General features: G+C 49.7%; 86 protein-coding genes and 1 pseudogene (1 of these 87 running past the window's edge). 41 read left to right on the top strand and 46 right to left on the bottom strand.

Translation table 11 applies throughout. The features are described 5' to 3' along the window. Positions 1-69: 69 nt before the first annotated feature. From B5M13_RS23450 to B5M13_RS23440, 3 genes and pseudogenes are all read right to left on the bottom strand, one after another. Positions 70-1,416 (bottom strand): amidohydrolase family protein, encoded by a 1,347-nt coding sequence (locus B5M13_RS23450; protein WP_080057977.1) that lies wholly within the window; start codon positions 1,414-1,416, stop codon positions 70-72. Between the two features lie 42 nt (positions 1,417-1,458). After that, a complete protein-coding gene (locus B5M13_RS23445) occupies positions 1,459-2,880 on the bottom strand; it encodes a carboxylesterase family protein (protein ID WP_080057976.1) in 1,422 nt (473 codons plus the stop codon). A gap of 97 nt (positions 2,881-2,977) precedes the next feature. Then, positions 2,978-3,394: pseudogene (locus tag B5M13_RS23440) on the bottom strand (apiosidase-like domain-containing protein); the annotation flags it as partial. Between the two features lie 138 nt (positions 3,395-3,532). On the opposite strand from B5M13_RS23440, the gene B5M13_RS23435 reads away from it, so the two are divergent. The 5 genes from B5M13_RS23435 to gnd all read left to right on the top strand — a co-directional run bounded on the left by B5M13_RS23435 (position 3,533) and on the right by gnd (position 8,359). Next, positions 3,533-5,062, top strand: coding sequence for a hypothetical protein (locus B5M13_RS23435; RefSeq protein ID WP_245859453.1), 1,530 nt, complete (start codon positions 3,533-3,535; stop codon positions 5,060-5,062). Between the two features lie 267 nt (positions 5,063-5,329). Next, the gene (locus B5M13_RS23430; RefSeq protein ID WP_080057973.1) at positions 5,330-5,590 is read left to right on the top strand and encodes a hypothetical protein; all 261 of its coding nucleotides are present in this window, start codon (positions 5,330-5,332) and stop codon (positions 5,588-5,590) included. A gap of 208 nt (positions 5,591-5,798) precedes the next feature. After that, positions 5,799-6,278, top strand: coding sequence for a glutathione peroxidase (locus B5M13_RS23425; RefSeq protein ID WP_080057972.1), 480 nt, complete (start codon positions 5,799-5,801; stop codon positions 6,276-6,278). Then, on the top strand, positions 6,279-6,710 hold the full coding sequence (locus B5M13_RS23420; protein WP_080057971.1) for a MarR family winged helix-turn-helix transcriptional regulator: 432 nt from the start codon (positions 6,279-6,281) through the stop codon (positions 6,708-6,710). It abuts the gene before it with no gap. A 194-nt stretch (positions 6,711-6,904) separates the two neighbouring features. After that, entirely contained in the window at positions 6,905-8,359 is a 1,455-nt protein-coding gene (gene gnd / locus B5M13_RS23415) for a decarboxylating NADP(+)-dependent phosphogluconate dehydrogenase (protein WP_080057970.1), read from the top strand. 95 nt (positions 8,360-8,454) lie between these two features. Here the strand turns inward: gnd and B5M13_RS23410 are convergent, their stop codons facing one another. From B5M13_RS23410 to B5M13_RS23400, 3 genes are read right to left on the bottom strand one after another with little or no spacing between them, the layout of a single operon-like run. Then, on the bottom strand, positions 8,455-9,333 hold the full coding sequence (locus B5M13_RS23410; RefSeq protein ID WP_080057969.1) for a DUF6671 family protein: 879 nt from the start codon (positions 9,331-9,333) through the stop codon (positions 8,455-8,457). Continuing rightward, positions 9,315-11,549, bottom strand: coding sequence for a DUF2309 domain-containing protein (locus B5M13_RS23405; protein ID WP_080057968.1), 2,235 nt, complete (start codon positions 11,547-11,549; stop codon positions 9,315-9,317). The genes B5M13_RS23410 and B5M13_RS23405 overlap by 19 nt, the downstream gene beginning before the upstream one ends. Before the next feature lie 8 nt (positions 11,550-11,557). After that, a complete protein-coding gene (locus tag B5M13_RS23400; RefSeq protein ID WP_080057967.1) occupies positions 11,558-12,901 on the bottom strand; it encodes a proton-conducting transporter transmembrane domain-containing protein in 1,344 nt (447 codons plus the stop codon). Positions 12,902-13,005: 104 nt separating this feature from the next. Here B5M13_RS23400 and B5M13_RS23395 point away from each other — a divergent pair, with 104 nt between their 5' ends. Beyond that, positions 13,006-13,848 (top strand): LysR substrate-binding domain-containing protein, encoded by an 843-nt coding sequence (locus tag B5M13_RS23395; protein WP_080057966.1) that lies wholly within the window; start codon positions 13,006-13,008, stop codon positions 13,846-13,848. 248 nt (positions 13,849-14,096) lie between these two features. Here the strand turns inward: B5M13_RS23395 and B5M13_RS23390 are convergent, their stop codons facing one another. From B5M13_RS23390 to B5M13_RS23380, 3 genes are all read right to left on the bottom strand, one after another. Continuing rightward, positions 14,097-15,356, bottom strand: a complete 1,260-nt coding sequence (locus tag B5M13_RS23390; protein ID WP_080057965.1) for an FG-GAP repeat domain-containing protein — start codon at positions 15,354-15,356, stop codon at positions 14,097-14,099. A 59-nt stretch (positions 15,357-15,415) separates the two neighbouring features. Further along, positions 15,416-18,289, bottom strand: a complete 2,874-nt coding sequence (locus B5M13_RS23385) for a PVC-type heme-binding CxxCH protein (protein WP_155297318.1) — start codon at positions 18,287-18,289, stop codon at positions 15,416-15,418. A gap of 77 nt (positions 18,290-18,366) precedes the next feature. Next, on the bottom strand, positions 18,367-19,050 hold the full coding sequence (locus B5M13_RS23380; RefSeq protein ID WP_080057964.1) for a 3-keto-disaccharide hydrolase: 684 nt from the start codon (positions 19,048-19,050) through the stop codon (positions 18,367-18,369). 178 nt (positions 19,051-19,228) lie between these two features. On the opposite strand from B5M13_RS23380, the gene B5M13_RS23375 reads away from it, so the two are divergent. From B5M13_RS23375 to B5M13_RS23340, 8 genes are all read left to right on the top strand, one after another. Further along, positions 19,229-19,729, top strand: a complete 501-nt coding sequence (locus B5M13_RS23375) for an EVE domain-containing protein (protein ID WP_245859452.1) — start codon at positions 19,229-19,231, stop codon at positions 19,727-19,729. Then, entirely contained in the window at positions 19,722-20,588 is an 867-nt protein-coding gene (locus B5M13_RS23370) for an alpha/beta fold hydrolase (RefSeq protein ID WP_080057963.1), read from the top strand. Before B5M13_RS23375 ends, B5M13_RS23370 begins: the two co-directional genes overlap by 8 nt. A 158-nt stretch (positions 20,589-20,746) precedes the next feature. Further along, a complete protein-coding gene (locus tag B5M13_RS23365) occupies positions 20,747-21,445 on the top strand; it encodes an RNA polymerase sigma-70 factor (protein WP_080057962.1) in 699 nt (232 codons plus the stop codon). Next, entirely contained in the window at positions 21,442-22,446 is a 1,005-nt protein-coding gene (locus B5M13_RS23360; protein WP_080057961.1) for a FecR family protein, read from the top strand. The genes B5M13_RS23365 and B5M13_RS23360 overlap by 4 nt, the downstream gene beginning before the upstream one ends. A 36-nt stretch (positions 22,447-22,482) precedes the next feature. Next, complete coding sequence (locus B5M13_RS23355; protein ID WP_218919461.1) at positions 22,483-25,974, top strand: SusC/RagA family TonB-linked outer membrane protein; 3,492 nt, start codon at positions 22,483-22,485, stop codon at positions 25,972-25,974. Between the two features lie 39 nt (positions 25,975-26,013). Next, positions 26,014-27,477 carry a RagB/SusD family nutrient uptake outer membrane protein gene (locus B5M13_RS23350; RefSeq protein WP_080057960.1) on the top strand — a complete coding sequence of 488 codons (1,464 nt, stop codon included), beginning with the start codon at positions 26,014-26,016 and terminating at the stop codon, positions 27,475-27,477. Positions 27,478-27,533: 56 nt separating this feature from the next. Next, positions 27,534-28,604 (top strand): cellulase family glycosylhydrolase, encoded by a 1,071-nt coding sequence (locus tag B5M13_RS23345; RefSeq protein WP_245859451.1) that lies wholly within the window; start codon positions 27,534-27,536, stop codon positions 28,602-28,604. Positions 28,605-28,622: 18 nt separating this feature from the next. Then, positions 28,623-30,341: an arylsulfatase gene (locus tag B5M13_RS23340; protein ID WP_245859450.1), complete on the top strand. Its 1,719-nt coding sequence runs from the start codon at positions 28,623-28,625 to the stop codon at positions 30,339-30,341. A gap of 154 nt (positions 30,342-30,495) precedes the next feature. Here the strand turns inward: B5M13_RS23340 and B5M13_RS23335 are convergent, their stop codons facing one another. After that, on the bottom strand, positions 30,496-31,296 hold the full coding sequence (locus B5M13_RS23335; protein ID WP_080057959.1) for a ferritin-like domain-containing protein: 801 nt from the start codon (positions 31,294-31,296) through the stop codon (positions 30,496-30,498). 14 nt (positions 31,297-31,310) lie between these two features. Further along, complete coding sequence (locus tag B5M13_RS23330) at positions 31,311-32,027, bottom strand: ferritin-like domain-containing protein (protein WP_317046941.1); 717 nt, start codon at positions 32,025-32,027, stop codon at positions 31,311-31,313. Between the two features lie 317 nt (positions 32,028-32,344). Between B5M13_RS23330 and B5M13_RS23325 the strand changes: the two genes are divergently transcribed. Both B5M13_RS23325 and B5M13_RS23315 read left to right on the top strand, forming a co-directional pair. Next, a complete protein-coding gene (locus B5M13_RS23325; RefSeq protein ID WP_080057957.1) occupies positions 32,345-32,803 on the top strand; it encodes a response regulator in 459 nt (152 codons plus the stop codon). Positions 32,804-33,427: 624 nt separating this feature from the next. Next, positions 33,428-34,945: an amidase gene (locus B5M13_RS23315; protein WP_080057955.1), complete on the top strand. Its 1,518-nt coding sequence runs from the start codon at positions 33,428-33,430 to the stop codon at positions 34,943-34,945. A gap of 70 nt (positions 34,946-35,015) precedes the next feature. Here the strand turns inward: B5M13_RS23315 and B5M13_RS23310 are convergent, their stop codons facing one another. The 3 genes from B5M13_RS23310 to B5M13_RS23300 all read right to left on the bottom strand — a co-directional run bounded on the left by B5M13_RS23310 (position 35,016) and on the right by B5M13_RS23300 (position 40,049). Continuing rightward, positions 35,016-36,257, bottom strand: coding sequence for an MFS transporter (locus B5M13_RS23310; protein WP_080057954.1), 1,242 nt, complete (start codon positions 36,255-36,257; stop codon positions 35,016-35,018). A 128-nt stretch (positions 36,258-36,385) separates the two neighbouring features. Then, positions 36,386-39,151 carry an outer membrane beta-barrel protein gene (locus tag B5M13_RS23305; protein ID WP_080057953.1) on the bottom strand — a complete coding sequence of 922 codons (2,766 nt, stop codon included), beginning with the start codon at positions 39,149-39,151 and terminating at the stop codon, positions 36,386-36,388. 100 nt (positions 39,152-39,251) lie between these two features. Beyond that, complete coding sequence (locus B5M13_RS23300; RefSeq protein ID WP_080057952.1) at positions 39,252-40,049, bottom strand: hypothetical protein; 798 nt, start codon at positions 40,047-40,049, stop codon at positions 39,252-39,254. 118 nt (positions 40,050-40,167) lie between these two features. On the opposite strand from B5M13_RS23300, the gene B5M13_RS23295 reads away from it, so the two are divergent. Then, positions 40,168-41,637, top strand: a complete 1,470-nt coding sequence (locus tag B5M13_RS23295) for a sensor histidine kinase (protein ID WP_080057951.1) — start codon at positions 40,168-40,170, stop codon at positions 41,635-41,637. A gap of 12 nt (positions 41,638-41,649) precedes the next feature. Further along, positions 41,650-42,333 carry a response regulator transcription factor gene (locus tag B5M13_RS23290; RefSeq protein ID WP_080057950.1) on the top strand — a complete coding sequence of 228 codons (684 nt, stop codon included), beginning with the start codon at positions 41,650-41,652 and terminating at the stop codon, positions 42,331-42,333. A gap of 49 nt (positions 42,334-42,382) precedes the next feature. On the opposite strand, the gene B5M13_RS23285 is transcribed toward B5M13_RS23290, so the two are convergent. The 6 genes from B5M13_RS23285 to B5M13_RS23255 all read right to left on the bottom strand — a co-directional run bounded on the left by B5M13_RS23285 (position 42,383) and on the right by B5M13_RS23255 (position 48,403). Beyond that, positions 42,383-42,844 (bottom strand): hypothetical protein, encoded by a 462-nt coding sequence (locus tag B5M13_RS23285; RefSeq protein ID WP_080057949.1) that lies wholly within the window; start codon positions 42,842-42,844, stop codon positions 42,383-42,385. 150 nt (positions 42,845-42,994) lie between these two features. Next, positions 42,995-43,558, bottom strand: coding sequence for a Crp/Fnr family transcriptional regulator (locus B5M13_RS23280; protein WP_080057948.1), 564 nt, complete (start codon positions 43,556-43,558; stop codon positions 42,995-42,997). Positions 43,559-44,306: 748 nt separating this feature from the next. After that, a complete protein-coding gene (locus B5M13_RS23270; protein ID WP_080057947.1) occupies positions 44,307-46,004 on the bottom strand; it encodes a sodium:solute symporter family transporter in 1,698 nt (565 codons plus the stop codon). Between the two features lie 186 nt (positions 46,005-46,190). Further along, positions 46,191-47,156: a YihY/virulence factor BrkB family protein gene (locus B5M13_RS23265; protein WP_080057946.1), complete on the bottom strand. Its 966-nt coding sequence runs from the start codon at positions 47,154-47,156 to the stop codon at positions 46,191-46,193. Between the two features lie 193 nt (positions 47,157-47,349). Next, on the bottom strand, positions 47,350-47,850 hold the full coding sequence (locus B5M13_RS23260; RefSeq protein WP_080057945.1) for a hypothetical protein: 501 nt from the start codon (positions 47,848-47,850) through the stop codon (positions 47,350-47,352). Position 47,851: 1 nt separating this feature from the next. Then, the gene (locus B5M13_RS23255) at positions 47,852-48,403 is read right to left on the bottom strand and encodes a DUF4468 domain-containing protein (protein WP_080060050.1); all 552 of its coding nucleotides are present in this window, start codon (positions 48,401-48,403) and stop codon (positions 47,852-47,854) included. 280 nt (positions 48,404-48,683) lie between these two features. On the opposite strand from B5M13_RS23255, the gene B5M13_RS23250 reads away from it, so the two are divergent. Continuing rightward, the gene (locus B5M13_RS23250) at positions 48,684-49,340 is read left to right on the top strand and encodes a hypothetical protein (protein ID WP_080057944.1); all 657 of its coding nucleotides are present in this window, start codon (positions 48,684-48,686) and stop codon (positions 49,338-49,340) included. A gap of 161 nt (positions 49,341-49,501) precedes the next feature. Then, on the top strand, positions 49,502-50,392 hold the full coding sequence (locus B5M13_RS23245; RefSeq protein ID WP_080057943.1) for an alpha/beta hydrolase: 891 nt from the start codon (positions 49,502-49,504) through the stop codon (positions 50,390-50,392). Between the two features lie 50 nt (positions 50,393-50,442). On the opposite strand, the gene B5M13_RS23240 is transcribed toward B5M13_RS23245, so the two are convergent. The 5 genes from B5M13_RS23240 to B5M13_RS23220 all read right to left on the bottom strand — a co-directional run bounded on the left by B5M13_RS23240 (position 50,443) and on the right by B5M13_RS23220 (position 59,125). Beyond that, positions 50,443-52,029, bottom strand: a complete 1,587-nt coding sequence (locus tag B5M13_RS23240) for an FAD-dependent oxidoreductase (protein ID WP_080057942.1) — start codon at positions 52,027-52,029, stop codon at positions 50,443-50,445. Between the two features lie 146 nt (positions 52,030-52,175). After that, positions 52,176-53,609: a RagB/SusD family nutrient uptake outer membrane protein gene (locus tag B5M13_RS23235; protein ID WP_170061179.1), complete on the bottom strand. Its 1,434-nt coding sequence runs from the start codon at positions 53,607-53,609 to the stop codon at positions 52,176-52,178. A gap of 47 nt (positions 53,610-53,656) precedes the next feature. Then, positions 53,657-57,052, bottom strand: coding sequence for a TonB-dependent receptor (locus B5M13_RS23230; protein WP_080057940.1), 3,396 nt, complete (start codon positions 57,050-57,052; stop codon positions 53,657-53,659). A gap of 219 nt (positions 57,053-57,271) precedes the next feature. Continuing rightward, positions 57,272-58,402 (bottom strand): FecR family protein, encoded by a 1,131-nt coding sequence (locus B5M13_RS23225; RefSeq protein ID WP_080057939.1) that lies wholly within the window; start codon positions 58,400-58,402, stop codon positions 57,272-57,274. A 117-nt stretch (positions 58,403-58,519) separates the two neighbouring features. After that, positions 58,520-59,125 carry an RNA polymerase sigma factor gene (locus B5M13_RS23220; RefSeq protein WP_170061178.1) on the bottom strand — a complete coding sequence of 202 codons (606 nt, stop codon included), beginning with the start codon at positions 59,123-59,125 and terminating at the stop codon, positions 58,520-58,522. A gap of 198 nt (positions 59,126-59,323) precedes the next feature. Here B5M13_RS23220 and B5M13_RS23215 point away from each other — a divergent pair, with 198 nt between their 5' ends. From B5M13_RS23215 to B5M13_RS23205, 3 genes are all read left to right on the top strand, one after another. After that, positions 59,324-59,899: a cupin domain-containing protein gene (locus B5M13_RS23215; protein WP_080057937.1), complete on the top strand. Its 576-nt coding sequence runs from the start codon at positions 59,324-59,326 to the stop codon at positions 59,897-59,899. A gap of 110 nt (positions 59,900-60,009) precedes the next feature. Then, complete coding sequence (locus tag B5M13_RS23210) at positions 60,010-61,035, top strand: sensor histidine kinase (protein ID WP_080057936.1); 1,026 nt, start codon at positions 60,010-60,012, stop codon at positions 61,033-61,035. 118 nt (positions 61,036-61,153) lie between these two features. Further along, positions 61,154-61,930 (top strand): LytR/AlgR family response regulator transcription factor, encoded by a 777-nt coding sequence (locus B5M13_RS23205; protein ID WP_080057935.1) that lies wholly within the window; start codon positions 61,154-61,156, stop codon positions 61,928-61,930. Positions 61,931-61,939: 9 nt separating this feature from the next. On the opposite strand, the gene B5M13_RS23200 is transcribed toward B5M13_RS23205, so the two are convergent. Continuing rightward, positions 61,940-62,299: a T9SS type A sorting domain-containing protein gene (locus B5M13_RS23200; protein ID WP_080057934.1), complete on the bottom strand. Its 360-nt coding sequence runs from the start codon at positions 62,297-62,299 to the stop codon at positions 61,940-61,942. 383 nt (positions 62,300-62,682) lie between these two features. Here B5M13_RS23200 and B5M13_RS23195 point away from each other — a divergent pair, with 383 nt between their 5' ends. Further along, the gene (locus B5M13_RS23195) at positions 62,683-63,606 is read left to right on the top strand and encodes an NADH dehydrogenase (RefSeq protein ID WP_080057933.1); all 924 of its coding nucleotides are present in this window, start codon (positions 62,683-62,685) and stop codon (positions 63,604-63,606) included. 170 nt (positions 63,607-63,776) lie between these two features. Here B5M13_RS23195 and B5M13_RS23190 read toward each other — a convergent pair whose 3' ends face one another. Beyond that, positions 63,777-64,952, bottom strand: a complete 1,176-nt coding sequence (locus tag B5M13_RS23190) for a glycoside hydrolase family 43 protein (protein WP_245859449.1) — start codon at positions 64,950-64,952, stop codon at positions 63,777-63,779. A gap of 116 nt (positions 64,953-65,068) precedes the next feature. Further along, the gene (locus B5M13_RS23185) at positions 65,069-65,557 is read right to left on the bottom strand and encodes an FKBP-type peptidyl-prolyl cis-trans isomerase (RefSeq protein ID WP_080057932.1); all 489 of its coding nucleotides are present in this window, start codon (positions 65,555-65,557) and stop codon (positions 65,069-65,071) included. Between the two features lie 614 nt (positions 65,558-66,171). On the opposite strand from B5M13_RS23185, the gene B5M13_RS23175 reads away from it, so the two are divergent. Then, positions 66,172-67,905 (top strand): FAD/NAD(P)-binding protein, encoded by a 1,734-nt coding sequence (locus B5M13_RS23175; RefSeq protein WP_080057930.1) that lies wholly within the window; start codon positions 66,172-66,174, stop codon positions 67,903-67,905. Between the two features lie 43 nt (positions 67,906-67,948). Next, positions 67,949-68,683, top strand: a complete 735-nt coding sequence (locus tag B5M13_RS23170; protein WP_080057929.1) for a DUF3891 family protein — start codon at positions 67,949-67,951, stop codon at positions 68,681-68,683. Between the two features lie 51 nt (positions 68,684-68,734). Here B5M13_RS23170 and B5M13_RS23165 read toward each other — a convergent pair whose 3' ends face one another. Next, complete coding sequence (locus tag B5M13_RS23165) at positions 68,735-69,442, bottom strand: hypothetical protein (RefSeq protein WP_080057928.1); 708 nt, start codon at positions 69,440-69,442, stop codon at positions 68,735-68,737. 59 nt (positions 69,443-69,501) lie between these two features. Next, the gene (locus B5M13_RS23160; RefSeq protein WP_080057927.1) at positions 69,502-73,053 is read right to left on the bottom strand and encodes a carboxypeptidase-like regulatory domain-containing protein; all 3,552 of its coding nucleotides are present in this window, start codon (positions 73,051-73,053) and stop codon (positions 69,502-69,504) included. 242 nt (positions 73,054-73,295) lie between these two features. On the opposite strand from B5M13_RS23160, the gene B5M13_RS23155 reads away from it, so the two are divergent. Continuing rightward, the gene (locus B5M13_RS23155; RefSeq protein ID WP_080057926.1) at positions 73,296-74,321 is read left to right on the top strand and encodes an SMP-30/gluconolactonase/LRE family protein; all 1,026 of its coding nucleotides are present in this window, start codon (positions 73,296-73,298) and stop codon (positions 74,319-74,321) included. A 21-nt stretch (positions 74,322-74,342) separates the two neighbouring features. Here the strand turns inward: B5M13_RS23155 and B5M13_RS23150 are convergent, their stop codons facing one another. The 3 genes from B5M13_RS23150 to B5M13_RS23140 form a co-directional block, all read right to left on the bottom strand. Further along, entirely contained in the window at positions 74,343-77,627 is a 3,285-nt protein-coding gene (locus tag B5M13_RS23150; RefSeq protein WP_080057925.1) for a CotH kinase family protein, read from the bottom strand. Between the two features lie 168 nt (positions 77,628-77,795). Continuing rightward, the gene (locus B5M13_RS23145; protein WP_080057924.1) at positions 77,796-81,086 is read right to left on the bottom strand and encodes a CotH kinase family protein; all 3,291 of its coding nucleotides are present in this window, start codon (positions 81,084-81,086) and stop codon (positions 77,796-77,798) included. Between the two features lie 324 nt (positions 81,087-81,410). Beyond that, positions 81,411-82,178 carry a cupin domain-containing protein gene (locus B5M13_RS23140; protein WP_080057923.1) on the bottom strand — a complete coding sequence of 256 codons (768 nt, stop codon included), beginning with the start codon at positions 82,176-82,178 and terminating at the stop codon, positions 81,411-81,413. Positions 82,179-82,464: 286 nt separating this feature from the next. Between B5M13_RS23140 and B5M13_RS23135 the strand changes: the two genes are divergently transcribed. From B5M13_RS23135 to B5M13_RS23110, 6 genes are all read left to right on the top strand, one after another. After that, positions 82,465-84,369, top strand: coding sequence for a hydroxysqualene dehydroxylase (locus B5M13_RS23135; RefSeq protein ID WP_080057922.1), 1,905 nt, complete (start codon positions 82,465-82,467; stop codon positions 84,367-84,369). Beyond that, positions 84,366-85,010: a transmembrane-type terpene cyclase gene (locus tag B5M13_RS23130; protein WP_080057921.1), complete on the top strand. Its 645-nt coding sequence runs from the start codon at positions 84,366-84,368 to the stop codon at positions 85,008-85,010. The genes B5M13_RS23135 and B5M13_RS23130 overlap by 4 nt, the downstream gene beginning before the upstream one ends. Before the next feature lie 5 nt (positions 85,011-85,015). After that, on the top strand, positions 85,016-86,449 hold the full coding sequence (locus tag B5M13_RS23125) for a sensor histidine kinase (protein WP_080057920.1): 1,434 nt from the start codon (positions 85,016-85,018) through the stop codon (positions 86,447-86,449). Positions 86,450-86,570: 121 nt separating this feature from the next. Beyond that, positions 86,571-86,933 carry a hypothetical protein gene (locus B5M13_RS23120; RefSeq protein ID WP_080057919.1) on the top strand — a complete coding sequence of 121 codons (363 nt, stop codon included), beginning with the start codon at positions 86,571-86,573 and terminating at the stop codon, positions 86,931-86,933. Between the two features lie 6 nt (positions 86,934-86,939). After that, complete coding sequence (locus tag B5M13_RS23115) at positions 86,940-87,773, top strand: hypothetical protein (RefSeq protein WP_080057918.1); 834 nt, start codon at positions 86,940-86,942, stop codon at positions 87,771-87,773. 87 nt (positions 87,774-87,860) lie between these two features. After that, the gene (locus B5M13_RS23110; protein WP_080060048.1) at positions 87,861-88,895 is read left to right on the top strand and encodes an SDR family NAD(P)-dependent oxidoreductase; all 1,035 of its coding nucleotides are present in this window, start codon (positions 87,861-87,863) and stop codon (positions 88,893-88,895) included. A 53-nt stretch (positions 88,896-88,948) separates the two neighbouring features. On the opposite strand, the gene B5M13_RS23105 is transcribed toward B5M13_RS23110, so the two are convergent. After that, positions 88,949-89,206 (bottom strand): DUF6582 domain-containing protein, encoded by a 258-nt coding sequence (locus tag B5M13_RS23105; protein ID WP_080057917.1) that lies wholly within the window; start codon positions 89,204-89,206, stop codon positions 88,949-88,951. A 195-nt stretch (positions 89,207-89,401) separates the two neighbouring features. On the opposite strand from B5M13_RS23105, the gene namA reads away from it, so the two are divergent. Further along, positions 89,402-90,472, top strand: coding sequence for an NADPH dehydrogenase NamA (gene namA, locus B5M13_RS23100; protein ID WP_080057916.1), 1,071 nt, complete (start codon positions 89,402-89,404; stop codon positions 90,470-90,472). 104 nt (positions 90,473-90,576) lie between these two features. Then, the gene (gene ypfJ / locus B5M13_RS23095) at positions 90,577-91,419 is read left to right on the top strand and encodes a KPN_02809 family neutral zinc metallopeptidase (RefSeq protein WP_080057915.1); all 843 of its coding nucleotides are present in this window, start codon (positions 90,577-90,579) and stop codon (positions 91,417-91,419) included. Between the two features lie 214 nt (positions 91,420-91,633). Here ypfJ and B5M13_RS23090 read toward each other — a convergent pair whose 3' ends face one another. Next, a complete protein-coding gene (locus tag B5M13_RS23090) occupies positions 91,634-91,930 on the bottom strand; it encodes a winged helix-turn-helix transcriptional regulator (RefSeq protein ID WP_080057914.1) in 297 nt (98 codons plus the stop codon). Positions 91,931-92,178: 248 nt separating this feature from the next. Between B5M13_RS23090 and B5M13_RS23085 the strand changes: the two genes are divergently transcribed. After that, a complete protein-coding gene (locus tag B5M13_RS23085) occupies positions 92,179-93,093 on the top strand; it encodes a ClpXP adapter SpxH family protein (protein ID WP_080057913.1) in 915 nt (304 codons plus the stop codon). A 151-nt stretch (positions 93,094-93,244) separates the two neighbouring features. Here the strand turns inward: B5M13_RS23085 and B5M13_RS23080 are convergent, their stop codons facing one another. From B5M13_RS23080 to B5M13_RS23070, 3 genes are all read right to left on the bottom strand, one after another. Beyond that, positions 93,245-93,508: a redox-active disulfide protein 2 gene (locus tag B5M13_RS23080; protein ID WP_080057912.1), complete on the bottom strand. Its 264-nt coding sequence runs from the start codon at positions 93,506-93,508 to the stop codon at positions 93,245-93,247. A gap of 87 nt (positions 93,509-93,595) precedes the next feature. Beyond that, complete coding sequence (locus B5M13_RS23075; RefSeq protein WP_080057911.1) at positions 93,596-94,045, bottom strand: hypothetical protein; 450 nt, start codon at positions 94,043-94,045, stop codon at positions 93,596-93,598. A gap of 213 nt (positions 94,046-94,258) precedes the next feature. Then, complete coding sequence (locus B5M13_RS23070; RefSeq protein ID WP_080057910.1) at positions 94,259-97,939, bottom strand: PAS domain S-box protein; 3,681 nt, start codon at positions 97,937-97,939, stop codon at positions 94,259-94,261. Between the two features lie 203 nt (positions 97,940-98,142). Between B5M13_RS23070 and B5M13_RS23065 the strand changes: the two genes are divergently transcribed. From B5M13_RS23065 to B5M13_RS23050, 4 genes are read left to right on the top strand one after another with little or no spacing between them, the layout of a single operon-like run. Further along, positions 98,143-99,540, top strand: coding sequence for a hypothetical protein (locus B5M13_RS23065; protein ID WP_155297317.1), 1,398 nt, complete (start codon positions 98,143-98,145; stop codon positions 99,538-99,540). A gap of 56 nt (positions 99,541-99,596) precedes the next feature. Continuing rightward, the gene (locus B5M13_RS23060) at positions 99,597-99,932 is read left to right on the top strand and encodes a PKD domain-containing protein (RefSeq protein ID WP_020599528.1); all 336 of its coding nucleotides are present in this window, start codon (positions 99,597-99,599) and stop codon (positions 99,930-99,932) included. Between the two features lie 3 nt (positions 99,933-99,935). Continuing rightward, positions 99,936-101,273 (top strand): hypothetical protein, encoded by a 1,338-nt coding sequence (locus tag B5M13_RS23055; protein WP_245859448.1) that lies wholly within the window; start codon positions 99,936-99,938, stop codon positions 101,271-101,273. Positions 101,274-101,316: 43 nt separating this feature from the next. Further along, positions 101,317-102,117 carry a hypothetical protein gene (locus tag B5M13_RS23050; protein WP_080060046.1) on the top strand — a complete coding sequence of 267 codons (801 nt, stop codon included), beginning with the start codon at positions 101,317-101,319 and terminating at the stop codon, positions 102,115-102,117. A 2-nt stretch (positions 102,118-102,119) separates the two neighbouring features. On the opposite strand, the gene B5M13_RS23045 is transcribed toward B5M13_RS23050, so the two are convergent. From B5M13_RS23045 to B5M13_RS23035, 3 genes are all read right to left on the bottom strand, one after another. Continuing rightward, complete coding sequence (locus tag B5M13_RS23045) at positions 102,120-103,553, bottom strand: WG repeat-containing protein (protein WP_080057908.1); 1,434 nt, start codon at positions 103,551-103,553, stop codon at positions 102,120-102,122. A gap of 142 nt (positions 103,554-103,695) precedes the next feature. After that, complete coding sequence (locus tag B5M13_RS23040; protein ID WP_080057907.1) at positions 103,696-104,301, bottom strand: retropepsin-like aspartic protease family protein; 606 nt, start codon at positions 104,299-104,301, stop codon at positions 103,696-103,698. A gap of 322 nt (positions 104,302-104,623) precedes the next feature. Beyond that, positions 104,624-105,040: a hypothetical protein gene (locus B5M13_RS23035; protein ID WP_080057906.1), complete on the bottom strand. Its 417-nt coding sequence runs from the start codon at positions 105,038-105,040 to the stop codon at positions 104,624-104,626. 213 nt (positions 105,041-105,253) lie between these two features. Here B5M13_RS23035 and B5M13_RS23030 point away from each other — a divergent pair, with 213 nt between their 5' ends. Beyond that, positions 105,254-107,041 (top strand): purple acid phosphatase family protein, encoded by a 1,788-nt coding sequence (locus B5M13_RS23030; RefSeq protein ID WP_080057905.1) that lies wholly within the window; start codon positions 105,254-105,256, stop codon positions 107,039-107,041. A gap of 27 nt (positions 107,042-107,068) precedes the next feature. Here the strand turns inward: B5M13_RS23030 and B5M13_RS23025 are convergent, their stop codons facing one another. The 5 genes from B5M13_RS23025 to B5M13_RS23005 all read right to left on the bottom strand — a co-directional run. Next, entirely contained in the window at positions 107,069-108,418 is a 1,350-nt protein-coding gene (locus B5M13_RS23025) for a hypothetical protein (RefSeq protein WP_080057904.1), read from the bottom strand. Between the two features lie 111 nt (positions 108,419-108,529). Next, positions 108,530-111,964, bottom strand: a complete 3,435-nt coding sequence (locus tag B5M13_RS23020) for an acetate and sugar kinases/Hsc70/actin family protein (protein WP_080057903.1) — start codon at positions 111,962-111,964, stop codon at positions 108,530-108,532. 107 nt (positions 111,965-112,071) lie between these two features. After that, entirely contained in the window at positions 112,072-113,562 is a 1,491-nt protein-coding gene (locus B5M13_RS23015) for a hypothetical protein (protein ID WP_020599537.1), read from the bottom strand. Between the two features lie 119 nt (positions 113,563-113,681). Then, positions 113,682-114,125 carry a hypothetical protein gene (locus B5M13_RS23010; protein WP_080057902.1) on the bottom strand — a complete coding sequence of 148 codons (444 nt, stop codon included), beginning with the start codon at positions 114,123-114,125 and terminating at the stop codon, positions 113,682-113,684. Positions 114,126-114,245: 120 nt separating this feature from the next. After that, positions 114,246-115,343, bottom strand: partial view of a hypothetical protein gene (locus tag B5M13_RS23005; protein ID WP_080057901.1) — the 3' portion only. The gene runs 408 nt beyond the window's last position; 1,098 of the gene's 1,506 nt are visible here — the last part of the coding sequence; its start codon lies beyond the right edge, outside the window — the gene reads right to left on this strand; the stop codon is at positions 114,246-114,248.

The raw sequence follows: 115,343 nt of genomic DNA, 5'->3' as shown, positions 1-115,343 counted from the left end.
GTGCGTAATGCTAGAGAATACTAGTTGAGCTAATTGTAGGAATATATGGCCCACCCAGCCTTTGCCGGTTCAGGAGTCCTGATGGGGATAGGTCTTTTTGACAGCTGCCAGCATCTGATGTAATTCGGCAGCACTAAACCAGATACCTTTCAGCATGACCCCATTAATTTTTTTAGTGTTGGCTATGTCTTTTAACGGATTCCCTTCCAGCAGGACCAAATCTGCTTGCTTGTGAGGCTCAATCGTACCGACTTTCGATTGATTCTTCAGGAAAATGGCCGCATTGACCGTACAGGCTTTTAAAACCTCGTATTCAGGTAAGCCTGCACTGACCAATTCCTGGAGTTCTTCGTGGATGCTGAAACCAGCTAGCACATAGGAATTTAGGCAATCGGTTCCGGCAATAAATCGACCTCCATGTTTATGGATTAATTGGGCCATCTTTTTTTGTAAACTGTAATGGTCCCGGCTGTAATAATGAAGGCGCTGTTGCCAGAACGTTCGGGTGATCTTATCGACATAGCGTTCGTAATTGGTCGGAATACTGGGGTCGTTCGGATGCTTCTGCATGTTTTTGTAGACCAGTAGGGTAGGGCACATCCATTTTTTGGATTGACCAATCAATTCTAATCGTTTCACCAACGGCAGATGTGGCGAGATGGGACTCACATCGACATGCTCCAGCGAGTATTGACTAGAAGCCAGTACTTCGTTAAGGTCTACCTGAAAGGGAATGTGGCCCACTACCGGAATCTGTAGCGAATCGCCTACCCGTAAAATTTCCCGGTATAGCTCCTGGGGCAACGTGTGGTAAATTTTAATAAAATCATAACCGGCCTTAGTAAACTGAATAACCGCCTGACGGGCCTCCTGCCTGGTCCTGACAATCCGGCTAAACTTCCACACATTCGGACTTCCTTCCAGAATTGGGCTGGTCGTGTAAAGCGTTGGGCCCAGAAGTTGACGTCGATTGATTTTTTCGCGCAGGCTAAGGTGAAATGGGTACCCGGCCATATTCCGGACCGTCGTTACGCCATTGGCTACGAAGAGAAGCAGGTTGTTATCATCATTGATGTGTACGTGCAGGTCGTTCAGTCCTGGGATAAGAAACTTGCCGGTTCCGTCGATAAGCAATGGATGGACAGCCGTATCTATTGCGCTTAAGTCAGGAGTGAGCTGCTTAATTCGGCCATTTTCGACCAGTACATGGTAATTGGATAGAAGGGTATCCTTTGTCATCGGAATTACCGAAACATTACGGATCAGGTAGGTGCCTGCTTTTTTTAGGGATTCTGTTCCAAATTGAGAAGGTAGCCCGGATGCCAGGTGTATGGGGGGGAGCGCTTTGGGGGCAAAATAAAAATAAGCTACCAGTGCCAATCCGAGAATGGTGGATGGAAACGCTAACTTTTTCATACCGTTGAGGGAGTGGGGTTAACAAGAGGTATGGAGGGGTCTTTACTGTGATTTTTTCCGTTTCTGGGCAAATAGCCAGTCGAATAGCCCAGGTGTAGTTGCCAGACCGGGCCGCAGATCATGTCCTATACCCTTAAATTCTGTATAACGCGGATGGCCACCCGCTTTCTGTATGGCCTTAACGACGTTTCGGGAGCCTTCTACCGGCACATTCTTATCATTATCACCATGAAAGGCCCAGATCGCTACGTCCACCATGTGGTTAGCTAAAGTCGGATTCCCTCCTCCGCAGAATGGGAGCGCAGCCGCAAATACACCCGGATGGGCCCCAATGAAATGCCAGGTTCCATAGCCTCCCAGCGACCCTCCAGCTACGTAACGCCGAGTGGTATCGATAGAAAATTCGTGTTCCAGAGTTCGCATTAGTTCAAAAACGACCGTATCCCGAGCTGCTACATTAGGTAACCCGCCCCAGCTACTGCCAAGCGGACATTGGGGAACCAGCACAAAGGCAGGGTATTTTTTTCGGTTTTCGGGTTCGGCCAGTTGCTGAACTTCCCAATTCGCCAATTGGCGGATATTGTCTGTTCCGCAGCCTGCCCCGCCATGTAGACTGATTACCAGGGGATAGTTTCGGGTAGAATCGTAGCCTGACGGTTTGAGCAATCGGTACGACAAGGTATCGCCCCGCGAATTAATAAACGTTCGGGCTTCGAAAATCCGAGTTAGTTGGAGAGCTTCCTTTGAGGGATAACGGGCACGAATGCCCTCACTAAATAGAGGTACGCCCAGAAACAGCAGTGCAGCTACGCCGAGCAAACGAGCAGCATCGATCAGCATGTCTGGCCAAGTGGCTATGGCCGATTGAGGGATTGGCGAATGAATTTGGGATTGTTTCTGCCAGAAATGTCCAATCAGCAGCAAGGGGGGAATGTTGCCAGCGAAGGAAAGCCATTGCTGAATGCTGATCAACGTCGGATTGCCGGGCGTCATATGCGTTCGGATGGACCAGATCAATAAGGCCAATGTGCTGCCTGATAAGATGAAGTAGACCAGGCCTGCTCCTTTCAACCAGCTATTCCTTCCAGTTCGGGACACAACCAGGCTACCGGCGTAGATAAGGCTGGCACCAATATCCAGAAAGAGTACGGGCAGATAATAGCGCTCGAATGCCCGCGTTAAAGGCACCAGCGTACAATAAAGCAGAGTCGCGCGCAGCAGGGCGGTGGAAAAAGCGAATAGGCCTGTCCAAAAGGCTACCTGGTATGGCTGCTTATACAAATAGCGGAGAAGAAAGCCTGTGCTAAGAAACGAAATCAGATTGGCTGCCAGAAAGAAATTGGCAAATGAGGGAAGCGTTGGAAGGCTTGCCCCTATTTGAACAAAAAAATAGCTTTGCAAAAGACCAACTGCAACGGTAAGCCCTAGGAAGAAAATCGTATTCTGATAGAATTTCTTAGTCATCAAATGGCCTGCCCCTGCAGTCTCTTAGGAAAAGTGTGAATTTATGTGGTAGTCAACTAGGGCATCTCGTTCATATACGCTATAGCCCTCCGTAGTTTTTGGCAGCGGTGCTTTTGAAAAGCTTGTCGCCCCAGGTGGGTAGAAAGGCAATAACAATTCCGTACTGAGCCGCTTTATCAACAATGTAGTCGACATGCATGATATAGGCTTCGTTGGGTTTGGTCGGGTCGTTGTTCTGAAGGGGTGTCTCACCATAGGGATTGAGTTTTTTCAATCCGTCAAATTCCGCCAGTGCCACCGCCTGTACGACCGTGAAGCCCTGTTCGGCCCGTCGCTTCAGGTATTGCTCGGCTTCTTCGCGGTTGAGTCGGTGAAATAGCTCCCAGGCCGTATCGCCCAGCCAGAAAAAGGGGGTGCCGTTCTGATGAACCAGATACCGCTTATTGTCAGCTACTTGTAAGCGGCCATTGGCGAACGGTTGCTGGGCTGGACCAGGTATTGACTGAAAAGAAATCCGACCCAGATGATGAGTTTTTTCATAAATACGGGTTTAGACTAGGAAACCGATATAAACTGACTCAAAAAGACAACTGAACCGTTCGCCTACCGTAGTGGCCGACGGACTAAACCTGAAAACGATACCTTCTGACTTATGTCTCAAATGCTTCATGCCGGCCCTGTGCAGGTGCGTTATGAGCAGGGATTCCTGCGCTACTTTACTCATACGGATACAGAAATCCTTCGGCTGATCTATTTCGCTATTCGTGACCACAACTGGACCACAGCCGCCTTTACCATAACCAACGAATCGATAACTCAGCAGACAGACACGTTCCGTGTTCAATATAATTGGCAGATCGACGACCTGGGTATTCAGATGACGGGTAACGTTGTGATGCTGGGCGATGAAAAGGGGAGGATCTCAGTCGATTTTTATGGGAAGGCGCTCAATTCATTTCGGAAAAACCGCATTGGGCTTTGTATACTACATCCGATCGATGGCGTATTGGGCCAACCGGCTCAGGTCGTAGCCCCCGATGGAACGACGACCGATGCGCATTTCCCGACATTTATAAAGCCCCATCAACCGTTTCTGAACGTACAGACGCTGCGTTGGAAACCGGCGTCCGGCCTGACCTGGCAGCTTGATGTTGCGGGTGATGTATTCGAAACCGAAGATCAGCGAAACTGGTCCGATGCATCGTTTAAGACCTATTCAACCCCGCAGGTTCGGCCCAAACCCGTTACCGTTTCCGCTGGCGATGAATTTCAGCAGAAAGTGATATTGAGTCTGGCTGAGGAGGAGTTGACAGCCCCAGCAAACGACGAGAAACTACGTGAGATGGAGGAGTTTGCGGTATCAACAAAGCTCACTCAGCCACGTATTGGTGTCGGGTACCGTACGGGTGGCCCCGCCCTGACCGATGCTGAGGTCACTTTGTTAGGGCAACTGAACTTGTCGCACCTGCGTGTCGAAGTGTTTTTTAGCCTGACCAACTGGCAGGAATTGCTTGCGCAAGCCCTGGCGGATGCGAATCGTCTGGCTATTCCACTCGAACTCGCGTTGTTTTTCGGCACAGAGCCAGCCGCCGAATTAACAGCGTTTCAGCAGGTTGTAGAAACACAGGCTGTGGATATACAGACCATCCTGCTTTTCGATGCGGCCACTTTGCGAACATCGGATGAGTTATTGGCAGCCGTTGTGCCCATCCTACGAAACACCTGGTCAGAAGCCGCTATCGGCGGAGGAACTGACGATAACTTTGCCGAACTAAACCGGAATCCGTTCGATTTTGAGCAGGTCGATTTTGTGACTTATTCGGTAAGTCCGCTGGTCCATGCGCTCGATGATCTGACCTTGTTCGAGAATCTGGCCGGTCAGGCCGAAACAGTTCTGTCGGCCCGGAAGCTCAGCGGTGGTAAACCCGTTCATATTTCTCCGATTACTTTCCGATTACGATTCAAAACCCTGGAAGGCACGGCTACCGAACGGCTGAATGCCCCAGCCGATCTTCGACAGACGACTGAATTTGGTGCCGACTGGACGCGCCAAAGTCTGGGTACGTTAGCCAAGGCAGGTATTGAATCCGTAACCTATTACCAGACACACGGCCCCGGTGGACTGGTCAGTGGCGACATGACTCATCCGGTCTATCATGTTTTTAAGCAACGCCTGAGCTGAGTAAAGGCAGGATGGGGAATTGACTTTGTCGTGGATAAAAAATTGGCCTTGAGATGAAAATTGAGCATTGACCCAGCAGTATACGTTTAAACAGGGTCATAGTTTACTACGGTAAAAACACATGATTGTTCGTTTATTTGGAAGCCAACAATCAATGCTTTAGTTAGTTAATCAATCTATCAGGCTTGCGATAAGTCTCATAGATTGATTAACAGTGTAGCGTAATCGGCCTGGTTAGGTACGCTGAATTAATGAACGGTAGCACTTATGACCTTCGAAAAACTGTTCACTATTGTTACCCCGCTTATGGGAATTGCTGTGCTGGGGTTGATCATGATCGGGTATGGTTTTGTGAACCCGTCGCAGCAGAACAATGTACTACAGTTTATTTTCGGCATTCCCATTGCTTTAGGAGCCATCGGTGCTCATTTCCTGATTCTTAGGATCGTGCGCAATAATACGCTCAGTATGTGGATTATCGAAGCCATAATCGTTGGCTTCCTATGTTATGCTTTCCCGAAAATGTAGCCAATGATAATCTTTAAGGTTCGGTATCAGCCTTCATTCCTCTATGACTAATAGGCAGGATGAAGGAAACTTTTATACATTTGTATCGTAAGCGATATAATCGCTTACGATTATTTATAATGCCCATTTTTTCAATATCCATTCATATGCTGGTTTCCTGATAGAGGAAGAAGCGTAGACCAAGTGACCATAACTATAGTAGCTAATCATGGAAAGTACGTTTTATCAATTATCGGCCAGAACCCCAAAAGGAACACCTATCCCAATGGCCGATTTTAAAGACAAGGTTGTTTTAGTGGTCAATACCGCTACCCAGTGCGGCCTGGCTCCGCAGTTTGACGGGCTGGAGGCTTTGCATCAGCGGTATAAAGATAAAGGGCTGGTGGTGCTGGGATTTCCCTGCGATCAGTTTGCCGGACAGGAGCCTGAAAACAACGACACTATAGAGCAGGTATGTAAACTAAATCATGGGGTTACGTTCCAGCTTACTGAGAAATGTGACGTAAACGGCCCGCATACGCAGCCCGTATTTCAGTATCTGAAAAAGGAACTGGGGGGCTTTCTGGGGAGTACAATTAAGTGGAATTTTACGAAATTTCTGATCGATAAACATGGACGACCCTACAAACGCTATGCGCCGGTGGTCAAGCCTGAGGCTATCGAGAAAGACATTCAGAAATTGCTATAAATGGAGAGTAAGCGCACATCCCTGAAGCTGGAAGATCAGCTCTGTTTTCCGTTATACACAGCTTCCCGGCTGGTAACGCAGTGCTACGCACCCATCTTGAACACGCTGGGAATCACCTATCCTCAGTATCTGGTATTGCTGGTGTTGTGGGAAAATGATGCGGTGAACCTGAGCTTTATTGCACAACGTTTACAACTTCAATCGAATACGCTTACCCCTTTGCTTAAACGGATGCAGGAACTAGGGCTGATAACCCGGACCCGTTCGGAAACCGATGAGCGTAATATTGTCATTGCCCTGACCGACAACGGCAAAGCGCTCAGGCAGGAGGCTGCCCAGATACCGCTATATCTGGCCGATAAGTTGCCATTATCAGCCGAAGAAGCAGTCCAGCTATATCATATCTTGTATAAACTGATCAGCAAGGTGTAGTTGGCCATGTGCCTGGGCGAGGTACAGAGGACGTCGTATTTAAAAAGTAGAAAAATGCCCAGAAGTCTGATGGAGTAACAGTTTATGCGTAAACTTGCCGCGCTTAAGCAACGAGAATAAGTAGGAACGTGGGGCAGCGGTTCTTACCAGAGCAAAACGTAGCAGTATCGTATCATTCACCAAATAATAGCATAATGTCAGAATCTGCAGATATTGGCCTGATTGGTCTTGCCGTAATGGGCGAAAATCTGGTGCTCAACATGGAGAGCAAGGGGTATACCGTAGCCGTTTTCAATCGGACGGTTGAAAAAGTCGACCATTTTATCAATGGCCGGGGAGCCGGGAAAAACTTTATCGGAGCCCATTCTATTGAAGAGCTGGTGGCTTCGCTGAAACGCCCTCGTAAGGTGATGATGCTGGTAAAAGCCGGGCAACCAGTGGATGATTTTATTGAACAGATCATTCCGCATCTGGAACCAGGCGATATTATCATTGATGGCGGTAATTCGTATTTCCCCGATACCATTCGCCGGACCCAGTATGTCGAAAGCAAAGGTTTCCTGTATATCGGAACGGGCGTTTCGGGCGGTGAAATCGGGGCCTTGCATGGTCCGTCCATGATGCCTGGGGGCAGCGTGGCGGCCTGGCCGTTTGTGAAAGAGATTTTTCAGTCGATTGCGGCCAAAGTAGACGATGGCACCCCCTGCTGCGACTGGGTAGGTAGCGATGGCGCCGGGCACTTTGTCAAAATGGTACACAACGGGATCGAGTATGGCGATATGCAGATTATTGGCGAAGCCTATCAGGTCATGAAAGACCTGCTGGGTCTGAGTGCCGACGAAATGCATGAGGTGTTCAAAAAATGGAATACCGAAGAGCTGGACTCCTACCTGATCGAAATTACGGCCGATATCATGGCGTATAAGGATGAAGACGGTACGCCAATGGTCGATAAGATTCTGGATACCGCCGGACAGAAAGGTACGGGTAAATGGACCGGAACGGCTGCATTGGATGAAGGTATTCCGCTCACGCTGATCGGCGAATCGGTATTTGCCCGGTTCCTGTCGGCACAGAAAGACCTACGCGTAGCCGCTTCGAAGGTAATTAGTGGTCCAACAATTGAATTTACGGGCGACAAGGCCCAACTGCTGGATGATTTGAAAATGGCCCTGTATGGTGCCAAAATCATCTCCTATGCTCAAGGATACAACCTGTTTATGGCAGCCGCTAAGCAATACAAATGGCAATTGAACTACGGCGATATTGCCTTGATGTGGCGTGGTGGTTGTATTATTCGGTCGGCCTTCCTGGGCGACATCAAGAAAGCTTTTGATAAGAATCCGGCTCTTCCGCACCTGCTGCTCGATGATTTCTTCAAGGAGAAAATCGAAGCGGCACAGGCGGGATGGCGTCGGGTGTGTGCCGCTGCCCTGAGCAACGGTATTCCGGCTCCGGCACTCACCTCCGCCCTTTGCTACCTGGATGGGTTCCGTAGCGAATGGCTACCGGCTAACCTGCTGCAAGCCCAGCGCGACTACTTCGGTGCTCATACCTACGAACGGATCGACAAACCACGCGGGCAGTTTTTCCATACGAACTGGACAGGCGAAGGCGGTGATACAGTATCGACAGCGTACAATAACTAATTTACGAGCTTTATAGAACGCTGATTGTTATGCTCATTATGATTTACACAGATCATAATGAGCATAACAATCAGCGTTCTATTTTAGAAACGGTTTTAAGGATTACAAACGGGACAATACCCCGGATCGGCTTGTGTAAGTCCATCCGAACGACCTCGTATCGCTCGACAGGCGCATAGTACACAGCCATCGATTTCGTAGTTGGTTAGTTCCGTTTTGTGGCCGCATTGACGACAAGGTAATCCTTTTTCGGAACCTACCTTGCCCCAGCCAGGCGTGTCGCAGGCCGGACATACACAGGAGAGACGATCGGCCAGCTGGGTTGCCAACTCGCCAATGACTTGCATACGAGTCGGATTGAACTGCGCCCGCATATCCGTTTCGACCCAGACCGTACCCTTCGCTGAGTAATGCCTGGATGCTTCGTAAGCTGCTTCCAACGCTGTCTCCGTTTGAATACCTTTAAAAACAGGCCCTTTGGTGGCCCGGTCGGTTGGTCGCACGATGAGCCCGTGAGAAGGGAAATGGCAAGCCTTAGCGAAGGCCAGCAACGCTTCCCACGACTGTACTTGCCCCGTCTGGTAGTTGGTATGCTCACTTAGCTGAGAAAGGTGCAGATGAAACCCTCGTTTGCGATCAATAAAATAAAGGATTTCCTCATCACAGGGTAGATAGGGCAGAAAGGGGTGCGCTCCGAAACTACCCTCGCTGGCCAGCGCATAGTCAACTTTGTCTCCCAGCTTTTCCAGCGCCCACTCGCATTTGCGCCGGGCACAGGCAAGCGCAGTATCTTCGCGATCAATTTCCCCGGAAAATGTTCCTAACTGGTCGGTATCGACGACATATTCCAGGATACTCGCGTTTAGCCGGGACCAGAACGGAGGGCCTATCGCTATGGATTTAGCATGCTTGGTGGTCAGGATGATACAACTTCCTGTATAAACCGATGCATGTTTTAGGTGAGGCTTTGCCATTGGAAGTCACGCGTTAAAAGATAGGGCTGGCTATCCTGAGGCTCCAGGCAGGCTAGTTGTACCCATCCGTTTCCAAACAGTTTCTGCAACACCGGCTGAGTCTGAACCAGCGCAATCAACAGATCACGAGGAGCATAAACCACCGTCAGTAGTCGCTGGGGTTCGTGGTAGGCCTGTTCATCGGAGGCATAGACCGACTGTAGCGGTAGGCCCGTCATCAGATCACTCGCATTTCCCTGCATGAGGCCTATTTTGCCGGTGATGTTCTGAGTTAGTTTACTGCCTCCGCCATAGGCAACATTATCCAGGGTAGAAAACAGGTATTGGGCATTGATCCACTGTGCTACCACCATCGGTGCAGTCAGTATCGTTGTGAGGATGGTACCCTGTGGGTCCTGCGTGTAATCGTACGAGTGCAGAAAGCAGCGCCCTTCCAGATTTAGGGAGGTAGTCAGCGCACGAGGAGCAACGATGAAGGCCGCGTTACGAGCCAGCCCCCATTCGGGCCGAACCTGAGCCCAATCCACCGAACGCAGCCAGGTTTGCTGGACCTCATCAGATCCTGGTCGGAAAGATGGAAACTGCTTGAGTCGTTCAATGCTGTTGGACAGTCGGGCTTTTGCCAAATCATGACTGATTTGTTGAAGTGGCCCGGAAGTACTGTCGCCAAAGAGGGTAACTTCATCGGTGGTTGTATTGTGTTCAGCCGCGACAAATCGAGTGGTATCTGGAATAATGATGCCTTTTTTACCCAACTCCTGTCGTACCTGTCGATCGTTTAGGATTCCCGCCAGCACTCGGGCGTTGCCTCCGCCGTGTCGTCCACCACAGGCTCCGCAGTCGAGGGCTGTGGCATAGGCATTGTTCTGGGTCGAGCTACCATGTCCACAGAAAATAACCACAGGAGCAAAGTTTTGGGTAAGCCCCATAGCTCGTAGCGCCCCTTCGGCGTATCGACACTGGTCTATACCTGAAATAGAGTTCCAGGAGGACGCTGCTGCCATCGGTTTTCGAATGGAACGTACAAGCTGATTCTGTAATCGGTAGGCCAGCCCAGGCACCAGACTGCGTAAGCCCATCCAGGTACCACTGGCAAGCCCCAATCCTTCAACCAGAGCAAAGGGGGTAGTAAAGGTATATTTCAGCGATTGGTAGAGCCGCTTGATTGTCTTGAGCTGTGCATAGCTTTTGCGATCCCGCTGTTGTTCTGTCGCCGTACCGCAGGGCGATTCGTGTATGGTATGGTTGGGAGTGAGCAGAACCGGGCAGGAAGCATACGACTCTCCCGTCACGGTATCGGTGATCTGAATGGGTAGACCAAAGAAGCCCGCAAACCCAAGCGTCTGATAATCGCCTGTCGCTTCCAGGGCTCGGCGAAAGGGCTCTGAACGAACATCGATACAGAAAACAAACTGGGCGTCTGGAACATGGGGGCCGGGCAGCGATTGGGCGGCTAGCTGTTTCAATAAGGGCAGACGGAACGTACGTTCGGCCTGTTGCAACTGCGCCAACTGATTACCGCCAGACGCAGTATTTTCCAACACCTGCTGGTGCCAAGTCAGCAACGTCCGGGCTTCTGGCCAAAGCAAAGCCGTGATGATGACACGTAAGGCCAGGTAGTCTACCTGGGTTACCGGGTGGGGATGATGGGCGTCCAGACCGGCCCAGTCTGTACGATAGCGAATATAGGAGGCCCAGCCCGGTAGGGTCGTAAGCATGAGGGTTAGAAACTGTTCATGCTCGTCGTTGGTTATGCCTAGCTGAAAAAGCGACTCCCGGAGGGCCTGGACTGGCTGTTCAGGCAGGTTTGCCAGCCATTGCCGTTTTGACGTATCCTGATCATACAGGCTTTTATCATGGATGGCGAGTTGTCGCCAGGCTGCGAACAACCCTAGGTGGCGCATGGGCATGGGTAAAGTGGCCTGGCCATCGTCGGCATATACCGTTAGCCATTTGATGGTTTGTCGGTTAATGGCTTCTATGGGCTCGGGTAGGGTGGGCTGCTGGAAGTAGGCCTTTCCCTGCGCCAACGCTTCTTCAATGGGTAACTCTTCGAAGCCTTGAAGGGGGTTAACGGCAATCAGGTTCTTCAACGGCCAGAAGGGAGCTATCTTTTTGAAGCTACTCGTTACAGAATCAACTACTTGAGTTGCATACAGGTTGTCGATAGGGTCGATCATAGGATCGGTGGAGGGAGGTAACAGGACGGTTTCCATTGGTTGTGTTAGCGATAGTGGTAGTAGTTGCGGTGTGAGGTTATGGTAGACGGGTGGGGCTGGCTTGCATTGAGGGCCAGCACGTAACTTTTCAAGGCCCACTCTGGAATCGAGCCGGTTTTTGCTGGCTTTCTGATAAAGAGCATACCTATCCACGACACTGAGAGAACGAGTAGCCCAGCGATATGGAAAATGGTTAGGGGTTGTGGCTGCATCGGGTCCATGGGGGTCATAAATCCGGTAATAAGTTGTACGCTGCTACCGTAGATCAGTCCCGCCAGGGCCGTACCGAGGATAGCGCCGGGAAGTGTTCGTACTGGATGAATCCGCAACAGGGGTAAGGCAAACTGGCTCCCCGACAGCAATACAATCCCGTTCAATACAAGCGTTGTATTACTGGCAAACCAGGTTTCTCCACTGGTAAGGGAAAAACTGGCACTACCGATCAGACCACAGAGCAGGGAGCCGAAAAAGGCAGGCAGACTAGGTGGATAATCCAGATCGATACGTTTTTCCTGGGCGGCACTTCCACTGGATAGGAACAGATACGCTTTGAATAGACCATGCCAGACCAGATGCGCTACCGCAGCCGGAAATAAACCCAAGCCGCACTGAACGAACATAAAACCCATCTGGCCCATGGTTGAGCAGGCCAGCATCCGCTTTACATCAGGTTGCATCAGCTTCCAAAAAGTGCCCAGCCACGCCGTCAGAAAGCCTATCATAGCCAGTCCCATCAGTAGGAGAGGACTTTGTAGATAAAGGGGCGCAAATCGTACCAGTAAGAATCCTCCGCCATTGATCAGACCTGCGTGCATGATGGCCGAAACGGGCGTTGGCGAATTGAGGGAACTAAGCAGCCAGCGATGGAATGGCCAAATTGCCGATTGGCTCATGGCGCCTAGTATCAATAAGCCTAATGCTGCCCACATCGGTGGCGAAAGGATAGGCTGACGAATCAATGCCTGGATGCTGGTTTCGCCCGTTGTCAGGTAAAACAGGCCAAAAGCTGTGGCGATACAGACCGACCCTACAATGAAGTTTTTAGTAGCTAACCAACCGGCTGCTTTAGCTGCCTGCCAGCCCGATTTGTGGACCATCAAGCGAACCAGTAGCCCGTTACTAACGCACCAGCTTACCAGCAGTAGGCCCATATGATCTGCGCTGACCATCAGAATGACTGAACCGATCAGTAAACTAAACCGAACAAAAAACGCCCGATATTGACCATCCCCTTTCAGATAGCGGTAGGCGAAACTACCCACACACAGGCCAATAAAGAGGACCAGAATGATCATGACCAGGGCCAGTCTATCGACGTGAAAGAAGTTGCCGAGGATAAAAAGTAGCATTCGAGTATTTGTTTATAAGTTATATTTGTTTTAGCGCTCAAATGTATTAGCTATTCTAATATTAGAAAAACTCGAAATTCTAATACTTTTTATTAGAAAATCTTATGAATATCGATACCATTGCCCTCCAGTGTTTTATTGCAGTAGCTGAAACGGGGAGTTTTACCAAAGCCGCCGATCGGGTAGGCCGGACTCAATCGGCAATTAGTCAGCAGATGACCAAGCTGGAAGGCTTACTGGGGAAGTTGCTGTTGGTGCGGGGTAAAGCATTTACACTTACCCCCGAAGGAGAGATTTTTCTGGGCTATGCCCGGCAGATTTTTGCCTTGCACCGCGAAGCGCTGGATCGCTTTAAAGAACCCGATCTGGAAGGGGAAGTACGATTCGGCTTACCGGAGAATTTCGCTACCGTTTACTTGTCGGATGTACTGGCCGATTTCTCACGAATTCACCCCCGTATCCTGCTGAAAATTGAATGCGATCTGACGCTGAATTTATTCGAGCGGTTCAAGCAGAATGAATTCGATCTGGTGCTGGTAAAGATGAATCGGCCCGAAGACTTTCCGAATGGGTTGGATGTGTGGTCGGAGCCGCTCAAATGGGTAGGGGATACCAATCTGATTGATCCTGGAAAGCCTGTTCCGCTGGTGTTGGCTCCCCAGCCTTGTGTGTACCGGGCTTCGGCTATCAAGTCCCTTGAGCAGTCGAGTCGTGCCTGGCGATTGGTATTTTCAAGTCCGAGTTATGCCGGAGCGGTAGCGGCTGTCCGGGCAGGTATGGGTGTTTCGGTGATGCCTCAGACTATGATTCCTGCTGATTTACAGGCTATTGATGCGACGTTGTTACCTAAATTAGCGGATACCCATGTGTCGTTGATTAAGCATATGGCCAACAATGCGGCTATCAATACGCTGGAAGAGTTTGTGCTTCGACGACTTAAACACTGAGTCGATGAAAACGCATTTCGACAGGATTAACAGGATTGATGTACTTACCTCAATCCTGTTAATCCCGAACCTGCTTGAACTTTTATTTTGAAAGATATTTTTGTCATTGCGACGAAGGAGCAATCTTCGGGAAAGATGGTTTTATGAGCTTCCGAAGATTGCTCCTTCGTCGCAATGACAAAAACTACACCGATTAGAGTTAAATCTAGGAAGTTTCAACAGCATTTTTGTCAATCCTGTTGAAAGAATTACTTCTTAATCTTATTCTCAAGCAGGAATACGCCGTTTTTATTGGCGACAATAATGTCGGGTTTCCGGTCGCCGTTCATGTCGTGAACCGTGATATTCAACCCTGAACCTGAATCGGTATCAATGATGTGTTCTTTGTAGTACGGCTCTTTGCCGGGCGTAAACTCAAACCACATCAGAATGGCCGGATCGCTGTCGCCGGGGTCACGGCCGTGGTGCGCCAGAAAACGCTTGCCTGTAATATAATCCTTCTGGCCGTCGCCATTCAGATCGGCCATGATCGACGAGTGGGTTTGAGCGGTTGTGTTGCTCATCAGGTGCGTCTTGAAGTTGATCTGGCCCTGCTCGTCGGTAATTTGTTCGTGCCACCACACACCCAATGCGTGTGCCGATGCACTCACTACATCATTTTTGCCGTCGCCGTTTACATCCAGTATCTGCATGTGCGAGCAGGGTTCGCCCAGATTGGCCGGATGAAAGACCCAGTTGCCTGATTTTTTGTCGGCCGTTCCTTCAAACCAGCCTTCCCGAATCACCACATCGTTGAAACCGTCCTTGTTGATATCGCCGAAGCCGATGCCGTGTGAGAAAATTTCGGTGCCCGGTACGTTCTCTTTGCTGAGTGGATAACGTATCCAGGCTGTTTCGCCGGGTTTCGAGGGCGCTTTCAGCCACACAATCTGCTTTTTGTCCTTATCACCACAAAGGATGTCGAGCCGGCCATCACCGTCGATGTCGATAAAACCGGGCGACTCGTTGGCAATCCCCATCGAATTAGCCAGTATGTGTTTTTTCCATTCGCCCGGCGTGGATTCGCCCGTCGCGTTGTTTTTCGGATTCTCGAACCAGAATCCGGGCTTACCGGGGAAGTCGATAATCACCACATCGTCCCAGCCATCCTGATTCACATCCATGCCCATATTCAGAAACGAATCACTGTACTCTTTACGCGGATCGTATGTACGCGAAGGCGCTATTTCGTGACGGGTCCAGTTGGGGGCTTCGAACCAGTAGTAACCGGCCACAATGTCCATTTTGCCATCTTTGTTCAGGTCGGCCACGGCAGCTCCCTCCGAGATGAAATCGCGGGTAAGCGTCGTCTTCTTGAAATTGCCCTCGGGAACGACTGGCTTGGTGGCTCGCTCAGTACTGGCGGCTGCGGCCTGTTGCTCCCGAACCCTCATCAAGGGTTTATCCTGGCTATAAGCCGTAGTGAGCCAGCAGGCAAGTATAGTTCCGGTTAATGCGATTGTTTTCATAAAATCATCGGTTATATAACCATCTGTCGGGGCGTCCGTGCGGTTCTATCAGTCTAAAACTATTCACCCAATACCTTGGCGATCAATGCCTGAATTTCGTGGTTCTCGTGCGAGTGTTCGAGCTTGCCCACGCGATCGTTAAACTCTTTCAGCAGCTTTTTCGAGTCGTCGGTATTGATGGCTCCGATTCGCTGAATCATGTAGTTCAGATGCTTCGGCATTTTTGACTTCTGCGCCAGATCCAGCGCCCGTTTCATGTCGACAGCGGCCAGCGGTTCGGTAGCGTACCACAGCATAAGCGGCTGGTTATGATCGTCTTTGTCCTGCGCCTTTTGCACGAGGGCATACAGTACATCCCATCGCTGACCCGGATCAATTCGACCCATTGCCGAAGCCAGATACATCCGAACCATGGCCGAATTGTCGTTTTGCGCCATTGCTGTAAACTGTTTCAGGGTTTCGGGCGAAACGGTTTTGTCTTCGGCCAGCAACTGAATGGCCCAACTCCGTACATATTCGTTTTCGTTCGAGAGCAGGTCGTTCAGTTCTTTGTCGGTTAGCCCCTGCGTAACGTGCAAGGCCCAGAGCGCCCGTAGTTTACGGGTTGCATCGGGGTTTTGGGTCAGAATCTCTTTCAGCGCCTTATGGACTTTTTTGTTCGGGCCACGCTCCTGCAAAATGGTTCGGGCCTGCCGTACATACCAGTCGTTCGGGTTCAGTTGTGCCTTCACCAGCTCCATATCCGACGCCTTCCGCAGATCGACCTGCACCCACTTATCATTTTCATGGCTCAGCTTGAATATCCGGCCCATCGTTTTGTCGTGTACGTCGGGATTAGGGCTGTGGCACTGGTTTTTGTCGTACCAGTCGATCACCCAGACCGAGCCGCTGGCATCGTATTTAAAGTTGAGCCACTGCGACCACGAATCATTCATGACAATAAAATCGGGCTTGTGCGACACCACATAACCAGTGCCCGAACGGGCCGGATGGTCTCTGTTGAACCGGGCTCCGTTGATGTTGTTCATGAAAATATCGTTACGATACTCCTGTGGCCAGCTATTGCCGAGGTAGATCATGGCTCCCGAATGGGCGTGACCACCACCCGCCGAGGCCGACCGAAAATTGCCCGCATGAGGGCCACGCTCGCCTACCCAGTGCACATGGTCGGCGTGGGTTTTGATGTCGTCGTAGGTATAGGGGTTGAAATGTTTTCCGGCCTGTCGCTGGTAACGCCCGCCCTGAATCATGTGGTACATGTGCGGAATTACGCAGGCCGTTATGAACGCATGACCGTAATCGTTGAAATCGAGTCCCCAGGGGTTGCTGGTTCCTTCGGCAAAGAGTTCGAACTTGTGTGTGGTCGGATGATAACGCCAGACGCCCGCATTCAGTTTGGTCCGTTCCGAATCAGGGGCACCCGGCTTGCCAACGTTGGAGTGCGTAAACACACCGTGAGTGCCATACAGCCAGCCATCGGGACCCCAACGCAGACTGTTGAGTGTTTCGTGGGTGTCTTCAAGCCCCCAGCCATCGAGCAGTTTTTGGGGTGGCCCCAGCGGTTTGTCGGTTTTGAAATCGGCCGGGATAAAGAGCAGGTAGGGAGCGGCACCGACCCACACACCACCCATACCGACTTCCATACCACTGACCAGATTTAGCCCTTCGATGAACACTTTCTTGCTGTCGAGCGTGCCGTCGCCGTTGGTATCTTCAAAGATAAAAATCTTATCGCGGCCCTGGCCTTCGGGAGCTGGAACGGGGTAGGTGTGCGATTCGACCACCCAAAGCCGCCCGCGCCAGTCTACCGTAAAGCAAATGGGTTTCACAATGTCGGGTTCCGAAGCGGCCAGCGTCATTTTAAAGCCATTGGGCAGGGTCATGGCCTGAGCTGCTTTGATGCCCGAAAGGCCTGCGTTCAGGACCGGATCGAGCGGAGGCAGAATAATAATGTCTTTCTGTTTCAGCTCATTAGGGAACGTTGGACGAGTCGCGTAGAACTGAAAATCATCGAAATTGATGTGTGCCCATTTGTCGTGCGGGATGTATGGAATCTGCGAAATTCCCGTTTCGTTGTCGATGATGCGGATGTAAATATCCTGATTCAGGAAAGGCTGCAAATCAACCACAACGGGCTGAAGCGTGGCACGGCCTTGCCCGGTGCTGTGAAAAATAACCTTGTTGGTACTGGCCTGTACAAGTTCGACGCGGGTATCCTGCAACGCTCCCCCCGACACGTTAAAGGCAGCAAAGGGCTGCGTGACCGTAAAGGGGACGGATGTTAAGGTGCCCGTCTGTTTGGCATTGGCCGTGCCGCCACTACTCAGAAAATACTTCCCGTGGAAACCAATGTGCATGTCTTTTTCATGCACAGGTGAGGGATCATCCTGCCCGAAAACCGGGTTGCTAAATGCATCGCCGGTGGCGGTCCAGTCTTTCAGCGTACCCGTTTCAAAATTCAGGTTGAGTGGCTGACCGTTTTTCATGGGCGTCTGACCGGCAACGGTGGCATCGTTTACAGAGCCTTCAACCACCTCGAAGTTACCGACCATGCCAGCCGCCCGGTGGCCCGGAACGGTGCAGTAATAGGTGTCGTTTTTGTCCGCTTTGAAGGTAATACTGGCTTTGGTGCCCTTTTCCTGAAGCGTCTTACTCTTGATACCCAGCTTTTCGAGGGCAATATCGTGGGTCATCAACTCGCCATTGGTGATCGTGATGCGGACCCGGTCGCCCTTGTTGGCTTTCAGGGTGGGATTACGGGCACCGTCCTTGGCGAAAAAGCCCAGCATAGTAGCTTCCAGCGCATACTCCCGGTCGACTTTTGCCGTGTCTGGAGTCGCAGATTTGGTTTTGGGCGATTGGGCTAAAACAAGTGTTATGGGTAGTAAAAAGGCCGCAACCGCTGAAGGTATACGATGACGGAGATTAGGCATAGGAATAGGTTTTTGATTCTGGCAGGATTTACAGGATTTTCAATCAATAAATCCTGTAAATCCTGCCAGAAAGAATATTAAAACTCGTTTATCGTCAGGTCTCTAAATTCAACCTGGGCTACACCACCGCTGTGTATCTGGACGGCAATCACGCCCTTCTTGGGGATTTTACTGTCCTGCTCTATATAGTCGCAGGTTTTTACACCATTAATATACAGTTCGTGATGGTTGCCTTTGCAGCGGATGATGTAGCTGTTCCAGCCGTCTTCTTTCAAAATATGTTTGAGCGTTCGCAGATCACCACCAACCAGTTTCTCCCGGCGGTGTTCGTCATACAGGTCACCCCAATAGCCATTGCCAATATCGGCCTGATAACCAATGATTTTTGTACCCTCAATAATCGACCGATACTGAATGCCGCTGTTGATCATCCCCGTTTTAGGATCACCGTAGAGCCGGAACAGGCAACGAAATTCAAAATCACCGTACTCCTTAAGCGTATGTAGGTAGGTATTTTCCGGTATCTTGTTAACACCATCACCACTATGAATTACGCTGTCTTTTACCGACCACCAACTGGCCTGCGCCGGATCAACGGTTTTCCAGCCGTTCAGCGTTTTACCGTCAAATAAGGAGACGGCTTTCACCGACGATTGAGCAAAAAGGGGAAACGTAGCTGAAAACAGAGCAATAAAAAGCAGAGAGAGCCACCGCTGTAAAAGACCCGGTTTACGTAAAGAAAGATTCCAGACAGAAAACATTCGTTCAGGATTTAGGTAAAATCTGGGTATATAAAGTGCCGAAAGCAATCCGATTACTCATTCTATTTCGTAAGCAGACAACTGGATGGTGGGTGTTAGGTAAGTTACTCAATAATACCATTCGCTAATAATCTGCCGAACAGTAATTATTTGATGGATAGCCCTTAACCTATCGAAAATGGAAGCGATCCGCTGCGAAAGTCGGAAAAATATCGGTTATTGGGGACGAGAAAAAACAGGCATGAACGAGTCTCAACAATACTGGATTGCCGTTGCTTCGAAAGACCACGTCATGCGGGGTGTTTCGGGTGGATTTATACAGGCGAATCACGGGAAAAAAGCCCCGTTGCAACGGACAAAGCCCGACGACTGGGTAATCTTTTATTCGCCTAAGCAGGTACTGGAACAGGACGAAAAATGCCAGTCGTTTACCGCTATCGGACAGGCGACCAACGAAGCGATTTACCAGGTCACTATGACCGACGATTTTGCCCCATTCCGGCGTAACGTCCGATTTTATGATTGCCGGGAAGCGTCGATACTGCCGCTAATCAACGACCTTGATTTTATTCAGAACAAGAAATCCTGGGGATACCCGTTTCGCGTTGGTTTTTTTGAAATCGGGAAAAAGGATTTCGACCTGATCCGTAAACAAATGCTCAACGATACGCATGAATAACATGGAAAATGCTTCCGCTTTTCAGCACCAGCAAATCAAAGTAGAAGGTGTGTCGCTACACGTAGTTTCTAACACCTGCACCCACAAACCGCCTGTACTGTTTCTGCATGGATTTCCCGAAAATTGGCAGTCTTTTGACGTGATCATGACGGGGCTTCAGACCGATTTTCATGTGATAGCCCTTGATTTACCCGGCATTGGCCAATCCGAGAAAATTGCTGGCAATGACAAAAAGACCATTGCGACGTATGTGAAAGGCGTGATCGATGCGCTGGGGTTGAGTGAAGTAACGTTGGTCGGGCACGATGTTGGCGGCATGATTGCGTACGCCTACTTGCACACCTACCCAAATGAACTGGCGAAAGCGGTTATCATGAATGTAGCGGTTCCGGCCATCGATCCCTGGGCACGGGTAAAGCAGAATCCGAATGTCTGGCATTTTCGGTTCAACACCATTCCCGACCTGCCCGAAACGTTGGTGATGGATCGGCAGCGACCATTTTTCGACTACTTCTTCAACACCATATCGGCGAAACCAGACCAGATTACGGAGCAGGCCCGGAACACCTATGCCGGCGCCTACACAGGTTACGACGCCCTGCGCACGGCTTTCGAATGGTACCGAGCCTTCCCTCAAGATGAAAAAGACAATGAAGCCACAAAAGATCAGACCATCACAACCCCGGTGCTATACCTGCGGGGTGAGCATGAATATGGCAATATGGACGAGTATCTGAATGGTTTTCGGAGTGGCGGTTTGGCCAACATACAGGGGCAACTGATTACCGGCAGTGGCCACTACGCTCCCGACGAAGCTCCCGGCGACGTGGTGCGCCTATTGAAGGAGTTTTTGAGATAGGTGATTCAATGGGTAATATGGTTTTCCGGGACGCGTTCGAAACGGAACCGTTTTACACGAATAAAGAAATAATTAAAAAAAATCGTTAAATCGACTAAGGGATAAAGCTGGATTTGTGGACTTAATAGTATGCAGGTTACCTCTATCTGCCTTGATCTATGTCCGAAAATCTACCTGGTCGATCCAACGTTCCCAATCCGTTTCATAAACCGGAGGCTGAGCCTATGGTCATGGATGCCGAATTCCTGATTCGGCAAACGTTTGAAACCGATGCTCGTCGCGGTTATGAACTGCTGTTCCGGCGTTATTACCGGGCGTTGTGCAGCCAGGCAGTTCGGTTTGTGCATTCGCGCACCATAGCCGAAGATTTGGTGAGCGAGGTGTTTTTCAGTTTCTGGAAAAATCAGGTACATCAGCATATTACCACGACCTATCAGGCTTACCTGTATTCGGCGGTGCGAAAGCGGGCCTATACCTACCTACGCCAAGAGTTTCAGCAGGAATCGATCCCGGCAGTTGAAACCGAAGAAACCGATACACTAGCGGTGCTGAATCCCGAGCAACTTCTTCAGTATACTGAGCTTTATCAGCGGATTGAAAAGACCGTTCGGGCCTTACCTCCCCAGTGTCAGCGCGTGTTTGTGATGAGCCGCTTCGAGGGAAAGAAGCATCGCGAAATTGCCGATGAACTTCAGATTTCGCCTAAGACCATTGAAGCACACTTAAGCCGGGCGCTCTCGCAACTGCGGCAAACACTTCAGTTAGGTCTGTTCTGCTGGCTAACGGCCATTCTCTTTGTTCAACCATCCACCCAACCGAGCCATCCTGTATCGGCGAAAACCGTTGTAACCCAATGAAACCGGCCACTATGAGAGAAACGCTGTTCGAGCACTTTGCAGGACGCTCAACGGCCCTGCAACGAACGATGATTGCTGACTGGCTACAGGAGCCTGCCAATCAGACGCAATATGTAGCCTGGCTTGATGAGTGGGAGCAGCAGCATTTGCAATACCTTGCCGACGAAGACACCGCCTTTCATCAACTGACAAGCCGTATTGAAGCCTGGAAACAACAGCAGCAACCTGTCTATGAACCTGATCAATTGCCCACAATTCGCCCGCTGATTAGTCGACCCTGGTGGCTGGCTGCAGCTGTCGTTACCTTATGCCTGCTGGCAGGAGGGTATGCAGGCCGGGAAAAATTATTGTACCAAACTGTTGAAACAGCATTTGGCGAAACTCGGCAGGTGATTCTCCCGGATGGATCACAGGTAACGCTCAATGCCCATTCCTCACTTCGGATTCCAAGGTTCGGTTTTGTCAATAAAACGCGGGCGGTGTGGCTAACCGGCGAGGCCGCCTTTTCGGTCAAACATACGCTTACGCATCAACGCTTTGTGGTGCATACGAACCGGGGGGTTGAGGTTGAAGTGCTGGGAACGGAATTTGACGTATATGATCGGCCGGGGGGCACAAAAGTGGTATTGAGCAAGGGGGCTATCCAACTCAATTATACCAATACCGCCAAGCCCATTCGGCAACTGCGGCTGAAACCGGGCGATGCTGTACAGGTTGATTCTGCAGGGCATTTAACCCAGACCCACACAGCGGAGCCTGAGATCAGTACTGCCTGGCTCAACCATCGATTTGTATTTAAGAGTACATCTGTTCGTGAAATCGCGGAGCTTCTGCGCGATACATATAATCTGCGCGTGGTGTTGAAAAACAGCGATTTAGCCAGCCGGACCGTTACGGGCTCCTTTGAGGCTAACAATGCCGACGAGTTTCTGCAAGTAGTGGCAGAACTACTGGAAATCAACTACAAACAGAAAGACAACACGGTCACTTTTTTCGAATAACCTACTGACTTCCTTATCCCTTACTACCTAGTACCTATGCGTTCACGTTTAACCAACACTACGCTGTCAGGTCTGCTTGCGGGTGTGTTGCTGAGCGGGCCACAACTCGCTAGCAGCCAGACCATCGCTATGGCCCGACAACAGACCCGCGCAACGGCGACGTCGCCCATCGTTGTGACCCGTCGACTGGCCGATGTTCTGGGCGATCTGAAAAATCGGTATCAGACCGACATCCTATTTGAAGATCGGACCATCGCCAACTTAACCGTACCGGCGGATATTTTGGCTGGAAGCCCATCACTGGAAAATGCGTTGAGTCGTCTGTTAAAGCCGTTTAACCTGCGATATAAACAGGTGAAGCCCGGCACATGGGTAGTGTTGAATCGAAAAGTATCAGCCACTTCAGCCGATGACCGATTGCCCATAACCTCATCGGCCGAGCCAGGGTTGTCCGAGACGAATCCGCTCAATACGAGTCAGTCCGTTTCAACTACGGCATCGATCATGGTTGTGCCCGAAGATATTTCCATTAGCGGAACGGTTCGGGGGAGTGATAGCAATGGTCCGTTGCCAGGGGTGAGTGTGGTTGTGAAAGGTACTAACCGGGGTACCACAACCGATGCGAATGGTCGTTATCAGATTAGTGTTCCCGAACCGGCTGGCGGGGCATCAACACTTACGCTGGTGTTTTCCTACGTAGGATACGTGGCCCAGGAAGTGGTTGTCAATAATAGCTCCGAGATTAATGTCCAGCTTCAGGAAAACAATCAGTCGCTCAACGAGGTGGTTGTGGTGGGCTATGGTACGGTTCGTAAAAGTGATCTGACCGGTTCGGTCACATCGCTGAAAGCACAGGACTTGACCCGTGGCACCAATGTGAACTTGCAGCAAACGCTGATTGGCCGGTCGCCGGGGGTTCAGATTTACCAGAAAAGTGGCGAACCAAGCGCTACCATGAGCGTACAGATTCGGGGTATTACCTCCATTACGGGCAATAATGATCCGTTGTATGTAGTAGACGGGCTACCCGTCAATGACGGTACCGCTATCGGGTCGGCTAGTGCTGGAGGAACAACCAGTAATCCTAACAATCGGACGCCGTTGAATAGTCTGAATCCATCTGATATTGAGTCCATTGAGATTCTGAAAGATGCTTCAGCTTCGGCAATTTACGGGTCCAGGGGGGCTAATGGCGTGGTAATCATCACCACAAAAAAAGGGAAAGATGGCAAGTTGAAAGTGGAGTATAATGGTACCTACGGCGTACAGAAAGTGGCTCATACCCAACAATTCATGACAGGCGATGAGTATACAAGAGTCATTAACGAAATCATCGACCTGGGCAAACTGAGCACTCCCAAAGTGGCGGGGCCAAACGCCAATACAGACTGGCAAAGTCTGTTGCTGCGCGAAGCACCTATTCAATCGCACGACCTGTCGTTTAGCGGAGCGGGTGGCAATACCAAATACTATATCTCGGTAGGGTACTTCAATCAGGATGGTATCATGCTGAAATCGGGCACTCGTCGGTACAACGCCCGCATGAATCTGGAGAATGGGGTTGCGCTAAAATATAACGTAGGACTTAGCCTGACGACCTCCTATACCCGCGATTATTACAACGCTACCGGCGTAGGGCTGAACGACAACGCCAGTGCTCTGTATATGGCGCAGAATTACGACCCAACGGCGCCCCCATATAATGCCGATGGCTCATTTTACCGCTCCCCATTAATGGCCCCAATGGACAATCCACTGGCCGTGATCAATGGGCAATATGGTATGGGCGACACCTACCGTACCTTTGGAAACATTTATGCCGAATACTTTCTGATGCCTTCATTATCAGCCAAAGTGCGGGTTGGTGTTGACCTGAACGATAACCAGCGGTATTTCTGGATTGATCCGACGACCTTAACCGGGTTGTCGTACAACGGCTATGCTGACGTACGCGATGGGAAACGGAGTTACTATCTGGCCGAAGGAACGCTGAACTTCAACAAGGAATTTAAGAATCACCGCATCGTTGCCGTTGTCGGGTCTACCTATGAGCGGTATACATCCAGCTCGCTGATCGCCAATTCCCGCTCCTTTGCCCTGCCCGACCTGACGTTCGATGCACTCGGTACCGGCGACAATACACTAAATGGCGTGGGCAGTGGTCGTCAGGAAAACAAGCTGGTTTCGTTTCTGGGGCGTGTCAATTACTCTTTTATGGGTAAATACCTGATTACAGCGTCGCTCCGGGCGGATGGCTCTGCCCGTTTCGGTCCAAACAAACAGTTTGGCTATTTCCCATCGGCAGCTGTGGCCTGGCGCATACAGGATGAAGATTTTCTGAAAAATAGCCAGACCATTAGTGAGTTGAAATTTCGGGCTAGTTACGGTGCTACGGGGAATCAGCCGACGGCCAACTACCTCTATTTTTCGACCTACTCGGCGGGACGTAATGCCGTATTCAATGGCACTAAGGTTAGCTCGTTGCAACCATCGCGTAGTGCCAATCCCGATTTACAATGGGAATCGGCGGTTCAGGCCGATATAGGTATCGATTTCGGTTTCTTCAACGGTCGGCTGAGTGGTAGTCTGGACTACTATAACCGCAAGACGTCCAATCTCTTGTACGACATTCCGCAACCCGCCAGCACCGGCTTCGGAAGCCGCACCGAGAACGTGGGTAGTATGCGTAATACAGGCCTGGAGTTTGCCCTGAAAGGTGTTGTGCTGAACAAATCGGACCTGAAGCTGGATGTGGGGTTCAATATTACAACGCTGAAGAACCGGGTATTGAGCCTTGGTAACGTCAGTCAGTCAATCGGGTCGGGACCAGGTAGTATCGGGCAGGTAAGCATTCTGAAACCGGGCGAATCCATCGGATCATTTTACGGCTACCTGGTTGATGGTGTATGGCAAACCGGCGATGATTTTGGGCAGGCACAAACCGGCGTTCGGCCCGGCGACCTGAAATACCGCGATCTGGATGGCAATAAAGTCATCAACGCCAGCGACCGGGTTATTCTGGGGAAATCGCTGCCCGATTTTTATTATGGATTCAATACCAGTCTATCCTACAAAGCTCTGGTGCTGGATGTATTTTTTGAGGGATCACAGGGAGCAAAAATGCTAAACAGCAGTCTGGTCGATTCATACTATCCAGTCGATTATCGGCGGAACAAGCTGGCCGTACCCTACCTGAATCGCTGGACGCCCACCAACCCCACCAACGACTACCCGTCGTTCCTACCCAACGATGTGCAGGGGCAACGGCAGGTGACCAACAAAACGGTGGAAGATGCTTCCTATTTGCGGTTACAGGCTATACGGATTTCGTACAAGTTGCCTTTGCCAAAAAATCGCTACATCAGCAGTGCATCGGTATTCGTAAACGGGCAGAACCTGGCCACATTTACGAAGTATACAGGAGCTGATCCAGCGGCCAATGCGCTGGGCGACAATATTTTGCGGATCGATTACAATACCTACCCCTTAACCCGAACCTTTACCGGCGGTCTGAACCTTCAGTTCTAATCCTGGAGCCAGTATGCGTTCGTCATCTCCTTGAAAACCATGAAAAAGACGTTCAATTATATTCTGCTTACTGGTTGCCTGCTTGCACTTGGCGCCTGCGAACAGGCGCTGGAAGTAACACCAAAGTCTGAATTCTCGCCCGGAAACGTCCTGACGTCCGAAAGTGGGATTAAGTCACTGCTATTCTCGGCCTATGCGCAGGAACAAACCCAGTCAAACTCCCGCTATGTCATCAACGATTCGGAAGTATGCACCGACATGGGTTTTAACACCGGCGGAGCCGAAAATGGACAGTTGATCACGATCATCAACTTTACCTGGGACCCGTCGTTGGGAACCTTCAATGATGATATGTGGGGCCCAAACTACCGATCTATTCGCGATGCCAACGGGGTGATCGAAAACATTGCTAATGTGAATACGACCGAAGCCAATAAAAAGCTGTATAAAGCAGAAGCGCGGGCACTTCGGGCGCAGGCGTATGCCAATCTGTACAGTTTCTTTGGTCCTGTTCCGCTCCGTATGTCGACCACTCAGCCCGGACAATTAGCCCGCGCAACGGATGCCGAAATGTTGAATTTTATCGAAACGGAACTGACGCAGGCTATTCCCGATTTGCCCGATCCCGGCAAGGAAGAAGCCTACGGCCGCTTGAATAAAGGCAATGCCACCGGAATTCTGGCGAAGTTTTTCCTGAATACCAAACAATGGCAGAAAGCCGCCGATGCGGCCAAAGCGGTTATCGATTTAAATTACTATTCACTGAATCCGAACTACGTAAACCTGTTTCGGATTGAAAACGAAGGCAGTAGCAACCGCGAGATGTTGCTGGCTCTACAATGCCGTACCGAAGACCCATTTGGCAACTGGTATCAGGCAGGTGCGTTGCCGCCTTCCTATAAAAGCAGCCCACAATTCCCGAACTACGTCTATAAATCGACCATGTCCAATTTTGCCACGCAGTACCGGTTACGGACGGCATTCACGAGCAGCTTTGCCCCCAACGACAAGCGGCTACAGCTCATCTGCACCAGCTACGTCAACAGCAGTGATCAAACAGTTGATCTATCGACGGGCGACAATGCCCGTAGCTTTAAATACTGGGATAACAATACGGTCGGCAACAACAGCGGTACTGATGTGCCGGTTATCCGGTATGCCGATATTCTGCTGACTCGTGCCGAAGCCCTAAATGAGTTGAACGGGCCAACAACAGAAGCGTTTACCTTGATCAACCAGGTTCGTACCCGCGCCGGTATCGCGAATCTGACCGCTGGCGATACACCAACCAGGGAAGCATTTCGTACGGCGATTTTTAAGGAAAGAGGCTGGGAGTTTTATTCAGAAGGCAAACGCCGGGAAGACCTGATTCGACAGGGAACCTTTATTTCGCTGGCGCAGGCTCGGGGTGTTACCAATGCCAAGCCCGAACGCGTCCTGTTCCCGATCCCGCAGGTAGAAATCGATGCCAACAAACTCTGTGTTCAAAACCCTGGATACTAAACCGATTGGCACTGGGAAGTCATTTGACTACAGAATGACCATAAAATGACAATCGAATGACTACAAAAAATATGAAGAGATTATTGACATGTATACTGTGTCTGGTTGTGGTAGTAAACCTGCAGGCGCAAACCAAATGGAGTACCGAAAAGGCGGCTCAGTGGTATCAGAAACAGGGTTGGGTGCGCGGCTGTAATTTTCAGCCCAGTACGGCTATCAATCAGTTGGAAATGTTTCAGGCGGCTTCCTTCGATCCACAAACTATTGACAAGGAACTGGGCTGGGCAGAAGGCTTGGGTCTGAACGTGATGCGGGTCTTTCTGCACCATGTGGCCTGGACATCCGACCCCAGTGGTTTCAAGAATCGATTGAATCAATACCTCCAGATTTCGCAGAAACACGGCATTAAGACCATGTTTGTGTTTTTTGACGATTGCTGGAACGACGAATACCATCCCGGTAAGCAACCCGAACCGAAGGTAGGTATCCACAACAGTGGCTGGGTACGCGATCCTGGTACCATGATCCTGAACCACCCCGACAGTCTGCCCATGCTCGAAAAGTATGTGAAGGATGTAATGACCACCTTTAAAAATGATGACCGTATTCTGCTGTGGGACCTGTATAACGAACCCGGTAATAACCAGTATTTCGGGAAAAGTCTGCCGTTGGTAAAAGCTGTTTTTGGCTGGGCTAGGGCCGTAAATCCGTCACAGCCGATCAGCGCAGGTGTCTGGAACTGGGGGGATAAGTTTAACGAACTGAATCAATTTCAGCTCGAAAACTCCGACATCATTACCTACCACCAATACGGCTATAGCGATAAACACAAGAACATAATCGGCGATCTGCGTCAGCACAACCGCCCCCTTATCTGTACCGAGTATATGGCTCGTCGGAATGGCAGTTTATTTCAGACAATTATGCCCATATTGAAACAGGAAAATATAGGAGCGATCAACTGGGGGTTTGTGGCCGGTAAAACCAACACCATCTACGCCTGGTCGACACCCATGCCGGATGGTAAAGAACCGGACCTCTGGTTCCATGACATTTATCGGAAAGACGGTTCGGCCTTCAGCGACGACGAAATCACTATCATTAAATCCTTAACCGGAAAAAAGTAACTGATTATCAATTTACTCATGCGTATGAAAAAAGGCCTGATTCTGGTGCCCATCGTATTACTAGCCACAGCCGCGCTTGTCCTGTTTAGCGGATTCGAGACAAAACGCCCGGATGCCCAACAACCACTGGCTGCTCGTAAGCCAAACATTATTGTGATTATGGCCGATGATATGGGCTTTTCGGATTTGGGTTGCTACGGGAGCGAAATTCAAACCCCAAATCTGGATTATCTGGCCAATAACGGTATTCGCTATACGCAATTTTACAATACGTCGCGCTGCTGCCCGACGCGGGCTGCGTTGCTGACAGGGTTATATAACCAGCAGGCCGGTATCGGAAAAATGACGGATCTGGAAGATGAACCCGGTTATCGCGGACACCTGACTGACAATACAGTTACGCTGGCCGAAGTGCTGAAGACAGCCGGTTACCGGACCGCCATGACGGGTAAATGGCATGTGTCGAACACTACTGTTCAGAAAGACCCAAAGGAGCAACTGGCCTGGCTGAACCATCAGAAAGAGTTTGGCGACTTTGCACCCCTCGATCAGTATCCAACCAATCGGGGTTTCGATAAATATTTTGGGAACATATGGGGCGTAGTCGATTTTTTTGACCCGTTCAGTCTGGTCAGTGGCACCAGGCCCATCAGGCATGTCCCTAAAAATTACTACCATACCGATGCCATCAACGACACCACGGTTGCCTATATTAAAGAATACGGGAATTCGTCAGCTCCGTTTTTTATCTACGTGGCCGAAACCGCTCCGCACTGGCCGCTAATGGCTTTGCCTGAGGACATTGTCAAATACAAAGACACGTACAAAGTAGGATGGGAGGCCATACGTAAAGCCAGGTATCAGAAAATGGCCAAACTGGGGCTAATTGATCCAGCCAAAACGCCATTGTCGAAACGCTTTCAGGATGACCTAACCTGGGAGGCTAATCCCGATAAGGAATGGGATGCGCAGGCAATGGCTGTTCATGCCGCCATGATCGACCGGATGGACCGGGGAATTGGTCGTATCATTAAAGCCCTGCGCGAAACTGGTCAACTTGACAATACGCTGATTCTGTTTTTGTCGGACAATGGAGCGAGCCCTGAAAACTGTGCCGCCTATGGTCCCGGCTTCGACCGGCCGAGTGAAACGCGGGATGGTCGGAAAATTGTATATGATCTGAAAAAGCAGATTATGCCAGGGGCTCAAACTTCGTATGCATCCATTGGGCAGCGTTGGGCCAATGTCGCCAATACACCGTACCAGTATTGGAAAGCCGAGTCGTATGAAGGGGGAATACACACGCCACTGGTTGCATTCTGGCCGGCTGGTATTACGGCCAAAAAAGGTAGCTACAGCGAACAGGTGGGGCATGTGATGGATTTTATGAGCACATTTGTCGAACTGGCCGGTGCGAAATACCCGGCTACCTACAAAGGCCACGCCATTACCCCCACAACCGGTATCAGTCTGGTGCCTTCATTTCAGGGAAAGGCAACAGCCGGGCATGGATCGCTGTTCAATGAGCATTTTGGTGCCCGCTATGCCCGCTCCGGCAACTGGAAACTCGTATCGGCCAGCCGCGATACTACCTGGCATCTGTTCGATCTGGCTACCGACCGAACCGAAACCCAGGATGTATCCGCTCAGCATCCCGATAAAGTACGTCAACTGGCATCCGAATGGCACCAATGGGCCAAAACACACCAGGTATTCCCTAAGCCAGGAAAGAAATAATGCTTGTCGCTACTCGATGCTCACCCGCAATACAATCGCGGGTGAGCATCGAGTTCAAAAAGCACGGATATACCCGTCAGGTGACAGGCAAGTAGGCCAGACAACGCCTAACCATACCTGACTATCACCTGACGGGTAAGTCAACTCCTACCTGCTAGGCCAGGAATGGCTTCACAATCTCCAGCACTTCTTCTTTAGTCAGTGGCTCGTCATAGGCCTCGGTAATGCCTTCCAGCGGTACCAGGCCATTCAGAATACCTGCCAGATTGATGTTCTTCTGGGTTACATTGTCTTCGCCCTTGTAGACCATAGCCCCTACGGCGGGTGGTAAACCCGATGGACTAGCCAGCGGAATCCAGCCTTTCTGACCGCGCAAAAACCGAATCCGGGCTGCGTGGGTGGCTTCGGTCGAGTGAATCTGCAAAGCAGTTTCCAGAATGGGCTTGGCGTTCATTAGGTTTGGAGCCTGCCCTTTATACGCCCGTACACCCGTATCTTCAAATGCCTGCGAAACAGCCGCGAAGGTCTGGAAATTGCTGAATACATCCGGGAACATACCCTTGGCCGTAAAATCAAACTTCGGTTCGGCAATGGCTTTAGAGCCCAATACCTTTTTGAGCAGTTTGACGTGGAGTTCTTCGTGTTGGCGAATGAGTTCAAAAGCAGGCTTATACTGCGAAGGAATCATAGTCAGGTTGTTGCCAATGTCGTAAAAACGATATTCGAGATATTCCAGCGTAAGGGCAAAATTGAGTACATCCACAACATTGTCGGGTAGCATCATGCCCTGTCCGTAGGCGTTATTGAGGGCCGATGCCAGAATGGTCGGTGCGGCAACGGCCACAGTCTTTTTGGTCAATGCGCTAAACAGTCCGCGACGGGAAACGTGTTCCATCCGGCCGATAAAGTCACCATCAACCTGTTCGAGTTCGTTGAATAGATTTTGTAAGTTCATGAGCTTAGCTAGGTTTAGGCGACGGCTGTCGGCAGATTACGACCATCGATTTTTTCAAGGATATATTTTTGCGCTTTGGGCAGCACTTCCGATGGCTCCATTTTGATGAACAGGCCGTCCATAACGATGTTGTCGCCCGAAAAAGCCGTTTGATTCATGTATTCCATCTCGCGAATGATGGCCACGTGCCGGGCTTCGAGTGACACAATTTTACCCGCAACTTTCAGGTTCTCAGGATCAGTCAGGTATTTACCACCACCTGTATACGCGGCTGTACCTACCTCGGCAAACATGCGGGAAGCCTCTAGCACGTCGGTACGCTGGCGGAAGTTGATACTGCTGAAATCGAAGGTTAGATCGGGGATACCGGCACCTCCCAGGGCGGTCCGGTAAAAGGCCCGGTGTGTTACCTCATGGTTGCGCAGATCCTGGAATATCTGCATTTCCATGGCAGTTATGCCTGAATAGGGATTCGCCAGAACCATTTCATAAAAACGAGCTTCAAGTTGCTCAAGAACGAAGGCGTAGTTCAGGATGCCCAGATCACCGCCAGGTAGTGTAATGATGTCGCCCGGTGCTGCGGCCCGTGCCCCGCTTGGACTCACTTGCAGATCCGCTGTGGAACAGGCCGTTAAAATACCACCGGTGACCGCTGCGGCTCCGACAGTTCGCAAAAACGATCGCCGTTGAACGGAAGCCGTCTCGGGCGCAGTTTGCGTAGAATTATGCATGTTTTTCATTGAGTAAATAAATAATTGTTAGTACTGCTGGACTTACACCGATTCGGGCTAACAGGTTATGTAAAGTGAGGAAATGGGGCTTTCCCGTAAGTCAGATACAGGAGATGAAACAAGGCCGGGAAGCCTCTGAATGATGGCCCATTCCCTCACTATTGTCCGGTGAAAGTCTAGACAGGCGGTTGTTAATATATAGATTCCTTATCATAATATGATTTGTGCGTAATAATTGACTATAAGCCTATTTAATTGGTAGGTTTTGGTTAATTTTACATACTAGCTTTATACCAACATTAACTGAAGAATAACGTATGCGGCAAAACTTAAAACGAGCCAAAGTGCTGGTGATCGATGACAACGCAGATCATTGGATGTTAATAAAAAAGGCTATGCAGCACTGCCTTCCCGAGGTGACACTTGTGCATGTCAGCAGTGTACAGGAGACACTTGAGCTACTTCAGGAGTGGAATACACAGGAGTGGGAACTGCCTCAACTTATTCTACAGGATTTATACCTTCCAACTCGGGAAGCCGGATGGCAGCTATTGGCCCAAATTAAGACGATGTCTACGTCCGTGAGTCGGATTCCGTTGATTATGTTCAGTTCATCCAACGATCATCTCGATATTGAAGAAGCCTACCACGCAGGTGTTTCTTCATATTTGATTAAACCTGTTGATTACGCTGATTGGGTGGCTTACTTTAATGAACTTCGTGCCTATTGGTGGGAAACCGTTACGTTACCCCCCGTTCAGTTTACAATATACTGAATTGATTGACAGGCTTCTGAATACGATCAAAGGCCTGTTATGTATTTGACGAAACTGAAGCGATCAACTTAGGGAGTTTGGCTACACTACATTGATTACTAACATGCTGTGATTCAATAAAAAGGAATGCAAATAAGCCTCGTTTGAAATGGTTAGCTGATGGTAAAAGCATAATGCTAATCGTAGGCTACACGTTGGCTTTCTTTACAAATACGGTTTCTACTCAGTTCTATAGTAGTTTTTCAGGGGCTGTGCACGAAACTATGATGATAGGGGGCATACTAGCCTTAGCGTATCTTATAACTTCCTGATAGGTAGTTATTAACAGCCCGGAATATCGATAAAAAATGGCTACTGGTTGCTCCTTAGCCGATTGGATTAGCTCGCTTTGTACAGGACTGGACCGGCACAGCCCACTATTTCTCAGATTCATCTTGGGATATTGGTAGAATAGCTCAGGCTTTGCGCTTCGCATAGCCGGAGCCATTATCTGCGTTCTGTGAGGATGCAGAAAGTGGTTGAGGAGTAATAGGTAGAATTCAGCGGTATTCTGTATTTTCGCTGGCAACGGCTTGTTCCTTAGCTTAGCCCGCAGCGTTCTCCATCCTCCTACACCCTATTGGTATGCAAACATCATCCCAACCCCAGACTTTACCGTTCGATGAGTACGTTAGCCGCGATGCCACCGCTCTGGCTGATCTTGTCCGAACGGGCGAGGTAACGCCGGCCGAGTTGCTGGAAACGGCCATTGTCCGTGCTGAGGCTGTCAATCCACAACTCAATGCCATCGTTACGCCCCTATACGACAAAGGCCGGGCTATGACAAAGGAGCTACCTGAGACTGCTCCCTTTCGGGGTGTTCCCTTTTTGCTGAAAGATCTGGAGCTGGAATGGTCCGGAACGCCCATGAAATCGGGTTGTCGGGGTTATCGGAACTATGTGTCGACGGCGGATAGTGAAGTGATTAAACGATTGAAAGCCGCCGGATTAGTTTTCTTTGGTAAAACCAATACGCCTGAATTTGGTCTGACACCGTATTCCGAATCGAAACTGTACGGCCCCGCCCGAAATCCCTGGAAACAGACACATTCGCCGGGTGGTTCGAGTGGTGGGTCGGCGGTGGCGGTGGCGGCTGGTATTGTTCCGGCGGCAACGGCATCAGATGGGGGCGGTTCTATTCGAATTCCGGCTTCGTGTTGTGGACTGTTCGGACTGAAACCGTCGAAGGGTCGGGTGACGCTGGGGCCTCGTTTTGGTGAGTTGTGGAACGGAGCGGTGACCGGACTCGCTGTTACCCGTAGTGTGCGGGATAGTGCCGCACTGCTCGATGCCATTGCAGGACCTATGCCCGGTGATCCGTATTTTCTGCCTGCACCTGAGCGACCATTTCGGGACGAAGTGGGTCGTGATCCGGATAAGCTGCGGATTGCGTTTTCTACCCAGCCACTAATGCCGGGCCAAACGATTGACCCCGAATGCATTCGGGCGGTTCAGGAAACGGTTAAACTGCTGGAAAAACTAGGTCACTCGGTCGACGAAATTCCGTTGCCTTATGAGAAAACCATTGTCACGGAAGCCTTCTTCGTGAATGTGCTGAGCGAAACAGCCGCTACCCTTCGCGAATTGGGTGAATATCTGGGCCGCCCGGTTCGGCGTGACGATGTCGAGCTAAATACCTGGGCGCAGGCCCGACTGGCTGAAGGGTTCTCGGCGGCTGATCTGGCCTATCAGAAACGGCGCTGGAATTCACTCAACCGAAGTATGGGGACTCTCCATGAAACTTATGACCTGTTTCTGACGCCAACCTTGCCACGCCCACCCATTGCCATCGGGACGTTTCAGAACAAAGCTTCGGAAGAGCGGCTCCTCAAACTGGTTGACTCGTTGGGTGGCTTAAAATACCTGAAAGGCAGCAAAACGGTCGAAGACCTGGCCGAGCGCTCGCTGGGTTATATTTCCTTCACGGTCATTACCAATATGACGGGCCAGCCCTCCATGTCGGTTCCTCTGCATTGGTCGGCAGACGGTTTGCCCATCGGTGTTATGTTTGCCGCCAAACTTGGTGACGAAGCCACCTTATTCCGACTCGCCAGCCAGCTAGAACAGGAGCGCCCCTGGTTTATGAAACGACCAACTTTGTAAGAAAAGGCACCCGACTCGTCCGCGATGCAATTGCGGACGAGTCGGGTGCCTGTAATACGATAGTTTAATTCTACTCGCTGTAATCCAGCTCTTTCCCATAGGTTTCTGCCATTGTAAAGAGGGACCAGAAGCCGAGTAAAAAACAAACCAGGGCGACGATAGCGGCCGATTCGATGACGCCCAGCGACGGCTTCATAGCCTGATAGGCCGGAATGCTTAGAAGGGTGGTAGCCCGGACATTGTTGGCTACTGAGGTCGTGGCGGTAGCGCGGAGGTTGGTGCCAAAACTCTCTGCCGTAATGGTCAGGAACATGGCGATGTAGCCGATGCTGAAGCCCATCAATAAGTAGCTGTTGTAAAACAGGCTGGTCGATTTTATGCCGCCGAACAGATAAATACCGACCAGAACCAGAGCAAGCCCCATCATCCACCCTATGGCACTCCGACGAGCTCGTAACCACTGGCTCAGTACCCCACTGAATAAATCACCAGCCACCGTGCCTACATACATGAGCATCAGACAACGACCTGGCTGGATCGCTTCGGTAATACCCAGTGCCTTCCCAAACTCGTTACCGAACGTAGCCAGAATACCAATGACAAAGTAGGTTGGAACGGCAATACCCATGCAGCGCAGGTAGCGGAGAACAGCAGTTTTGCTTCGGAACAACGCCCAGAAATTCCCCCGTGAAACGCCCGTTTCCTGCGTCCGTTTGAACATACCTGATTCCAGCACGCTCACCCGCATGAGTAGTAGTCCTAAGCCCAGTCCACCACCGACAAAATAGGTCGTGCGCCAGTCGAACAGGGTAACGGTGAAATACGCAACGACAGCCCCGAGTAAACCGACACTGGCTACCAGTGATGAGCCATAGCCGCGCAGATGCGGTGGCAGAATCTCGCTGACGAGTGTTATGCCTGCTCCCAGTTCGCCCGCCAGACCTAAGCCAGCAACAAAGCGGAGAATGGCATAGAGTTGCGGGTCATGGACAAAGCCACAGGCAATATTCGCTAACGAATAGGTGATGATACTGCCAAACAGAACCGACAACCTACCTCGTTTATCGCCCAGAATACCCCAGACAATACCACCGATCAACAGACCGGCCTGCTGATAATTGAGGATTTTACCGCCAATCAAGGAAATGTCGGCTTCCGACAGACCAATATCTTTCAGGCTAGGAACCCGCACAATGTTGAACAGTAGTAAATCATAGACATCGACAAAGTAGCCTAGAGCGGCTACAATAACGGGCAACGTAAAAAGCGGACGTAATGAATTTGACGGTGATACGGTAGCAGTTGGCGACATAAGAGGTAAGGAATAACAAGGTCGAATGTACGGCAAAAAACAGAACGCTGATTGTTACGCTGATTATGATTCGCACAGATTTTTATCCGTGTAAATCATAATCAGCGTAACAATCAGCGTTCTGTTTTTTAAATCCCAAACTTTCGCAGGTTGTAGACGAAACTTACTAGCAGATACCGACGAAGTATCCGACTCTGTACATCCTCAATATACGTATCAGTCGTGTTACGGGTAAGGCTACGGTTTTGATTCAGTAAATCGAACACCTGTATCCGTAATTCGCCCGTATTGCCTTTGAAGAACTGACGCGCCAGGGCCGCATTCCACAATACAAACTGCTGATTATAGCCTGCTGCCCGTCCGGTGGTGGCTGTATACGTTACGTCGCTGGTGAGGACGAGCCGGAAAGGTAACTTCCAGTACAGATCGGCCGTGGCATATTGCGACCAGAAGGTAGTATTCTGTTTGGGCAATAACGAATACGAAGCGGTTTGGTAGGCGAGATTACCACTCACACCGTATTCCAGACTGTTGTTGAAATTGGATTGTAACCGAACCCCCTGCCCTATACTGCTGGTTTTGGATTCGTTAGACAGGTCATTAATGAAACTAATGGCCCGGCTAAAGCTAGCATTAGTAGTTAATGTAAGGCCAATTTTCGATGGTTGAAGCGTTCGGCCTAAGGAGAATACGCCAGTGGCCGACCAGTATCCACCGGTATTGATGGGTTGGGTGGTTTGTATTCCGGCATTACTGATGGCCGTAGCCGTGGCGATCCGATTGTTGCTTTGATTCAGACTGGCGAATACGAACAGACTCTTGTTCCCCTGCCCACTAGAGCCATTGTAGGTCAGTGTCAGGCTGTTGTAAAATTCGGGGGCCAGCGCCGTATTCCCTATCCGGATGTTCAGCGGGTTGGTGTTGTCGATAATGGGCTGTAGCTGCGTGATTGAGGGCGCATTCAGGCGGGTTCGGTACTGGATTCGCAGGTTTCGGTTTCCAGAAAACGTGTAGTTGAACAGTGCATTGGGCAGTAAATTCAAGTAAGTCCGACGCTGGATGGTATCGACAGAGCGGTTGTTGGTCTGAAGCAGGGATTGCTGGACCTCCAGCCCAAGCGAATAGGTGTAGCGTAGCCGGCGGGTTTGCAACGTCGCTCCCGCCCGGTGCGTAGCAAAGGCACTAGTAAACGCATTGGAGAGCAGCGAATTGGTACGATCATAAAGGCCCGTCGATTCGTTGAGGTCGGCAACATGTCGGTCGGCTTGGTTACTGCTGAGCGAATAGATGTACTTGAATTCCAGTTTTTGGGTAAGCGACAACGGCTCTGTGTACGACAGCGTTAATGTATTTTGTAAGCCGTAACTCGTTTGGCAATTCTGTTGATTCAACCGATTGGTAAGTGGGTTCGTACCCGTTGAATCGTAAAAGGTGTTGGTCGTTTGATTGATTGCCTGTGTATCGCCATCGCCCAGTGTCGTATTCAGGTTAAGCGACAGGGTGCGCCCTTCCCGATGGAATTTTCGCATCAGCAGGAGGTTGTTGTACAGGTTGAGGCTGTTACCATCGGAACCATAACTCGTTTCACCCTTATTGACTAGTTTAGGCGTTGAACCAGGCAGTCCGGGTAAGGTCGACTGGCTGTTGTTCTGACTGCTGTAATCGCTGGTTTGCCACGATAGATTGGGGGTAAGCCGGAGGCTAGTCAGGGAGTCGAGCTGCCAGTCCAGGCGGGCGCTGTATCGATGCATTAACTGACGATTCTGCGACGAACTACTCTGGTCGGTGATGAGCGAATTTTCCGGCAAAACGCTCGTTCGGTAGCTTTGCTGATTGGATGTTGTAATGGCCTGATTTAGAAAGTAACTGGTTGCTATTTCGGCGTGTTGCCCCCATTTATCCCGATAATTGAGTCCACCGGCCCGTACCTCGACAACGTTTGTAGGTGTCTGTGGATTCCCCGACGGAGTACTACCTGGACTACCCACAAAAACGGGTCCCGATGCCGACGGATCGGCTAGGGTAAAGTTCTGCTGATTCAGGTTGTTGGCCTGCCCAATCAGCGAGAGTTGCCGACCATTGTTGAATCTATTCAGGTTCAACCGGGCCTGATAGCGATTGTCCTGCCCATCGCGGGCGGTACCCAGGCCGAGCGAATTTTGCCCGAAATAACCTTTGCGTTTATCTCGTTTCAAGGTCAGATTGATGGTGCGCTCACGATTACCATCGTCGATACCTGAAAACTGAGACTGGTCGGACGATTGATCGTACAACTGAACTTTATCGACAATATCAGCGGGCAGATTGCGGGTTGCCATTTTGGGATCGTTGCCAAAAAATGGTTTGCCGTCGACCAGTACCCTACTGACGGCCTGCCCCTGGGCTTTGATGTTGCCATCGCGACTCACTTCCATACCCGGCAGTTTACGAAGCAGTTCTTCCACCTGCGCATTGGGCTGCGTTTTAAACGATCCTGCATTGAACTCCAGCGTATCACCTTTTACAGCAATGGGCGTACTTTCCTGCCGAATTACCACTTCCTGAAGCTGATTACTCTGTTCGATCATGCGGAGTATGCCCAGGTTCAGAACAGGTTTTTCGGATGTAATGGTAAAGGGGCGGGATAGATTCCGATAACCCAGAAAGGTGATCAGAAGCCGGTAAGACCCTTTCGCCATAGTTCGCAATTCGAACAGTCCATCGCCGTCTGTAATGGTGGCCGTGATATAGCTCGAATCGCGGGCTGACAGCAAGGCAACAGAGGCTTGCCGGAGCGGTTTGCCACTCACCGAGTCGATGACAATGCCCCGAATTTCGGATTTGGTGGCACCCGTTTGAGCCCGCAGGTGTGTAGTAAGGCTGATGAAGAGGACAAGGAGCGAAAAAGATTTCATGGGATTGCTGAGGGCATGGGGCGAGGAGCGAGGTGTAGCGGGCAGGGATTGTAAGGCTAAGTTCCCTGCTCCCCGCCCCCTGCTCCCGGCTAGCCAGCTCTTAATTCCGATCGTTCAATTGGATTTGTTGCTGGAAATCGGCAATGGCTTTCTGGCGGAGATCGGTTAACTGTTCGGGAGTAACCGTCTGTGCTTTGGCTGTTGGCACTACAGCGTTGGCGTCGGCACCCGATGCATCTACTTTGGTGGCTTTGAATTGCTCCCGGCTGCCTTCAACCAGCAAAACCACCCCGCTGTCAGGGGTCAGTTCGTGAATGGGCGAGTAGGTAAAGGGTAGCTCATTGGTGATCCAGACCGTGTAGGTTTCTTTTTTGTAGGGGATTGTGGCTTTCCGGCAGGTGTAACCCGCAATTTTTTTGGTCTGATCGGTTAGTTGCCAGCCACTTACCCGCTGAATTGGTGCTTCGGCCTGATAGACTTTCGCATCCGCATCTTTACCGACGGTAAGGACAGTCACCTTTTTCAGACCACTTAAATCAACAAATACCTGTTCTGTGAAGGGGCGGGGTATCGTACGGGTTTGTGGTGGACCGTTGCCATCCCGAACCTGAATAACGGCATTTTGCTCATCCCGAACTTCTTTGGCATAATGGCTGGCAATCTGAGTTTTAAGCCCAAATACCCGTGTATCTGGAATATCGGTAGGAAAGCGCGGGTCGCCCGGTTTGATGTCCTCACCGTTGATATTGATACGCATGCTGTTGGGGTCAATTTTACGGACACCTTCATACGAAAGCTGGCCGGCCCAGGCGGAGCCAGCAGAATTCTGAGCGTGTAGGGGGCCAACCACAAACACCACTGCCAATAGAGTTAAACTGAGACGAATAAGCGGTTTCATAAAGAATCGGTTGATTTGACGAACCAAAGGTCAGGGGGAGTTTTGTAACGTACTGCTATATAGTGTTAAGTAGTGTTAACGCTCGTGCAAAGACCAGTCAGACCGTGTAGATTTGAGTATGGACCGGCGCATTCGTTCGATTTTCTGGCTGATGACATGCTGCATCATTGGCATCAATGCGTTTCAGGGGTACTGGCTCTGGAACACCTATCAGATTAACCGACAGCAGTTTAGCCGGACGGTACAGGAGACGTTGTTTCAAGTACTTGAACGTCAGCATGTGGCTCAGGCCAATCGATTACTAGGAGGAAAGGCGTTGAATGGCGCCAAAAAAGGCTCACGGATTATTGTTCGTCGGTATAATTCATCGGGCGGATCAGAACAGACACAGGTGTTTATCAACTCAGGTTCCGATGGGTTGCCTAAAGAAGGGAAAAAAGAACCCGCCAGACGGGTCGTGGCCTATAGCGTCAATGTTCAGTCAATTGATCAGCCATCGACGGTAGCAGCCGATACGCTTGCCCGTCGGATTTCGAGTCTGGTTTTATTGGACTGGTCGAAGGGAGGGACACTGGATTTGCCTAAGTTGAAAACGGCATACCAGGCCGAACTGGAGCGTCGTGGAATCTCATCAGCTTTCCAGCTCGATACATTGACTATCCGATCTACTGTCGATGGAAACGACATCTTTATATTTCAGCGAAATGGGGATCAGGAGGCCAATGGTGGCATACGTACTTTACCTGCCCCGATTAACCCTACCAGGCACCTTTTTGCGCAGGCTTCATTTCCTTCACCTTCGTCTTATCTGCTCGGTCGAATGGGTTGGCTGCTCGGTAGTTCGGTGTTTTTGTTGTTGCTCACAACGGGTAGTTTTCTGTTTATGCTCAGTACTATTCTGCGGCAAAAGAAGCTGGCAGAAGTGAAAAACGACTTCATCAACAACATGACGCATGAACTGAAAACTCCCATTGCCACGGTGACGGCCGCTATAGAAGCCATGCAGCATTTTGGCGCGCTGACCGACCCAATTAAGACAGAAAAGTACCTTGCAATATCGCAGACGAACCTCCAGCGGCTATCAGATCTGGTTGAAAAAGTACTGAATCTGGCGGTTGACGAAAAGCGTGAACTCGCACTACAACCCACGACCATAAACCTGTATGGACTAGTAGCCGAACTTATTGCCAGCCATCAGCTAAAGGCTAGCAAAACCGTTATATTTCAGGTCGATATTCCTGCTGATACAGCGGTGATAGTAGACCGTATTCATTTTAGTAACGCCCTTAACAATCTGATCGACAATGCTATTAAGTACTCCCATGAACGTGTAAATATTTGTCTGGTTTATCAGCCGAATGAGGCTGGGTGGCAATTGTCAATAACGGACGATGGCATCGGGATCGCCAAAACGTACCAGTCGGCCATTTTCGACCGCTTCTTTCGTGTCCCTACCGGCGATCTGCATCCCGTGAAAGGGTTTGGGCTGGGTCTGGCCTACGTTCGGCAGGTGGTAGAGCGTCATGGTGGACAGATTCAGGTGCAGAGCGAACCCGGAAAAGGGAGCGAGTTTTTGATTGTTGTGTAGTTTATAGTCTATATGCCTACCGTTTTACTGATCGAAGATGAACCCGCATTGGGTATGATTGTAAAGGATAGCCTCGAAGTGCGTGGGTTTACGGTACTTTATGCTGCTGATGGGGTCGAAGGATTGGCGTTGTTTCGGAAAGAGCAGCCCGATATCATTGTGGCTGATGTGATGATGCCCAATCTGGATGGTTTCTCGCTTGCACAACAGATTCGTCAGACCGATCCCGATGTGCCTATTCTATTTCTGACGGCTCGCTCGCAAACGGCCGATGTGGTACGTGGCTTCGAACTGGGCGGTAACGATTACCTTAAAAAACCGTTCAGCTTAGACGAACTAATTGTTCGTATCAATGCCCTGCTTCGGCTTAATCGCACGCCCAGACCAACGGTTTCTGAATCAGATGGGGTACGCATTGGACGTTACCTGTTCGACCCACCCAAACAAAAGCTGTCGCTCGATAGCTGTGAAGTGCTGCTGTCGCATCGGGAGGCCGAGTTACTTCGGCATTTGTATGAGCAGCGGAACCAGGTGCTGGAGCGAACAAAGGTATTGCTGGACCTCTGGGGCGATGATAGCTTTTTCAACGGCCGTAGCCTGGATGTATTCATCACGCGGCTCCGGCGTCATCTGCGCGATGACCCACATATACAAATCGTTAATGTTCGAGGAATTGGCTATAAGTTGATAGTGTAATGGTACGCAGGTAGAATCCCAAATCCGGTTTACATGGGAAAAACAGGCTCTATTTAATGACAAACGAATAGCTTATTCCTGGGGTAGGATTTATTTTTATATCATGGCCTTTTGCCAGCAGAGCTATGCCACCAATTCGCAGGTTTAGCCCTTTCCAGACCATCCAGCGAAAACCAGCTTCAAGGCCTATTGCATTTTGTTCATTGTAGTCAAGATTTGTACCTCGTAAATACGAAATACCTGCGTAAAACGAAGACGGATTTTCTTTTTTGCCAACGGGTAAAAACCAGGTCGTTAAGCCAACTTTCATAAATTTTGTGGTAACGCCTGGCTCCAAAGCCGTGATGTAGTATCCTGCATGTACTGATACTTGCTGACGACGGTATTCCAGCCCAATAGACGGATTGCGAAAGCCATTCAGGCTTATTTCCTGTTTAGGAAAACGGCTTTGCGAAAAAGTAGTAGTGGATACAACAAAAAGAAAAGCGACGATTGACAGTTTGATTTGCATGAGATTATTTGTTTTTGATTGACGATGCAAAAGTTAGTCGCTTAAAAAAGAGGCTACTAGACAAATGTCCAAAAAGAAGGAGTGGTAACTTCCTGATGAAATTACCGCTCCTTCAGGGGCTGAAGAAATTAAGTTTAGACAGATTGACTGTTACCGGATAGCGCTACGGATGCGGCTCAGGTGCCGAGGGGTTACGCCTAAAATCGAGGCCAGGTACTGTAGAGGAATTTGCTGTAAAAGGAAGGGTTCGTCCCGGAGCATTTTCTCGTAGCGTTGTTCGGCAGTCAACACGATCAAGTCAATTCGGCTGGCATCGATACCGCAGATGGTGCTTTCCAGAAGCTTAATATAAAAATCCTTGAACTGCGGAATTTCGCTGATCAATGCCTGTAGGTTGGGCTTACTAATCAGGCTGATACTGCCATCGGTTAATGCTCTGATATTTTCGAGAGCGGGCGTTCCGCTGACGAAGCTTAAAACAGAAGCCAGAAACGTATTTTCAATGGAAATGTAGGTTGTTTTTTCCTCCCCATCCTTAAGCACGTAGTACTGAAACATGCCGCTTTCCACAAAGCCAATATGTCGGCTCGTTTTGCCAAATTGGACAACGAAGTCGTTTTTTTTGAACGTCCGATATTGGAACGAAGCTAGAATTTTCTCCAGATCAGGTTCCGCAAAGCCTATACGCTCGAAATATCGTTTTAGTTTTTCCATCGTGGAGGGCCTGGGGATAAACCAAATGCTCAGAATCAAACAGAAGCTTATTCGACGATTACTAGCTCATCAATGCGTTCGAAATGTTTTTTATTCAGAGTAGCAATTGGGAGATCATGAGCCACGGCAGTCGCTGCAATAAATAAATCAGCGATATCGATTTATTTTCTTTTTCGTTTGAGACCGAAATTAAGTTCAACGGCTACATCAACACATACTTCGTCGAATGGCAGTACTGGAATAAGCCGGAGAATGTTATCCCAAAAGGTTAGCTGGCTGGGAGTTGCTCCTGAATAGATTTCGTATTTAGTGATGATAGCCCTGATGGAGTAGGGTTAGCCAAATCGATTTGGATTTGTCTGTTTTACGATAATAATCAATGAGGATAGATGTATCAACCAGTACTACTTTGTCCGCCATTGATTAACTGCTTTTCTGTTCTTCTCAATAACGTCTAGTTGTTTTTGGGTCGCAATAGGTCCGTTTAACAACAGATTCTCTCAATCAACTTGCTGGCTGTAGTCATCGGCTTGCCTCTCAATGTCAGCCTTCAATCGTTGAAGCTCCTTTGAAGGCAACGCTTTAATAATTTTTACCAACTGGTCAAATCCTATATCTACCTGTACCTGCATAGTTTCAAATGTAAGCAATTCTGTGCATCAACCAGTGAGTAGGTATTGGTATAGTAATAAAAGAGAGGTAAAAGGCATCATTCGGCTACACGTTGATGCCTTTTACCTCTCTTTTATTACCAGAAACGAACGTACAGTACCGTCAAAATCAGCATAATAACCGTAATCATCGCTGTAACGGTGGGTGGCAGACGGAACATGCTGGTATCGATCTTGAACGCTTTCGGATTCACCGCCGGGCCTGTCAGGCTAATCAGTACCATCGCCAGAACGGTGAAGAAAAATGCCCAGCCCATCGCTACCAGGAACGGAATTTCGTATACGCCATCCGCATTTTTGAAGGCCGTGTACAGGATTGTTTCATGACCAAACCACTCAGGAGCAAAGTTGTTGAACAACGTGGTTAGGGCAAAGCCGAGCAGAATACCGGCTACAGCAGCCGCACCCGTGGTACGCTTCCAGAAGAAACCCAGCAGGAACACCGCAAAAATACCGGGGCTGAGGTATCCTGTATATTTCTGAATGAACGTAAAGCCACCTTCACGACCGATACCCAGTGCATCTTTCCAGGTCAGCGCGATTGACAGCAGCATGGCGATCAGAATGGTAACCCGTCCGGCCCAGACCAACTGCTTTTCACTGGCGTCCTTCTTGATGTATTTGTGATAAATGTCGAGCGTGAAAATCGTTGAAATCGAGTTGGCTTTACCCGCTAGCGACGCCACAATAGCGGCTGTCAGTGCGGCCATCGACAAACCTTTCAGACCGTTGGGCAGGAACGACAGGATAGCCGAATACGCGTTGTCGGCCAGGAGTTTACCACCGGGAGCCATTTCGCTCTGGAGGCTGCCGTTTTTATACAATACATAGGCCGCAATACCCGGCAGCATCACGATCAGCGGCATAAACAGCTTGATCATGGCCGCAAACAGGATACCCGTACGAGCCGTTTTCAGATCGGCACCAAGCGCACGTTGGGTAATGTACTGGTTACAGCCCCAGTAGTTTAGGTTCACAATCCACTGCCCAGCAAAGTACATCGTAATACCCGGAACCGTCAGGTATTTATTTACTTCGACCTGTGGCGTATTCGGGCCGGGCTTTTCAAAGATCAGGTGGAAATGGTCGTCGGCATCTTTCATCATGGCCGAGAAACCGGCCACTACATCGTTGCCCAGGCCAAATTTCTGGCTGACCAGTGTTAAGGCAATGTAGCTCGTTACCAGGCCCCCAATCACCAGCACGACGACCTGAAACACGTCGGTATACCCAATCACTTTCATACCGCCCAGCGTAATAATCAGCGCGAAGATGCTGAGGCCAATAACGATTGGATGAAACGACGCAGGACCTACCAGGCTACTGATGGCCAGAGCGCCGAGAAACAAAATAGAGGTCAGGTTGACGAACACATACAGAAACAGCCAGAAAATAGCCATGATAAGACTGACCGTTTCGTTATACCGCGTTTTCAGAAACTGCGGCATGGTGTAAATGTGGTTTTTGAGGTAGATAGGCATAAACCACACCGCCACAATGATCAGGGCCACGGCGGCCAGCCATTCGTAAGCAGCCACAGCTACCCCAAACGTAAACCCATTACCCGACATGCCGATAAACTGCTCAGCCGAGATGTTGGAAGCGATCAGCGAAGCCCCAATAGCCCACCAGGTCAGCGACCCTTCGGCCAGGAAGAAATCTTTGGTATCGAGTTTAGTTTTCTGTTTTTGTTTGTAAATCCAGTATCCGTAGGAAGAAACACCGATAAAATACAGTAAGAAAATTATGTAATCTGTCTGGTTAAGCTGGTTCATTGTAACAGCGCGATAAGTTGGTTTTGGGAATTAGCGTGTAAAAAAAAGATTATTTCTCTAAATAGGACTACTTTATGTTAAAATCATTTAGAGATTGGCTAATCCAATACCATATTTTCAGTTTTTGGTTTGAGGTTTAGTTGTGCCTGATACCAAGTGTACCAGTACCAAACCTCAAACCAAAAACTACTGCTTCGTCTGTTCCACTTTTTTTTCGATCGGAATTTCGGATACATCCCGCTCCCGTTCGGTTTGCTCGACGTACACGGCATAATCGGCCGGTTCGATGCGAACGCCGAAATGATTGGCGTACGCTTGTGTAAACTCAGCTCCAAAATACAGGATAGCAGCTGTGTAGTAAATCCAGGTCAGAATAACGATCAGTGACCCGGCCGCTCCGTAGGTCGAACTGGTGCTGGTGGTTTCGATGTAGAGGCCGATCAGGTAACGACCCAGCATAAACAGTAACGCCGTAAAAACAGCGCCCAAACGAACATCCTTCCAGGCGATCTTCGCGTCGGGTAGTACCTTGAAAATAATGCCGAATAAAATCGTAATGATAGATGTACTGAGCAGGAAATTAAATGCCATAACGATGTACACGCCCAGGCCCGGTAGTAAACGGGTCAGCTGATTGCTCAACGCCAGCACCAGCCCGTTGATAACCAGCGAGACCAGCAGCAGAAACCCCAGGCTCACCACCAGCGACGACGACAGAAGCCGATCTTTAATCAGTTTTAACCAGCCACGTTTGGGTTTAGCCTTCACCCGCCAGATCAGGTTGACCGAATCCTGAATCTCAATGAAAATACTGGTGGCGCCAATCACCAGCGTGACAATTCCAACGGCCAGCGCCGTATTCGTTTTGCCCGACAGCCCCACGCTTTTGATCATGTCCTGAATCTGCTTGGCGGCTTCGTTGCCTACCAGGCCATTGATCTGGCCAAAAATTTGTCCGCGAATGGCTTCTTCCCCCAAAAAAATACTGGTCAGCGACATGATCAGTACCAGCAGAGGAGCCAGTGAAAAAACAGTATAGTAAGCCAGGGCTGCACTCAGTTTCAAACAACGATCGTTCTGAAAACCATTGAATGAATCGCGAAGTACAGTCCAGGCATCTGCAAAAAAGTGCTTTACCCGTTTCGTTGCCATACGATTGCTGTTTCTTATTATTCGGTTTTGGTCATGTAATGACCAATGGTATATGCTTAATACGTACCGAAATAACCCGAATACGGCCGGGTTGTTGGCAAACAGCCAGGTTTTCTAGGCAAAGCCGTTGACTAATTTGGAGAAGGGTTGATGAATGCGTGAAAATTGGATGGCAAACGCCCCGTCCGAATAGTCAGGCTTTGTGGTTGCCAAATGAGGCCAGCCAGCCAATGAAGCCACCGAAAACAATCAGAGTACCCAGTGCGATGAGCATCCATTTAAAAATGTTCAGAAAGGGCCATTTGGCAATGAAACAGACAGCCGCAATACAACCCATGATTGCCAGTACGCTAATTCCCAGGCCGATAAACAATATATAGGCCGACCCAATCCCTGAATCGCGGCTGTCGTTGTATATAGCGGCTTCGCACAGGAAATTAACGACCAGAAAAATCCCGACCAGGCTGGCCAATCCAACCCGAAGAAGCCACCACCATTGTCCACCCGGAACCCAGTACAGTGTAGCGAACGCGAGCAGTACGCCCAGCCCCGGTAAAAACCAGCCTGCATTGAGCAGTTTGTCGTGATCGTTTGGTGGCAGCGGTTGGCTGAATGAAATAAATAACCCGGTAATAGCCAGTAAGCCTACCCAAACGAATTCGGGGCCGAGCAAAAAAGGGAGCAAACGGTTCATGTTAAAACGGTTTGTAATTTTTCACGTTTTCCTGCAGGAGGGTCAGCGTATTTTTAACCTGTTTATCAAGCTCTGCGTAAATAGCCTGAAGATCTTTGTCGCCTTTCTGACAATATAGCTCGATAGGCGTCGACCGAGCGCTTCCGGCGTCCTCAACCGTAATTTGCGTGATGGTGGCCCGGTATTTTCGGTTGGTACATTCTACAATAAAGCTGTAGCGGAACGAATAGACGCCACCGGCCGAACTCTCTGAGCGGGGTAACGTTACCACCTGCGTCATACGACCGACCAGATCGCCCGTTTCCTTGTCACTCAGCGAAACGTTGTCGTTTGCTGCATGGCTCGACTGCATAAGCCACAGACGGGCTCTACGAAACAACTCGGCCTGGGATACGCTTCCGCAATCAACGACTTCGGTATAGGTGACGGCCTGATTCATAACAGGTAGTATGCCGTGTAACTTTCCATTCGTCAGTGTGGGTGGGCACTGCGCCTGTACCGACCCAACAAGGAATAATCCGGCGGCCAAAACGGTAAGAAAGAGGGAGTTCATAAGGTTGTTGTTCAAATAGGTTGAATGACTGTTCAGCAAGGGCAGGGCGTTAAAAAAGAGGAAGGGTTGTAAACCGATGTAAAGGTAGCCTGTTGGGCAGGCGGCAGGCCAGTTGGAGTTGGTAACAGGTGGCCTCGAGGCAATAAGTAGTGAGAAAACAACCGTATTCTGTTGCGCTACTGGCACACTTCATCCGGCTTATTCGACAGTTCAGAGAAAAGGGTATTTCGGTCGTAGGGGCAACTCACTAGTTTTGGGCAACCGTTAATCGTATCAATTCATGAAACTGTTTGTGTATATAGTCTTCCTGCTAATCGGCAGCACCAGTTTTGGCCAGTATGTTCCCTTGGGCGCCATTACCATGTGGACAGATGGCTATGTGGTTACGCTCCAGAACGATACCCTTCGTGGGCAGGTACGGGTAGGCTCGCTAATAAACGATTCGCCCGCCAGTATACTGATTCGTACCAGCGATACCAATAAAATCAAACTGAAAGGGGATGATCTTCGGTTGGTTGCCCAGTGGATTCCTGAATTTTCGTATTCTACGGGATATATTCCCCGTCAGCGGGAAATGGTTGTTTTTGAACGGGTGCCCAATCCGCGTCGAAATGGGAAGCCGATGCTGCTGGAGCGATTAACTCCGTTTGGCGGTAGTGTAGCCCTGTATTTTGATGCCGCAGGCTGGAAGAAAACGACCGAATTTACCTTTGGCAACTTCACCGTCGAGACCGATTACCAGGACTTTAGCTATATCGTACTCAAGAATGGACAGGAAAGCTGGGTGGCTAAACGGGGCGATATGGAAGTCGTTCATGACAAACTCTTTGGCGACTGCCCGGCGTTTATTCGAAATTACCCGTCGGCTACCCGCCGTAGCTGGCGGGAATTTGGCGAAATGGTCGCTTCCTACAACCAACTATGTTCGAAGGAATGAGTCCGCGCATTGGGTTGTGGTAGAGCGACGAATGATGATTTTGACCGATAGAATTAAAAAATATTAATCCACAACATGGTTTTTGGGGTATATATTGGCGTATCATCCATTTGGCTGTCGCTACAAACAGCGATTGATTCTTCAAGATGAGCTTGTCCAATATGTCCCGTCTGCGATTGCTCTGGCAAATTCCCCTTATACTGTTTGTGCTTATTGTTGTGTTGATCCTGGTGAATGAATATGCCATTGCCCGTTCCAGCCGACGTATTAACGATATTCCTTACCGACCAACCAACGCGCCCGGTTATGATGTCGAGCGCAATAGTCTGGATGTCTATGCCCCTACCGGCAATCCATCCCGGTCAAAACCTGTGGTCATGTTTATTCACGGGGGTAGTTGGAGCAGTGGTAGCAAGAATATCTATGCGTTTATAGGCCGCCGTTTGGCCAAACTGGGTGTGGTGGCTGTGCTGATCAATTACCGATTGGCGCCCGCTGTTGAAGTGCCTGATATGGCGGCCGATTGTGCAGAGGCCGTTCGTTGGGTGAGCCAGCATATTGCCGAATACGGAGGTGATTCGTCGCGTATTTTTCTGATGGGACATTCGGCTGGAGCCGGGTTAGCCGCCTTACTGGCTACCGACGACCAGATTCTGGCTAAAGTAGGTATGTCGCCCAATCCTGTGAAAGGAGTGATTCTTGATGATCCGGCCGGGTTAGATATGTTTGACTACCTCAGCCGAATGGACTACCCTAATGATGAGCAGTACCTGATTCCTTTCGGGAAAAAACCGGCTGTCTGGCGGAGTGTATCAGCTTTATATTCATTGACGGCCCATACGCCCCCCATGCTGGTATATGTAGGAGACCAAACCTATCCGAGCATCATTAAAAGTACCCGACTATTTCTTCAGCGGCTCGAAGCACTGGGTGTTAACCATGAGTTTACCAGGATGCCCAATAAAAAGCACGTTGGCATGGTTACGCAGTTGTTCTGGAAAAACAACATTATCTACCGTGATTTGCTGGCTTTTGTCGGGGCAAAACGTTGAGAACGTTTGTGGAGTCGGTTTTGAGAAACCGACTCCACAAAACCACAGCTTTATTTTATGTCTTTGGTACCATTCCAGGTCTGGTGATTAATACTAATGATGACACCTTTCTGCCGTAGGTTAGTTTGCAATTCCCTGGTGGCCAGTTGCTGAACAGCTTTTTTCTGACGGACTGCCATAGCCGCTGCGATACCGGCGCTGTTGCCCAGTTGCATCCAGGTCGATTCCACCCGTAATGAACAAAACCCTACGTGCGAAGCCGATACACAGACCGGAACCAGCAAGTTGGTACATTCATTTGGTTTAGGCGTAAGGGCCCGGTACGATACTTCGTACGGTTGGGTAATCGACTCCCAGATGCGCCCCTCATTAACAAATTGGGTTTTCGAAACGGCTACCCGCTGCACGTGGTGGCTGTCGATCCAGTGTGAGCCCAGGCAAATGGCATCGGGTTTCGTTCGTTCGTCCAGAATATCTTTCTGCGTCTGGATGTAGGCACCGATCATACGCCGGGCTTCGCGTACGTACAGGTAATACGGGAAGTTTTCGTTATCGGTAAACTCATCGGCACTGAACCCATACGAAGCGGTTTCCTGGCGTAAGGCGTCCGGAACCGATGGGTCGTTGGCCAGGTAATACATTAGCCCCAGTGTCCAGGCTTTATGGTCGTCATAGATTGCTTTCCGGCGGTTATAATCAGCCTCGGGGTAATCGACATTCCCACCGAAATGCCCGAGCGAAATGACTGCCTTCTGCTTATTGTTGGTTTCAAACTTGCCCTTCGGATAATTCCAGGCATACATATCGATGATGTCGCGCAGTTTTGTTTCGGGATGGTTTTTGAGCAACCGGGTGAGCAACAGGTACCGTTTGGGGTTATACGCGGCCGGTTTAGGAAACGGGCGACGGTCGGCATGGGTCGACATCATGAGCCGGAAATTGTAATTCATCACCCGATCACTAGCCTGTCCTTCCGTTAAGGTAGATCGCTCGACAAAGCCGGGAAGTAGCTTGCCATTGTCATCGTAGGGCGAGGCATCAATGGGCGTGTCAATAAACCGGACACCCGCCAGCGACTCGCCGTATTGTTCCCGGTTTTCGCGGCCATGCGTATGCGAAACCCCTGCTTTGGCCATCAGATCTCCTTCGTAGGTAGCGTCGATAAACACGGAGCCTGTGTAGCGGTTGCCGTTGGTTAACGTAATCGACTGAATCGTTGTCCCCCGTTTGGTAGCTGATTGAACAAAGACATCGTACGCAACCGTTACATTAGCTTCTTTTAACAAATCCAGAAACGTTTTTTCGGCTACGTGGGATTCAAAATAAAACGTAGGGCCGTTGAGACCATAGAATTTCCCTAACCGTTGATAGAATTCCAGCGGTAAGCCCGAAATGGTTTCTTCGATCATGTGTTCGGATTCGGCCGTACCGATACCGCTGGTATTGAGGCCTCCTACGTGTCGGGTTTGCTCCAGTAGTACGACACGGGCTCCTTCGCGGGCGGCTGCTACAGCGGCAATAACTCCACTGGGCGTGCCCCCATAAACGACAATATCATACGTGGTTGCCTGATGCGGACTAAACGACTGAAATGTCCAGCAGACCAGCATCAGACAAAGGGCTAGAATAGATTTCATAATAACTGATTTTGTTAACTGCATGATAAAAATGGGATAGATAAGAGTCAGCTAGCCATCAACGGACGACTAGGTGAATTCGCCTTTAGTAACGCGGGTGGAAACCCGCGATCTTAACTAGATAGCGCGGGTTTCCACCCGCGTTACTAAAAGCCAGGGTTTTGGGTTAAGGCTGGATTGGCATCCCGTTCAAACGTCGGAATTGGGAAAAGCAGGTATTTGTCAGTAACTGCGTAGCCTTGCTTCTGGGCGGCTGCCAGTAATTTACCCGTCCGAAGCAGATCCCACCGACGATGCCCTTCGCCTGCCAGCTCCCAGCTTCGTTCCTGCAATACCGCGTCGCGAAACTGAGCCTGTGTTAGTCCGGCCAGATCTTGTGGTCCCGTCGAAGCCCCTTTTCGTGCCCTCGCCCGGACTAGATTGATGGCGTTATACGCTTCGGCACTGGGCCCATTCAGTTCGTTCAGCGCTTCGGCATACATGAGCAGCACATCGGCATAACGAATGACCAGGAAGTTGTTACGGGCCGATGAAGACCCACAGGCATTATAATCCCAATATTTATCGAGGTGTGGACCCGTACGCGACTGCACAACCGTACCGTCGGCCAGGGTTTTCTGAGTAATGACGGCAACCTGTTTGCGGTAATCACCCGCTACGAACGAGTTGGCGTACGAGTCGGTCACCTGAAATGAACCACCTGTCAGGTTGATAGGATAGCTGAAATAAATGGCAAAATTTGAAGCCATCGAGCTGCCGTACTTAGGCTGGATACAGCTAAACTGAATCGAGAAAATGTGTTCTGGTCCATTTTCTTTTTCCGGGGTGAACACATCCTTGTAATCCGGCACCAGGCTGTAGGTTTTCGCGTCGATTACCTCTTTGGCTTTGGCAGCCGCATTGGTCCAGTCTTTACGGGTCAGGTACACTTTGGCCAGGATCGACTTAGCCGCTCCGACGGTAGCCCGGCCAATTTCGCCAGCGGCTGTATAACTGACAGGCAATACTTTTTCGGCATCCTGCAAATCCTGAATGATCTGTTGGTATACCTTGTCGGTTGGGTCGCGGGGAATTTTGACGTTGACCACATCGGTTGTTGTTTTTACCACCAGCGGCACATCGCCAAACGCCTGAACCAGATTGAAGTAATGCAACGCCCGGAGAAACTTGGCTTCACCCACAATCTGATCCCGCAACTTCGTGTCCATCTGGATTTTGGGCACGTTTTCGATCACCCGATTAGCCCGGTCGATGGTAACGTAGGAACTGGTATAAAAGCTATCGAAATAATTGGTAGAAGCCGTGTATTTGAACTGGTCGATTTCGTTAGCGACCGGATCGCCATCGCTGCGGACCCAGAGGTCTTCTCCGCTTAAATCGCCCAGGATGATCATGGGCATCTGGTAAATGGCCTTGGCCCGGTCGTAAACAGCGTTGATAGCCGTAGTCGCATCGGCTGCATTGTTAAATGAATTGGACTCACTCAAAAAACTAAGTGGAACTTCTTCCAGATTGCTTTGGCAACCAACCGTAACCAGCAGGCCGCTTAGAAAGGTGAGTAGATATAGGATTCGGTTCATGACAGTCATCGGATTTATTCGTGTCGTTTGACGGATGATAAGAGAGATCAGAAAGTAAGGGTGCCACCAATCGTGTAGGTACGGGAAATCGGGTAGGCAAAATTGTCGATCCCGTAGGTGGTATTACTGTTAAAATTCGAGTTTACCTCCGGGTCATAGCCTGAATACTGGGTGAACGTGAGCAGGTTTTGCCCGCTGATGTACACCCGTGCCGCTTTGATAGCTTTTGTTTTAATGGGCAGCCGATACCCCAGCGAGATGTTTTTTACCCGTAGGAAAGAGCCATTTTCGATCAGGTACGAACTGTTCGAAATGTTCCACTGCCGGGCCGACGGGCGGTTGTTGGAAGGCTTATCGGTTTGCCAGTGGTCGTCGATAAAGCTTTTCAGCGGTGTGGCGCCGGGGTCGGTTTCGGTAACGCTGCGGGTGTAGTTGAAAATCTGATTGCCCTGTACACCCTGAATGAATACTGACAAATCCAACCCTTTGTAGGAGACGGTGTTCGTCAGGCCATAAATAAACTTGGGTAAGCCGTTGCCAATGATAGTCCGATCGGTTGTGTTGTTGAAAACGCCGTCGCCGTTCACATCTTTAAAACGAGGAGCACCACCCAGATCGCCCGTTTGCGCCAGTGTTCCGGCAGCTTTAACCGCATCGGTCGATTGCCAGACCCCATCGAACACGCGCCCATAGAACGAGCCAATGGGCTCACCTACTTTCACAATGGTTTGCATACCGGTATTCGGGTCGGTAACCAGATACTGATCGGCATCGGCTAGTTTCAGGACTTTGTTGCGGTTGAACGACAGATTGCCGGAGGTTGTCCATTTAACCTGGCCGGTCGTATTGACCGACGAAATGCCTAGCTCAAAGCCGTGGTTCTGTAGACTGCCAATGTTGCGGGTTACGGTGGTGAAGCCCGTGGTGGCGGGGAGATCAATGGCCAGGAGCAGATCGGTGGTCGTCTTGATGTAATAGTCGGCTGTTACCTGAAAGCGATTGTTGAGGAACCCCAGATCGACACCCGCATCAAACTGGCCGGTTTTCTCCCAGCGCAGATCGGGATTGCCTATCGTATATGCCTGTGTCGTAAGTACTTCAGTATCGCCAAAGACGGTGCGGGAGGTTACGTAGGAAGACAGCGAATTGTACAACCCAATACCATCGTTACCTGTAAAGCCGTAGCTCAATCGGAATTTCAGATCACTTACTACCGGGCTCGATTTCAGGAAGGGTTCGTCGGATACCCGCCAGGCAAAGGCTCCTGATGGGAAGAAGCCATACTTGTTGTTCGTGCCAAACCGGGAAGAACCATCGATCCGGCCCGTTAGCGTAAACAGATAGCGGTCTTTGAACCGATAATTGACCCGACCCAGATACGAGTTCAGCCCCCATTTTTGAACTGTCGTGGTCGGAGCGATCAATACCGAACCTTGCCCTAGGTTATTGGCACCCAGCGTATAGTTGGCGAAATTCTGCGCTTCCTGATACGTGCGGTCTTCGCGGTTCGACTGGAAAGTAAGTCCGGCCACAATGTCGAAGGCATGGTTGGTGTTCAGCGTACGCGTATAGGTCAGCGTATTTTCATTTAAGAGATTCACGTTGCTGGAATTTCCATTGGAACCATAGCCGTTTAAGGTGTTGGCTACCAGCGTTTGGGGTGTGTAGAATACGTTGCGCCGGCTGGTGAGCAGATCGGTACCAACGCTGACCCGAGCGGTTAGACCGTCCAGAATCTGATATTCAGCAAATACGTTTCCCAGCACTCGACTGGTATACAATACGTTGGTCGAGGTGCGGAGTACGGCCACCGGATTGGGAATACTGGCCATGCCTGAGCCGGGACCAACATTCAGCAATTGCCAGTTTCCGGTAGCGTCATAGACCGGGCTGGCTGGCGAAATGGTCCGGGCAGCACCAACGGGCCCGTTGGTTCCGGCTTCGTTGATGCCGTTGTTGATGCTATAGGTAACCAGAAAATTGGTGCCGATCTTCAGCCGATTGCTGAGTTTGGCATCCAGGTTCATACGCCCGGTATACCGTTTGAAATTGTTGGTAATCACAATCCCATCCTGGTTGAAATAACTGCCACTGATCAGGTACCGGAGCTTGTCGGTTCCACCCGAAGCTGAAAGCTGGTAGTTCTGCATAGGTGCGGCCCGGTAAATCTCCTTCTGCCAGTTGGTACCGACGCCATAGTCCGATGGCTTTTTTGGGTAGGCAGGTGTGTAGCCGTAGCGTTCTGAAAAGCCGAGGTTGCGCAACTGTTCGTTTTTGAGGGCCGTTTGCTCTTCGGCCGTAGCCAGATTGAGCATCTTTGCAATGTTGGATACGCCATAATACGCTTCGAAATCGATATTCGACATGCCCTCTTTACCCCGTCGGGTCGTTACCAGCACTACACCATTGGCCCCTCTTGATCCGTAAATAGCCGTAGCCGATGCATCTTTCAGGACTTCAATACTCTCAATATCATTGGGGTTGATGGTCGACAATACGTTCGGGAAATTGGCCGAGCCGTTAGCCCCCTGAGCCGATGCCGGATTGGTTACGGGAAAGCCATCGATCACATACAGCGGGTCGTTACTGGCTGAAATCGAATTGCCTCCCCGCACACGGATCGTTACTCCACCACCGGGCGCATTCGAGGCATTGGTAACCTGTACACCACTGACCCGGCCCTGGAGCGCCTGATTGAACGACGAAATCGGTTGTGCTTTAAGCTCATTAGTTCCGATAGAGCTTACGGAGCCAGTCAGGTCGCGTTTCTTGACCGCACCGTAGCCAATGACAACGACCTCGCTAAGTGCCTTGTCGTCCGTGATTAAGCGAATGGAGAGGGCGGTTTGATTTCCAATGGTAACTTCCTGGGTTTGGTAGCCGACGAAGCTGAACACCAGCACAGACCCTTTTTCGGGAACGGCAAGCTGAAACGTACCCTGGCTGTTGGTGGTTGTACCGCGTTGGGTTCCTTTCAGCAGAACACTAACACCCGGAAGCGCTTCGCCCTTTTCATCTGCTACGGAGCCGGTAATGAGCTGATCGACGGACATCATGTCGGGCGTGGGCATTGCCGAACTGGTTGGTTCCTTTCGCAATACGATGTAATTGCCAGACACCTGATAGCTAATATTCAAAGGCTTAAGTAGTCGTTCCAGTACCGTTTCGAGTGGGTCGTTGCTGGCCCGAACCGATACTTTCTGCTGCGTTTCAACCACCTGAGGTACGTAGGTGAATTTGATATTAGCCGCTTTTTCGAGTCGGCGGAGTACGGTTTTTAAATCCCGATTCTCGAATTGAATGGAAATCGGTCGATTCAATAAATCCTGCGCCATACCGTCCCGGGCGGCTGTCAGGCTGACCGAAACCAGGGTAATGAGTAACGGTAAACAGGTGAGTTTCATAAGGGTAAAGAGGGTAAAGGAATCCCGGAATTTTTTCATACTTTTAACCAGTTTTTGTTCGATTGAATTGGAAAGCAAAGGGCAAAAACAATCCCGTCCCCGCTTTTTCAGGGTTGTTGCAAGGCCGGAAAAGAGAGGAGCGACGTTACATAGGGCCGGACATCGGGTTAATACTGGTTGCAACAGGATTAGCCGGTTGTCCGGTCTTTTTTGTGCATGGGGTTACGGGTGCTTCATCGTGAATGGGTTTAGGGTTAACTAATTTGAATGAGGTGCCTGACAGCCAGGGCCGGTAATCACAATCCGGGTGCCCCAGACTTCATACGTAGCGCCAATCGTCTGGCAGATAATATCTAACTTCCTGAAAAGGGGTTCGTTGCCCAGTGGTGCGGTCAGGCTGCAATGGTTGAACGTGGTGGTGTCGTACTGAATAGTGACGCCGTAAGCCTGCTCCAACTTGTGGAAAACCTGGTTGACCGGCGCATTCTCGAACACAAAATACTGACTTGTACCGGGTTGTTTTAAGAGAGCGGGCTCATCGACCAGGCGTTTGGTAAGTTTTTCACTGCGGGTATCGAAAATAGCCTGCTGATTAGGCGTCAACAACAACCGATCGTTGATGTTACCCTGATTTTTTGCGGCTTCCAGCAAGGCTTTTAACGTATAAACGGCCACTTTCCCAGTCCGAACCGCCACGGATATGGTTGGGGTTTTCGGTGTAGCCTTAATCGTAAAACTCGTGCCGACCACCTGCGTTATCACCTTACCTGTATAGACTAGAAAGGGCTGTTGCGTATTGTGGGCGACTTCAAAAAAACCTTCACCCTCCAGGTAAATCTCCCGTTTGGTCGAATCAAACGTTTGGGGGTAACGGAGTCGGCTTTTTGGTTGTAACACCACCTGACTACCATCGATCAGGTGAACGGTAAGGGGAGAATCCGATTCATTGACCCGTTCTATCAGCGATTTGTTCGTACCGAGCCCCCATTCGTGCTGCGATACTGATCGGTCGTTGGAACTGGTTTCTGCCATAAACCACCAGCCGAAGCCAATCATCAGGAGCACAGCCGCAGCAGCCACCCAGCTCCATCGGAAGCCAATCGTGCGCTGTATGGGTTCGATGGTTGGCTCAACCGTATCAATGTCCTGAATCTGATGCTGAATACCCGCCCACATTCGCGTACCCTGCTCCTGCGTAGGTAATCGCTGGATGTTCTCGACTGCCTGTAAAAAGGCTCTGGCTGTAGCGACAACGGCTTGCTTTTCGGGGTAATGCTCCAGAAAACCGTTCCAGAATGCATCGGTCTCGACGGTTGGCTGACGGACCGACCGCTGAAAAAAGGTATCCTGCGCTAATTCTTCAACCGTATAATCACGGTAATGCTGCATGGTTGTCGGGTAGGGGAGTAGCGTATAACGGCACTTCTAAATGACAAGAGAGCCGCTACACGAAAATGTCCCCTTGTTTTTTGAAAAATATTTTTTGTCCCGTTACTGGAAGCTAGATCAGGAGAGCCACCAAAGCAGAAAACCCAGTAAGGGAGCCAGATAAGGCGCCTGAGCGCGTAGATGACTTAGGGCTTTATGAAGCGTGTTGCGAACCGATTTTTCGGTAATGCCCATGATCTGGGCGATTTCTTCATTTTTGAAACTCTGGTAGAAGCGGAGTGTAATGACTTCCTGCTCGCGTTGGGGGAGTTTGGCTAACGCCTGGGTTAAACGGTCAATCAGTTGAGACTGCTGTTCCTGACTAATTAGCGCTTGCTCGGCCGAGTAGTCGCTTGATACCGACTGATTGGTTTCGGTTAGCTCGATGTCAAGCCCATGTTCTTGTTTGCCCAGGTGGTGAATCTTCCGCCTGAGCGACCGGAACAGATAAAATTTGACCGATTGGGCCAGTGCAATTGAACGGCGCATTCGCCAGATGTCGACGAACAAATCCTGAATGGCATCTTCGACCAGCGCGGTATTGTCGGCTACTTTGTATCCATAGCTGTATAAAATGGCATAAAAGCGCTGGTACAGTTCAGCAAAAGCCGCCTGATCGTCCAGTTTCAGGGCGCTCCAGAGCTGCTCATCCGACTGCCATTCGCTATGTAAATCGCCAGCCAATTTGTCCGTACTTCGGGTGATGAAATAGATTTTTTTATAAAGTTACTATCTATAATAATATTTCTATTTTTTTGAAGAAATTCATTTTGTTCAGGTAATGACGATTCAGTAGGCTTTAGTGCCGATTCAGTCGATTGGAACTCGGTGGCCAGACCATACAGGCGCAATTTTGACTCATCATGTCAAAACAGCCATTGTATGCAAACGTCAAAAACGGCTGCGCTTAAGAAGGGGCGCACCATCATCAATCCAATTCTGAAAGACGAGGTTATATTTCTGGAAACCAGCCGCGAAAGCAATGGGGTTCAGACATTAGTTGAAGTAGTTTTAGCGCCCGGAGGAGGGAACCCCCTGCATTATCACGAGGATTTTTCGGAAGAGTTCACCTGTCTGGAAGGCGAACTGAGTATTCAACTGGGTAAACAGATCATTCGCCTGAAGCCCGGCGAGTCCGCTACTGCTCCTGTTTTAAGTAGGCATCGGTTTTTTAACCAAAGCCAGCAGCCTTGTCGGTTTCGATGCCGGATTGCACCCGGTTGCCCTGGTTTTGAACAAACGCTTCAACTAATGTATGGATTAGCCCGGGATGGTCAGGCGAATGCCCAGGGAATACCGAAAAACCCCTATGCCCTAGGGTATACAATTATGATCGGTGGGACCTGTATGACCGGCTGGATGGCGTTATTGCAACCCCTGCTACACTGGTTGGGTCGGCAGGCTATCCGAAAAGGTATTGCGGCTGAGTTACAGCGTCGTTATCTGACAATCTGGTAGTACCCTATCTAGACTAAGTTTTTTGGGTGTGCGTATTCAGTTAGCCTGCTTATCTGATTGGTCGAACCCGTATTACCTGTATTTTTGATGATAAATGATTTGTTTATCCTATGAAGCGGTGGGCTAAATTTGACCGATACGACTTGCTGATCTATTTGCTGAATTATCCCGCTGTATTCATTGCCAATTACATCATTTTTGGCCCTGCTTATTTTCAGGATCGGTCGCTGTTTCTGGGAGCTACGCTCATCGTCAATCTGTGGGGTATCATCATTTTCGTGTTATTGACCCTCTGGATGAAATATATGCGGTTTTTGTATGGCGCACCCGATCAGTTTGGTCAGCGGCTTCTCTACTCCATGCTGATGTACGTCGGCGTTATGATGTCGACAATTCTGGTTGTCTTCTGGATTTACGGCCAGCTTGGCTACCCATACAAGCCCGAAACCATTCCATGGGTATTGATGATCGGCTTCGTGACCAACGTTACATCGGCTGGTTGTCATGAATCGATATTCACCTATAATCAGTTGCGGGAAAGCACGCAGCGGGAGTATCGGTTGAAGCAGTTACATATGCAGCAGCAGATGGATGTACTGAAGCAGCAGGTCAATCCACATTTTCTGTTCAATAGCCTGAATTCGTTGCTTACCTTGATTGGCGAGAATCCCAGTCAGGCAGAAATCTTTACCGAAGAGCTAAGTTCGGTTTATCGCTATGTGTTGCGGGCAAATGAACAGGATCTAACCGATCTGGCTACCGAGCTGGATTTTATCAACTCATATACACATTTGCTAAAGACGCGCTACGGGGCTGGCTTTCAGTTGTCTATACAGGTCGATCCGCGCTTCCAGACGTTTCAACTGCCGCCGTTGACCTTACAGCTACTGGTCGAGAACGCCGTTAAGCATAACGTCGTAATGAAAAACAGGCCGCTTATGGTTGACATTCAAACCGATGGACTCGCCAATCTGCACGTTCGGAACAATATCCAGAAGAAAAAACAGGGGGTTGTCTCGAATGGCGTTGGCCTGACAAATATTCTGGCTAAGTACGAAATGCTGGGACAGCCCCGGCCATCGGTTCGCGAAGAAACGGGTCAGTTTGTAGTTGCCTTACCCCTGATTCCGGCTTAGTTTAAACCGCGAGGCCGCTACAGACGCGAGGTAATCAATAAGAAGCGTAAATAATTCGTTGCGTCCTCGCGTCGTAGCGGTTCAATTGACTGTTTAAGCCGTTGTAATACCACACGCTATGCAAGTTCTGATTATTGAAGACGAAGATTTAGCCGCCCTGCGATTGAGCCGGTTACTGGCTGAACTAGAGCCGCGAATGCGGATAGTTGAAACGATTGCGAGTGTTGAAGCGTCTGTCAAGTACCTACAAAACGAACCTGCGCCTGATCTGATCTTTATGGATATTGAGCTGGCCGATGGACAGAGTTTCGAGATTTTCGAACAGGTTCTGGTGCCTGCTCCTGTTATCTTCACCACCTCTTATGATGCGTACGCGATAAAAGCCTTCAAGGTGAACAGCATCGATTATCTGCTGAAACCCATCAAGCAGCCTGAACTGGCAGCGAGTTTGCGTAAATACCATCAACTAAATCCCCAGTCCGAACCGGCCGTGCGGCAGGAAAAAGCCATCGAAGCACTGATACAGCAGTTGCGACAGCAAACTCAGACTCCTGAGTATCGACGTCGGTTTCTGGTTCGGCATTTGTCGCAGTGGTTACCCGTTGACGTTAGCGAGATTGCCTACTTCCACTCCGAAGAGCGGGTTACGTTGTTCCGTACATGTAAAGGGCAAAAATTTTCGCTGGATTATCCACTGGACGAATTGGAAATCCTGCTCGATCCGGCGCAGTTTTTTCGGATAAGCCGACAGTTTATAGTCAGTGTCAATGCTGTACAGCAGATTCATCCGCACGCCAATCACAAACTTAAACTTATCCTCGACCCGGCCCCCGCTGAGGATGTATTGGTAAGCCGGGAACGAACAGCTGCTTTCAAAACGTGGATGGGCAAATGAAGCAGGCTATTATAATTCCTGCATCACAAAACTCTCATTCGGATTTGCCTGTACAACAAATGTCTTACTGACCGTTTGGCCGCCCGTGGTCAGCGTGAGTCGGTAGGTGCCTGTGCTTAAGTTCGAGACGTCGAATTGTTGATGCAATCCTTTCTGAAGCCCCACACTGCTCGTGTAAATAGCCTGACCATTAGCATCCAAAATGGCAAGCTGGCCTTTGGTTTGGAGCGGTTGCACGTAGAGTTTTATTTTATGGTCGTTGGTCATAACCACGCGGGTATCGGAGGCCGAAGCAGGGGCTGTCGAAGCATGGGCAAACGATGCGGTACTGGCTACCAGGCTCAGCATCAGAACAAGTACTTTTTTCATGGCTTATAGATGTTATGGTTTGTAGACCGCGTCGGCGATCTGATGGAACAAAGTTGCATCCTGCTTTAGAGGCCAGAAAATTGAAGATGACGAGTGCCCGAATTAAAGGGATGAATTTGGGTTTTTGCTAGATGAATGCACTGTTTGGGTTTGGTTGTCAATGATTTATGTTAAATATTTTTAGGATGTTTCGATGAAATTTTTGTCTTCTGATAGGCTTGCCTCCGGTCAAACCATAGGAGGGAATTGGTCAATCAGATACTAAGCACTCCTGGATGCGACGAATGAGCTTTACCCTACAATAGGTTATTCATTACCAATTGAGTTTCTAATCATCATGCGGCCTATATTCAGGCCAGCAACAGAGCGTACGTTTGTGTCGTATGAAAAGAAAAATAAGGCAATTTCTCAACGAACCCTTACAGGCACAGATTCGCGACGTGCAAATCCAGCTTCGGCAAGCCAAGGAAGATAATGTGGCTACTAAACTGGTGACGGGGGCCGTATTAGCGAAACTAGCGCGAGCGGCTAAGTCCCTGAGGGAAGCCGAATTTAAAGTATTTTCCCAGTTTGGTGATGATGGTATTATTCAGTACTTAATCAGTCATGTTAAACCCCGTGTAGATACCTTTATTGAGTTTGGGGTTGAAGATTATGAGGAAGCGAATACCCGCTTTTTGTTACTGAATGATAATTGGAAGGGGCTGATTATCGATGGTTCAGCAGCCTTCATTGATGCGATTAAGGCAAGTTCATTTTTCTGGCGTTATAGCCTAAAAGCCATTGCGAGTTTTGTTACCGCTGAAAACATCAATCAATTGCTCGTTAGTAGTGGGCTTACTGGGCAGATCGGGTTGCTCAGTATTGATGTGGATGGCAATGATTACTGGATATGGAAAGCCATCACTGCAGTTGATGCCGATATTGTTGTTATTGAATACAATAGTGTGTTTGGGGTTGAGCGGGCGATTAGTGTTCCTTATAAACCTGATTTTGTGCGTGAGCAAGCGCATTACTCGTACTTATACTTCGGCGCTTCACTCCCTGCATTATATAACCTGGCTCTTGAAAAAGGGTATGCGTTTGTAGGCTGTAACCAGGCAGGGAACAATGCTTACTTTGTCAAGCGGGAGAAATTGAATGGTATCCCCGAACTGTCCGTTGAAGAGGGCTATGTGTATTCTCGTTTTCGGGAAAGCCGAAATCAGGAAGGGCAAATGTCTTTTCTGGATGGCATCGAGCGAAGCGCCCTGCTTGAAGGGCTTCCGGTTGTTAACACAGTAACGAATAAAGAAGAAGCTTTTTGAGGTTAACGCGATCTATGAGGGTTAGTCCTTGATTAATAGGGTGTTAAGGGTCGTATGTGAGTCGGCTCAGCAGGGTATACGCCCGAATTATAATGAGCTTGTAAAGGGTCTGGAGTTGTGAGGAGTAGGGTTTAAGGAGCCAGTAGCATGTGACGATTAAGCCTTCTCTTTTATTGACTTGAAGGGAGTTTTTGTGGTGTAGTTGTCGGCCCTAAGACCTTGATAATCCCTTGCCCCACTTCCATCCGGTCAATAAAAACGACCCGCTCGTCGCCGGTTTTCGATGTCCTGGCGTGATAAACGCAAAACATCTCTTTTCTATCGGGCGAGTAAGCAATGCTATTATGCCCGGTTCCCGTAACCGAGCCCCCGTTGGGCGTGTTTTTTGCTACGATTGGGTTGTTTGCTGCTTTTTTATAGGGACCTAACGGTGAACGGGCGGTGGCATATCCAATGGCGTAATGCTGACCACCAAAATAATTGGCCGAATACATCATATAATACGTGTTTCCTTTCCGGAAAGTGACCGAACCTTCCGTCCAGCGCCGGTTTACTTCGCGAGCCGTTACGGAGCGGCTTTCCCATTCCGACTGCTTATCGTCTAGCTTTACCGGCGGTCGTAACAAGAGAACAGGCTGACCAACGACGCCCGAAAAATCAGGTTTGAGTTCGACACCGTATACCCAGCTTTCTTCAATCTGGTTGAACCATCCATTTTGGCGGGCTAAATCGGCTACTTCACTCTCGACCGGATGTTTGTAGCAACAACGCGAATAGTATAGATACGCTTTACCATTGGTGTCGAAAAAAACATTGGCATCAATGATTGGATAACCTGGATCAAAAATGGGTTTGTTCGCCAGATCAATGAAGGGGCCAGTTGGTTTATCGGCTACGGCTACGCCAATCCGGAAGTTTTCTTCCTCATGCGTTGGATTGACTTTCCATTGAGCACTGTAAAAGAGGTAGTACTTCCCCTTTACCTCGTAGACTTCCGGCGCCCAGTAAGCACCGCCCCACTTCGCGTCTGGATCGCTCCAGCCCTGAGGATTGTCGTGAAAATAGACCTGCCCTTCTCGCTTCCAGTTCACCAGATTGTTGGACGAGTAAGCAACAAATCCCTTATTGGCCCCTGCGCCTGTGCCGTACATGTAGTACTTGCCCTTCGTATGCAGAACAAACGGATCCCCAAATTGAACCGATAAGGGATTTGAATAAGTGGTTTGAGCAGGTACTCCGTTTTGCGAAGGCTGGGCTGTTGACTGGTAGCAAACCAGACTAAAAGAAACGAGAAGCAATAACAGGTTTTTTATCATGGCCATGGGTATTTCCTGAGTGCGATTCATCCATTTTTTGTAGCGTAGATCTACACAACAAATGGATGAATCAGAAATAGATTGAGAAATAAAGAGGTAACGGTCCTCGCATCGACTACCGGAAACTAACTTTTATTGAACCAGCGTTAGTGAATAGCCAGCAGATCAATCTGGAAGACAAGTATCGAATGGGCGGGAATATCTCCCTGTTGCTGATCGCCATACGCTAACGAAGGTGGTAAATACAGCGTAATTCGGCCACCCGGTGCAATGAGCGGAATCCCTTCCTGCCAGCCTACAATCAGTTGATTAAGACCAAAGCGAACATCGTCCCCACTATCGAAACGGGTGCCATCCGTTAAATGTCCCTCGTAATTGACACTGACGTTGGAGCAAACAGTGGGTTTAGCGCCACTACCCGCGTTCTGAATGGTATAATAGAATCCCCGCTTATCGGCAGTCGCCTTAATCTGTTTCGATTCGATGAATTCTTTGAGTTGAGCTACTTCCTGGTCAGGCGCCATCACCATAACTGGCGTTGGTTCACAGGGTGCCTGATTGGATGATTGACAATTCGCTAGAAAACATAGACTGACTAGCCCAATTCCAGCCGTAGTGAATAAGGTTCTGAACATAACCGCAAGGTAGGGCTTTTCTGAAAGAGTTTCTCATGGGAGTGCGCTCTTACTCATGTCCATGCAGGTTGGTTGACTCATCAGCTTCACGAAAGCGATCTTAGTCTGTTGCTTGTTGGCTAAGAGGTATAGCCTGTCCTGTTAAATGGATGGAAGTTGGTAAATCGCAAAACTTTTTTGAAAAATTATCGGCTCCTTTTTCAGTAGCGAAAACAATTTTTGCTGTAAATCGTTTTATACCTACAATCGCTGCTAGACGGGGATGCTGTGAAAAGCACCTATCTTTAGATAATAATCAGTCTAGTAAGCGAATCAAAAGCCAGGTGACTTCGTGTCGTCTGGCTTTCTTTTTGTGCTAGCGACTTGGTTCGTAACCCGTTGTTGTTATAGTCGATTTTCCGTGGCAATTGGTAAGGTATACCAGAATAAATCCGTGAGATTAAAACAATTTGTTTACTCATCGACTTCCACAACCAATTAACGATGAGTAAGCCGATGAAACCTGTTTTTCCTGTCCAACCTCCTATTTTTCCTAGGTATTGGGTTGCCCATTCCCACATAGCCTTCCTTGTTTTGACAGCTATCGGCATGCCATTTTATCCCATTCATTACGTATGCCATCCATAACACACCGATTGCACATTGCCATTCTGGGGGGAGGGCCCAGTGCTTTGTTTGTTTACAAACGACTAGTTGAATCTCGGCGGACCGATTTACAGATTGACATCTTTGAACGATCGAGCCAGTTGGGAGCCGGGATGCCTTACAGTAAAGCCGGGGCTTGCTCAGAGCATGTAACGAATGTTTCGGGTAATGAAATTCCAGAGCTGGTAACCTCCTTGCCAGAATGGATAAAAAGCCAGCCGATTGACCAATTGAAGCCATTTCAACTGGATCCTTCTACGATCAGCCCTTACCGTGTAGTTCCTCGTTTACTCTTTGGTCAATATCTGTCTGCCCAGTTTGATTTACTGCAACAGCAGGCCTTAGTGCGTGGAGTCGATACCCGGGTCCACCTCAACTGCCCGGTGATTGACATTCGCGATGAGCCAGACCGTCAGCAAACCTGGGTGCAAACCACGGACCAACACTGGCACTGCTTCGATAAGGTGATTATCTGTACGGGCCATTACTGGCCGATCCGCCACGAAGGGAAGGTGCCGCACTACTTCGATTCGCCTTACCCACCCACCAAACTGGCTCATACGTTCAATCATCCCGTTGCTATTCGGGGCGCATCGCTGACCGCCATCGACGCCATACGCACATTGGCGCGTCATAATGGCCATTTCGAGGCAGATGCTACGGATCGACTTACTTATCATCGAGCTGAAACATCTCCTGATTTCAAACTGGTATTGCATTCGCGCGAGGGCCTGCTACCCGCCATTCGGTTTCATCTGGAAGAGCCGCTCATTTCGCAGGATGATCAGCTAAGTCCGGCGCTAATTGCAGCCAATCGGCAACAAAATCAAGGATTTTTGTCACTGGATTTCGTTTTCGAAAAAGCGTTTAAAGACGCTTTCCGGCAGAAAGATCCTGCCTTTTATGCGCGCATTCGCAACCTGAACCTAGAGGCTTTCGTTGAACAGGTGATGGCCATGCGGGAACAACAGGATCCATTTGTCCTTTTTGCCAACGAATATCAGCAGGCTGAACAGTCTATTCATCAACGGCAATCCATCTACTGGAAAGAAATGCTGGCGGTATTGAGTTATGCCTTGAATTACCCCGCTAAATACTTTTCAGCGGAGGATATGCAGCGGTTAAAAACGGTGCTGATGCCGTTGATTTCTATAGTCATCGCTTTTGTTCCGCAGAGCTCAGCCCGAGAGCTATTGGCTTTGTATGAAGCCGGGTTACTGACACTCATATCCGTTGGTGCTGATAGTGAGGTGATTGCCAATCCGCAGGGTGGAGCAACCTATCAGTACCTGGATGCGGAAAACCAGCCTCAGTCGGTGTACTATCATACATTCGTGGATTGTATCGGTCAACCGCATCTGGCTTTTGAGGAATTTCCGTTCAAGAGCTTACTGACTGGTAAAACGATTAGCCCGGCCCGCTTACAGTATCAATCGGATGGGCAGGGTCGTGCTGCCTGCCAGCAAGGTCAGGAAGGAGTAGAGCTGTCTACCGATGGGAAGTATTATCTGAAAGTGCCAGGTCTAGCCATCAACGATGACTTTCAGGTTATTGACCAGCAGGGACAGCCAAACCCGCGTTTATATATTATGGCCGTGCCGCACATCGGGGGCTATAATCCCGACTACTCGGGGCTTGATTTCGCGGAAGCGGCTTCGGATCGCATTTGCCATCGGTTGCTGACCGATAATCCGAAAGCCTGATTCGATAACGGCTCGAATAACGAAACACAGCTAGTTTACCTTTATGATTGTTACCAGTAAAGATTTTGGATGGGAGGTGATCCATCAGCAGGCGCATGGCTTGCTAGCCTTTCAATTGGCCCTGCATTGGGTACCCGATAAACGACCTATTAACTGGGCAGAGACCCTGGTGGCCCTTACGGAACACGACGACGGACAGGATACATGGGAGGGACGCCACCATCTTACACAGGCGGGTGCCCCTCTGGACTTTACTATACAGCAATACTCAGTAGCGCAGGCCCACCGAATGGTAGAGATCGCTCTGGAGAAGAGTCGCTGGAACGCCCTGATGGTATCTATGCACGCTTCGTTTCTGTATGAGCCTCTTCGGAAAGAGCAGTCGGAACTGAAGGAGTTTCTGGATCAGCAGCGTAAAAATCAGCGGGATTGGTTGCGTATGATGAAAGCGACAACGGACGACGCACAGTATGCTTATGCGTTTTTGCAATGGTGCGATGCCTTTTCCTTGCTCTTATGCCAGGATAAAATACCTGTTGATGGTCGACGGTTGGAAATTAGCCGGGGGCCAGACGAGGTACCGTATTTTGTTGCCAAAGCGCCCGATAACTCGTTATGCGTCGATCCCTGGCCCTTTGACGTGGACTCCTTTGTGGTAGGCGTTGAAGCCTTTCAGTTGAACCAATTAGCCTTTAAAAATGATAAGGCGTTATATGATGCGATTCAACAGGCTGATATTCTTCGCCATGAGTGGCGGATCAGTAACAAAAAGGACTAATGGACTAATAGCCCAGGCGGCTGGACAGATCCATACCGGATCTGTTTTTACTTAGGGCAGATTCGTACAGAAAGCGAGACTGGTTTTTAGATCGGTTTCCTCATTGAAATTGATTGAGTTTTCCTTTACGTATTGCTTGACGGCCTGTTTGTTTTTAGCGAATAAATGCAGGAAACCGGCTTGGCTGGCCGGGTGAAATTTGCCATTGTTATCCCGTAGTCGGAACTCAGCTTTTTTTGAAAATAACATATCGCTATGGGCATCTAATCGGGCTAATGACCCGTTCACACCTGAATACGTAGACGTGGTTCGTATCGCTGAGGCACCCGTCGACTGTTTATAACCGCCTTCTTTTTCCCGGTCAATTAAAACCATGGTTCGTTTAATCAGCAACTGGGCTGAGCGATAGGTTGATACGAGCTGCCAATAGGTCTTTGGGTACTCGTAGTAAAACGAGTCGGGGCCGATTACGACGAGCTGAACGGTGGGGTCATTTTCCAACGCCAGCGTATCGCCAGTAGCATTGATGAAATGCATCTCATTCAACAATAGATTGTAGTTGAACCGGGCCGCCGACGACTTATTGGAGGCATAAACAAGCTTTCCCATTGTAAAAGCCGGGTATTGGTAACGGTCATTGAAGGAGAGAGAATTTGTCAGATTTTCTCCTGCTTTGACCCGGATATATTGATTGCTTTGAGCTGCAACAAGCGAATGAGCTCCAACCAACAGAAAACAAACGAACGATACAAATTTCATGGCTGAGGATAATAAAGAAGTGTAACGATGAACGCTTATCCGGAAAATAAATCCCTACGCTATTGAACCTGAATTAACTGAACGCCCAGTACCGGGCGACCATCGGCCGTAACACCCTGGATCATCACGCGCAAGGTTCGCACAACGTCCGACAGTGGGAAACGGAGTTGGCTATGCCCCTGGCTATCGGTTTGCATGAGTGGTTTCCAGTACAGTACATCCCGGTGATCGACGGGGCCAGAAAGGAGACCGGTTGGGGCCTCCGCATCGTAGCGGGGTATATAAAATTCGCGCTGCACGGATGGATAACCAATGAATTGAATCGATCTCATCCCCTCGTTGGGTTTTACGTTGCCCTGCATAGATCGTGCGCTTTTCGTGTAAAAAGCAATAACTCCGTTTCCGCCCCGAGCGCCGTATGTACCAGTTGTACTTGCACTTTTCAGTAGTTCAATGCGTTCAATATCACTTGGGCTAAAGAAAAGCAAAGCAGTTCCATCGGGGTCCTCAATGGGCAGGCCATCCATCAAATACAAGGGCTGTGAACCCATACTAAAACTAGTCGTTCCGCGTATCGATACAGTATAGGCACGCGCTACAGCAGCTCCTATCCGTTTGATGGTCACGCCCGTTAATCGCCCCTGGATCATTTCATATAGATTCTGGTAGGCTGGCGATTTCTCATCGACCACAATAACGGCATCGGCCTCAGTGTGCAAGCTACGCTGTTGAATATCCTCGGGTCTTTTATCGGATTTTTGCGCTCGCACGGTCACTTCGTTCAGCTCTTTCGCCATTTTATCGCGGTAGAAATCGGTATTTGCTTCCTGCCGAATTCGAGCTGCTTCCAGTTGCGCTTTCATCGTCGACCAGTTTGGCGCATCGGTTAGCGTACGGTGCTCCCATAGGTTGCCAGGTCTTTCCTGAACCAGAAAGGCTTCTTTAGCTGAAAGGGTATGCTGCTTACGATCAGCGATTTTCGTTAGTAATTGTACCGTATCGGCAATTGCCATCCCCGCCAGCCGGAAACGCCCCTGCTCATCAGCTACTGTTGATTTAACAAACGATTGCCGGGGGGCTGTCGCCATTATGGTGATCTGGGCGCCGGGTATTGGCTCTTTTTTAACAGTCAAAATACGACCTCTGAAGGATATACCACCAAGCGAATCCGCTTCGGGCGTGCCCCTAATCCGTCGCCAGCCCTGCGTCAGCAGCAGGTCGTCCAGCGCTCGACGGGTTTCGGCTGAGTGATTTACAACGTAGCTATTGGGGTTTTCGATACGGCCCCGAAGTTCTCCCGTTAGCAACAAGTGCGCCGACAACGTAGCGTTGGCGGTATCATCAGGCACTTGGCCTGCATCGGTAATCGATGCCGATAAAGCGGCCTGAGACGATGATCCGTTATGGCTCAGATTGATGCTCAGGATGGCCTGCTCGCGTGGCTGATACCGCTTTTTGTTAAAAGCCATTAGCACCCGTACTGGCGTAGTAAATTCGGGGACAAAAACTAGTCGCTCGGCTTGCGGTTTGGCGCTGGCATCGTACAGGGTGATTTGCGCCAGGCCCGGCAACCAGGTCATCATGGGTAAACTTACCTTTGCTACGCCATTTTGCAGAAGAATTTTTCGACTATCGACCACACGGCCATGTTGCTGAATCAGGATATACACGGAGTCGAGAGCGGCCCGGTTAGTACTTTGTAGGGTCAACGCCAGACGGGTTGTATCGCTGATCGCATCGGCGGAAAGTAGTATCCCTTCCGTTTCGGGCCTGGGTAACGGAACGCGTTGGGGCTGGTTGTTATACGTTACATCAGCGTAATAGATCCGTTGCGGCTTTGGCTCCATCGCCACACTGGTCATACCTTGCCGATTGGTCTTAAAACGAACAACCTCAGCCCCTAAATCATCGACAATACGCCCTGCTATGGGTAATCCATGACCATTGGGCTGAACAATTTTTACGCCTAGCCGCGCTGGCAATCCCGAAATCCAGCGACCACCTTCCGGAAGAATCTGAACATCAGCCTGTTGAGGGGTCGAATCACTGCGTATGGATGCGTTGGGCCGAAGCAGATTATAGACGGCTACAGACCGCTCGAACGCAGGCCGTTGCTGGGCGTCGTCTTCATCGGTATAAGCACGTAAGCGATACGTTCCTGTTAGGAGCGTATCCGACAGGCGAAAATTGCCTTCACCGCGTCCGTCAATGATACGTACCCACTGGTGTTGCACAAGCTTGCCTGCTGACGAAAGTAGATCAACATGAATAGCCGTTTCGCCACTGGCTCGCTGGTTGCTAGCCGCGTCGAGTAAATATGTACTCATCCAAAGCTGATCGCCCGTGGCGTAAAAAGGCTTATCGATGTGAACAAACACGGTAGGCGCCAGCAGCCTGAATCGCTCACTGAAAGCCGCTGCGATACGCTCCATACGAGTGTCGGATGGAGCGAGTTTACCTTTTATAGCCAATGGTTCGGTCGAAAGCGTCTCTTTCGCCATTTCGCCGGGTTTCCAATCGGCGGGTAGCATGGTCGATAGCCGGTCATTCCCCATCGAGCCTTTGACTTCCATTCCTTCAGGCATGGTAATAACCCCATCGACCGTCATTTGCAACTGACCTTTGGGTAGCCTCATTTCCGTGTAGGCGTAACGAGCATCAGGATAAGGTGAGAAACCCGAATTTGCATTCGTGTAGAATACAATTAGCTTCATTGGTGAAACCAATCGTCGTTCGGTCGATAACCGGCCGGGTTGAATTAATGTGGTAGTCTGAATGGGTACCAGCCGCTTGTAATCGTTGATCGCAGCCGAGAGGGTAATTGACCGCTGTTCCAGAGATACCATTTTGGTAACATCCTCCTGATAGACCAGAAAACCGGCCTCTTTGAACGTATTATCCGTCAGGCTAGCCATTAAATGCCGAATAGATCCTTTGTAAGCGGTCAGCCGATTCCGCTGGAAGCGGCTGGCTTGCCGTTCGTTCTCGGGTTTTAATTCGTCAAAACGGGCTGTACCCCCATAATAGGCTTCTCCTGACGTAGTGCCGTCAAACTGTTGCAGATCATAAATTAGTCGATAACCTAGCGCCTGATTGTCGATAATCAAAGGTTCAGAAGCGGTTGCATATAGATGATCTTTATCTTCTTTAAAACGGAGAACATCGCTGTTTACAAGCAGACATTGCCCGCCAAACGGCTCGCCAAAAAGTAGCTTTTTAAACTGGCGTAACTGCCGCTCTCTGTTCTTCGGATTGCCTTTTACGGTTACAGCATCTAACGTTTGCTCATTGGCTTTCAGCCGGAAATTGGCTGTTTGCGGAGACGTATTATCAAATCGGACGGTGCGTTTATCAGACTGATAACCAACAAACGAAGCAACAATCTCAACCGTACCAGGGGGAATTCCAGTAAGGGTATAGGTCCCTTTTTCGTCGGTAACAGCTCCCCGCGTTGAGCCATTGATATAGACGTTGGCAAACGGCATGGGTTTCCCCGTGGTGGCATCTACTACGGCTCCGATGAGGATGGCCGTCGGTTGACCATGAGCTAGCCGGAACGATCCTAAAAATAGAAGGGCAGTTAGCCAGACGATGAGGTACCAGTTCCGCATAGTTATTAAATTAACCTCGTTAAAAGGAGCTCTGGTAGCTAATTATACCTATGGCTATACTAGGTGGTAGGCTGTCAATAAAGCGAGTCGAGATTGGATTTTAAACCTTATATTAGCCTTTGTTTATGAGCTGTTTAACGAGTTGTGCATTACACTGTAAGAGCTTTTGCTTTCTGAATTTGTTTGATCAGGAACCTTCCGTATAATCCCTTCTTGGTAGTTGGCGACGTCTTGGCTGTTTTATGTATAACCTCCGAACATGTATTTTCTCTATTCGCTCGCTGATCAGCTATGCGTTTATAGCTGAACAAACAGTCTTTATGGCTTTTGGACAGGTTGTGCAACCCAGCAGTTCGATGCACCGCAGCCAGATTGCTTTTCAATTGTCCGAAACGGGGCTGATTACGGAGGGAATTGCGCATGACCCAAAAACCGGTATGTTTTATATTAGTAGTGTGCATGAGCGGAAAATCATCCGGTATTCCGAAAAAACGGGACCTGCTGCTTTCTCTCAGCCGGGCGATAGCCTTTGGGGTGTTTTCGGGATGAAAGTAGATCCGAAACGTCGGTTGTTATGGGCATGCAGTTCAGCATTGCCGCAGACAAAAGGGATTACAGCTACTACGAATGGACGTTCGGCACTAGTTGTATACGACTTAACCACCAGGCGGTTGAAGCGAAGATGGTTGATGCCAGATGATGGCAAAGCGCATCTGCTGGGCGACCTGACCCTGGCTCTCGATGGAGCGGTTTATGCCACCGATAGCCGTACCCCCTGGATTTACCGGCTGGAAGCGGGAGCAAGCGTAATAACCCCTTTTTTGACTGACACCTTATTTCGATCCCTTCAGGGATTGGCCTTATCCGACGATCAGAAGACATTATTCGTAGCCGATTACCGTCGTGGCCTGCTGGCTGTTGACTTGGCAACCCGGCAGGTTAGCTGTTTATCCTGCACACAATCTGCCGATCTGAGCGGTATCGACGGGTTATACTATGACCAGAACAGCCTGATTGCCATCCAAAATCGGCGTAAGCCCTATCGAGTTTCCCGGATTCGGCTGGCAAAACAGGCACTGGCCATTGAGCAGGTCGATACGCTGGATGTTGGCCATCCGCTGGCCAGCGAGCCTACGCTGGGAGTTATTGTTGGTTGTCAGTTTTATTATATCGCCAATAGTCAGTGGGATGCGTTTGATGAATCGGGCAGACCCGTACCTAATTTCCCGGCACAAAAACCAACGGTTCTGGTACTCCCGCTGAATTAGAGGCTGGTAAATAGAGCAGACTTAGTTCTGAGTTTGAACCGACGCCGTAGCATTATCAAACGTAAGTTGGGCGTTCCTTCCAAACTGAATGCTTTTGGCTGTGGCATTCGGGATGGTTATGTTCACAACATGCCCCTCCTGAAGCTGTACCACATCGCATAAGGTGGGCACCCGACCACAACTCCAGGTGGAGGCCGACGACCACAAACCCGATGCCAAACTCTGACAAGCCCCCCGCGATATGATAATCTCATCGATCCGCAACTCATCCCGGGCATTGCTGCCTACTCCCGTCCAGTAGTACTGCCACAACAACTGAACATAGGGCTTGTTGAGCACACTGGCGGGCAGAGCCACCGGACCCAGCACCTGGCTATCGCCCGCCGTGGCACTGCGTACATACTCGACGGGGTTGTTCTGGCTGTCCAGCAGATCGGTGAAGGGGCCGGAGTCGCCCACCCGGTAGCGCAGCCGGATGCGGTACTGCTTCACATTGGGGGTCACCGTACCCCCCGTCCACTGGACATAGGCCTGGTTGAGGCCACTGGTACGGATGGCCAGTAGGGCCCCGCCCAGGGTGGAGGCCACATAGCCCGGATTGGTATTGCTGTTGCCGGTGTTGATGAAGGAGAAACCGTTCTCATTGAGTCCGTTGATGCGGGTACGGCTGGTGAGGTTGTAGGCGCCGGTGACGGTGTTGGAGATGGTGGCCGACAGGGTTGGATCTTCCTGGTTCATGGAAACGAAAACCATGTTTGGGGGGTAGGTGGCTGACGGAGCTGTTGCTGGCCAGTTGGAGAGCTGGTAGTCGCAGGTGGCCAGGGAGTAGGCTGCCGGGAAGGAGTTGAAGGACTCATCCAGGTCGAAAACGGCGGTGATGCTCCGGTTGGAGGTTGGGTTGAAGGCGTATAGGGAGTCGGTGGAGATGGTGGTATTGGCTTCGGTCCATCGGACGAACTTGTATCCGGGTTTTGCTCTGGCGGTGATGGTAATGGTGTTTCCCTGGAAGTAGGTACCTGTCCATGGGTAGGGTTGCTGGGGCACGCCTACGGTAGTGGGCAGGATGGAGATGGAGTTGACTTTGACGTAGCCTCGTGTGGTGTCGGAGACGTTGAGGGTCAGGCTACGGTTGGCACTCAGGCTGAACTTGGTTCGTATGTGATCGCGGGCATAGCCAGCGCGTTGTTGAAGGAATGTATTGATGTTGCCGACATTGGTTAGCCAGCCATTATACGTATTCCCCGTTAGCCATCGTGTGAAATGCTCCGCCATATAAGGCTGGTACTGCTGTTGAATGGCTGATAGCATGGCCGTAGTTCGACTTGCTAAAAAGGTAGTATTGAGCAGATCGGCGTACCGATTGATAAAGTACGTTTTAAAAGCCGGTATATCCAGCAACCGGCGCAGAAAGAGGGTATAGGAAAGATCCGACCGTGTGACAAAATCAAGAGTATTGTTTTGCGCATTGTTTTGCCCACTTAACCCAAAATCAATATCTTTTAGCATCCATCGCCAACGGCCATCGTGTCCGCGAGGAGCGTTCGGTTGATATTGGCTGGTCTGTTTACGCCACAGAACAACATTATTGAGGGGCCAGTCGGTATTGGCTACGAAAATCTCGGCAATGTTATAGTCCGCAAAATTTTCCACATCCATCAGGGTTTGCACATACGTGTAATTGATTGGACTGGTGTTGGTCATGTAGCTATTTAAGGCCGAGAAGCTCGTTAGGGTCCCCTCAGATGCCGAGAAGCCGTTCGCAATCTCTACCATATCCACACTATCGGCATCTACGCCATAATTGCGATTGATATAGAACCGATCGTAGCGTTCATATAGTGTATGAACCCCCCAGTATTCACCGTTTAGGAAAAGCGCAGCAGGACGGTTCGATTGTGTATCAAATTTCAGATGCCGAACCATTGTTTGCCCAAATGCATCAATCAGTGTGGTATAATCCCAATCGTTGCCGCCGTTACGAAGCAGGAGTCGGTTGTAAAACAAGGAGGGCGGACGGTTGTCGAAGAAAGGGTATTCGAAGTCACTGCTTCCATAAACCCGAAGGCTCTTGCGGGGAACCGAGCGAGAACATCCCCCATTAATGCGCAGGCCCACAAGCTGATTGCTGACCGAACGATTATCGACAAAAATTTCGGCATTTCCTGGTCGTTCCCAATCATCGCCTTCGTTATCGAAATTGGCCGTCGTACAAAATCCGGTGCCAGCATTGGGATTGGCGGCTCGCCAGTTATCGAAGGTTTTACCGGCTGTATAAATACCCGTGTTATAATCGAACAGGTGCTTCTCGGTCAGTGCCAGAGTAACAACGGGTATGTTATACCGGGGGAGCGTAGGCGAGACGAAGTAGGTTTGCGTGACAATATCACTGGGTAAAGCGTTGGCTTTGTAGGCCAATGCGCGTACTACGGTTCCTTTGAAAACCGGACTTGTAGGAACGTAGGAGGCCGAGGAAGAGGCTGTTGAGGACTTTATGGATAGTTTGTTCGCAGCATTACTACGGTCAGAGATAGCCAGTGTAGTGGAATAGGGAAAAGTTCGGTATGTTTCGGTTAAGGTAGGGCCGTAGGGTTGGCCTGGTTGCTGTGGGTAACTATTCTTATAGGTAAAGCTGACCGCGTTCGGTTTGGTCGGATCGGGGTCGGACCCATCCAGTGTGTAGTAGATGGTTACGGTCGGATCGGGCGAACTCAGACTTAACGCAAATCCGGTGCTGTAAAACCCTCCTGTATGTGAAAAGACAGGTGGGTCCAGCACTTGAGCATAGCCAGTTTTTCCGTTGTTAGATGCCTTTGGACTGCTGTTGGCTTTCTGAAAATACAGCCAGGTGGCACTGCCGTTGGGCTGACGACCCCAGGAAATGTCAGCCCGCTGTGGCCCAAAACTCAGCGTATCCACCACCGTGGTGCCGTCTGGACCATACAAGCCCAACTGCTCCCCATTGGCCGACAGGCTGAAACCAAGATGATCGGCTCCCCGGCTGGGCTCCCCGCTGGCCCACACCAGCAGAAAGCCATTGGCGGGAATAATGGTTTTGGAGGAACCGGTCACGAACTGGTATTTGGTGGGGTTGGCCAGGTTGTCGGTGATGAAGTAGCCAGCGATATTGACCGAGAAGGAGTTGGGGTTATAGATCTCCAACCAGTCTTCGAAGGCGCCGGTGGGGTCGGCCAGGGTGGTCTGGTTGGAGGCCATCAACTCATTGATATAGAGCTGTTGACTTTGGGCCGAAAAGGATATACCTATAAACAGGCATAGAGTTGTGAGAATAATATGGTGCTTCATCATGGTTGAAAGTGTGGATATCTTTCAGCCATGATGAAGGCAATAATTATACCATACTAATAAATGATAAATTAATGTATATTTACATATTACTAACTTATGATTTACAAATATAGAGAAATAGGACTCGCTTAAGGAGGGGTTTCTGGCTAAATTTCAGTATGGCGACGCTTAATTTCCTCCCTGAATAAATAATGAGGCTGTTGCATTGCTATATATTAGCTGGGCACCCGTACCGAACTCTACTCGTTTTGCCGTTGCATTAGCAACCGAAATGTTCACAACATGCCCCTCCTGAAGCTGTACCACATCGCATAAGGTGGGCACCCGACCACAACTCCAGGTGGAGGCCGACGACCACAAACCCGATGCCAAACTCTGACAAGCCCCCCGCGATATGATAATCTCATCGATCCGCAGCTCATCCCGGGCATTGCTGCCTACTCCCGTCCAGTAGTACTGCCACAACAACTGAACATAGGGCTTGTTGAGCACACTGGCGGGCAGAGCCACCGGACCCAGCACCTGGCTATCGCCCGCCGTGGCACTGCGTACATACTCGACGGGGTTGTTCTGGCTGTCCAGCAGATCGGTGAAGGGACCGGAGTCGCCCACCCGGTAGCGCAGCCGGATGCGGTACTGCTTCACATTGGGGGTCACCGTACCCCCCGTCCACTGGACATAGGCCTGGTTGAGGCCACTGGTACGGATGGCCAGCAGGGCCCCGCCCAGGGTGGAGGCCACATAGCCCGGATTGGTATTGCTGTTGCCGGTGTTGATGAAGGAGAAACCGTTCTCATTGAGTCCGTTGATGCGGGTACGGCTGGTGAGGTTGTAGGCGCCGGTGACGGTGTTGGAGATGGTGGCCGACAGGGTTGGATCTTCCTGGTTCATGGAAACGAAAACCATGTTTGGGGGGTAGGTGGCTGGCGGAGCTGTTGCTGGCCAGTTGGAGAGCTGGTAGTCGCAGGTGGCCAGGGAGTAGGCTGCCGGGAAGGAGTTGAAGGACTCATCCAGGTCGAAAACGGCGGTGATGCTCCGGTTGGAGGTTGGGTTGAAGGCGTATAGGGAGTCGGTGGAGATGGTGGTATTGGCTTCGGTCCATCGGACGAACTTGTATCCGGGTTTTGCTCTGGCGGTGATGGTAATGGTGTTTCCCTGGAAGTAGGTACCTGTCCATGGGTAGGGTTGCTGGGGCACGCCTACGGTAGTGGGCAGGATGGAGATGGAGTTGACTTTGACGTAGCCTCGTGTGGTGTCGGAGACGTTGAGGGTCAGGCTACGGTTGGCACTCAGGCTGAATTGCTGTCGTATATGCTTTCGGACGGAATCGGGACGAACCTGTAAAAAATTCATCATATTTCCGATATTCCCCAGCCAGTCGCTATAACTGGTGTTCGTCACCCATCGGTCAAAGTGCTCCGCCATGTTGGGCTGGTACTGCTGTTGCATGGAGGTAAGCAGAGCTGTGGTTCGGGTGGGGTTAAAGGTGGTGTTGAGCAGGTCGGCAAAGCGGTTGATGAAATAGGTTTTAAAGGCTGGTATAGCAAGCAATCGTCGTAAATAAACTGTGAATTCAGCATCCAGACCCGTATCCAGCGCCGTTGGAAATAGGTTTTTCTGCGCATAATTCTGCCCGGTTATTCCCCAGTCGAGATCCCGAATCATCCAGCGCCACCGGCCATCGTGTCCGCGAGGAGCATTGGGTATATATTGACTGGTTCGTTTACGCCACATCGAGAGATTATTGTGGGGCCAGTCGGTATTGGCAACGTAAATCTCCGACATCTGATAATCGGCGAAGCTCTCTACATCCATCAGGGTTTGCACATAGGTGTAATTGACCGGGCTGGTATTCATGAAGTAGTTCTTCAGAGCGGTAAAGTTGGTTAGGTCGCCCTCGGTAGGCTCGTAGTTATATTGCGATACTTCCACCATATCGACACTATCGGTAGCTACGCCATAGTTCTGGTTGATATAGAATCGATCGTAACGTTCGTAAAGATTGGAGACGCCCCAATATTCACCGTTAAAAAACAGGGCCACAGGACGGTTCGATTGCGTGTCGAAGGGAAGATGCCGAACCATCGTTTGCCCAAACGCATCAATCAGTGTGGTATAATCCCAATCATTACCACCATTACGGAGCAGAAGCCGGTCGTAAACAACACTGGTTGGCCGATTGTCGAAAAAAGGATAGTCGAAGTCACTACTGCCATACAGACGAACGCTTTTCCGGGGGACTGAGCGGGAGCAACCGCCATGCGTTCGCAAGCCTATTGGCTGGTTGATAACCGAAGCGTTATTGATAAAGAATTCGACATTGCCTGGTCGTTCCCAATCATCACCTTCATTGAAAAAATTTCCAGTTGTGCAGTACGAAGTACCTGCACTGGGATTGGCTGCCCGCCAGGTATCGAACGTTTTACCAGCTGTATAAATACCCGTGTTGTAATCGAACAGGTGCTTCTCATTCAAGGATACCGAAACAACGGGTATGTTATACCGGGGAAGTGTAGGCGAGACGAAGTAGGTTTGCGTGACAATATCACTGGGAATCGCATTGGGTTTATATACAACAGCCCGTACCACAGTGCCTTTAAAAACTGAACTTGTGGGAAAATAGGTGGGTGTATAATTCCAGGTCGATGATTTGACGGATACTTTATTAGGTGAGCTGGTTCGGTTGGTAATCGCTATCGTTGTGGAATAAGGGAAGGTTTGATAGGAGCCTGTCAGTAGCGGACCAGTGGATTGGCCCGGTTGTTCGATATAACTGTTTTTATACGTATACGTAACCGAGTTGGGGTTCGTTGGGTCGGGGTCGGACCCATCCAGTGTATAATAGATCGTTGCCGTTGGATCGGATGCGGTCAAAGCCAGATTAAAGCCCGTCGAATAAAAGCCTCCAGCCTGTGAAAAAGTTGGACTCGCCAGCACTTGAGCGTAGCCAGTTTTTCCGTTGTTAGATGCCTTTGGACTGCTGTTGGCTTTCTGAAAATACAGCCAGGTGGCACTGCCGTTGGGCTGACGACCCCAGGAAATGTCAGCCCGCTGTGGCCCAAAACTCAGCGTATCCACCACCGTGGTGCCGTCTGGACCATACAAGCCCAACTGCTCCCCATTGGCCGACAGGCTGAAACCAAGATGATCGGCTCCCCGGCTGGGCTCCCCGCTGGCCCACACCAGCAGAAAGCCATTGGCGGGAATAATGGTTTTGGAGGAACCGGTCACGAACTGGTATTTGGTGGGGTTGGCCAGGTTGTCGGTGATGAAGTAGCCAGCGATATTGACCGAGAAGGAGTTGGGGTTATAGATCTCCAACCAGTCTTCGAAGGCGCCGGTGGGGTCGGCCAGGGTGGTCTGGTTGGAGGCCATCAACTCATTGATATAGAGCTGCTGGCTTTCAGCGGAGAAGTTGATACACAGAAAAAGGATGGTGAGGGCGATAATTGTTTTCATAAGCGTTACTACTCGTACTACCCAAGCGATACATAGTCAATAAGTGCCTGGATAGCGGGTTTAATTGGATGAAACGTACGGACATTTTAACAGGATGCTTTAGTGACATGGCTATCTCCCAAAACAGATTGAGAGCGGGTATTACTAACAGAAGTATAGAAGTAAACTTATTTCTGTTATCAGCAAAAAGAGGGTAAGTGTCTATCTTGGGCGTACTAATATACTTATGGGAATTGTAAATGTATATAGTCTTATGCTAATTTGCCTACAATCTTTACTGAAAGGTATGTAAGCCCTGTGAAGCCTTAAGTAGTATACAACGTATTACTCAAATTGAAAGGCAAAGTATATACAATTCCCCTGACTCATGTTCTGAAGGGCATGGGGCACATTCGGTTCCAGAAAAATCAAGTCGCCTTTGGTCGACGGGTAAAGTTTACCGCTGATACTTTCCTGAGCCTTGTTCTCGACCATCAGCAGGATTTCGGCCGCCCGGTGTGTGTGCGGTGCATGGCTCCATAAGCCTTCACGAAGCGTAGTTACGTGCATTTCGAACCGTTTGGACATGGCTGTTGCCCGATCGAACATTCGCCGGATTCCTCCTTTATCGTGTGGTTGAAAAGGAACCTCATCCCAATCGATCCAGAAAGAGCCACCTGCTTTCTGGCCCCGCTCCCGGTCGGCAGGTTGTCGGGACGTATATCGCATGACGTAGTAGGTAGCCGGAACCCCTTCTTTATTATCGAAGCCATGTTCATCGCCGGGCATAATTAGAGCGACACTGCCTGCCCCAAGCGTTTTTGTTCTGCCCTCAATGGTTACAGTCAGTTTCCCTTCTTTGATGATAATCAGTTCTTCATCGTCATGTTTATGGGCTGGGTGAGGTACCTGATGAGGAGGTAAGGTAGTTGCGTGGATTTCAAGGTGGCTAAAATCAGGGGTATTTCCCTCAAGAATCGCCCGTTGTTCCGAAGCCGCTTTTTTAACGACGGGCGATTCGGCCCAGGCATACACCTTTGAGTCGAGGGGTTGACCAATCGCCATCTGAGTAGTTACACACAGGGGTAATAAGAGCGTAGCAATTAATTTCATAAGTAAGCTAATAGCTGGTCGTATAAAGGGATACACAACGGCCTGTTTATCTGTAATAAGAACCTAGCTAAACGTAATTACTGCTATCGGTGGTCTACAGGATACTGTTGTAGCCTCTGACTCCTATGGTAAACTGGCCAGAAAGAATCAGATAGAGGAAAATAGTTGAATTGTTAGGATACTATTGCGTGAAATGCCTCATTTATAATTTATTATAGCGTATATGTATTAATTTGTTTGGAAAAATTATACCTTGGTCGGTATTCAACTGCAGAACTGTAACTGTATGAAGGTCATTATATTAGGTGGAGGGGTGGCTGGGATGAGCGCAGCCCACGAATTGGTTGAACGTGGGTTCTCTGTCGATATATACGAGAAAAAACCGTATTACATGGGCGGTAAAGCCCGCAGTGTAAATGTACCGGGTTCGTCTCCAGATGACCCTGATGGTCAACATTCAACGGGGCCTGGTGCCGATGTTCAGGCGTTACCTGGCGAACATGGCTTCCGATTCTTTCCGGGCTTCTATCGGCACATTACCGATACCATGAAACGAATCCCTTATACAACACCAGATGGGAAGAAAAACGCCCAGGGTGTGTATGATAATCTGGTCGATGTGACACGGGTGGGTATTTTGCGAAATGGGAAAAAGCCGATCATCACCATCGTTAGCTTTCCGAAGTCCCTGGCCGATTTGAAAGCGGCTCTGGAAGTACTGCATACACACGATACGGGGCTGCTACCCGGCGAAGCGCACTTTTTTGCTACGAAAGTCTGGCAATTGATGACTTCCTGCCAGCGTCGGCGTGATATGGAATATGAAAAAGTTGGCTGGTGGCAGTATATGGAAGCTGATCATCATAGCGAGGCTTATCGGCACTTGTTGGTAGAAGGGCTAACACGAACGCTGGTGGCTGCTAATGCCAAATTTGCCAGTACTAAAACGGGGGGCGATATTTTTATTCAGTTACTGTTCAATATCGCCAACCCTGGGATGCATACCGACCGGGTATTGAATGGCCCTACGAGCGAAAAGTGGCTAAAGCCCTGGGAAGAGTATTTGACCGCTAAAGGAGTGCGGTTTTTCAAAAGTGCGCTGGTGCAGCGAGTCAACTGCGTGAATGGAAGCGTTCAGTCGGTCGATATTCAGAACTGGGAGAAGGGTATTCCCTACGATCCCCCTGCCAAAGGAGATTATTACCTGCTGGCTACGCCCGTCGAGGTGGCTGCCGCCGTACTATCCGACGAACTAAAGCAGAGCATTGGTAGTCTGCAATACCTGGACGATCTGGCGGCCGATGTAGCCTGGATGAATGGCATTCAATTTTATCTTAATCAGGTTATTGACGTTGTGCATGGGCACTGTATCTATGTCGATAGCGAATGGGCGCTGACATCCATCTCACAGCTTCCTTTCTGGGACGATTATGATATCAGCAAGCGCGGTAACCGTCGGGTAAAGACTATTCTATCTGTCGATATCTCGGACTGGCTTACAGATAGTCCGGATCTGCCGGGGCTGCCAGCCATGAAAGCCAAAGAGTGCCAAACCTTTGATGAAATTGCCGACCGGGTGTGGGCGCAGTTGAAGCGTAGTCTGAACGTCGATGGCACCATTGTGCTCAGCGATGACATGAAAGAGGGAGCTTTTCGCGAAAACGATATGGTTTACCGGGGATATTTTCTCGATCACTCACTGAACGAGCAGGTGACACCCAGTAAACATGACCCAATGGCTTCGGTGGTGGGGCAGAAAGGGCAGAAGGGCGATGTGCTGGTCAACCACGAGCCACTGCTGGTCAATACCGTAAATAGTTGGTTTAAACGGCCCAGCGCTTACATACCGGGTTTATCAAATCTCTTTCTGGCTTCGGACTATGTGCGCACCAACACCGACCTGGCTACGATGGAAGGAGCCAATGAAGCAGCCCGACGGGCTGTCAACAGCATCATAGATGTGTCGGGAGTTAACGCTCCACTCTGCTCGGTCTGGGATTTGCACGAGCCCGTCTTTTTTACCCCCTTCAAGTGGTATGATAATTGGCGTTTTGGGCGAGGGTTGCCTTACAAAAAGCCTCCCGGCTGGTTCGATGCCCTGATGGTAATCTGGGGTGTTATGTATGCCATTGGTTTCCTACTTTATACCGCCTGGACGGCCCTTACTACCTGGACCCAGAGAATGCGATGATAAACCAACATGATTATACGAACCTTGAACTCATTACGTTTGGGGTCGGCTGTTTACTGTGGGTGATTGTTTACTTCTTCACGCTACGAAACATTCGGCTGCATCGGTTTGTCGAAATTCCCATTGTGACAATATGGGGGAATATTGTGTGGGAGTTCCTATGGAGCTGGGTCTTTGTGCCTGATATGGGTAGCCTGTTTATGTGGGGCTATCGGGTCTGGTTTTTTATGGATTGCTTTATTGTGTATGGTGCCATACGATTTGGGTATAAGCAGATTAGTATACCGCTGTTTCGGCAGCACGTTGGTCTCTTAACGGTGTTGGGTATTCTGGGCTGGCTGCCACTACTGTATTATTACATTGCTGTGTACGATGCGCCCCTGAGTCATATGGGGGCTTACTCCGGCTATTTACTGAATATACTGATTTCGGCTTTATACATTACGCAGGCTTTACGACTCAACAACTGGGCGTTGTTCTCGTACCCAGCAGCCTGGTGTAAAGGGGTAGGTACACTCCTGATTTCCGTATTTTGTTTCCTACACTTCACCGACCCGTTTCTGTTGTCGATGTGTGTCATTACGGCTATCCTTGATGGCGTCTATATTGTTTTCTTTACCAGGCAGTCCACTCGTGCCTAACCGTTATGAGCAAACTAGCACACTGGAAAGATAACTTTTGGAAAGGATTTGGTTTTGACGGATTAGAGCCCGAAGAATTTAAAAAGCGAACGTCTGCCGTTTTGCTGGCCATTTTTACGATAGGGGCTGGGTTGTGTTATTCGTTGATCTACTCTTTTTTGGGTTTCTCTTCGCTGGCTTTTGTTGTTTATACCTATGTACCTGTATGTCTGCTGAACATCCTGTACCTGCGTTTTTCGCACCAGTATCAGATTTTTGGCGGTATTCAGCTCGTGTTAATTTTTATATTTCCTTTAGCCGCCCAACTGGCTATTGGCAGCTACGTCGATGCCAGTGCCGTTGTTCTGTCAACGTTTCTGGCACCCGCCGGAGCGCTCATTTATGCGTCACGCCGAATCGCGCGTCTCAGCTTTTATTTATTCATGGTGGCCATTGTGGGGGTAACCTGTTGGGAGTATTTTTTCGGACGACCCGAAATGGTTCTGCCTCGCGGTATTGTCCTTATCTTCTTTTCCTTTAATCTGATTATTGTCTGCGCGATTATTTTCTTCCTGCTCGAAAGTTTTCTCCAAAAGCAGGATGAACTCCGTGCCGAATTGCGCCAGTCGCTTCATACCCTGAAAATTACGCAGAACCAATTAATTCAGTCCGAGAAACTGGCTAGTCTGGGCGAACTGACTGCGGGTATTGCGCACGAAATTCAGAATCCACTGAATTTCGTCAATAACTTTTCAGAAGTAAGTACCGAACTTATAGAGGAGCTAAGAGAGGAGGCTCAGGCTGGACGCATCGACGATGTGCTGGCTCTCGCCAACGATCTGGATCAAAATCTTAAAAAGGTTATCGTTCATGGTAAGCGGGCCGGTTCAATTGTGCGAGGGATGCTGGAGCACAGTCGTTCTGGAACGGGCGAGCGGCAACTGACTCAATTAAATGACCTGGCCGATGAATACCTGCGGCTGGCCTATCAGGGGCAACGAGCCAACGACAAAACCTTCAACTGTACGCTTCAAACCGCCTTTGCCTCTGGGCTTCCTCAACTGAACCTGGTGCCGCAGGATATAGGCCGGGTCTTGCTGAACCTTTTTCAGAATGCCTTGTATGCGGTACGGCAACGGCAGAAACAGGAACCTGTCGGTTATACGCCAACTGTGTGGGTCAGTACTAGTCAGCAACAGGGACAGGTCGTTGTCAGCGTAAAAGACAATGGAACAGGTATGTCGGAAGCGGTCAGGGGTAAGATTTTTCAGCCGTTTTTTACGACTAAGCCCACTGGCGAAGGAACAGGATTAGGCCTGAGTCTGAGCTATGATATCGTAACGAAAGGGCACAATGGCACGCTGGACGTGGAGAGTCAGGAAGGCGAGGGGAGCGAATTCGTCATGAAATTGCCACTTGTCTATAACGGAGCTAGTTCGGCTAAGCCAAAAACAACGTAAATCGGCTACTTATTTACTCATATCTACCAGTTGTTCATTTCCCCGTTGACGGCCGGTCCCTGGCATATTGTTTTGTAGCGACAAGTGAGCAATTCCTCCTTGCCTAAATCATAGCAAGACAATGGCAAACGAAAAAACGATCATCGACGAGTGGGCAGTGAAAGACCTGGAAGACGGCTCTTCGCTGAAGGTTACGGTTATGAGCTGTTCCGAACTGGGTAATCAATCCCTCCCTGGTATTCAGGTTTGGTATCTGGGTTATATTGTCAATTACGAACCGCTGATTGTAGAACGTTGGGCATATCAGGCATCGAAAGCGGGTGTCGATGAATACCTGCTGGAAGATCAGTCGTGGATGGTGCATGCCGATCAGTTCATAAAAAACTACCTGGTGCTGGGCTCCCCGCTGAAAGCCAAAGTAGAAGTTAAAACGCGCTCATCCAAGGTGATTACTAAAGAGTACGAGCTGCCTTTCGAGGTATAGAAACCCATGACACCCCTGTTTCGAAAGGTTTTTCGCGTTTTATTCTTCCCGATTAGCCTGCTATTTGTCCGCTGTGGTAATTCATCGCTATCGACAGGGGCTGTAATCGATCCGTCACTGCTTCGGGTGAGTGTTAACTTTTACCAATCTACCGATGAAGATGGTGAACCAACGGAGCGTGTAGATGCCTATGTTAAAGATGCCAACGATCGGTCGGTGGCTAACCCTAATATTCAGGTGAAAGTGGATGGGCATAAGCTACGGCTGACGACCGGATCAACCAATTATTACAGCACCTATGCCTATTACATGCTGGCCGATACCACCTGGCATATGGAAGCAGATAAAGTATATCCGGCCTCAATTGTACTGACCGATGGCAAAGAATATAGCCTGGGCACTATGCAGGTTCAGCCAACGCTTACGCCCGCTTTATTTCTGCCTCCTAAAACCCACAGCCGACGTCAGGCATTGACCTTATATTGGCAGGATGTAGAACCGAACAACTGGTTTGTCAGCCTCTGGAAAAAGTGGCATGGCGAGACATCCAAAACAGAATTGACGGTTTCGAAAAGACACCGTACCGTTGATGAGTGGAACCATGTATATTACGAAGGCCAAAGTACTGAAGAGGCCGATTATCTACTTAAAGAAATAGGATCGGGTAAGGGGGCGCTGACTATTCCTGTGACTTATTTCCAGCGGTCGCAGAATCCATTTAATGAACTCTCGCTGATGGTCAATTCGGAGAAACAAGTCACCGTCGATGCCCCTTTTCTAAAGGGAAGTGCCATCAGTAGTACACGTAGGGCGCTCTACCGGATAGAAGTAACGGATTAATGAATGCAGCCTGGCCCATTGCGTTGGCAACGAGAACCTTTCCGACTAGCGGCAGTTATCTCTGTTCAATAAGTTGAACTTATTATGATGACTGTCTCAACGCAAACAAAAGCCCTGCTGTGGGGATTAGCAGGAGTTGGCGCCTGGGTAGCCCTAAAGTCGGGACTGGCCAGACAACGTAAAATCGATTTCCAGAGAAAGACCGTGGTGATCACAGGTGGGTCGCGCGGACTCGGACTCGAAATGGCCCGTATTCTGGCGCAGGAAGGGGCCAACCTGGCTCTGTGCGCTCGCGACCCGGCCGAACTTGATGAGGCCCGAAACGAATTGCTGGCTTATGGCGGAAGGGTTTATACGCAAACCTGTGATCTGACCGATAAGAGCCAGATTGAGGACTTCATTGAAGACGTTCGACAGGCGCTCGGCCCTGTCGATGTCCTGATCAATAATGCCGGAACAATTCTGGTAACACCATTCGAACACAGTACCGAAGCCGATCTTCGGGAGTCGATGGAGACCAATTTCTGGTCGGCTTTTCACTCCATCAATGCTGTTTTGCCCCACATGCGACCTCGTAAGGCAGGGCGTATTGTCAACGTGACCTCGTTTGGTGGTAAGGTGTCAATTCCGCATTTACTAACCTACTCGGCCAGTAAATTTGCCTTTGTGGGCTATTCAGAAGGAATTCGACCCGAATTGCAGAAAGAAGGCATTTACGTAACGACCATATGTCCGGGCCTGATCCGAACGGGAAGCCCACGTAATGCGTACTTCAAAGGGCAGAACGAAAAAGAATATGCCGCCTTCAAAATTGCCGGATCGCTCCCTTTCTTCACTATTGATTCCACCGAATGCGCCCGTGAAATCGTAGATGCCTGTCGCTACGGTGAAGCAGAACGAATTATTGGCCTGCCCGCTAAAATCGGTGCATCCATTCAGGGATTGGCCCCGAATCTGCTGGCAGAGGTTATGGGTGTTGTATCCCGATTGCTGCCTAATCCTGCTGGTATTGAGAAAGAGCGAACCAAAGGAAAACATAGCGAGACAGTTTTATCCGAATCCTTTCTCACTACCCTGACCGACAAGGCTGCCCAGCGGAATAATGAAATGACAAACGAGTGAATGAGCGATTTATCCGGCAAGTTATTGCTCATTCACTCGTTTGGCATTTAAGTTTATTCGTCTTCAATAGTTACATCGTGTTTCTTAGCCGCTTTTTTGATGCGCTCTTTGATGGTATCTACCTCATCGGCATCGTATTTGGCTGCGTTGTCTTTGTGGTTGATGTAACTCCAAGCGGCCCGAACATGCTCAGGCGAATCGATTGGGTATTTTTTGTTGGTTCGGTCGGCGAATTCAACGTCTCCGTATTTATGTTCGCCTTCGGTCGGCCGGACATCGTCGCGCCGACTGATTTTTGTGTCATTTGCCATAGTCGTTGAGTGTATGTTTTACCTCTATGGAACAGTTGCCGATCGATTATAGCCGCTACGCAAAAATTCCATAGATCTTAAAATTGTTGTTCATATATCAACGATCCTGTTTCACGGAATGTTTAGAGAAGTAATCCATCAATCAGGGGTAGCTCTGACTGGGCAATGCGTTGACGATCATATAAACTGTATACAATGTCTGTTCTTTTTTCGCCACTGGCTCTCCGAAGCATTCAGCTTAAAAATCGCATCGTCGTTTCGCCGATGTGTCAATATTCGAGTCTCGACGGTTTTGCCAACGACTGGCATCTGGTTCATCTGGGAAGCCGTGCTGTAGGTGGGGCGGGTCTGATTTTTACGGAGGCAACGGCGGTATCGCCCGAAGGCCGCATTTCTCCCGACGATCTGGGTATCTGGAGCAATGAACACATTGCCGGATTAAAACGCATTACGCAGTTTATTCAGCAGAACGGGTCGGTGGCGGGTATCCAACTGGCGCATGCTGGTCGAAAAGCCAGCCACCGTCGGCCGTGGGAGGGAGGAGCTTTGATTTCGCCAACTGAAGAAAGAGGCTGGCAAACCGTGGCACCCAGTGCGATTTCGTTTCAGGAAGGACAACATCCACCCGAAGCACTGACGGCAGAAGGCATTGAACAGGTGTTGTCGGATTTCGAAGAAGCTACTAAACGAGCCATAAAGGCCGGTTTTCAGGTCGTTGAGATTCATGCCGCCCACGGCTATTTGCTGCATCAGTTTATGTCGCCATTGAGTAATCAGCGGACGGATGATTACGGCGGCTTGTTCGGCAACCGGATTCGGTTGTTACTGGAGGTCATTGAACGCGTCCAAAGCGTGTGGCCGGACGATTTACCGCTGTTTGTGCGTATATCCGCAACCGATTGGACGGAAGGAGGCTGGACAATTGATGATTCGGTGACGTTGGCTAAAATCCTTTCGGAAAAAGGGGTAGATGTAGTTGACTGTTCGACCGGAGGTAATGTCGCCAGAGCAAAAATTCCTGTTGGACCAGGCTATCAGGTTTCATTTGCCGAGCGGATCAAACAGGAAGCTGGAATCAAAACGGCGGCTGTTGGGCTGATCACATCGGCCGAACAGGCAGAGGCTATTCTGGAAAACGGACAGGCCGATCTGATCTTGCTGGCCCGCGAATTTCTGCGCGATCCGTACTTCCCGCTGCATGCCGCGCGTGCATTGGGCGATTCGGTCGATTGGCCAGTACAGTACGAGCGCGCCAAACCGCGCTGAAAATTCGGGTGATTATAAACAATTTATCCGCAGAAGCAGTAATCTTGCCAACGAAAGGCTAAATAACCAGTTGTACTATCACCATTTATTAACTCAAAGAAATCATGCGTTGGTTAGGAGGACGTGAAAGTGATAATGTCGAAGACCGCCGGGGAAGCGGTGGCGGTGGACTGCTTGTGGGCGGGGGTATCGGTACCGTTGTAATCGCCATTATTGTTACCTTGCTGGGGGGCGATCCATCAGAAATTCTAAACCGGTCATCTCAGTCAGCTGCCCCAGTCAATCAGCAGGCCGACGACCAGGCTGCTTCGTTTACCCGGAAAGTGCTGGCTAGTACGGAGGATGTCTGGACAAAAATTTTTGCCGAGCAGGGAGCGCAATACCGGAAACCAGTGCTGGTCATGTACCGGGGAACAACTACATCCGGCTGTGGCACCGCCCAGGAAGCGATGGGGCCCTTTTATTGCCCTGCCGATCAGAAGGTTTACATCGACCTGTCGTTCTACGATGAGCTGGCTGAGCGCTTTCAGGCACCGGGCGAATTTGCCATGTCGTACGTGATTGCGCATGAAATCGGTCACCATATTCAGAAACAACTGGGGATCATGGATAAGGTAGACCGATTGCGGCAACAGCTAAGCGAACGGGAATACAATCGGGTATCGGTCCGGCTGGAGCTACAGGCCGATTTCTTTGCGGGGGTATGGGCAAATCACGCACAGGGGCAAAGCATAGCCATCGATGAAAACGATGTAGAATCAGCCCTGACAGCAGCCAATGCCATTGGTGACGATAAAATTCAGGAAGAAACCCAGGGGCGTGTTGTTCCTGATGCTTTCACCCACGGCACCTCTGCTCAGCGCGTATACTGGTTCAAAAAGGGACTCAAGACCGGTGATTTAAACCAGGGCGATACATTCAATAGCCGTGAAGACGCTAATTTGTAATAGTTGGGGTTATCAACATAAAAATAGCCATCCTGAGTTTTCCGGGATGGCTATTTTTATACCTAAACATCTTACGCAGGTACCTGAACTCGCTGTTTCAATACGCCTAACCACATACCCATCAAGGCAGCAATAACGGCCGAAATGAAAAACTTAAGCGGAAACCAGTCTAACACCAGGTAAGATGGCCTTTCCTCGTAAAAAATGGCGGCACTTAGTGTAATCTCTCTAATTGCTGAAAGACCGGGATCAACGCTTTCCCGTGTTCGGAGAGCGTATATTCAATATGGAGAGGCTTTACTTTGATCACTTCTTTAGTCAGGTAACCATCGTCCGTCAATTCTTTTAAAGCCAGGGAAAGAGACTGTTTGTTCGCACCTTCGATTTCGCGTAGCAACGTATTGAATCGTAATGGACTATGCATCGCTAATTGAAAAATTTGTGGTTTTAGCTTGCCAGAAAGTCGCTTCAATAGCTCTTCGGCTGGACAACTCGTTTCAACTTTTTGCATTTTCTTGTAGTCAGCTTTTTTTGACTAATTGACTTGTTGCCTGCTATAAGGCCAATTTTGTAGACGAATTAACCAATATCCTGAAAACAGTCTGAGCAATCAGTCAGTAGCTGTTACAGAAAGTAGGCTGGCCAATTTTTCAAAAGGAATATTGACAGCATAACGCAAACTTTAGCAGAAAATTCAACAGGAATTGGCTGGCTCATGCGGAGCTAATCGGCATTAACAAAACGTACAACCTATTCAATATGGACAATACGATCATTAATCCACTTTTATGCGATGTCGAATCAGGTATGTGTGAATTGCCCGGTTCTGATGCAGAAACCAAAACGGATTTGGCTGCGCAGGCTAAACAGTCCGTCAGCATAATTTATTTCACCGATCCTATCTGCTCTACGTGCTGGGGAATTGAACCGCAGTTGCGTAAACTCAAGTTAGAATATGGGCATAGTTTTGACATAGAATACCGCATGGGTGGGTTATTGCCCGACTGGAGTTACAACAGTGGTGGAATAAGTAAACCATCCGATGTGGCGCCCCACTGGGATGAGGTGAGCCTATACTATGATATGCCCATTGATGGGGATGTTTGGCTGGAAGACCCTCTATCGTCGTCCTACCCGGCGTCGATTGCCTTTAAAGCCGCTCAGTTGCAGGGTGAGAAGAAAGCATTGCTATTCCTTCGGGAGATTCGCGAAATGGTTTTCCTGCAAAAAAAGAATATTGCCACGTGGGAGAATTTGGAAGCTGCAACCAGGAAAGTAGGTTTGACTGTGGAAACATTTACTGCCGACTACAACGGGCAGGCGCAGGAACTGTTTCAGCAGGATCTGGCTTTGGCTCGGCAAGTAGGCGTTAGAGGATTTCCAACCCTGTTTTTTGTGGGCCAGACTGGCAATCAGGAAAAAGTATATGGATATAAACCGTATGCCGATTTTGAGAACGCCATTCGCAAACAACTCCCCTTGGTTTCTAAATCAATCATTAAAACAGATTGGCAAAATTTGTTTGCTACCTACAACACCTTGACCTCCCGTGAATTTGCTGAATTATCGGGAATGGATCGAAATGAAGTGGATAGTTATCTGCAAAAATTGTCGGAAGCCGGGTATCTCAGAAAATTAACGTCTAAAAACGGCCCATTATGGATTAGGCAGTAAGCTCGTTTAGCATGTTTAAATCGTTTATCTGCGAATTGATTTCTATCTGAAGTAAGAATAGAAATCAATTCGCAGATAAACGATTGATGTTTGGTAGGCTTATTGTGATTTCCCTGACTCGCCCAGGCAGAGTAAGATCCGCATTTTCTCCTCACACTATGTTTTGTCTGGAGTTGAGTTCTTTTTTTATTGCTTTTAAATTATTCCAGTTTAGAAATAGGATGGGCATAAATGCAAAAGGAATCACGCCCAGACCTATGCTCGTTGCATTGAGTCCTTTTTTTGTTGCCAGAAACACGACCATAACCAGCAGTGCTAAAAGCATCCCAGCCAACATACCCGTTGCGATTTCTGTTGTTTTTTTGTGTTTGAGCAAAGCCTCATTGCTCATCTCTTCGATTTTCTGGCCTTTCATGTGTCTGATTTAGTGTTAAGAAAAAGTTACTTTATAAGGGGACTGTCTGCTCAAGGGTGTGCCGACTTTTGCAGCACCCATAGCGATTTACAACTGTTTTTTTAGCCTTCTGTAGATATATAGGCCTATTGGCCAGCTCATTATGAGACTGTAAGCCATTAACTTTCCGGGCAGTAAAATAACCTGTATGTATATGAGCCATCTGTTGTAATCGTCCGATATGCGAAAAGGGTTGTCGATCAGCCCTTCCAACCAGCCAACATTCGTATAATCAGGTGTAGCGGTAATGGAGTGACTTAGTAAAACATAGATAGCTAAAAAACACAGCTTTACAAATACGGTTCTAAATCCAGCATAACCTAAATTGTAAAATACTGCGTAGAGACTGATACCGACCAAAATTAATCCTATACCGATTGCTACCCACATCAACCATTTCTTAGGTGGCTCATCATCCTCTGGTTCAGGGGCGTTCACTTCCAGTTTGCCAACAGGCCCTGGATTATTTGGTTCAAGAAACCATTCAAGGAAGCTCATTAATCGATTTTTAGGCCTAATCTAGAGGCATCCAGGATAGAAAACGGAACTTTGTGTCTACTGGCTTCGCCTATACATTGCTGGTTGAAAACAAGGATAGGCTTATTATGAATGCACGTAACCCCGACGGACATCATGCCCCTGGGTCCATTAAACTCATAAAGCGGTGTCAGTCTGCATGAACACCGCTTTATGAACTATGGGCTGCTTCTCTTACTTTTTTAACTCATCCAGAAACTCATGAAAAGCCTTTTCCAACGCCTGTAGCGCATCCGACAGGCCACTAGTATCATTTACTTTGAGCTTCCCTTCGGCGGTTCGGGCAATATCGGCTACACGGACTACACCGATGGTTCCGGCACTACCTTTCAACGTATGCAGATGACCTTTTACCGTCGGAATATCGCCCAGAGAATAGGCTGATAGCGAACCATTGACCAGCTCTGTAGCCTCGGTCACAAACTCCTCCATGATGCTGTCCACCAAATCCTGTCCGCCAATGTCACGAAGCTGTCCCACGATTTCCTGGTCAATAATGGGCAGCGTTGGCTGCGGGGCTATTACAACGGGCTTGACAGGTTCGGGAAGGGCGGTGGTTTTGGCCCGGTTAGCATCCGAAATCTCTTTCACTTTGGCTACCAGGCTCTGTGCACGGATTGGCTTGGCAATGTAGTCGTCGAGGCCCTGGCTGATAAAGCGTTCCCGGTCTTCCTTCATCGAGTAGGCGGTCATGGCCACAACCGTAGGCAGGGATTTTCCAAACTGTTCGCGAAGTCGACGGGTGGTTTCAACTCCATCCATATCCGGCATCTGAATGTCCATGAAAATGACATCGAAGGGAGCCAATGAATGGTTGCTTTCGGCTCGTTCCGTCACGGCCTGAATGGCGGCTGGCCCGCTGTCGGCAGTGGTGACGACACAGCCTGCTTTTCGTAGGATTTCGCTGGCCACTTTGCGGTTTACGGCATTATCGTCGACCAGGAGTACATCCGGATGGTAGGTGCTGAAGAAGTTGGCCAGGGCAATTTCGGCTACCTCGGTCGTTTGCTGCGTTGGGCTGATGGCCGTTTCTTTAAGCTCAATGATGAACCAGAACGTACTGCCCATACCAACGGTCGATTCTACCCCCACTTCCCCTTTCATCAGGTGCGCCAACTCCTTAGAAATAGCCAGTCCGAGTCCGGTGCCCCCAAACGACTTCCGCGATGAGGTGTCGACCTGACTAAAGGAGTTGAATAACAGATTGATATTCTGGGGTGAAATGCCAATGCCCGAGTCTTTGACACCCACCCGAATCCGGTTGAATTTGCCCCGTTTACTGACCAGCGACGCTTCGACTTCGATGGTGCCATTTTCAGTGAATTTGATGGCGTTGGACGTCAGGTTCGACAAAATTTGCAACAGACGCGTCTGGTCGGCAATAACAAACGTGGGCAGGTCTGGAGCCAGTTTGTATGTCAACTGATTGTTTTTTGAGTTGGCCTGCTGCCCAAAAAGCGCAATCAACTTCTCGAAAATCTCCCTGAAGGCAATCGGCGCTTCGTGGAGCACCATTTTTCCAGCTTCGATTTTCGACAGGTCCAGAATGTCGTTCAGGATATTGAGCAGAGTTTCCGACGACCGTTTGACGGTTTTCACATAACTACGCTGTTCTTCATCCAGCTGGGTGTCGTTCAGCAGGTCGATCATGCCGATGATTCCGTTCATGGGTGTCCGGATTTCGTGGCTCATATTGGCCAGAAACTGCTCCTTAACCTTTAACGAACGCTCAGCTTCGTCTTTGGCCTTTTCCAGTTCGGCCGACTGCCGTTTTAATTCGGTAATATCACGAGCCAGTACAGCCACCACCGAACCCGTACTGGGGTCGTCGTTGAGCATCAACATGTTGAACATATACTGTCGTTCGCTGCCGTCTTTCCGACGCATACTGGCTTCAAAATTCCGAAGGCTTCGGTTTCGGGCCAGTTTGAACATGGCCCGGCGAATGGCTGTCTTATCGATAAAGAACTGGCTGATTTCATGCCCCAGTACTTCGTCGGGCGTGTAACCCATACGTTTGAATACCGACGGGCTGATCATGGTGATGCAGCCTTTCCGGTCGACACGGGCATAGATGTCCTGGAGGTTTTCGAAAATACCCCGGAATTTCTCTTCACTCTGGCGGGTCGCAATTTCGGCCTGTCGACGGTTGGTAATATTCCGCGCAATGCCCGATACTTCTTCGATAACTCCGCCCGCCAGTAAAATTGGGTTGAGATGAAACTCAAAAAACGTTTCGCCCCGATCGGTGGTGAAATGCAGTTCGAAGTTTTGCGGATGTCCATGAAAAGCCTGTCGGTAGCGTTCCTCAAGTCGTTTCAGGTTTTCGTCGCCAATCATACGCCAGCCCAGGTTAGGTATATTGGCCCTGTTGGCCGGAATTACTTTCTCCTGATACTCAATGAGCCGGGCGTAGTTTTTATTGAACGAAGTCAGTTGGAGCGCTTTGTTGACCGACCAGATCAGGTAGGTACTACTGTCGAAAATGGCGTTCAAACGGGCGTTTTGATTGTCGAGCCGGGCTTCCGACTGCTTCCGGGCAATGGCCAGCGCTACCTGCCCCGAAATGAATTCCAGCAGTTCCAGATCGCGGGGGCCGTAGGTTTGGGCATCGTCGTACGATTTCACCCCAATAATCCCCGTAATCTCATCGCCAATCCGAAGAGGAGCCGTCAGCATAACCTGGGGTTGTTGCTGACCATACAGATCGATGTTGTGCTGATCGGCTAGCTGGCGAATGTCACGCTCATATAGGAACAAAGGTTTATTGGCCCGAATCGTATACTCAATAATGCCATTGCCCAGTTTCCGTTTTGTGAACCGCATGGTGCTACCGAAATACTCATCGACGTAATACGGAAAGGACAAATAGGTTTTGGTCGAGTCGTAGAGCGCAATGAAAAAGTTCCGGGCATCGATGATGTTCCCCAGCTCTTCGTGGATCTTATGGTAAAGCTCTCCGAGGTTAGGGGTATTGATCGTCCAGTTGGCAATGCTGTAGTAAAGTTTCTGTGATTTTTCGGCGCGGATTTTGCCGGTTGTATCGTGCAGAATACAGCGAAATGTTGTTGGGCGGCCATTGTCGAACCGGCAGTTGACACTTCCTGACAGGAAGAGCGTTTTGCCCGATTTACTCCGAAAAACGGTTTCGACATAAGGCAACTTGTCGCCTTCCTGAATTCGTTTGAGCAGGCCGAGAGTACTTTCTGCGTAGTCGGGATGGAGCACATCACGCAGGTTGAGGGCCGAAATCTCTTCGGAGTTGTAGCCCAGAACCTCACGCCAGGCGCGGTTCACAAAAATGAATTTGCCATCGAGCGTTAGTAGCTGAATGAGGTCGGAGGTGTTATCGACCAGATCCTGCAATTGTGCGTTGGTATTGGATAGGGCCGAGGCTACGCGTCGTTTGTTAGTAACGTCTTCGCCGATTACGGTAAATGAATCGACGTGGCCATCTTTACTGTTGGTAATGACCGAGTTGATCTGTACACTGCGAAGCGCACCACTACGGGCCAGCAGGGTAATTTCGCGAAGATCAGGAAAGCTGTCTTTTACGAGTGAATCCTCAAAATCGATTTCGAGTTTTGCCCGATCGGCAGGCGGAATCAGAACATCGAAGAAGTTTTGCCCGATGATGTCGTCCGGTTGCCAGGCCGTTACCCGGTACGTATACGGATTGGCATAGCTAAGGGTTCCATCACGCTGGATGGTCAGGCCTACCAGATTGAGTTGGTCAACCGTCTGTCGGACATCGAGTAGGGGTTGGGCGTCGGTTAGTACCTGACCATCGCGCTCATGGTGGAGCCGTTGGATTTCAGCTACTAACTCATCTTTAGTTTTTGCAGACCAGCGCATGTAGGGTAGGGAAGTTGATATGTCGTCTGACTTGTTAAATTTACAAAAAAAGCTGCTTTCTGACTAGTACTGACGAATTGGTTAGAAATAAGTTGTGCCTATAAGACCCGCCTTTGGCCGATTCGTCATCCGTAATTCTGCAACGTTTTAATCAATACGATTCGTCGATGCGAGCCCGAAGTCTACCAAAAATATCCACGACTATGAAAAAGATCTCTGTATTGAGCCTGTGTTTACTCAGTATGTGGCTGTTTATTACCTGCCATCGCTCGGAAGTAGAACCCCCTCGTTTTCTGGATGGTTCTCCACGCATTAAATCCATTGCATTTTCGGGGATTTCGTCGGATAATGTATCAATTGACCAGTCGACGCGGACCATCTGGGTCATTATGCCAGCGAAACTACCCGACTATGTTGACATTAATATGGAGTTGACCGATAATGCCGAATGGGTCAACAAACAGTCGGGTATCAAAGGGAGTGGTTTGTTTGGCTGTGACAACTGTTCACGTATCGATCTGGTTGATAAAGCGGCCATGACCAGTCAGGCTACTTATGGGTATCAGATTAAGCGTAAAGCGTCGGCCCCGTTGCAGATAGGTGCGTTAACGGCGCCGTTACCATACAACATTCACAATGCGAATGGTATGGATTTAGCTATACCGATGCTGAATCTGTACGGAAATAGATTGCCCAAAGAAGCACGCTTTACGCACGAAAAAACCGGGGAAACACTACAGGTCAAACGGGACTCAGCCTTATCGTGGATTTATCCTGATTCGCACCGGATTTACTTTAGTTCGTACACCAATCAATTAGCCATTTATCTGTACGATGCGAACTTGCTGCCGGGGAGTTATCATATCGATCTGATTTTGGATGACAATTCGATACTTAACGTTCCTCAGCCGGTGGTGGTGACACAGGGTACTGCCGATTTTAAGTATGAATCGGAGCCTTATCTGACGTATCGAAAAAAGGACTTTGGCTACCGGGTAGCTGTGAACGACGTTCTGATGGTGGATGGCTATAATTTGTTTGAAGGGTCTGTTACGATTGACTGGTTAGATAATCAGAACAACGTCATTAAACCGTCGGGTATTCGGTTTGATCGATATGGGCGTCAGGTTCAGATACCTGTTCCAGCGGGGCTGCTGCCGGGACAGTATAGCATGCGGGTTTGGCAGAACGATATTAAACTGCCCTATACCTATTGCCTACGCGTGAACGTGACGGCTGATACTAAAATTCGCCCGATCATTGGCACCATTGGTGATGATTCCGCCCCCTGCTTGCTACGTGATCCGGTTCCCATTAATCGGGGAGTACGTGTAAACTTTTCGTCCAGCCTGAAACAGCAGGTGCTAAACGGAATCTATCAAACGGCTGTGCTCAAACTGACGGCCATTGCCAGCAAAGAAGTATATTATGCGCCGGTTGCCCCCTATGATGAGCGAAGAGGCTGGGACCCGGCAGAATCCGTTACGATCCCAACATCGGTGCCGCCTGGTTTTTATACGGTATCTTTACAGGTTATTGATGATAAGACAAGTGTTTTATCGGAAAGTGAACCATATGGCCGGATTATTGATGTAAAGTAATCGATGGCCTTCATTGCGTAATTACTGTTTATTTCGTCATGTTTTAGTGACTACCTATGCAACATCGCTTTATCTGCTTACTGGTTTGTCTGGTCACCGTAGCCTGCGAACCCTTTGATCTGGAAAAAAAGAATTTTCCGGTATGCGCCAAACCGTCGGCATCCATTGGCTACACGGCTGGTACACTGGATGTTACATTCTTTCTGGAAAATCCACAGGGAAATATTGGTGCTGTGGGTTGGGATCCCGGCGACAACAAAGGAAAAAACCGGGTTGGAACGCGGGTAACCTATACCTATGATAAACCCGGTACCTACACCGTAACACTCACGCTCGCTAATTCATGCGACGATCAGTTTTCAACTACCCGACAAATTACCGTTAGTAATTAACCTATGATACGCCTATTTCTCCTTTTCTGCTTTAGCTGTCTGCTGGTTTTGTCGGGCCAGGCACAGGAGCGCGTTCGCAATATTCGGATACGGGCGGTCGATTCGGCCCAGCTCGAAATCCGGTACGATCTCATCCATGCCAAACCCGGTGACTCGGTGTATTTTGAGATGCGCAGTCGGTTGCGGGGTACGTTACGCATCCTGCCCGAATTTGTACAGGGCGACTGGGGAGCTAATGTTCCGGCTGGCTCCGATCGACGAATTATCTGGGACGCGCTGGCTAATGGCTACTCGCTCAACGAAGAAGTGCAGGCCAGAGTATTCGTTCGAACCAATACGGGTGCAGTTGGAACGCTCTCACAGACTGAACCGACGCAATCCGTTGTAACACAAGCGGCCCCAGTCTCCACTCAAAAGCCAACGTCTGTACCATCCAAACCGGCATCGACTAACCCTGTTGCGATAACAGAGCCGAAACCAGAACCAACGTCTCCAATTTCGGTAACATCTACCCCCGTATCATCCAGAAGACCAAAACGAGCCGCACCACCCAGGCGATCTATTTTTGCACCCGATAGCGTTCAGGCGGAACCAACAGTGCCAACAGCATCGACTCCTATTCCTCAAACTCCAACTGCTCAGACAACGGTGGTAACTCAGCGTGTTGAACCCGCCAAAAAAGAACCAGCAAAACCGTCCAAGCGATCTATTTTTGCGGCTGATGGTGTTCCGGCTGAGTCAACAGCCCCCGTGGCATCAACCCCTGCATCTCAATCCCCCGTAGCACAAACAACAGTGGTAACTCAGCGTGTTGAATCCGCTAAAACAGAACCGTTAACGGTTGAGCCTGCAAAAGTCGAATCGGGAACCGTAGGTACTAATCCAGTGGCTTCCGACACTACTCGGCGACTCAAAACCCGGTATGCAGGCCCTGCCTGGGCCTTACTGTCGGCAGTGGCACCGGGCGTCGGGAATATTTTCGTACAAATGCCTAAACCCAAAATAGGCTTACGACCGCTGGTGGCCATTGGGTGTTATGGACTAGTAGCGTATGGGCTGATCGAACGGCAAAAATCGCGGGATGAGTACGCGATTTACGAGCAGCAGAAAAATGTGAAAGATGGTGATCCGTATTACCAGACCGCCAACGAGCATTACCACACGTATTGGCTGGCTACAAGAGGGGCTGCGGTTGTTGCTGTTGCCGATGTCATTCTGACAATCATAAAAGGCGTTCGGAATAATCATATCCAGAAAGAGGCCCATCGCTATCAGAGTATCAGGATTCGACCTGGCCTGCAAGCCGGGCAACCAACAGCCGTATTGCGGTACACGTTTTAACGAGTGAATGAGCGAAACCTACCGGCGAATATTCTTGAATCATATGCGTTTAATTCTGACAATTAGCCTTGTGGCTCTGATTTCGATAAACAGCCTGGCGCAGTCGTCAGGACGGCGGCCGAAATCGACTACCTATTCGGCTTCCAGCGAGTGGCAAAAAGTAACGCTCAGGCAAACTACTCGACTAGGGGGCAATGCATCATCGCCCGGTCAACCGGTGAGAGAGCGTATTGAATCAACCTCCGGGCAGTCGGCAACGCCCGACGGGTCTGATTTTCGGCCTGCTTTTACGGGCGATTTCTCGACCAATCGTAATGGCTGGCGAGCCGGTAATCGGGGCGATTATTATTACCAGATTGGCCTGGGCCGTTACAGCATTCGCAAGCGGAACACGAATACGCAAAAATCAGCCTTTAGTGCCGTTGAACTGCCCACCAATATCAACCTCAACAAAGCCGATCACTTTACCATCAAGGTAGATGTATTGGCCGATTCTGGACAGGTTCCAACGGGTGGGATACTGTTTGGCGTCAAAGATTCGCTGAATTATTCCGCATTTACCTTAAATGGTAAGGGGGAAGTGTCTATTATGCGGATAGCCAATGGGCAAACCTTCAGCGATTATATGCCGGGCGATTTTTTTATGCCAGGGGTAACAGTCGATAAAAACCGGAATCGATTGATCATCCGCCGAAAAGGGGAAGAACTTCATTTTTATATAAACGAGCAGGAGATTCGCAGTAGCCCGTATTTGTTTAAAATGCTTCCCGGAAATGGGATTGGACTAACCTCGTCGGGCTACTGGACTTCGTTCCAGAAGCTAATCGTTACGTTGGGCCAGTAGGCTTAATTTCTGACCTGTTCGCCGTTGCGGTTGATGGTTAGGAGCTGGCCGTTTAGAAAAACGGAGGCCGTATTACCCCGGAAGGGGGTAACCGCTTCATATTCAGGTTTAATTACCCATTCGTCATCTTCGTTGATGTACCCCCATCGTCCGTGGCTTCGGGCGCGTCGCCAGCCGCGTTCATCGGCACCCAGCTCTACTTTGTCGAAAGGCTTATCGCCAAAGGCTTCTTCGTACTTTCCCTGTCGGGCATCGGCTGGGGTAGTAGGCTGTGACTCGGGTTCCGGCGGTTTCAGATCGGCATCTGTAGTTTTACCTTTAGGTTTAGTAGCCGCTTTTGTTTCCTGGCTCGTAGCCACCGTCTGATCGGCTGGGGCTTCCGTTGGCGTATCGGTTGCTTCTGTCGATGCGGCTTCCTTTTCGGGCTCTGAGGTCTCGATAGATGATCCTGTTTCGGATGGCCGATCGCCTTGAATGGCTGTGGTACTCCGCTCTGCTTTCGACTTCGGATGAGGTTCGTCGGGTCGGGAATTACTACTTTTGATAAACCAGTAGATCAGAGCCAGTAACAGCAGCGCGAATAAAACGCCATAAATACCACTGCGATCGCGGGGAGTGACCTCTACCCGTACGGTACTCAACGGATTGTCATTAGCATCGAAAAGGGTATAGTCTGTACTTTTCGAGGGTTTTACCCACCCCCGATTTTTGGGAGATAATCCTTCGCCCAGATCGTCGATCGTGACGGCCAGCAGATTCTCAACTTCCCATTCCAGCGTTACGGTTTGCCCCTGACGGATGCGAGCGGGTGTTGCGGTAAACCTACGAACTATCGGTGCTGGCTCAGTGTACGTCGGTGGCGCCTGATAAACCGGAGGCTGCACCACAACGGGCGGTGGCGGAATAGGTGTCGTAACGACTGGTTCTGAACTGGTTGAGCGAACCGGAACTGGCTCAATGACTTTCGGCTCAATGACAACCGGCTCCCGGTTGATCAGTTTGTCAAACTCATTTGATGGTGTTGGTGGGCTGATATTGACAGGTTGTACCGGAGCAGGCTGCTCTGCCGGTTTAGGAGCAGGTGTGGTTTCAGGCGTTGGCGCGAGTCGTTTCAGAACCGTAGGTACCCAGCGATTCTTGACGAAATCGGGGGACAGCTTTAGTGATGTAGCAGCATTGATGATCTGGGCTAAATCCTGATCATAGAAATGGCTCCGCGAGGGTTGCGCCATCCGCGCAATACGAGCCTGTATATTTTGAAACAGCAGGCTATTATTCGCGACTTCCTGACTAATGTCTATCGCCCGTTTTTGCGCATCAGCCAGCGAAAGGCCTGCCCGTTGGGCATCCTGAAGGTAGCCATTGGTTCGCCAAACCTCAGGGCCGTCGAGCACAATGGCTTCTCGAAGTCGGTCGATCAGTTCGGATTCTGTCATTTGTGGAGGGATTTTTGTCAAGTAGGGCCAACAGGTTATCAGATATTGTCAAAAGCTACCGGATAATCTGTAACGATTTCTGACAACCGATTGATACCAGTACCTGACAATTTCTGAAAACTTGTTTTACAAACAACAAAAATCAGTCGAACGTCACGACATTCCGCCGATAATCCACAGAAATTTTTCCAAACTTCGACAGGGCTGACTGGCCCAGCAGCAGAGGAGCCTTCGTGCTCCGAACGACATTGGCATTGACATTTTCGAGTACCCGGTCGCCAATCTGGACCGATTTCAGCCGGATTATGTCACCGGGTGAAATGTCTCCATTGGCGTCTTCAAAACGTGAGTGCCCTACGATGTCTTCCTCCGAAATGGTGCCCTGTTTAGTCATAAACTCAGCTTCGGTTGAGGATATGGAGATGAGGCTGGCACCTGTATCCAGAATAAATTTCATGGGATGCCCATTGATCAGTACCTGAATCTTGTATACCCCTTTATCTTTTACCATAGGCACCTCGGTAGGGCCTGTACCCACCTGTGTCAGAGTCGGTTTGGTAGCGGTAACGGAGGCTGGTGCCGTTGGGCTCGCTGGCTCGGTAGCGGCTGTGTTATGTCGGGCCCGGCGTGGTTGATGGCTGCCCGATCGGGAGCAGCCGGAGCAAGCCGATAGGTAAATGGCCAGAAACAGCACTAAGCTACCCGCCAGAAGCTGAGTAGCTAGTTGATTAACAGTTGATTTTCTCATTCGGTTGTGCCAAACTAAAAGTCTGGATGTGTCCAGAACGGTTGGTTAGATGTGCGTATTGTCCGCAGAACCCGGATGAGGTCGTTTGTGCTTTTGCCTGTGTTCATGCCTGGCGTGATACAGTTTTTCAAACACCTCTGTTACTGTAACGATATAAACGCCAATAATGATCAGATTTATTAAATGATTGAAAAAAGCGGTAATGCTGAAGAACGCCAGATCGGGAAGTATATACACCTGTTTTTTGGCTGTCTCCTCCGCGAACAGGCACGAGGGAGATAACCAAAAAACATCGAACAGGAAAGCAGGAGAGACGTTTGCCTTATTTTTTAACCAACACCGTATACGTCACAGTCGTTGATGACTCCACGCCAGTCAGGGTACCGCTTATACTGGCATTGTTATCCGACGTTCCCGAAAAATTATAAGTAGTACCGCTGGCATCCGGTTTAAAGGTCATACTCAAAATCATTCCCAGAACAGAACCCGTTAGTTTGCCAGAAGTACCATTTAAGTTGTATGTTCCAGCCACTGGGTTGTCGGTACTGGTAATGGTCATACTCAATGGTTTTTGATCACTACTATTGGCTTTATTCGTCGCATTGCCGTTATACGTTCCTTTTAATTCAGACTCTGGCTTATCGGGCACGCCGTTTCCTTCATCTGGATGACAACTAAGAAAAACGATCGAGAAGAAACTGACGAGAAGAAGAGAAACGATGGTGGATAGGCGCTTCATAACGTGGCTGGATTATGGTTCATTAATTTTCGTGCAATTTTACAGGCCGCCGACTCTCCATAAAATAGTTAGCCCTAACTACTTTTTACATAGCCTGTATGCGACGAAAAATAACCCCGTCTCTGTAGTACTTCTTATGCGTCGGGAAGTAGTATAGTCAACAACTACTTCCCAGCCGTATCCTCCATTCGTGAATGGATACGTACTAATTTTATGAACTTTCGTTGGCTTTGCTTCGCTATACTCGTTTGGCTTAGTACTGGTTTGGGGGCTTGTAAAACCGACCAGAAGTCGACCTCGACATCCGTTAAAGAGGTTATGGATAAAGCAGTTACCCGGCTTTATGAAACGCATAAACCAGAACAACTGGATACGATCAGCCATCGCTATATCCTTCAGTTTCTGACCGAATCGGAGAAGGAAGTATTGTCTACCCAATACCTGACGTTCGATGTCGACGTACCCGCCGTGATTTCGTTGATGCGGGATCAGAACCAGAAAGTGGTGCCCTTCTGGCTGACAGAGCGTGGTTTTCGGAAAACGGCTCTGCTCGTAAAAAATGAAGAATACACCTACGAGGTGTGGCAAAAGGTTGTTCAGCCCGGAACGGTCCGGCTTGGCATCAATGGCTTCGACAAACACCGCCCGGTATACTTTATCAGTGTTGGGCCGCAAAAGCCGGGTGACAAGTTGACCATCACGAACGTTTATCCAACCAGTCAAACACTCGATACGCTGCGGGTCGGTGCGTTTACGTACCATGACTGGAGCGATCTGACGCTTACCGACGTACCGGAGTCGTTGCGTGGACAGATACTGGTTCAGACGATTCGTGGTCGGGCGAGGGAAGCCCATCTGGTAGGAGCGTTTCGAAGAACCGTCTCTCCCTCCCAGGAGCGCCCCGACCAAATCCTGTTGACCTGGAGTGGTGACCCCGCTACAACGCAGGCTATTCAATGGCGAACGGCTCCTTCGGTTAAAGATGGCTGGGTTCAATACTGGCTAACGGGGGCAACGGATACACTGTCGAAACCAGCAACGGCTTTTCTGATGGAAGATCGGCTGTTACAGAATGATCGGTACGTTAATCGGTTTACAGCGCAACTTTCCGGGTTGAAAGCGGGTAAAACGTATGGGTATCGCGTTGGTTCGAAAACAGGGAGTTGGTCAGTGCCAGCCACCTTTCGCACACAGTCGGCAACGGCGGATGGCTTTTCATTCATCTGGTTTGGCGATACCCATAAGTCGCCAGATTGGGGAGCTATGGCCCGGAAAACGCTGGAGAGTCATCCAGAAATCGCTTTTTACTCCATTGCTGGCGATCTGGTCAGTACAGGATTGCACCGGGACGAATGGGATGAGCTGTGGCACCATTCGGGGGGTATTTTTCATTACAAGCCGCTGATGCCGATTCCCGGAAACCACGATAGCCAGGATGGACTAGGGGCCTGGATGTATCAGGAGATGTTCAGTCTGCCCAAAAATGGTCCAGCCAATAAAGAAGTACCTGCTGAACAAACCTACGCCTTTACCTACCAGAATGCGCTCTTTCTGATGATTGATGCCACAGCGCCTATTGAGGCCCAAACTGCCTGGATACGAGCGCAACTGGCTAGTTCGAAAGCCGACTGGAAATTCGCATTTTTCCACTTCCCACCCTATAATTTTGAAGAAGACTACGCGGATATTCGTCGAGAGTGGTGTCGGTTATTTGATCAGTATCACGTCGATATGGTTATGAGCGGCCATGTGCACTATTACCAGCGGACAAAGCCCATGTTTGCCGAAAAGCCGGTTGCCTCACCAGCACAGGGAACCATTTATACTATTTCAATTGGGATACCCAGTGAGCATGAAGTCTGGCCAGCCGCTGATTACGCACAGGTTCGGTATAAAAGTGGCCCGTTTTATCAACACATGACGATCAACGGCAAAACGTTGACCTACACTGTGTATGATAAAGACGGGCGTGAAGTGGACGAACTGAAAATCGTTAAATAACGTGTAAGCTGGATCAAATAACTCCGGTTACTCGTAGCGAATCAACGCCTTTGTTTTCACCCGCCAGACACCATTTTCGAGGGTCGCTTCCCCATCCCGGCGCATGGTGATTCGGGTATGGCTGGCACTGTAGCTATTCTCACTGTCGCAGGCGGGTTCGATCATGTAATTCCGGTAAGTCATGAACCTTGCAACCCGGCCCGGATCGGCTTCAAATCGGAATGTGGCCATGGTCGGATTATCGGCGTTCACGCTGAAGCGATAGGCTGATTCGGGCGAGAGTACGGATGATTTCTGGCTCAGATCGAATTGACCCGATGGATCGGGTGGGGGGAAATAAAAAACTTCTGAGCGGTTCAGTGAGGGTAGCGGGTCGAGCGGGGGCAGTGGCGGCAGGGACGTCTGTACCTGCATGGGCTCCGGCTCGACGGGTACACTGACAGTGGGTTCAACCAGCGGCTCGCCAGTACGCATTATGGGCCGATTTTCGGCTTTTCGTACGGTCTGTTGCTTCAGTTGTCGAATGGCCGTTAATGGGTTTTCGCCACCCAGTTCAGCGACGATAGCATCGTATTGGGCTATTTTCTGACGATCAGCCGACCGGACCGTATTAACGTCATTGCCTGGCCTGGCCCGTTGAGCGTTTTCGAGAGCATTGCGTAGGCGGTTGTTTTCATCCTGCAATGCGTTGATTTCGGCCTGGGCCGACCGATAAAGTAAGAGATATACCGCTCCACCGCCGAGTAATAAACCTCCTAATGCAGTTACTATCATCATCCAAAGGTTACTTTCTTCTTTCTCTTTCAGTTGCCGCTCTAACTGGCTCATGCGGTAAAGCGTCGGGTCAACATTGACGCTGTCACCTTCAGCAACCTGATCGGCCGGCTCATTAGCCGGGGCCGGATTGGCTGTAGGCGTTGGTTCGGCCGATTCGTCAGAGGGCGGTAGCAACGCATCGATCTTCTGAATAATGCCTAGCTGAACGGCGGGGCTTAAGGGCTTGCCGTAGTTGTTATCACTTTTGTAACGGCTATAAAACTGAATCAATTGCTTCCGAATTGCGTCATTAGCCTCGGCTGGCGACATGGCGTTGAATTTGGCCGTGTTTTTCAATTCACTCAGTTCCTGCATTTTTACGCCCACGGCATCCCATCCGCCTACAGACCGGATAACCGTCTGCGGGTCGCAGCCATCGCCACAGTCGATAAGCTGGTCGTAAATTTCCTGCGCTTTGGTCTGCCCTGGATCCTGGCTTATTTTTCCAAATACCGCTTTGGCTACTTCCTTCGTCAGGGTATCAACAGCCGCCTGATTGGCCGTCTGGGCAAAGGTTGAAGTGGTGACTAGGCCCAGTATGAAAAAAAATAGTTTTCGCATAAACGATTGTGACTTGTCGATTTGGCATTACACAGCGTTCTACGGAGAGAAAATAGATTCTCTGTGAATCTATTTTCTCTCCGTAGAACGCTGTGTAACAACTTTCAAACATTACGCGAGTGCATTTGCCAGTTTATTGATTGCTCCGATCAGTGGGTAGAAAAACAGCGTTTCTTCGATAGGCGCGCCCAGTGCGTCGGTCATGCCGCTGTATTCGGCCATCAGGTCGCCCTCTTTCCGCTGAATACCATCCATGAGCGAGGTGTCCAGATGCGTCCGCAATTCCTGCTGAGCAACGACCAGCGAACGGGCCGAAACGTTGAGGTTCCGAACGAAGCTAAACTGCTGATTGATCGCGAAAAAGAAATCAATGAACTCGTTGGTTTCTTTCAAAAGTGAGTCGATCACTTCGGGTTTGCGCAGATCGGCGTAGGTCAGCTCTGGGTACTGGTCGTTGAACGTAGCCGGATACACATAACTAATCGCTTCTGTATCGACCGGACGGTTGTTGGCGGGTTGCATCAGAGCCCCTTTGCAGGTTACCTCTTTCGGGCCTTTCCGTTCGTAGAAGAGCGTCAGGCCACTGGTATCATACGGCTGACCGTATACCTTCTCGAAAATAACCCGCGCCAGTTTACCCAGCATTTGATCGTCGGAACTGATGATGGTCAGCAGTTTGGAGCCCGTTCCGCTGAAGGTGATCGCCCCCGGCAGGTTAATGCCCTTGTGTTTCATCAACCGGGCAATGTGGTAAAGCAATGCCGTATAGAACAGCACGAATACCACTTTCAGGTCTTCATCCTTCGCCAGCATCCCATTGAACGACAGCATACTTTTGGCTTTTACGTCGTTGCTCTTCTCGATTGAGAACCAGAACGCCATAATGTCTTCTGACCGATTCGTATCCAGAATCCGACGGTTATTGTCGCTGAGGTTGCCCAGGCTTTGGCTATCCAGCAATGTCTGAATCCGGTCAGCGTATTTGCGGATGAATCCGTTATGACTGGCGGCTCCGTACTCGCTGAACGCATCGCCGTAGATGGCATTTCCGGCAAACCGGAACGAGGTCAGCAGCTTGGGTTCATTGCGTTCGTACACCACCACATCCGACGTGCCACCGCCAATGTCGACGTTGATCACGGGCCGGGCTGATGCACTGAGGGTTGGGTTTTGCTTGTAGTAGTAGAACGGTGCTACGGATTCCGATACTTCACGCAGTCGGCCAGGGGCACCGCCGATGTAACGGTCGTACAGAGTCTGCCAGTCGGCCCGAAGTTGACTCACCCGACCCGGTGTCATACTGGCCGGGAAGAACCAATACACCGTCGTTTGGGCCAGATTCCCGCCCTCGGTCAATACCTTGTTTTTGATGAGCATCAGCAACTCTTCCAGAAACGCTTCCACGCGTCGTTCGGTCTGATCGCTGTTTTTCGCCCATTTCAGATTGGTCGTAATGCGGTTGGAACCCGCCGGTTGACGCTCCACATAGAACGGGATATTGAAGTCGGCCAGTGCCTGCGTTTGCTGATTGTAGCTCAGGTTCATCGGTTCGGCAATAGCCGTTCGGGTCGGGAAATTATCTGGTTTGCCGGGGCCAATGGTTGGCGGTACAAATTCCAGATCGTAGAGCAGGAACAATTCAAACAGGGCCGGATTGTATTGCGCCGGATTGACTAGCGTAGCGACCTGTGGCGTCAGTTCGGCCACGTCGAACGGGCGAGGGGAGCCACCATCCACTTTATACTCGACGTGCGTGTTCGTCGTTCCGAAATCGACCGAAAATTCGAATTGCTTGCTGCCACCGCTATATTGCTGCCAGCGCGGAATTAGAATCCCCTTCATTTCCCGCCCATCGCCCCGAATGTGCGCTTGTAGGTAGTCGAATTCTTCGCGAAGCACATAATACACACTCGATCCGTCAGTATTTTGCTGACGAACCGTGCGCTGGTGTTTTGACTCAACCGTCACTTCAGAATTAGCCCGTTCGCTGAAGTAGGTAAGTTCATACTGATTCTGGCTGTCGAAGCCCGATTCGATCAACTGAACCCGGTAATCGGCAGGTACAGTGACTGCACCCGAACGGACAAACGGATAGATGTTGACCGTGAATGAGTTTTCGACGATAATGCCTTCGTTTGTGGGTTCGTTGGGAGCGCTGGCTCCTCCAACTGTCGAATTGTATAGCCGCTCGAACGTGATAAACTGATTGCCGGGTTGACTAGGGGCTGTAACGGGAATATCGAGCGTTACGTTGATGCCGCCACCCTGCGGGGTCATTTTGAGTCGAACGCGGCCCGTCAGCAAATCTTCGACATTGAAGAAATCGAAGAAGTCCTTCTTTAGAGGCAGCAAAAAGCCCTTGTCGGTAGCCGGTGTTTGCAGATTGCCGTCGAAAAAACGGCCCCGGTCGGTGGGGAAGGGCAGACGAATCAGATAGGGTTCCAGCAGATCGCTGACCGTGAGCCAGGGGTAGTTTCCCGGCTGCCCTGGTAAGGGCCGCTGGTTCTCGCGCCAGGATTCTCGCGTATAGTAAGGTACTACCGTATTAGAGTTCCAGAGTGTTTGCGGCACATAGGTAAACTGCCGGAAAAAGCGGTTTTGCAGGGCCATCGGGCGGGGCAGGTTCGGATTCAGTCGGGCGTATTTATCCGAACGGATGATGAAATCACTGACCTGGCTAATGGCTCGTGAATCCGACTTTTTCTTGCGGAGCGGGAAACCCAATACTTCAACAATATCGCCCGGCCCGGTGGTCAGTTCGTCGAAATCCTGCTCGAACTTCTCCCGTGTCAGCAACGGCTGCCCATTGTGCGACTCAATGTGTTCGTAGAATAAGGCCGGATTGTGTTGCTGCAACAGCGCTCGACTCCGGTTGAGGTAATCATCCACTTCGCGGAAACGGTCGCGAAAGTTGGGCATGAACTGCTTGATGGCGTACCAGAACTTCTGATATTCAATGTCACGCTGATACAACGGGCAAACCGACGCATCGAACAGCCGATCATTACCCATCGATACATCCACCCAACTCAAATCGTTTCCCGAGCTGAAAAAGAGGGTTTTTGGGGAAGTGCCGCCAACAACCCGCCCTCGATAATTGAGAACAAACAGACGGTGAATGTCGCCAAAATTGTATTCGGCAGCATCCTGATCCAGAAACAGTTTCAGCGCATCGCCCAGCCGCTTATGTCCCTGATTGACGGATTGTCGCAGCCGTTCCAGATCGGTACGGATGTCGAAGGGGGTAATGGTGATATAGGTTTTGAGTTTGTCGTAGTTGAAGAACAACTCGCCCACGTCGAGGGCATCCGATACAATACGTTGATCGTTCACCGTGCCCATAAGGTCGGGATGAAGGGCCAGGTTCAGGAAAGCCGACCGCACCAGGTCCATTCGGGCAAACGGACTCGGAATTGAAGTCGGTTGTTTTATGGTCTGTCCGCCCTGGGGATCACGAATGGCCGCAATCTGGTCGGTGCCAAAGGGCTTGCTCACGTACCAATGTAGGCCCGGAACGGGGTTATGTAAGCTGAATGTGGTTGGCATAATTTTTACTGTTTTTCCGTTTACTGTCTTCTGTTCACAGTTGGCTAACGCACGAAATTATTGACGCGTCAGCCAACTGTGAACAGAAGACAGTAAACGGAAAACTATTAATAGTCCATTACTTTCGGGAGTTTTTCGCGGACGAACTGGTCGGTTGCTTCCGAAAATAGTTGTATAAATTTATCGGCTTCGCTGCCGTAAGCTTTCCCTTCGGCGGTTTTGTTAAGCGTCTGGTCGAAGTCGTCGACAATGTCCAGTTTTACATCAGACTCCCCGCCAAAAATGCCTCGTTTTTTCGGTTCAAAGCCGCGTACCGTATGGCCGAGGTTGGCCGCATCGAGCAAAAACGGCTCAAACGACCGCTTGTTCTCGCGCATTTCGGACAACCATTGCCGGAAAGCTGCGTCGAAATTTTTGACGCTATTGAAAAACGATGAGTTCAGGAAGGACGACGAAATGGTTGGATTCGCTTTCGACCATTGTACCGTACCGGCCGCTTGCCGAAGCCGCTGGCTTAGGTACGTGCTGAACAGAGCCATTTTCGACAGCGGTAAGTTGATCTGCTGTTTGGTCGGCGCTGCGAGGTGCCCCAACTGGATACTAATGCCATCCTGCTCGATACCGAACTCCTTAAATACCGGATTCACGGGGCGACCGTTGCTGACAGCCAGGCTGCTATCGTCGGTGTTCATGAAATCGACAATGGCCAGCGCCGACGCCATTTCAACAAAATGGGCTTCGTTTTTCTGCCCACCCGCACCCGGATCATAGGTATAGGCTTTCGTCTGATCGTCGCCAATGTAGTAGAGCGTATTGACTGAGGGGTTCACGCCCTTCTGGTAGTAGTTCAGAGCCGCTTTGGTTTTGGCAATGAACGAAGCCGGGTCGATCAGCTTGTTTTCGTTGGTAGTCAGGCTGAAATACGGCATCACCGTAACGGCTCCGATTTTGGCATCACGCAGGAAAGCCGGATTCGGAATTTGCCCGATGGCCTGAGCCCCCCGGATGTTTTTCAGTAGAATTGGAAACCCAGCGGCCCCCGTTCCACCAAAAATAGAACTAACGATAAAAATGCGGTCGTTGGCCCCAAAGTTTTCGGCAAATGCCTGAAACACATCCGAGTACCGAAACTGATTCAGTACTGTACTGCCGATGTTCGGGTTACCCACGAAACCTATGTCCATTTTAGTTTCCAGATTTTCTTCTGAAAATAACAGACTGGCAAAGGCTTTGGCCGGAGCATCGAGTCCTTCGTAATTGATATAGTCCCGGAATTTCTCCTGCTGAACGCCCTGAAGTTCAAAAACGTAGGTGTCGGCAATGGTCGCGTTGCCGCCAATCGAGCGGTTCAGCGTTTTGATTTCGGTACTAAAAAAGCCCGATGTCGGTTTGGTTTGCAGATTTGCCCGGATATTGCCGTATTCACGCAGCAGATCTTTGGTGCGAAGCAGGTCGTCGTTGGTCGCATGGGGGTCCAGCACAATCGGGATCACCTCGTCCGTATTGTTCAGCTTCACGCCAGAGGCCAGCAAAAACGTGAGGGCCTTGAGCACCCGCGAACCCGTTCCGCCAATCGCAAAGACAAATAGTTTAGCCATATTTTTATTTTTTTTTCGTAGATACGCCACACCTGGCGTATCATAACCGGATGGTTTTATCCGACGTAACAAATTGCTGACGCACAGGAGACGCCAGGTATGGCGTATCTACATGTGGGTTATTTAGAAGGCCACAACATGGGCCGGTGTTTGGCATTTTTACTGAAATTTTTCATCACCATCGAAATGATGAAGAAAATAACGGCCGTCAGCAAGGCCATCTCGAAGGCGTAACTCAGGAAAACACTGATTCCCTGATCGAAGAGGTTACCCTGGTTGGGGTCGGCTTCGTCGCGGGGAATTTCCTGGCCTTCTTTCTGATAGCAGGTGACCAGCGAAATAATAAACAGGAGCAACGAACTAACGCCCATCATCATCAGCCAGTTGCCCATGCCGCTGAAACTCACTTTGTTGAACGGCCAGATGTAGAAAGCAACCGCTACGACAAAGGCAATGCCGATAGCCGTCAGGGTGAGGGGGGATAACAGTTCTTCCTGGTACAGATCTTCCAGCAGGGCACTGTTCACAAACAGATTGTAAAAGTTATAGAGGGATTCTTCCATAAGTAAAGAGTGAAAGAGTGAAAGAGCGAAAGAGCGAAAAAAGGCTTATGTTGGCGTTTTGTCGGATTGATAATCCGCTCTTTCGCTCATTCACTCTTTCGCTCTTTAAAGTTCTTTCGCTCACTCAAGATTAATTGTTAACGTAAAATAGTCGGTTTGGTTATTGGGGTTGTAGGCTCGCTCGACGCCCTGTAAAAGGTTTTGGATGCCAAAAGTAGAGCTGGCGTCGGGTGAGGCATCGTTGGTGGTATTGGTATTTTCGATCCAGCGGGGAGGGAATTCCCGGCGTAGGCGAATGGTAACGGTTCGTTTGCCACGGGCTGGTTTATCAGTCGTTAGGAGTAGTTTGTGGGTGGTGCCGTTAGCTCCGGCGTAGGGTTGTACCGATGTGACCCGGAAATTGTCTTTACCCGATACATCGTACTGACTGGCATTGGTTAGCAATGAAGCGGGTACGCGCAGGGCCGACAAATCGACGGCTACCGGGATCGTTAAACTTTTATCGGCTACGTCGGGCTGAACATCGGTGAGGGCATGAACCGCTTTATCATGATTGCGTACCTCTTCGTCTGACCGCTTGAAACGACCTTTTCGGGCAGGATCGTTGACCAGAACGCTGTAGAAAGGCGTAACGGTCTTTGTATCGCGACCAAAGAACCACGAGTCCTGATAACCGGGTAATTCGTTGAACTGGCGGATGGTCTGGTAGGTTTGATCCTGGTATAGCCGCTGCATGGCCTCGTTCCGGCCGATTAGGCAGAGGTAATAGGGTCGTTCGCCCGTATATTTTTTCTTGGCGTTGTTCCAACTGTAATAGGTACCATCGAAGTCGGCTTTCAGTTTGATGACCAGCATCGAATGAGTGCTGGCATAGGGATTGAATACCGTAGTGAGCAACGAACTGGCCGCGTCGAGGGTTTTCTGGGCGCTCATACCCGTCAGGCTGGGGTCGGAGTAGATCAGGTCCGAAACCAGGATGCTCAGGTCGTCGCCAGAGGTATTCTGGAGAATATCGCTGAAAATTTTCTCGAAGTCGGTACTGGTGGTTTTGCCCTTCGTTTTGGCAACCGTAAAAATGTCTTTCTCCTTAAAAAACTGCGAGAGCGACAAGCCCAGATCGTTAACCTCGGTATTGACCACAAATAGTTTTCCCTGGTTGGGATTAACAGCATCGAACTCCGTAAGCACATCATTGAGCGTCCGTTTGAACAGCCCGTT

This window comes from Spirosoma aerolatum (assembly GCF_002056795.1).
Lineage (GTDB): Bacteria > Bacteroidota > Bacteroidia > Cytophagales > Spirosomataceae > Spirosoma > Spirosoma aerolatum.
Note: the sequence above shows the minus strand (reverse complement) of the source record. Positions and strands in the feature narration are given on the sequence as shown.

Coding starts and splice junctions, on each gene's coding strand:
- B5M13_RS23450 (WP_080057977.1), bottom strand. CDS start 1,416: ATGAAAAAGTTAGCGTTTCCATCCACCATTCTCGGATTGGCACTGGTA.
- B5M13_RS23445 (WP_080057976.1), bottom strand. CDS start 2,880: ATGACTAAGAAATTCTATCAGAATACGATTTTCTTCCTAGGGCTTACC.
- B5M13_RS23435 (WP_245859453.1), top strand. CDS start 3,533: ATGTCTCAAATGCTTCATGCCGGCCCTGTGCAGGTGCGTTATGAGCAG.
- B5M13_RS23430 (WP_080057973.1), top strand. CDS start 5,330: ATGACCTTCGAAAAACTGTTCACTATTGTTACCCCGCTTATGGGAATT.
- B5M13_RS23425 (WP_080057972.1), top strand. CDS start 5,799: ATGGAAAGTACGTTTTATCAATTATCGGCCAGAACCCCAAAAGGAACA.
- B5M13_RS23420 (WP_080057971.1), top strand. CDS start 6,279: ATGGAGAGTAAGCGCACATCCCTGAAGCTGGAAGATCAGCTCTGTTTT.
- gnd (WP_080057970.1), top strand. CDS start 6,905: ATGTCAGAATCTGCAGATATTGGCCTGATTGGTCTTGCCGTAATGGGC.
- B5M13_RS23410 (WP_080057969.1), bottom strand. CDS start 9,333: ATGGCAAAGCCTCACCTAAAACATGCATCGGTTTATACAGGAAGTTGT.
- B5M13_RS23405 (WP_080057968.1), bottom strand. CDS start 11,549: ATGGAAACCGTCCTGTTACCTCCCTCCACCGATCCTATGATCGACCCT.
- B5M13_RS23400 (WP_080057967.1), bottom strand. CDS start 12,901: ATGCTACTTTTTATCCTCGGCAACTTCTTTCACGTCGATAGACTGGCC.
- B5M13_RS23395 (WP_080057966.1), top strand. CDS start 13,006: ATGAATATCGATACCATTGCCCTCCAGTGTTTTATTGCAGTAGCTGAA.
- B5M13_RS23390 (WP_080057965.1), bottom strand. CDS start 15,356: ATGAAAACAATCGCATTAACCGGAACTATACTTGCCTGCTGGCTCACT.
- B5M13_RS23385 (WP_155297318.1), bottom strand. CDS start 18,289: ATGCCTAATCTCCGTCATCGTATACCTTCAGCGGTTGCGGCCTTTTTA.
- B5M13_RS23380 (WP_080057964.1), bottom strand. CDS start 19,050: ATGTTTTCTGTCTGGAATCTTTCTTTACGTAAACCGGGTCTTTTACAG.
- B5M13_RS23375 (WP_245859452.1), top strand. CDS start 19,229: ATGGAAGCGATCCGCTGCGAAAGTCGGAAAAATATCGGTTATTGGGGA.
- B5M13_RS23370 (WP_080057963.1), top strand. CDS start 19,722: ATGAATAACATGGAAAATGCTTCCGCTTTTCAGCACCAGCAAATCAAA.
- B5M13_RS23365 (WP_080057962.1), top strand. CDS start 20,747: ATGTCCGAAAATCTACCTGGTCGATCCAACGTTCCCAATCCGTTTCAT.
- B5M13_RS23360 (WP_080057961.1), top strand. CDS start 21,442: ATGAAACCGGCCACTATGAGAGAAACGCTGTTCGAGCACTTTGCAGGA.
- B5M13_RS23355 (WP_218919461.1), top strand. CDS start 22,483: ATGCGTTCACGTTTAACCAACACTACGCTGTCAGGTCTGCTTGCGGGT.
- B5M13_RS23350 (WP_080057960.1), top strand. CDS start 26,014: ATGAAAAAGACGTTCAATTATATTCTGCTTACTGGTTGCCTGCTTGCA.
- B5M13_RS23345 (WP_245859451.1), top strand. CDS start 27,534: ATGACTACAAAAAATATGAAGAGATTATTGACATGTATACTGTGTCTG.
- B5M13_RS23340 (WP_245859450.1), top strand. CDS start 28,623: ATGCGTATGAAAAAAGGCCTGATTCTGGTGCCCATCGTATTACTAGCC.
- B5M13_RS23335 (WP_080057959.1), bottom strand. CDS start 31,296: ATGAACTTACAAAATCTATTCAACGAACTCGAACAGGTTGATGGTGAC.
- B5M13_RS23330 (WP_317046941.1), bottom strand. CDS start 32,027: ATGCATAATTCTACGCAAACTGCGCCCGAGACGGCTTCCGTTCAACGG.
- B5M13_RS23325 (WP_080057957.1), top strand. CDS start 32,345: ATGCGGCAAAACTTAAAACGAGCCAAAGTGCTGGTGATCGATGACAAC.
- B5M13_RS23315 (WP_080057955.1), top strand. CDS start 33,428: ATGCAAACATCATCCCAACCCCAGACTTTACCGTTCGATGAGTACGTT.
- B5M13_RS23310 (WP_080057954.1), bottom strand. CDS start 36,257: ATGTCGCCAACTGCTACCGTATCACCGTCAAATTCATTACGTCCGCTT.
- B5M13_RS23305 (WP_080057953.1), bottom strand. CDS start 39,151: ATGAAATCTTTTTCGCTCCTTGTCCTCTTCATCAGCCTTACTACACAC.
- B5M13_RS23300 (WP_080057952.1), bottom strand. CDS start 40,049: ATGAAACCGCTTATTCGTCTCAGTTTAACTCTATTGGCAGTGGTGTTT.
- B5M13_RS23295 (WP_080057951.1), top strand. CDS start 40,168: ATGGACCGGCGCATTCGTTCGATTTTCTGGCTGATGACATGCTGCATC.
- B5M13_RS23290 (WP_080057950.1), top strand. CDS start 41,650: ATGCCTACCGTTTTACTGATCGAAGATGAACCCGCATTGGGTATGATT.
- B5M13_RS23285 (WP_080057949.1), bottom strand. CDS start 42,844: ATGCAAATCAAACTGTCAATCGTCGCTTTTCTTTTTGTTGTATCCACT.
- B5M13_RS23280 (WP_080057948.1), bottom strand. CDS start 43,558: ATGGAAAAACTAAAACGATATTTCGAGCGTATAGGCTTTGCGGAACCT.
- B5M13_RS23270 (WP_080057947.1), bottom strand. CDS start 46,004: ATGAACCAGCTTAACCAGACAGATTACATAATTTTCTTACTGTATTTT.
- B5M13_RS23265 (WP_080057946.1), bottom strand. CDS start 47,156: ATGGCAACGAAACGGGTAAAGCACTTTTTTGCAGATGCCTGGACTGTA.
- B5M13_RS23260 (WP_080057945.1), bottom strand. CDS start 47,850: ATGAACCGTTTGCTCCCTTTTTTGCTCGGCCCCGAATTCGTTTGGGTA.
- B5M13_RS23255 (WP_080060050.1), bottom strand. CDS start 48,403: ATGAACTCCCTCTTTCTTACCGTTTTGGCCGCCGGATTATTCCTTGTT.
- B5M13_RS23250 (WP_080057944.1), top strand. CDS start 48,684: ATGAAACTGTTTGTGTATATAGTCTTCCTGCTAATCGGCAGCACCAGT.
- B5M13_RS23245 (WP_080057943.1), top strand. CDS start 49,502: ATGTCCCGTCTGCGATTGCTCTGGCAAATTCCCCTTATACTGTTTGTG.
- B5M13_RS23240 (WP_080057942.1), bottom strand. CDS start 52,029: ATGAAATCTATTCTAGCCCTTTGTCTGATGCTGGTCTGCTGGACATTT.
- B5M13_RS23235 (WP_170061179.1), bottom strand. CDS start 53,609: ATGAACCGAATCCTATATCTACTCACCTTTCTAAGCGGCCTGCTGGTT.
- B5M13_RS23230 (WP_080057940.1), bottom strand. CDS start 57,052: ATGAAAAAATTCCGGGATTCCTTTACCCTCTTTACCCTTATGAAACTC.
- B5M13_RS23225 (WP_080057939.1), bottom strand. CDS start 58,402: ATGCAGCATTACCGTGATTATACGGTTGAAGAATTAGCGCAGGATACC.
- B5M13_RS23215 (WP_080057937.1), top strand. CDS start 59,324: ATGCAAACGTCAAAAACGGCTGCGCTTAAGAAGGGGCGCACCATCATC.
- B5M13_RS23210 (WP_080057936.1), top strand. CDS start 60,010: ATGAAGCGGTGGGCTAAATTTGACCGATACGACTTGCTGATCTATTTG.
- B5M13_RS23205 (WP_080057935.1), top strand. CDS start 61,154: ATGCAAGTTCTGATTATTGAAGACGAAGATTTAGCCGCCCTGCGATTG.
- B5M13_RS23200 (WP_080057934.1), bottom strand. CDS start 62,299: ATGAAAAAAGTACTTGTTCTGATGCTGAGCCTGGTAGCCAGTACCGCA.
- B5M13_RS23195 (WP_080057933.1), top strand. CDS start 62,683: ATGAAAAGAAAAATAAGGCAATTTCTCAACGAACCCTTACAGGCACAG.
- B5M13_RS23190 (WP_245859449.1), bottom strand. CDS start 64,952: ATGAATCGCACTCAGGAAATACCCATGGCCATGATAAAAAACCTGTTA.
- B5M13_RS23185 (WP_080057932.1), bottom strand. CDS start 65,557: ATGTTCAGAACCTTATTCACTACGGCTGGAATTGGGCTAGTCAGTCTA.
- B5M13_RS23175 (WP_080057930.1), top strand. CDS start 66,172: ATGCCATCCATAACACACCGATTGCACATTGCCATTCTGGGGGGAGGG.
- B5M13_RS23170 (WP_080057929.1), top strand. CDS start 67,949: ATGATTGTTACCAGTAAAGATTTTGGATGGGAGGTGATCCATCAGCAG.
- B5M13_RS23165 (WP_080057928.1), bottom strand. CDS start 69,442: ATGAAATTTGTATCGTTCGTTTGTTTTCTGTTGGTTGGAGCTCATTCG.
- B5M13_RS23160 (WP_080057927.1), bottom strand. CDS start 73,053: ATGCGGAACTGGTACCTCATCGTCTGGCTAACTGCCCTTCTATTTTTA.
- B5M13_RS23155 (WP_080057926.1), top strand. CDS start 73,296: ATGTATAACCTCCGAACATGTATTTTCTCTATTCGCTCGCTGATCAGC.
- B5M13_RS23150 (WP_080057925.1), bottom strand. CDS start 77,627: ATGATGAAGCACCATATTATTCTCACAACTCTATGCCTGTTTATAGGT.
- B5M13_RS23145 (WP_080057924.1), bottom strand. CDS start 81,086: ATGAAAACAATTATCGCCCTCACCATCCTTTTTCTGTGTATCAACTTC.
- B5M13_RS23140 (WP_080057923.1), bottom strand. CDS start 82,178: ATGAAATTAATTGCTACGCTCTTATTACCCCTGTGTGTAACTACTCAG.
- B5M13_RS23135 (WP_080057922.1), top strand. CDS start 82,465: ATGAAGGTCATTATATTAGGTGGAGGGGTGGCTGGGATGAGCGCAGCC.
- B5M13_RS23130 (WP_080057921.1), top strand. CDS start 84,366: ATGATAAACCAACATGATTATACGAACCTTGAACTCATTACGTTTGGG.
- B5M13_RS23125 (WP_080057920.1), top strand. CDS start 85,016: ATGAGCAAACTAGCACACTGGAAAGATAACTTTTGGAAAGGATTTGGT.
- B5M13_RS23120 (WP_080057919.1), top strand. CDS start 86,571: ATGGCAAACGAAAAAACGATCATCGACGAGTGGGCAGTGAAAGACCTG.
- B5M13_RS23115 (WP_080057918.1), top strand. CDS start 86,940: ATGACACCCCTGTTTCGAAAGGTTTTTCGCGTTTTATTCTTCCCGATT.
- B5M13_RS23110 (WP_080060048.1), top strand. CDS start 87,861: ATGACTGTCTCAACGCAAACAAAAGCCCTGCTGTGGGGATTAGCAGGA.
- B5M13_RS23105 (WP_080057917.1), bottom strand. CDS start 89,206: ATGGCAAATGACACAAAAATCAGTCGGCGCGACGATGTCCGGCCGACC.
- namA (WP_080057916.1), top strand. CDS start 89,402: ATGTCTGTTCTTTTTTCGCCACTGGCTCTCCGAAGCATTCAGCTTAAA.
- ypfJ (WP_080057915.1), top strand. CDS start 90,577: ATGCGTTGGTTAGGAGGACGTGAAAGTGATAATGTCGAAGACCGCCGG.
- B5M13_RS23090 (WP_080057914.1), bottom strand. CDS start 91,930: ATGCAAAAAGTTGAAACGAGTTGTCCAGCCGAAGAGCTATTGAAGCGA.
- B5M13_RS23085 (WP_080057913.1), top strand. CDS start 92,179: ATGGACAATACGATCATTAATCCACTTTTATGCGATGTCGAATCAGGT.
- B5M13_RS23080 (WP_080057912.1), bottom strand. CDS start 93,508: ATGAAAGGCCAGAAAATCGAAGAGATGAGCAATGAGGCTTTGCTCAAA.
- B5M13_RS23075 (WP_080057911.1), bottom strand. CDS start 94,045: ATGAGCTTCCTTGAATGGTTTCTTGAACCAAATAATCCAGGGCCTGTT.
- B5M13_RS23070 (WP_080057910.1), bottom strand. CDS start 97,939: ATGCGCTGGTCTGCAAAAACTAAAGATGAGTTAGTAGCTGAAATCCAA.
- B5M13_RS23065 (WP_155297317.1), top strand. CDS start 98,143: ATGAAAAAGATCTCTGTATTGAGCCTGTGTTTACTCAGTATGTGGCTG.
- B5M13_RS23060 (WP_020599528.1), top strand. CDS start 99,597: ATGCAACATCGCTTTATCTGCTTACTGGTTTGTCTGGTCACCGTAGCC.
- B5M13_RS23055 (WP_245859448.1), top strand. CDS start 99,936: ATGATACGCCTATTTCTCCTTTTCTGCTTTAGCTGTCTGCTGGTTTTG.
- B5M13_RS23050 (WP_080060046.1), top strand. CDS start 101,317: ATGCGTTTAATTCTGACAATTAGCCTTGTGGCTCTGATTTCGATAAAC.
- B5M13_RS23045 (WP_080057908.1), bottom strand. CDS start 103,553: ATGACAGAATCCGAACTGATCGACCGACTTCGAGAAGCCATTGTGCTC.
- B5M13_RS23040 (WP_080057907.1), bottom strand. CDS start 104,301: ATGAGAAAATCAACTGTTAATCAACTAGCTACTCAGCTTCTGGCGGGT.
- B5M13_RS23035 (WP_080057906.1), bottom strand. CDS start 105,040: ATGAAGCGCCTATCCACCATCGTTTCTCTTCTTCTCGTCAGTTTCTTC.
- B5M13_RS23030 (WP_080057905.1), top strand. CDS start 105,254: ATGAACTTTCGTTGGCTTTGCTTCGCTATACTCGTTTGGCTTAGTACT.
- B5M13_RS23025 (WP_080057904.1), bottom strand. CDS start 108,418: ATGCGAAAACTATTTTTTTTCATACTGGGCCTAGTCACCACTTCAACC.
- B5M13_RS23020 (WP_080057903.1), bottom strand. CDS start 111,964: ATGCCAACCACATTCAGCTTACATAACCCCGTTCCGGGCCTACATTGG.
- B5M13_RS23015 (WP_020599537.1), bottom strand. CDS start 113,562: ATGGCTAAACTATTTGTCTTTGCGATTGGCGGAACGGGTTCGCGGGTG.
- B5M13_RS23010 (WP_080057902.1), bottom strand. CDS start 114,125: ATGGAAGAATCCCTCTATAACTTTTACAATCTGTTTGTGAACAGTGCC.